The sequence below is a fragment of the Rhizobium subbaraonis genome (assembly GCF_900220975.1).
GTDB classification, from domain to species: Bacteria; Pseudomonadota; Alphaproteobacteria; order Rhizobiales; family Rhizobiaceae; genus Mycoplana; species Mycoplana subbaraonis.
This window is the reverse complement of sequence record NZ_OBQD01000011.1, coordinates 56311-171653: the sequence shown is the minus strand read 5'-3', so window position 1 is coordinate 171653 and position 115343 is coordinate 56311. Positions and strand designations below refer to the sequence as shown.

98 protein-coding genes, 1 pseudogene and 1 riboswitch are annotated in these 115343 nt (G+C 63.9%); of the genes and pseudogenes, 36 read left to right on the top strand and 63 right to left on the bottom strand.

The window, feature by feature from the left end; all coding sequences use genetic code 11:
• Positions 1-428 precede the first annotated feature (428 nt).
• The 3 genes from CRO48_RS18075 (at position 429) to CRO48_RS18065 (ending at position 8702) form a co-directional block, all read left to right on the top strand.
• Positions 429-680 (top strand): glycine zipper domain-containing protein, encoded by a 252-nt coding sequence (locus CRO48_RS18075; protein ID WP_097141264.1) that lies wholly within the window; start codon positions 429-431, stop codon positions 678-680.
• A 277-nt stretch (positions 681-957) separates the two neighbouring features.
• Positions 958-2880 carry an autotransporter assembly complex protein TamA gene (locus tag CRO48_RS18070; RefSeq protein ID WP_097141263.1) on the top strand — a complete coding sequence of 641 codons (1923 nt, stop codon included), beginning with the start codon at positions 958-960 and terminating at the stop codon, positions 2878-2880.
• Between the two features lie 71 nt (positions 2881-2951).
• Complete coding sequence (locus CRO48_RS18065; RefSeq protein ID WP_097141262.1) at positions 2952-8702, top strand: translocation/assembly module TamB domain-containing protein; 5751 nt, start codon at positions 2952-2954, stop codon at positions 8700-8702.
• 36 nt (positions 8703-8738) lie between these two features.
• On the opposite strand, the gene CRO48_RS18060 is transcribed toward CRO48_RS18065, so the two are convergent.
• Complete coding sequence (locus CRO48_RS18060; protein WP_176526799.1) at positions 8739-9179, bottom strand: Lrp/AsnC family transcriptional regulator; 441 nt, start codon at positions 9177-9179, stop codon at positions 8739-8741.
• A 147-nt stretch (positions 9180-9326) separates the two neighbouring features.
• Between CRO48_RS18060 and rocF the strand changes: the two genes are divergently transcribed.
• The 4 genes from rocF (at position 9327) to CRO48_RS18040 (ending at position 14322) form a co-directional block, all read left to right on the top strand.
• The gene (gene rocF / locus CRO48_RS18055; RefSeq protein ID WP_097141261.1) at positions 9327-10262 is read left to right on the top strand and encodes an arginase; all 936 of its coding nucleotides are present in this window, start codon (positions 9327-9329) and stop codon (positions 10260-10262) included.
• Between the two features lie 55 nt (positions 10263-10317).
• On the top strand, positions 10318-11523 hold the full coding sequence (gene rocD, locus CRO48_RS18050; protein ID WP_097141260.1) for an ornithine--oxo-acid transaminase: 1206 nt from the start codon (positions 10318-10320) through the stop codon (positions 11521-11523).
• 116 nt (positions 11524-11639) lie between these two features.
• A complete protein-coding gene (locus CRO48_RS18045; protein ID WP_176526798.1) occupies positions 11640-12116 on the top strand; it encodes a chemotaxis protein CheW in 477 nt (158 codons plus the stop codon).
• 442 nt (positions 12117-12558) lie between these two features.
• Positions 12559-14322, top strand: a complete 1764-nt coding sequence (locus CRO48_RS18040) for a methyl-accepting chemotaxis protein (RefSeq protein ID WP_097141259.1) — start codon at positions 12559-12561, stop codon at positions 14320-14322.
• 115 nt (positions 14323-14437) lie between these two features.
• On the opposite strand, the gene CRO48_RS18035 is transcribed toward CRO48_RS18040, so the two are convergent.
• A complete protein-coding gene (locus tag CRO48_RS18035) occupies positions 14438-15313 on the bottom strand; it encodes an alpha/beta fold hydrolase (RefSeq protein WP_245423569.1) in 876 nt (291 codons plus the stop codon).
• 337 nt (positions 15314-15650) lie between these two features.
• Here CRO48_RS18035 and CRO48_RS18030 point away from each other — a divergent pair, with 337 nt between their 5' ends.
• Positions 15651-16220 (top strand): methyltransferase family protein, encoded by a 570-nt coding sequence (locus CRO48_RS18030; protein ID WP_245423563.1) that lies wholly within the window; start codon positions 15651-15653, stop codon positions 16218-16220.
• Between the two features lie 45 nt (positions 16221-16265).
• Here the strand turns inward: CRO48_RS18030 and CRO48_RS18025 are convergent, their stop codons facing one another.
• From CRO48_RS18025 to CRO48_RS18000, 6 genes are all read right to left on the bottom strand, one after another.
• The gene (locus CRO48_RS18025) at positions 16266-16514 is read right to left on the bottom strand and encodes a formate dehydrogenase subunit delta (protein ID WP_097141256.1); all 249 of its coding nucleotides are present in this window, start codon (positions 16512-16514) and stop codon (positions 16266-16268) included.
• 11 nt (positions 16515-16525) lie between these two features.
• A complete protein-coding gene (gene fdhD / locus CRO48_RS18020) occupies positions 16526-17368 on the bottom strand; it encodes a formate dehydrogenase accessory sulfurtransferase FdhD (protein ID WP_097141255.1) in 843 nt (280 codons plus the stop codon).
• Between the two features lie 16 nt (positions 17369-17384).
• Positions 17385-20264 carry a formate dehydrogenase subunit alpha gene (fdhF, locus tag CRO48_RS18015; protein ID WP_097141254.1) on the bottom strand — a complete coding sequence of 960 codons (2880 nt, stop codon included), beginning with the start codon at positions 20262-20264 and terminating at the stop codon, positions 17385-17387.
• Between the two features lie 202 nt (positions 20265-20466).
• Positions 20467-22023, bottom strand: a complete 1557-nt coding sequence (locus tag CRO48_RS18010; RefSeq protein ID WP_097141253.1) for a formate dehydrogenase beta subunit — start codon at positions 22021-22023, stop codon at positions 20467-20469.
• On the bottom strand, positions 22020-22496 hold the full coding sequence (locus CRO48_RS18005; protein ID WP_097141252.1) for a formate dehydrogenase subunit gamma: 477 nt from the start codon (positions 22494-22496) through the stop codon (positions 22020-22022). The genes CRO48_RS18010 and CRO48_RS18005 overlap by 4 nt, the downstream gene beginning before the upstream one ends.
• A 179-nt stretch (positions 22497-22675) precedes the next feature.
• Positions 22676-23569, bottom strand: a complete 894-nt coding sequence (locus CRO48_RS18000) for a LysR family transcriptional regulator (RefSeq protein WP_097141251.1) — start codon at positions 23567-23569, stop codon at positions 22676-22678.
• Positions 23570-23679: 110 nt separating this feature from the next.
• On the opposite strand from CRO48_RS18000, the gene acuI reads away from it, so the two are divergent.
• Complete coding sequence (acuI, locus tag CRO48_RS17995; protein WP_097141250.1) at positions 23680-24675, top strand: acrylyl-CoA reductase (NADPH); 996 nt, start codon at positions 23680-23682, stop codon at positions 24673-24675.
• Positions 24676-24708: 33 nt separating this feature from the next.
• On the opposite strand, the gene CRO48_RS17990 is transcribed toward acuI, so the two are convergent.
• Complete coding sequence (locus CRO48_RS17990; protein ID WP_097141249.1) at positions 24709-25065, bottom strand: ArsR/SmtB family transcription factor; 357 nt, start codon at positions 25063-25065, stop codon at positions 24709-24711.
• Between the two features lie 132 nt (positions 25066-25197).
• Positions 25198-25968, bottom strand: a complete 771-nt coding sequence (locus tag CRO48_RS17985; protein WP_097141248.1) for an SDR family NAD(P)-dependent oxidoreductase — start codon at positions 25966-25968, stop codon at positions 25198-25200.
• A 225-nt stretch (positions 25969-26193) separates the two neighbouring features.
• Between CRO48_RS17985 and CRO48_RS17980 the strand changes: the two genes are divergently transcribed.
• The 8 genes and pseudogenes from CRO48_RS17980 (at position 26194) to CRO48_RS17945 (ending at position 34789) form a co-directional block, all read left to right on the top strand.
• A complete protein-coding gene (locus CRO48_RS17980; protein WP_097141247.1) occupies positions 26194-26973 on the top strand; it encodes a DeoR/GlpR family DNA-binding transcription regulator in 780 nt (259 codons plus the stop codon).
• 107 nt (positions 26974-27080) lie between these two features.
• Positions 27081-28598, top strand: coding sequence for a glycerol-3-phosphate dehydrogenase (gene glpD, locus CRO48_RS17975; protein WP_097141246.1), 1518 nt, complete (start codon positions 27081-27083; stop codon positions 28596-28598).
• Between the two features lie 40 nt (positions 28599-28638).
• Positions 28639-29715 carry an ABC transporter ATP-binding protein gene (locus CRO48_RS17970; RefSeq protein WP_097141245.1) on the top strand — a complete coding sequence of 359 codons (1077 nt, stop codon included), beginning with the start codon at positions 28639-28641 and terminating at the stop codon, positions 29713-29715.
• Between the two features lie 10 nt (positions 29716-29725).
• On the top strand, positions 29726-30796 hold the full coding sequence (locus tag CRO48_RS17965; protein ID WP_097141244.1) for an ABC transporter ATP-binding protein: 1071 nt from the start codon (positions 29726-29728) through the stop codon (positions 30794-30796).
• Positions 30797-30798: 2 nt separating this feature from the next.
• A complete protein-coding gene (locus tag CRO48_RS17960) occupies positions 30799-31665 on the top strand; it encodes a carbohydrate ABC transporter permease (RefSeq protein ID WP_097141243.1) in 867 nt (288 codons plus the stop codon).
• A gap of 121 nt (positions 31666-31786) precedes the next feature.
• Positions 31787-32572, top strand: a pseudogene (locus CRO48_RS17955) (carbohydrate ABC transporter permease); the annotation flags it as partial.
• A complete protein-coding gene (locus CRO48_RS17950; RefSeq protein WP_097141242.1) occupies positions 32572-32991 on the top strand; it encodes a DUF2160 domain-containing protein in 420 nt (139 codons plus the stop codon). The pseudogene CRO48_RS17955 and the gene CRO48_RS17950, both read left to right, overlap by 1 nt.
• A 73-nt stretch (positions 32992-33064) precedes the next feature.
• Positions 33065-34789, top strand: a complete 1725-nt coding sequence (locus CRO48_RS17945; protein WP_097141347.1) for an ABC transporter substrate-binding protein — start codon at positions 33065-33067, stop codon at positions 34787-34789.
• 221 nt (positions 34790-35010) lie between these two features.
• On the opposite strand, the gene CRO48_RS17940 is transcribed toward CRO48_RS17945, so the two are convergent.
• The 3 genes from CRO48_RS17940 to CRO48_RS17930 all read right to left on the bottom strand — a co-directional run bounded on the left by CRO48_RS17940 (position 35011) and on the right by CRO48_RS17930 (position 38889).
• On the bottom strand, positions 35011-36132 hold the full coding sequence (locus CRO48_RS17940) for a mandelate racemase/muconate lactonizing enzyme family protein (RefSeq protein WP_097141241.1): 1122 nt from the start codon (positions 36130-36132) through the stop codon (positions 35011-35013).
• Positions 36133-36230: 98 nt separating this feature from the next.
• Positions 36231-37730, bottom strand: a complete 1500-nt coding sequence (locus CRO48_RS17935; protein ID WP_097141240.1) for an aldehyde dehydrogenase family protein — start codon at positions 37728-37730, stop codon at positions 36231-36233.
• Positions 37731-37746: 16 nt separating this feature from the next.
• The gene (locus CRO48_RS17930; protein WP_097141239.1) at positions 37747-38889 is read right to left on the bottom strand and encodes an iron-containing alcohol dehydrogenase; all 1143 of its coding nucleotides are present in this window, start codon (positions 38887-38889) and stop codon (positions 37747-37749) included.
• A 109-nt stretch (positions 38890-38998) separates the two neighbouring features.
• On the opposite strand from CRO48_RS17930, the gene CRO48_RS17925 reads away from it, so the two are divergent.
• From CRO48_RS17925 to CRO48_RS17915, 3 genes are all read left to right on the top strand, one after another.
• On the top strand, positions 38999-39913 hold the full coding sequence (locus tag CRO48_RS17925; protein WP_097141238.1) for a LysR substrate-binding domain-containing protein: 915 nt from the start codon (positions 38999-39001) through the stop codon (positions 39911-39913).
• A 194-nt stretch (positions 39914-40107) separates the two neighbouring features.
• A complete protein-coding gene (locus tag CRO48_RS17920; RefSeq protein WP_097141237.1) occupies positions 40108-40908 on the top strand; it encodes a DUF6030 family protein in 801 nt (266 codons plus the stop codon).
• A gap of 52 nt (positions 40909-40960) precedes the next feature.
• A complete protein-coding gene (locus CRO48_RS17915; RefSeq protein ID WP_097141236.1) occupies positions 40961-41725 on the top strand; it encodes a metallophosphoesterase family protein in 765 nt (254 codons plus the stop codon).
• Positions 41726-41747: 22 nt separating this feature from the next.
• Here the strand turns inward: CRO48_RS17915 and CRO48_RS17910 are convergent, their stop codons facing one another.
• The 10 genes from CRO48_RS17910 to CRO48_RS17865 all read right to left on the bottom strand — a co-directional run bounded on the left by CRO48_RS17910 (position 41748) and on the right by CRO48_RS17865 (position 53621).
• Complete coding sequence (locus tag CRO48_RS17910) at positions 41748-43175, bottom strand: mannose-1-phosphate guanylyltransferase/mannose-6-phosphate isomerase (protein WP_097141235.1); 1428 nt, start codon at positions 43173-43175, stop codon at positions 41748-41750.
• Positions 43176-43389: 214 nt separating this feature from the next.
• Entirely contained in the window at positions 43390-43797 is a 408-nt protein-coding gene (locus CRO48_RS17905) for a F0F1 ATP synthase subunit epsilon (RefSeq protein ID WP_097141346.1), read from the bottom strand.
• Between the two features lie 72 nt (positions 43798-43869).
• Positions 43870-45390 carry a F0F1 ATP synthase subunit beta gene (gene atpD, locus CRO48_RS17900; protein ID WP_097141234.1) on the bottom strand — a complete coding sequence of 507 codons (1521 nt, stop codon included), beginning with the start codon at positions 45388-45390 and terminating at the stop codon, positions 43870-43872.
• 26 nt (positions 45391-45416) lie between these two features.
• Positions 45417-46289 (bottom strand): F0F1 ATP synthase subunit gamma, encoded by an 873-nt coding sequence (locus tag CRO48_RS17895; protein ID WP_097141233.1) that lies wholly within the window; start codon positions 46287-46289, stop codon positions 45417-45419.
• A gap of 28 nt (positions 46290-46317) precedes the next feature.
• Positions 46318-47847 carry a F0F1 ATP synthase subunit alpha gene (gene atpA / locus CRO48_RS17890; protein WP_097141232.1) on the bottom strand — a complete coding sequence of 510 codons (1530 nt, stop codon included), beginning with the start codon at positions 47845-47847 and terminating at the stop codon, positions 46318-46320.
• Positions 47847-48413 (bottom strand): F0F1 ATP synthase subunit delta, encoded by a 567-nt coding sequence (locus tag CRO48_RS17885; RefSeq protein WP_097141231.1) that lies wholly within the window; start codon positions 48411-48413, stop codon positions 47847-47849. The genes atpA and CRO48_RS17885 overlap by 1 nt, the downstream gene beginning before the upstream one ends.
• 263 nt (positions 48414-48676) lie before the next feature.
• Positions 48677-49060 carry an AGROH133_08824 family phage infection protein gene (locus tag CRO48_RS17880; protein ID WP_097141230.1) on the bottom strand — a complete coding sequence of 128 codons (384 nt, stop codon included), beginning with the start codon at positions 49058-49060 and terminating at the stop codon, positions 48677-48679.
• Positions 49061-49264: 204 nt separating this feature from the next.
• Positions 49265-51469: a primosomal protein N' gene (locus CRO48_RS17875; RefSeq protein WP_097141229.1), complete on the bottom strand. Its 2205-nt coding sequence runs from the start codon at positions 51467-51469 to the stop codon at positions 49265-49267.
• A gap of 61 nt (positions 51470-51530) precedes the next feature.
• Positions 51531-52664, bottom strand: a complete 1134-nt coding sequence (locus CRO48_RS17870; RefSeq protein WP_097141228.1) for an AAA family ATPase — start codon at positions 52662-52664, stop codon at positions 51531-51533.
• A 54-nt stretch (positions 52665-52718) separates the two neighbouring features.
• Entirely contained in the window at positions 52719-53621 is a 903-nt protein-coding gene (locus tag CRO48_RS17865) for a GNAT family N-acetyltransferase (protein WP_097141227.1), read from the bottom strand.
• 138 nt (positions 53622-53759) lie between these two features.
• On the opposite strand from CRO48_RS17865, the gene CRO48_RS17860 reads away from it, so the two are divergent.
• On the top strand, positions 53760-54695 hold the full coding sequence (locus CRO48_RS17860) for a tyrosine recombinase XerC (protein ID WP_097141226.1): 936 nt from the start codon (positions 53760-53762) through the stop codon (positions 54693-54695).
• 133 nt (positions 54696-54828) lie between these two features.
• Positions 54829-55911, top strand: coding sequence for a TraB/GumN family protein (locus CRO48_RS17855; protein WP_097141225.1), 1083 nt, complete (start codon positions 54829-54831; stop codon positions 55909-55911).
• Positions 55912-56028: 117 nt separating this feature from the next.
• On the opposite strand, the gene lpdA is transcribed toward CRO48_RS17855, so the two are convergent.
• The 16 genes from lpdA to sdhC all read right to left on the bottom strand — a co-directional run bounded on the left by lpdA (position 56029) and on the right by sdhC (position 73040).
• Positions 56029-57435, bottom strand: coding sequence for a dihydrolipoyl dehydrogenase (gene lpdA / locus CRO48_RS17850; protein WP_097141224.1), 1407 nt, complete (start codon positions 57433-57435; stop codon positions 56029-56031).
• Positions 57436-57460: 25 nt separating this feature from the next.
• Positions 57461-58216 carry an SDR family oxidoreductase gene (locus tag CRO48_RS17845; RefSeq protein ID WP_097141223.1) on the bottom strand — a complete coding sequence of 252 codons (756 nt, stop codon included), beginning with the start codon at positions 58214-58216 and terminating at the stop codon, positions 57461-57463.
• Positions 58213-58722, bottom strand: coding sequence for a hypothetical protein (locus CRO48_RS17840; protein ID WP_097141222.1), 510 nt, complete (start codon positions 58720-58722; stop codon positions 58213-58215). The genes CRO48_RS17845 and CRO48_RS17840 overlap by 4 nt, the downstream gene beginning before the upstream one ends.
• Before the next feature lie 3 nt (positions 58723-58725).
• Complete coding sequence (locus tag CRO48_RS17835; protein ID WP_097141221.1) at positions 58726-59367, bottom strand: LysE family translocator; 642 nt, start codon at positions 59365-59367, stop codon at positions 58726-58728.
• Between the two features lie 43 nt (positions 59368-59410).
• Entirely contained in the window at positions 59411-59824 is a 414-nt protein-coding gene (locus CRO48_RS17830; protein WP_097141220.1) for an MAPEG family protein, read from the bottom strand.
• A 12-nt stretch (positions 59825-59836) separates the two neighbouring features.
• On the bottom strand, positions 59837-61075 hold the full coding sequence (gene odhB, locus CRO48_RS17825) for a 2-oxoglutarate dehydrogenase complex dihydrolipoyllysine-residue succinyltransferase (RefSeq protein ID WP_097141219.1): 1239 nt from the start codon (positions 61073-61075) through the stop codon (positions 59837-59839).
• 99 nt (positions 61076-61174) lie between these two features.
• The gene (locus CRO48_RS17820; protein WP_097141218.1) at positions 61175-64171 is read right to left on the bottom strand and encodes a 2-oxoglutarate dehydrogenase E1 component; all 2997 of its coding nucleotides are present in this window, start codon (positions 64169-64171) and stop codon (positions 61175-61177) included.
• Positions 64172-64327: 156 nt separating this feature from the next.
• Positions 64328-65230: a succinate--CoA ligase subunit alpha gene (sucD, locus tag CRO48_RS17815; protein ID WP_097141217.1), complete on the bottom strand. Its 903-nt coding sequence runs from the start codon at positions 65228-65230 to the stop codon at positions 64328-64330.
• Between the two features lie 16 nt (positions 65231-65246).
• Entirely contained in the window at positions 65247-66440 is a 1194-nt protein-coding gene (gene sucC, locus CRO48_RS17810) for an ADP-forming succinate--CoA ligase subunit beta (RefSeq protein ID WP_097141216.1), read from the bottom strand.
• Positions 66441-66470: 30 nt separating this feature from the next.
• Positions 66471-67433, bottom strand: a complete 963-nt coding sequence (gene mdh / locus CRO48_RS17805) for a malate dehydrogenase (RefSeq protein ID WP_097141215.1) — start codon at positions 67431-67433, stop codon at positions 66471-66473.
• A 180-nt stretch (positions 67434-67613) separates the two neighbouring features.
• Positions 67614-68795, bottom strand: a complete 1182-nt coding sequence (gene zapE / locus CRO48_RS17800; protein ID WP_097141214.1) for a cell division protein ZapE — start codon at positions 68793-68795, stop codon at positions 67614-67616.
• A gap of 42 nt (positions 68796-68837) precedes the next feature.
• Positions 68838-69392, bottom strand: coding sequence for a protease inhibitor Inh/omp19 family protein (locus tag CRO48_RS17795; protein ID WP_097141213.1), 555 nt, complete (start codon positions 69390-69392; stop codon positions 68838-68840).
• A 217-nt stretch (positions 69393-69609) separates the two neighbouring features.
• Positions 69610-70389, bottom strand: a complete 780-nt coding sequence (locus CRO48_RS17790) for a succinate dehydrogenase iron-sulfur subunit (RefSeq protein WP_097141212.1) — start codon at positions 70387-70389, stop codon at positions 69610-69612.
• Between the two features lie 18 nt (positions 70390-70407).
• A complete protein-coding gene (gene sdhA, locus CRO48_RS17785; protein ID WP_097141211.1) occupies positions 70408-72249 on the bottom strand; it encodes a succinate dehydrogenase flavoprotein subunit in 1842 nt (613 codons plus the stop codon).
• Positions 72250-72255: 6 nt separating this feature from the next.
• On the bottom strand, positions 72256-72636 hold the full coding sequence (gene sdhD, locus CRO48_RS17780; RefSeq protein WP_097141210.1) for a succinate dehydrogenase, hydrophobic membrane anchor protein: 381 nt from the start codon (positions 72634-72636) through the stop codon (positions 72256-72258).
• An 11-nt stretch (positions 72637-72647) separates the two neighbouring features.
• Positions 72648-73040, bottom strand: coding sequence for a succinate dehydrogenase, cytochrome b556 subunit (gene sdhC / locus CRO48_RS17775; protein WP_097141209.1), 393 nt, complete (start codon positions 73038-73040; stop codon positions 72648-72650).
• Between the two features lie 311 nt (positions 73041-73351).
• Here sdhC and CRO48_RS17770 point away from each other — a divergent pair, with 311 nt between their 5' ends.
• Positions 73352-74068: a hypothetical protein gene (locus CRO48_RS17770; protein ID WP_141402070.1), complete on the top strand. Its 717-nt coding sequence runs from the start codon at positions 73352-73354 to the stop codon at positions 74066-74068.
• A gap of 33 nt (positions 74069-74101) precedes the next feature.
• Here the strand turns inward: CRO48_RS17770 and CRO48_RS17765 are convergent, their stop codons facing one another.
• Together CRO48_RS17765 and CRO48_RS17760 are read right to left on the bottom strand one after the other, a co-directional pair.
• Positions 74102-75928 (bottom strand): ABC-F family ATP-binding cassette domain-containing protein, encoded by a 1827-nt coding sequence (locus tag CRO48_RS17765; protein WP_097141207.1) that lies wholly within the window; start codon positions 75926-75928, stop codon positions 74102-74104.
• Positions 75929-75931: 3 nt separating this feature from the next.
• On the bottom strand, positions 75932-76588 hold the full coding sequence (locus CRO48_RS17760) for a thiamine diphosphokinase (RefSeq protein WP_407071940.1): 657 nt from the start codon (positions 76586-76588) through the stop codon (positions 75932-75934).
• 102 nt (positions 76589-76690) lie between these two features.
• A riboswitch (TPP riboswitch) is annotated at positions 76691-76801 on the top strand.
• Between the two features lie 38 nt (positions 76802-76839).
• Between CRO48_RS17760 and thiB the strand changes: the two genes are divergently transcribed.
• From thiB to CRO48_RS17735, 5 genes are all read left to right on the top strand, one after another.
• Positions 76840-77850, top strand: a complete 1011-nt coding sequence (gene thiB / locus CRO48_RS17755; RefSeq protein ID WP_097141345.1) for a thiamine ABC transporter substrate binding subunit — start codon at positions 76840-76842, stop codon at positions 77848-77850.
• A 56-nt stretch (positions 77851-77906) separates the two neighbouring features.
• Complete coding sequence (gene thiP / locus CRO48_RS17750) at positions 77907-79520, top strand: thiamine/thiamine pyrophosphate ABC transporter permease (protein ID WP_097141205.1); 1614 nt, start codon at positions 77907-77909, stop codon at positions 79518-79520.
• Positions 79513-80253 (top strand): thiamine ABC transporter ATP-binding protein, encoded by a 741-nt coding sequence (locus CRO48_RS17745; RefSeq protein WP_097141204.1) that lies wholly within the window; start codon positions 79513-79515, stop codon positions 80251-80253. The genes thiP and CRO48_RS17745 overlap by 8 nt, the downstream gene beginning before the upstream one ends.
• A gap of 280 nt (positions 80254-80533) precedes the next feature.
• Positions 80534-82042 carry a M48 family metalloprotease gene (locus tag CRO48_RS17740; RefSeq protein ID WP_097141203.1) on the top strand — a complete coding sequence of 503 codons (1509 nt, stop codon included), beginning with the start codon at positions 80534-80536 and terminating at the stop codon, positions 82040-82042.
• 152 nt (positions 82043-82194) lie between these two features.
• Positions 82195-84249, top strand: a complete 2055-nt coding sequence (locus tag CRO48_RS17735; protein ID WP_097141202.1) for a mechanosensitive ion channel family protein — start codon at positions 82195-82197, stop codon at positions 84247-84249.
• A gap of 95 nt (positions 84250-84344) precedes the next feature.
• Here CRO48_RS17735 and CRO48_RS17730 read toward each other — a convergent pair whose 3' ends face one another.
• The 10 genes from CRO48_RS17730 to tsaD form a co-directional block, all read right to left on the bottom strand.
• Complete coding sequence (locus CRO48_RS17730; protein ID WP_097141201.1) at positions 84345-85199, bottom strand: RNA polymerase factor sigma-32; 855 nt, start codon at positions 85197-85199, stop codon at positions 84345-84347.
• Between the two features lie 412 nt (positions 85200-85611).
• Positions 85612-86181, bottom strand: coding sequence for a CarD family transcriptional regulator (locus CRO48_RS17725; protein WP_097141200.1), 570 nt, complete (start codon positions 86179-86181; stop codon positions 85612-85614).
• Positions 86182-86562: 381 nt separating this feature from the next.
• On the bottom strand, positions 86563-86901 hold the full coding sequence (gene fdxA, locus CRO48_RS17720; RefSeq protein ID WP_097141199.1) for a ferredoxin FdxA: 339 nt from the start codon (positions 86899-86901) through the stop codon (positions 86563-86565).
• 193 nt (positions 86902-87094) lie between these two features.
• On the bottom strand, positions 87095-87529 hold the full coding sequence (locus CRO48_RS17715) for an RNA-binding S4 domain-containing protein (RefSeq protein ID WP_097141198.1): 435 nt from the start codon (positions 87527-87529) through the stop codon (positions 87095-87097).
• A gap of 4 nt (positions 87530-87533) precedes the next feature.
• Positions 87534-90632 carry a helicase-related protein gene (locus CRO48_RS17710; RefSeq protein ID WP_097141197.1) on the bottom strand — a complete coding sequence of 1033 codons (3099 nt, stop codon included), beginning with the start codon at positions 90630-90632 and terminating at the stop codon, positions 87534-87536.
• Positions 90633-91034: 402 nt separating this feature from the next.
• A complete protein-coding gene (locus CRO48_RS17705; protein WP_097141196.1) occupies positions 91035-91691 on the bottom strand; it encodes a class I SAM-dependent methyltransferase in 657 nt (218 codons plus the stop codon).
• A gap of 5 nt (positions 91692-91696) precedes the next feature.
• The gene (locus CRO48_RS17700) at positions 91697-92128 is read right to left on the bottom strand and encodes an EVE domain-containing protein (RefSeq protein WP_097141195.1); all 432 of its coding nucleotides are present in this window, start codon (positions 92126-92128) and stop codon (positions 91697-91699) included.
• 5 nt (positions 92129-92133) lie between these two features.
• A complete protein-coding gene (locus CRO48_RS17695; RefSeq protein ID WP_097141194.1) occupies positions 92134-92427 on the bottom strand; it encodes a YciI-like protein in 294 nt (97 codons plus the stop codon).
• Positions 92428-92430: 3 nt separating this feature from the next.
• Positions 92431-93435: an NAD(P)H-dependent glycerol-3-phosphate dehydrogenase gene (locus tag CRO48_RS17690; RefSeq protein ID WP_097141193.1), complete on the bottom strand. Its 1005-nt coding sequence runs from the start codon at positions 93433-93435 to the stop codon at positions 92431-92433.
• Positions 93432-94526: a tRNA (adenosine(37)-N6)-threonylcarbamoyltransferase complex transferase subunit TsaD gene (gene tsaD / locus CRO48_RS17685; RefSeq protein WP_097141192.1), complete on the bottom strand. Its 1095-nt coding sequence runs from the start codon at positions 94524-94526 to the stop codon at positions 93432-93434. The genes CRO48_RS17690 and tsaD overlap by 4 nt, the downstream gene beginning before the upstream one ends.
• 73 nt (positions 94527-94599) lie before the next feature.
• On the opposite strand from tsaD, the gene hemC reads away from it, so the two are divergent.
• The 6 genes from hemC to CRO48_RS17655 all read left to right on the top strand — a co-directional run bounded on the left by hemC (position 94600) and on the right by CRO48_RS17655 (position 100755).
• Complete coding sequence (gene hemC, locus CRO48_RS17680) at positions 94600-95529, top strand: hydroxymethylbilane synthase (protein ID WP_097141191.1); 930 nt, start codon at positions 94600-94602, stop codon at positions 95527-95529.
• Positions 95529-96257: a uroporphyrinogen-III synthase gene (locus CRO48_RS17675; RefSeq protein WP_141402069.1), complete on the top strand. Its 729-nt coding sequence runs from the start codon at positions 95529-95531 to the stop codon at positions 96255-96257. Before hemC ends, CRO48_RS17675 begins: the two co-directional genes overlap by 1 nt.
• 117 nt (positions 96258-96374) lie before the next feature.
• Entirely contained in the window at positions 96375-97649 is a 1275-nt protein-coding gene (locus tag CRO48_RS17670) for a COG4223 family protein (protein ID WP_097141189.1), read from the top strand.
• Positions 97650-97663: 14 nt separating this feature from the next.
• Positions 97664-99286 carry a heme biosynthesis protein HemY gene (locus CRO48_RS17665; RefSeq protein ID WP_097141188.1) on the top strand — a complete coding sequence of 541 codons (1623 nt, stop codon included), beginning with the start codon at positions 97664-97666 and terminating at the stop codon, positions 99284-99286.
• Positions 99287-99412: 126 nt separating this feature from the next.
• Positions 99413-99889: a tellurite resistance TerB family protein gene (locus CRO48_RS17660; protein ID WP_097141187.1), complete on the top strand. Its 477-nt coding sequence runs from the start codon at positions 99413-99415 to the stop codon at positions 99887-99889.
• 149 nt (positions 99890-100038) lie between these two features.
• Positions 100039-100755, top strand: coding sequence for a glutamine amidotransferase (locus tag CRO48_RS17655; protein WP_097141344.1), 717 nt, complete (start codon positions 100039-100041; stop codon positions 100753-100755).
• Positions 100756-100768: 13 nt separating this feature from the next.
• Here CRO48_RS17655 and CRO48_RS17650 read toward each other — a convergent pair whose 3' ends face one another.
• A complete protein-coding gene (locus tag CRO48_RS17650) occupies positions 100769-102019 on the bottom strand; it encodes an MFS transporter (protein ID WP_097141186.1) in 1251 nt (416 codons plus the stop codon).
• Between the two features lie 140 nt (positions 102020-102159).
• Between CRO48_RS17650 and CRO48_RS17645 the strand changes: the two genes are divergently transcribed.
• Both CRO48_RS17645 and CRO48_RS17640 read left to right on the top strand, forming a co-directional pair.
• On the top strand, positions 102160-102456 hold the full coding sequence (locus CRO48_RS17645) for a YggT family protein (protein WP_097141185.1): 297 nt from the start codon (positions 102160-102162) through the stop codon (positions 102454-102456).
• A gap of 7 nt (positions 102457-102463) precedes the next feature.
• Entirely contained in the window at positions 102464-102760 is a 297-nt protein-coding gene (locus CRO48_RS17640) for a DUF167 domain-containing protein (RefSeq protein ID WP_097141184.1), read from the top strand.
• A gap of 26 nt (positions 102761-102786) precedes the next feature.
• On the opposite strand, the gene ppa is transcribed toward CRO48_RS17640, so the two are convergent.
• From ppa to CRO48_RS17585, 11 genes are all read right to left on the bottom strand, one after another.
• A complete protein-coding gene (gene ppa, locus CRO48_RS17635) occupies positions 102787-103320 on the bottom strand; it encodes an inorganic diphosphatase (RefSeq protein ID WP_097141183.1) in 534 nt (177 codons plus the stop codon).
• Between the two features lie 116 nt (positions 103321-103436).
• Positions 103437-103814 (bottom strand): cytochrome C oxidase subunit IV family protein, encoded by a 378-nt coding sequence (locus tag CRO48_RS17630; RefSeq protein WP_097141182.1) that lies wholly within the window; start codon positions 103812-103814, stop codon positions 103437-103439.
• Positions 103815-103823: 9 nt separating this feature from the next.
• Positions 103824-104570 carry a heme-copper oxidase subunit III family protein gene (locus CRO48_RS17625; protein WP_097141181.1) on the bottom strand — a complete coding sequence of 249 codons (747 nt, stop codon included), beginning with the start codon at positions 104568-104570 and terminating at the stop codon, positions 103824-103826.
• Between the two features lie 12 nt (positions 104571-104582).
• Positions 104583-105302, bottom strand: a complete 720-nt coding sequence (locus CRO48_RS17620) for a cytochrome c oxidase subunit 3 (protein WP_097141180.1) — start codon at positions 105300-105302, stop codon at positions 104583-104585.
• Positions 105299-107077 carry a cbb3-type cytochrome c oxidase subunit I gene (locus CRO48_RS17615; RefSeq protein WP_097141179.1) on the bottom strand — a complete coding sequence of 593 codons (1779 nt, stop codon included), beginning with the start codon at positions 107075-107077 and terminating at the stop codon, positions 105299-105301. Before CRO48_RS17615 ends, CRO48_RS17620 begins: the two co-directional genes overlap by 4 nt.
• Positions 107078-107116: 39 nt before the next feature.
• The gene (locus CRO48_RS17610; protein WP_097141178.1) at positions 107117-107968 is read right to left on the bottom strand and encodes a cytochrome c oxidase subunit II; all 852 of its coding nucleotides are present in this window, start codon (positions 107966-107968) and stop codon (positions 107117-107119) included.
• A gap of 140 nt (positions 107969-108108) precedes the next feature.
• Entirely contained in the window at positions 108109-108489 is a 381-nt protein-coding gene (locus CRO48_RS17605; RefSeq protein ID WP_097141177.1) for a c-type cytochrome, read from the bottom strand.
• Between the two features lie 278 nt (positions 108490-108767).
• Positions 108768-109274 (bottom strand): GNAT family N-acetyltransferase, encoded by a 507-nt coding sequence (locus CRO48_RS17600; RefSeq protein ID WP_097141176.1) that lies wholly within the window; start codon positions 109272-109274, stop codon positions 108768-108770.
• A gap of 220 nt (positions 109275-109494) precedes the next feature.
• Positions 109495-111324 (bottom strand): translational GTPase TypA, encoded by a 1830-nt coding sequence (gene typA, locus CRO48_RS17595; RefSeq protein ID WP_097141175.1) that lies wholly within the window; start codon positions 111322-111324, stop codon positions 109495-109497.
• A 145-nt stretch (positions 111325-111469) separates the two neighbouring features.
• Positions 111470-113029, bottom strand: a complete 1560-nt coding sequence (locus CRO48_RS17590; RefSeq protein WP_097141174.1) for an alkaline phosphatase D family protein — start codon at positions 113027-113029, stop codon at positions 111470-111472.
• Between the two features lie 209 nt (positions 113030-113238).
• Complete coding sequence (locus CRO48_RS17585; protein ID WP_097141173.1) at positions 113239-115302, bottom strand: M3 family metallopeptidase; 2064 nt, start codon at positions 115300-115302, stop codon at positions 113239-113241.
• Positions 115303-115343 lie beyond the last annotated feature (41 nt).

Genomic DNA, 115343 nt, shown 5'->3' with positions numbered 1-115343 from the left:
CGCTCCTCCCTCGTGGGTCGCACGGCGAGGCATTCCGGGTCCGAAAGCTCCCTTGAGCGGCGAATTCGAAGAGACCGAAATGCCCGCAATCCTATCGCTGCCGGATTGTAATGAGGAACAATCCGTTGCGCGATGACACCCCTCCGCATCTCGCGCACAGTCGTCGGCATCATTCGCCGTTTTCAATTTGTGATCAACTGCTTCTTTACCTGCCAACCGAAAATTTTGTCCTGCGAACAAATCTTGACGGAGCGTCGATCGGCTTTATTCACGATCCAAAAAAATACTTTAAACCCATAGACTTCCCCATTTTCCGCCTTATTCTCCGCTTTTGTGACATTGCAAGCGAAGCAAACCGGTCACGACCGGTCTAGCAGACGTGAGACAGCGGTGGCGGTCGCGCTCCGCTCAACTTTGGAGAGATTTCAATGAAGAAAGCCATCGCACTCGTGCTGATCGGCCTGTCGGTCGCAAGTTGCACGCAGACGGAAAAGGGGGCTGGCATCGGCGCAGCCACTGGTGCGATCATCGGCGGCGCGGTAACCGGCAACGTTCGCGGTGCTGCCGTGGGTGCAGCCATCGGCGGCGTCAGCGGCGCCGTCATCGGGCATGTCCGCGACCAGCCAGGCCAGTGCTACTATCGCGACCGCTACGGCCGACGCTATATCGACGCGTGCTGATCCTTTTCGATACAGTACTATGCGCCTTCATCTGGCCCCGGCATCGTCCGGGGCCTTTTGCATCCTTGCAACGGTCGTCACGGAAAACCGCCGGTCGCTTCCGTTTTTGCCCCAGCCGGGATAGAACGGCCATTAATCTTAGGGAAATGCTAACGGGCTAGAGTCAATTGAAGCCTGCGTGGCCTTCCAGACCGTTATCGGGCTGCGAGTGCGCACAATCCGGGGGAAGCCGTGTTCCAGAGGCTTTTCTGCGGAAATGGAGAGGCAGCAACAGCGTATGCGGCAGCGTATCGACCGGCCGAGATTGGGTTTTGCGTTCTGGCGGGCAGGCACGAGCCTCGCACTCGCGTCGACGCTTACCTTTCTGCCCGTCGCCGCCTCCCCGGCCTTTGCCTTCAAGATTTTCGGCATGCGCTTCTTCGAAAGCAACGAAGAAGAGCCCGACGTCATCGACCCGGTGAAGTACACGCTGACCTTCGACGCGGGAACCGATGACGACGATCTCAAGAGTGCGATAGAAGCGAGCGCCCTGCTGAAGCAGGACGAGGAGCAGCCGGTTTCCGGTAATCTCGGACTTGTCATCAAGGCGCGCGACGATCGCGACCGCATTCTCGCCGCGCTCTACGAGAACGCCCGCTACGGCGGCGTCGTCGATATCAGCATCAACGGCACCCCGATCGATTCGCTCCCGCCGATCCCGCAATTTCCGGCTGGCGCCGTACCGGTCAACGTCACCGTGAGACCCGGTCCCGCCTTCACGTTCGATTCGGTCACGCTGAGAGGCGACGCCGCCGGGCGCAACCCCGCAGATTACGGCCTCGTCCAGGGGGCGCGGGCGGACTCGACGGTGATCATCCGGGCAGGCGAAAAGGTCGTGGCCGACCTGAAGGCGCAGAGCCGGCCGCTTGCCCACCTGACCGATCGCCAGGCGATCGCCGACCACACAACAAACACCGTTGATGTCGTGATTGCCGCGGAAGGCGGGCCGGTCGCCGACCTCGGCGACGTAAAGGTGACCGGCACGAGGGATGTCGACGCCGGCTTCGTGAAATACTACTCGCGCATCAATGCCGGTCAGCCCTATTCGCCCGAGCAACTGACGAAGGCGGCCGATCGTCTGCGCCAGCTCGGCGTCTTCTCCAGCGTCACCATCCGCGAGGCGGACAAGCTTGCCCCCGACGGATCCCTGCCGATGACCATCGAGGTTTCGGAGGGCAAGATGCGCTACTTCGGCGCCGGCGCCCAGATCTCTACGATCGATGGTCTTGGCCTGCAGGGCTACTGGGGCCATCGCAACCTGTTCGGCCGGGCGGAATCGCTGCGCATCGAGGGCGCCATCAACGGCATCGGCGAAGGCAACGGCGTGAACGATATCGGCTACTCGCTCGGCGCCGCCTTCGCAAAACCGGGGGCCTTCGGGCCTGCCTCGACCTTCACAGCGAGCCTGAAGGCAGCGATCAACGACACCGACGCCTTCTACGCCACAACGGTCACGGCGGCTGCGGGGGCGACGTTCGAGCTCAGCGACTTCGATACCGTATCAGGCGGCGGCGAGGTGGCGGCGATGCAGGTGGACGACCCCTTCGGCGACAACTTCTACCTGACGGCGGCGATCCCGTTGGAATATGTCCGCGACACGCGCGACAACAAGCTCAACCCGACCACCGGCTACCGCGCCATGATCAACGCCAAGCCGACATACGAGTTCGAGCGCGGCACGTTCTTCTCCAGCTTCGAGGCATCGGGGTCGGCCTATCGCGCAATCGGCGCCGAGGAACGCGTCGTGCTCGCCGGCCGGCTCGGCGCTGGCACGATCGTCGGCGCGCCGACGCTTGCCGATATCCCCGCTCCGCGCCGTTTCTATCTCGGCGGCGGCGGATCGGTTCGCGGCTACGGGTTCCAGGACATCTCGCCGCGCAACAGCGACGGCGAAGCGGTGGGCGGACGATCCTACGTCCTCGCCTCGGCCGAAGTCCGTGTCAGCATTACAGAGACGATCGGTATCGTGCCCTTCCTCGACGTCGGTACCGTCTCGCGCGACGCGCTCCCCGATTTCAGCGACATTCGCGCCGGTGCCGGCGTGGGCCTTCGATATGCTACGCCGTTCGGGCCGATCCGCCTGGACGTGGCGGTGCCGCTGCACCGCTACGACGCCGGCGATTCCTTCGGCATCTATGCCGGCATAGGGCAGTCCTTCTGAGCGCGTTGGCCAGCTCGCCCGCCGACAGCCATGGATTCCCCTGCGCCATGTTTTGCTTTAGGACTTGAAACATGACCCGGTTCGTCAAAATCCTGCAGCAATCGATTCGCTACCTGGCCTACGTCGTAGCCCTGCTCGTTGTCGTCCTTCTCGGCGCGATCGGTTTTGTCGGATTCACCGATGCCGGCGCACGGCTTGCCGCCTCGCTGATCGAGGATGCGACCTCGGGCTCCGGCACGCAGATCGCCATATCCGAACCCTCCGGCCTGCTTACGGGTCGCCTGCGGGCGGGCGCCGTCACCTTGAGCGACAGCGAGGGCGTCTTTGCTGAGATCAGGGACGTGGCGGTCGATTGGTCTCCCCTCGACCTCGTGCTGTTTCAGTTCAACGCCACCCGCGTGGCGGCCGATTCGCTGACGGTGAACCGCAGGCCGGTACCGGGTCCCGAAACGACATCGCCGCCTTCCAGCAAGCCGTTCTCGCTCCCGGTCACAGTCCAGGTCAACAGCCTCGACATCCCGAACATCCTCATCGCCGAGGCGGTGGCTGGCCAAGAGCAGCGGCTGCGGCTGACGGGCAGCGGCGGCATCGATCGCAGCAGCGTCGCGCTCAACCTGGCATTGACGGAGAAGGACAGGAGCGGCGCCTCGGCCATAGCCGACATCCTCTTCGATCCCAATCAGAACGAGCTCCGCCTGAACGCTGCCATAGCGGAGCCGGCCGGCGGTATGCTCGCGCGGGCGCTACACATCCCAGGCGAACCCGCCGTCGCCATCAACCTCACCGGCGACGGCCCGCTCTCGCAATGGACCGGCAAGTTGACGGCGGCGCTCGCGGGTACGCGGGTCCTCGAACTCGACGCCCGGCACGACCTGTCCACCGCCGGCCTGCATGCGATCGCGCTCAACGGCGGCGGCACGTTCGAAGATCTCCTGCCGCCCCATCTGCGCCCGCTCTTTGCCGGCACCACCGAGATCGACCTGGCAGTCGCCACCAACGGCAAGGACCTGTTGCGCGTCGAGCGTGGACACGTCACCTCCGATGCGATCGCGCTGGCCGCCTCCGGCGCGCTTCAGGCGACTGGTGAGAACAATCTCAACATCTTGCTAAAGGGCAAGGACGGCACGACGCCGATCCCGATCCGCTGGCCGCTCGCAAATGGCGAGTTCGCCGGGAGCCTTCACGGCCTGCAGGCCGTCGCATCCGGACCGGCGCAAGCCACGAAGATCAGCGTCAACGTCAACCTCGCCGAAGCGAGCCTGCCGCAGGGACGGCTCGACAGCATTCTGCTGACGGCCACGAGCGCTGACTTCAACGTTGCGACGCGCTCGGGCCATGCGACGGTCACGCTGACGGCGGAAGGCTCGTCGATGCGCGATCCCAATATCGATCGTCTCGTCGCCACGCCGCTGAAGGTGACCGCAGCACTTGCCGTCTCGCCGCAGCAGATCGCATTCGACCCCGTCGAGATCGAAAGCAGCAGCCTCGGCGGCCAGATCACCGGCGGCTACCACCTGGGAGCTGGCACCGGTACGGCAGCCTTCCGCCTGTTCGCAGTCCCCACCGTACTGCCCGATGCGATGGCCGCAAAGGTGGAGGGCACCATTGCGCTCAACGGCCAGGCGGCCATCGGCCCCGCCGGTGCGATCTCGCTCACGGAACTCCAGTTGAAGTCGAATGTGGCCGAAGCCTCGGGCAGCGTCGAGCTTTCCGGCGGCACGCTGGACGCAAGGCTCGCCGGCAGGCTCATCGACACCGGCGTTTTTGTCGCTGGCAGCAGCGGCGCTGTCGCCTTCGATGCTACCGCAAGCGGCGCCAGCGATGCGCCGAATGTCCAGGCAAAGGTGACATCGGAACAATTGGCCCTGTCGGGCCGCACGCTGGACGATCTGTCGATCGATCTTACCGGGCGGGCATCCGCCGCACAGCCGGCGGGCGATTTCGCTCTGACGGCATCGATGAACGGCCAGGCGATAGACCTGCGTTCCAGCGTCCTGTCGGGTGAAGGGGAAATCTCCATCCCCACCATCGAAGGCGTCGTCGGCAACAACAAGCTGCAGGGATCGCTGACGCTCGGCGACAACTTCATGCCGGACGGCACCATCCGCTTCGAGTTTCCCGAACTGGCGACGCTTGCGACGCTCGCAGGGCAGGAGGCGACCGGCGACCTCACCGGCACGCTCACCTTTACCAACACCGGCGGCAAGGGCTCGCTGTCGATGGCGGCGGAGGGAGCCGAGATCCGTCGCGGCACGGCCGCGCTTCTCAAGCCGGTTCTGCAGGCCGAGATCGAGGACCTCTCGACGGGAGCCGTTACCGGAACGCTTCGCGCCGACGTCGCGCGCGTCGGCGAAAACGATCTGGAAGCGCCGATTGTCAATTTCACCCATTCCGGCGCCCTCACCGGCTTCGACGTGGCGGGGCGCTATGAAGATGCCCCCGTGGCGATCGACGGCAATGTCGCTCGCCATGATGCGACGACCGTGATCGCGCTGAAGGCACTCGACGCCGTCGTTGCCGGCTTCCCCCTGAAACTGCAGGAGCCCGCCTCGATCTCCATTCTCGATGGCAACATCACCTTCGAAAGTCTGTCGATCGGTGCCGGCCAGGGGGTGATTTCCGTATCCGGCTCCGCCAATCCGTCCGGCGACAGCAGCCTGGCCGTAAACCTGACGGGACCGGACGGCGGTCCGGCCGAGTATCGCCTGCCGATGGGAGACGGCACCGCCGTCGCCCGGATCGAGAACGCCCAGCTGACGCTTTCGGGCAAGCTTTCGGCCGCCGCCCTTTCGCTCGCCGCCAAGGTCAGCGCCATCGAAACGCCGCAAGCTGCGCTATCGGCGGCCGACGTCACGATCCGCAGCGACGCCTTCGACATCATCGCGCGCCGCGGCAATCTCGACGTGGCCCTGTCCGCCGGCGCGATAGACGTCCGCAACGACGACGCCAATCGTCTGCTCCAGGCGCCGCTGAACGTCACGGCAGCCCTCGCAGTCACACCGCAGCGCATCGATTTCAGCGACGTCGCCATCAGCGGTACCGGAATGAACGGCCGCGCCGAAGGCCACTTCGTGACCGACGACGGCTCCGCTGGCGCCAGGATCGAGGCCACGGTTGCAGCGACGGCGCTGCCCGCCGCCCTTTCCCCGCGCTTTGACACGCCCCTGCGGCTGACCGCCGATGTCGTCCGCAGCGCCGACGGTTCGGTCAGCCTGCAATCCTTCGATATCGCCTCAGGCACGATCAACGCGGAAGGAACGGCCCGGCTTGCGGGCGAGAACCTGGAAGCCACGCTTTCGGGCACCCTGCCCGAACTCGGCAAGCTTCTGGCCGATGCAAAGGGCCGCGCAACCTTTACCGCCTCCGCTTCCGGTCCGATCGCTGCGCTTGGGGTCAAGGCGGAGCTGACATCCAGCGGCGCCGAACTCGCCGGGCGGACGCTGAGCGATCTGGTCGTCGCAATCGACGGCACCGCCGACCGCAACGCCCCCTCCGGCAATCTGTCCGCCACCGGCGCCATCGGCGGCCAGGCGATCAATGTGAAGTCCACCATCGCGTCCAGGGATGGACGGATCTCCATCCCTGCCATTGACGCGCGTGTCGGAGAAAACGTCCTGACCGGGGCACTCACCCTCGACGAAGGTTTCCTTCCCCAGGGCAACGTCAAATTCAATCTTCCCGACATCGGCCTTCTCGCAGCTCTGGCTGGCCAGCAGGCACAGGGCGATCTTGCCGGCCAGGCTGCAATCAACACGGTCGACGGCAAGACCGCGATCACCCTTCAGGCATCCGGCGCCGGCATCACGCGCGACCAGTTGCGCATCGTCCGGCCGCAGATCGACCTGAAGACCGCCGATCTTCGTTCGCTCGCCATCACCGGCAGCGTTCGCGCGGAGGCTTTCTCCTCCGGGACGAACCGGCTCGATGCGCTGGCCTTGAACTTCAACCAGCAGGGCGCGCGCACCCTGTTCGATATCGGCGGCCGCTTCGACGGCGCGCCGCTCACGGTCAAGGGTTCGGTCGAACAGCAACAGGGCGGCATGAGGATCGGCCTCGACGCGCTTCAGGCGAGGCCGCGCGGCATTGCCATCCGCCTTGCGCGCCCGGCGGCGCTGACCCTTCGCGACGGCGCCGTCGCGATGAACGATTTCACCATCCAGACCGGCACCGGCAACATAGCCGTCAGCGGCACGGCAGGCGACAATCTCGGCCTTGCGATCCGCATCAACGCCGTACCGGCGAACCTGGCAAACGTGTTCTCCGCCGGACTGGGCGCCGAAGGCACGATCGGCGGCACCGTTAACGTCAAGGGCAAGGCTGCGGCACCCCAGGTAACCTACGCTCTCACCTGGAACAACGCCGCCACGAGCCAGACCCGGGCTGCCGGCGTTGGTGCGCTGACGATCGCGGCGGACGGGCAGTTCGCCAACAATTCGCTCCGCGTGCAGACGCGTCTTTCGGGGCCGAGCGGATTGGCGTTCAGCGGCGGTGGCACGGCCGGTGTGGCCGGAAACATGCCGCTTGATCTGGCTTTCTCCGGCACCCTGCCGTTTGCCCTTGTCCAGGCACAGCTCGGGGCACAGGGCTTCGTTCTGACCGGCAACGCCGCGGTCGACGTGACCGTCAGGGGTGCTGCCCGCAGCCCTGCGATCACGGGAACCATCGTCACCTCGGGCAGCCGCCTCGTCGATGTCCGCCGCAACGTCGCGCTGGAAAACCTGACAGCACGCATTTCGCTGGACGGCCGACAGGCGGTGATCCAGCAGTTTAGCGGCCGCGTGGCCACCGGTGGCGAGGTTACGGCAACCGGCACCATCGGCATCGTCCCGGGATCCAATTTTCCCGCCGACATCTCGATCCGCCTGAATGAAGTCACCTATGTCGACGGCCGGCTGGTGAATGCCAAAGTCGGAGGCAACCTCACCATACGAGGCCCCCTCCTCGCCGGTCCCGTGCTCGGTGGCCGGATCGACATCGGCAATGCCAACATCACCATTCCGCAGCAACTGCCGGGGTCGCTCGCCGAAATCGACATCAAGCACAGGAATGCACCGGCCGACGTGAAGGAAATGGCCGCCATCCTGCAGGCCGACGAGCGCACCGGCGCGAGCGGCAACGCCCGCGGCATCGGCCTTGACCTGCAGATCCAGGCGCCCAGCCGCATCTTCGTGCGCGGCCGCGGGATCAATGCCGAACTGGGTGGCGAGCTCACCCTGCGCGGCACGTCGGTGAACCCCGTGGTGTCCGGTGGCTTCGACCTGCGTCGCGGCCGCGTGGAAATCCTCGCCAAGCGGCTCGACTTCACCAGCGGCCGCATCGGCTTCACCGGCGATCTGATACCGACGATCAATTTCGTGGCGACGACCAGCGCCAACGCCACCACGATCAACATCACGATCGCAGGCCCCGCCAACAACCCCGCTGTCAGCTTCACCTCATCGCCGGCCCTGCCGCAGGACGAGATCCTGGCGCGCCTGATCTTCGGCCGCTCGATGAACAATTTGTCGGCGTTCCAAATCGCCCAGCTCGCAGCCGCAGTTGCTGACCTGGCAGGCGGTGGCGGTGGCTCGTTGCTAAACAGCCTGCGCAGCAAGCTCGGCATCGACGACCTCGACATCACCACCGACTCGCAGGGGCGCGCGGCGGTGTCGGCCGGCAAGTATCTGAACGACCGCACCTATCTCGAACTGAAGCAGGACCCGGAGACCGGCGGCGGCAAGGCGGCGATCAACCTGGACATCGGGCGCGGCGTCAAGCTGCGCGGCGAAGCAGGAAGCAATGGCGCCGGCGCTGCGGGGATCTTCTACGAAAAGGAATATTGAGGCCGCGAAGGCTGGCGTTTCTACGGCGCACCGTCTTCAGGCAAGTGCGTTCTTCGTGGTCTTCAGCAAGATGTTCGTCTCGGTCGAGTTGATTCCGTCGATCAGGCGAATGCGGCGGAGGGTCTCGTCGAATGTGCCGAGGTCCTTGTCCTCCAGCTCGGCGATGAAATCCCACCTGCCATTGGTGGAATGAAGCGCGCGCACCTGAGGCAATCCGCGCAGTTGCAACGCCACCCGATCAGCCATTCTGCCCAGAACCTCGATCATGACGATGGCGCGCACGCCGCTTCCGCTCAGTTCCGCGCCTGTCCGGATCGTGAATGCGGCAATCGTCCCCGTTTGCACCAGCCGATCGATGCGCGCCGAAACGGTGGCGCGCGACGCCCCGGTCGCTGCCGCCAGCGACGATACTGGCGTGCGCGCATTGTGGCGAAGCGCGCCGATAAGCGCATGATCGAGATCGTCCAGAGTTATCATTCTGCAAAATCCAATTTATCATTTTGCGCAATTGATCAAACTATCTGCCAGTATTTCATCTTTTTGCCAACAGGCGGCCCGACGATAATGGCATGAACACCGGCGCAGGCCGGCCAGAAAACATGCTCTGCGGGGATACCGAAAAGAATGAAGGCAGGCAGGAAAACCATCTCGCTGATCGGCGCGCCGATCGAGGAAGGATCCGGACGGCGCGGCGCCGCCATGGGACCGACGGCGCTGCGGATCGCCGGCATCGATACGATGCTGACCGACCTCGGCTACATGGTCGTCGACGAAGGCGACCTCAGACCCGCTCCGGCGCGCGACCTCGCTAACCATCCCCGCGCCAACAATCTGCAGGCCGTGGCCGCCTTCACCCGGGCACTCGACGGCGCCGTGCACGAAGCAGCACGCGCAGGCCGGCTGCCGATCACACTCGGCGGCGACCACGCGCTTGCGATGGGCAGCGTTTCCGGCATGGCGCGCTACGCCGCCGAGGTCGGCCGGCCACTGTTCGTGCTCTGGCTCGATGCGCATGCGGATTTCAATTCGCCCGACACCTCCCCATCCGGAAACATGCACGGCATGCCCGTCGCGTTCTTCTGCGGGCAGGCTGAATTTGCCCCGATCCTCGACAAGAATCGCCCGCTGGTGGATCCCAGGAAAGTCTTCCAGGTCGGCATTCGCTCGGTGGACGAGCGGGAGCGCGAGGAGATCGCCGAGCACGGCGTCAACGTCTACGATATGCGCGCCGTCGACGAAACCGGCATGGCCCGCATCATGCACGAGATCCTCGACACCGTGAGCCATGCCGACGGCCTTTTGCATGTCAGCTTCGACGTCGATTTCATCGACCCCGAAATAGCCCCGGGAGTCGGCACGACCGTGCCCGGCGGCGCCACCTTCCGCGAAGCACACCTGATCATGGAAATGCTCTGCGACAGCGGCCTCGTCTCGTCGCTCGACCTCGTCGAACTCAATCCGTTCCTCGACGATCGCGGCAAGAGCGCTCGCATCCTCGTGGAACTCACGGCAAGCCTGTTCGGCCGGCGCATCCTCGACCGGCCGACCCGCAGCGCCTGAAATGCAGCCTGGCACGCGGACCTGATACGCGAGCCTGACACACTCGGAGAAAACGATGACCTCGACCACCGCACGCCTCATCGAGACCGAATATCGCCTCGGCGCCCACAACTACAAGCCGCTCGACGTGGTCCTGTCGCGCGGCGAAGGCGTCCATGTGTGGGATGTCGACGGCAACCGCTATCTCGACTGCCTCTCGGCCTACTCCGCCGTCAACCAGGGCCACTGCCACCCCAAGATCCTTGCCGCGATGACGGAGCAGGCGCAGAAGCTGACGCTTACCTCGCGCGCTTTCCGCAACGACCAGCTCGCCCACTTCTACGAGGAGATCGCCGCGCTGACCGGCTCGCACAAGGTGCTGCCGATGAACTCCGGCGCCGAGGCGGTCGAGACGGCGATCAAGGCCGTGCGCAAATGGGGCTACGAGGTCAAGGGCGTCGAGCGCGACAAGGCCGAGATCATCGTCTGCAACAACAACTTTCACGGCCGCACGATGGGCATCGTCGGCTTCTCCACCGATCCCGATGCGCGCGAAGGTTTCGGCCCGTTCGCCCCCGGCTTCAGGCATGTGCCGTTCGGCGACATCGAAGCCTTTCGCGCGGCGATCAACGCCAACACCGTGGCTTTCCTGATCGAACCGATCCAGGGCGAGGCTGGCGTCCTCATTCCGCCGGCCGGCTATTTCCCGGAAGTGCGCGAACTGTGCACCCGGCACGGCGTCACCCTCATCCTGGACGAGATCCAGACCGGGCTCGGTCGTACCGGCAAGCTGCTCGCCGAAGAGCATGAGCAGATCGAGGCGGACGTGACGCTCGTGGGCAAGGCGCTTTCCGGCGGCTTCTATCCGGTCTCGGCAGTCCTCTCCAACAGCGAAGTGCTCGGTGTCCTCAAGCCGGGCCAGCACGGATCGACGTTCGGCGGGAACCCGCTGGCATGCGCCATTGCCCGCGCGTCGCTACGCGTCCTGACCGAGGAGGACATGATCGGCAACTCCGCACGCATGGGCGAGCGCTTCAGGACAGGCCTTGGCGAAATCCGCTCCAACATCGTCAGGGAAGTGCGCGGCCGGGGCCTGATGCTGGCCGTCGAGCTCGATCCGGCAGCAGGCGGCGCGCGCAAGTACTGCGAGGCGCTGAAGGAGCGCGGTATCCTGGCCAAGGATACGCACGGCGACACGATCCGCATTGCGCCGCCGCTCGTCATCACTGCCGACCAGGTCGACTGGGCGCTGGAGCAGTTCGAAGCGGTCCTGCGCGACTGACGGACACACGAGACACACGACCGCAGCGGCCCGGGATTTGAGCAAATCCTTAACCCGGGCGCTGCTATCCTTTGTCCCAGAGTATTCATTTGCATGACGAAATGGGGCGACACCTGATGACGACTGTCAAGACCACCGGCTTCGCCGGCGATACCCTCGAGATCATTGCCTTCCGCCTGCATGATCAGGAGTTCTGCGTCAAGACGACGACGATCCGCGAAATCCGCGGCTGGGCGCCGTCGACGCCGATCCCGCATTCGCCGCCCGAAGTGATCGGCGTGATGAACCTGCGCGGCACGGTCATCCCGATCATCGACCTGGCGCACAAGCTCGGCATGAAGACAACGGTAGCGAACGAACGCAGCGCCATCGTTGTCGCCGAAGTGCACAATATGGTCGTCGGCCTCGTCGTCGATCGTGTTTCGGACATCCTCACCATTGGCGCCGATCAGATCCAGCCGGTCCCGGAAGTCACGACATCGTTCGACAAGGTGTATGCGGAAGGGATCATCGCCCACGAGAACGGCATGATCTGCTTCCTCAACCTTTCGCGCATGTTCAAGGAACGCGACATCGACGAGCTCGCCGCCTGAGGTCCCGCCGATCAGCGGAAACACGAACATCGAAATGGCCGGCATGTTGACCGGCCATTTTTCGTCTCAGGCCCGTATCGGCGCCATTTTCGGGATGCGCATCTGAGGCTTGAGTCCCTTCAAGCGCCGCAGCCGCGTAAGGGAATTTTTGATAAAGCGCAATTTGTTGCCCCTCCATCTTCATATATTTTTATATATGTTTCAATATATATGAAGGGCGCATTGAGAGCGCCTTTCCGGCATGAGGCCGCAATCCCAGAGATCTCGCACACCTGTTACGCGACGCGTCCCGGCCGCCGCCACGGCCTGGCCGGCTGAATTATCAAGGTCGCAACGCCGTCGCATCGAATGCGCGGCGGACGCCGTTTGGTGTCGTTTCGGACGCGGAAAGTCCGCACCTGTCGCATCTCAGACGCCGCTCAATCTCCATGAGGGACAATATATGCTTTCATTCGGTGCATCAGCAGATTCCGACCGTATACTGGAAGCCATCTCCAAATCGCAGGCGGTCATCCAGTTCGACCTGACGGGCCGCATTCTCACGGCAAATGAAAACTTCTGTCGCGCGCTCGGCTACGAACTGAAGGAAATCGTCGGCCAGCACCACCGCATCTTCTGCGAGCCTGACTATGCCGGGACACCGCAGTATCGGGACTTCTGGGCCCGTCTCGGCCGTGGCGAGTACGACGCCGGCGCCTACAAGCGGCTGGGCAAGGGCGGTCGCGAGATCTGGATCCAGGCCTCCTACAACCCCGTTTTCAAGAACGGCAGGCCCTACAAGGTTGTGAAGTTCGCCACCGACATCACCGAGGCAAAACGGCGCGCGCAGGAGGATGCCAGCAAGCTGGAGGCAATTTCCCATTCGCAAGCGGTGATCGAATTCACGCCCGCGGGTGAAATCCTGACCGCGAACGAAAATTTCTGCGCCACGCTCGGCTATCAGCTTTCCGAAATCCAGGGCAGGCACCACAGCATGTTGTGCGATCCGGACTACGCGCGCTCGAGCGAGTACGCCGATTTCTGGAAAAGCCTGGCGGAAGGCCACTTCAACGCCAACGAATTCGTCCGTTATGGCAAGGGCGGGAAAGAGATCTGGATACAGGCGGCCTACAATCCGATCCGTGATCTGAACGGCAAGGTCTACAAGGTGGTCAAGTTCGCCACCGACGTGACCGAGCGCATGTCCGCGATCACCGCGCTCGCAGGTGGCCTGACGGCGCTTTCCGCTGGCGATCTTACCCAGAACATCGCCAGCGCCTTCGTCCCCTCGATGGAGCGGGTCCGGAAGGATTTCAATGAAGCGGTCGCAAAACTCAACCGCGCGATGCACGCCGTCGGCGAAAATGCCAGCGTGATTGCAGCGGGAGCCCAGCAGATCCGCGATGCGGCAGACCAGCTCTCCCGGCGCACCGAACAGCAGGCCGCATCCGTCGAGGAGACCGCCGCGGCCCTCGACGAGATAACGACGACGGTCGCCGATTCCAGCCGCCGTGCCGAAGAGGCAGGCACGTTGGTCGCACAGACTAAGGACGGCGCCGAGCACTCCGGCGACGTCGTCGCCAGCGCGATCTCAGCGATGGGGCAGATCGAGCAATCCTCACGCGAGATCTCCAACATCATCGGCGTCATCGACGACATCGCCTTCCAGACCAATCTGCTGGCACTGAATGCCGGCGTCGAGGCTGCCCGCGCCGGCGAGGCCGGCAAGGGTTTCGCCGTCGTGGCCCAGGAGGTGCGGGAACTGGCGCAGCGTTCGGCGAGCGCGGCCAAGGATATCAAGGCCCTGATTACCGCCTCGAACGGCCATGTGAAAAACGGCGTGACGCTCGTCGACCAGACCGGCAAAGCGCTGCGGGAAATCCTCGTCCAGGTGCAGGAAGTCAACGGGAACGTCACCGCGATCGTCCAGGCAGCCCGCGAGCAATCGACCGGCCTTCGCGAGATCAACCAGGCGGTGAACGCGATGGACCAGGCGACGCAGCAGAACGCGGCGATGGTGGAGGAGAGCACTGCGGCGAGCCATACCATGGCCCGCGAAGCAGCGGCCCTGCACGAACTGTTGCGGCAGTTTCGCGTGGACGAGCAGCAGACGATTGCCACGCAGGCTTCAGGGCGCGCCGTTGCTCCTCAGCCACCAAGGGCACAGAGCCCGCTTCGAAGGGTTCCCGCCGGAGGCTCAGCCGCGGAGCACTGGGAAGACTTCTGATCCCACTGGCATTCGGTTCCGCACGACGGCCGAATTCGGGCGGCCGTCACTGCTTTCCGTCTGGAAAAGGAAGAGAGCCCTCCGTCAGGCACGCAATCCGCCTGCCGCAGTCGGCTCAGGCTCGTGCCCGCGCCGTCACCCGGCGCACATGGGCCTGCCAGGCCGACGCCGCTCCGGCGGCAACGGTCTCGAGAAACTGGTCAAGCAGACGGTTGAAAGCGTCCGGCCGGGTCCAGAACGGGGCATGGCCGACGCCGGCAAGCACGGTGGGGCCGTCGCCGAAGGGTTCGGGAACGTGGAGGCCAGACAAGTAGCCGAGGCGCACGAAGGGGTCGTCGGCACCGTCGACGAAAGCGACCGGAACGTCCGATGCCTCGATGGTCCGGCGCTGGTCGGCACCATCGCCGCGGACCATGCTTTGCCCAAACGTCGACCGGACGAGACCATCCGTTCTCAGGATCAGGTCCGTAAAAGGAGCTGGTTCCGCGGCACCGAAACACAAGGCGGAGAACCGTGCAGCATCGCGTTCGGTGAAGGTCTGCTTCGTCGTCAGCAGCAGGTCGAAGGAGGGATGGAAGGCGCGCAGCATGCCGATGATCCCTCGGGAAATCGGCGGTGCGCCGCTGAGCATCAGCCCGCGGATCCGCGTGCTTCTGCTCATCCATTCGATTGCCACGTGCCCGCCGAGCGACCAGCCGAAAACCGCAAGCCTCTTCAGGTTCAGCTGCTCTGCGAACGCCTCCAGACAATCTGCAAAGCCTGTTATGGTGTATGTCGAACCCGGTTGCGCGGCGTTGCCGGAATCGCCGTGCCCCGGCAGATCGAGCGCAATCAGGCGCCACCGCCGCGCCAGTTCGCTGTCGAACTGGCGTTCGAAGACGCGCCGCGAAAAGCTGGAGCCATGAATCAGCAGCACGGGAAAGCCCGAGCCGCCGGTGTCCGTGTAGCGCACGGCCCCGTGATTGGTCACGATCGTCTGGCTGTCGAGCATCACGGTCAACTTCCAAGCAGGATATTGTGCACGCCTGCACAGAATCACCGAAGGAGGCTACGCCGCGAATGGTAAACTATTCCTGAATCCGCCGCTCCCACGTAGGGCCCATCCCGCCATCAATCCCTCCCGCAATCATAAGATGCGGAAAGGCTGAGAACCCGCATTGCAGCGCCCGCTGACGACCGCTATGGTTCATATGGACTGAACGGGGATCGCGCAAAAACGCATGCGTCGCCCGCGCAGAATCTGGCGCCCGATGTGCTCCGGGCCGCATTGAAGCTGTTGCGTATGCCTGGATACCGCCGGCACAGGGACGGGCGAGAGGGGAACCGGCTTGGCCGGCAATGAGATGGAAACAGCGCTCGATATCGTCATCACCTGCACGAGCCTCGTGGTCGTCGGCTTCTACAGCTGGTCGCTGCGCGGGCATTTTTCATCGCCGCGGGTTCCCGACGGCTTCAAGGTCATCTCCGCAGCCGTCGCGCTCACCACTTTCTTCTTCCTCTACCTGGTCTGGAGCATCACCCAGCCGGTGCCTGCACAATTGTTCGGCCTCGCGCTCGAAATCCTGGCAACTGCAATCTTCTGGTGGGCGATCTCCGCATCCAAGAAGGCGCGTCTTCGCTACGCTTTCGACCCCGATCATCCCGACAGCCTGGTGACGACGGGTCCCTACCGATACGTGCGCCACCCCTTCTACACCTCCTACATCATTTTCTGGGCAGGCTGGGGCGTCGCCACATGGACGGTCTGGGCAGCAATTCCGGTGGTGGCTTTCGTGGTGATCTACGTGATTGCGGCAAAGGGCGAGGAAAAGAAGTTCGCCTCGACGCCGCTGGCCGCCGAGTATGACGCCTATCGCCGGCGGACCGGTTTCCTCGTTCCCCGGTTCGCCGGCGCGTAGGAACGGCCGGCCAGGGTGTCATTGCCAAGGCGCTGGTAGTCTCGACTACGCTCGCTGGGAGATCGACTGGTCGGGCGCGGGGCGCTTGATCAGCGGTGCGGCGGCAAGCACCAGCGGGTCGAGCCCCTCGCCGCCGCGATGATCGACGATGTCGAAAAGCTGCCGCCGCATGCGCGGTTCCCAGAACTTGTTGATATGCGTGGCGACCCCCTGCGGTCCTTCCGCCGCCGGCTGGGAATGAAAGAAGGTCGCGATCTGGTTGGCCATGCGGACCAGCTTGGCGTCGTTGGACATGACTATGCTTCCTACCCGTTTCCTGCCCGGCGCGCGGCTTCCCCGGACGAGGAAACGACGCGATCGGCGCCTGTGAAAATCTCGAACTCGTCCCCGCGCACGAGCGCGATCAGGGTCATGCCCGCCTCCTCTGCCGTGCGGATGGCAAGGGCGGTCGGCGCGGATATGGCTACAATGAAGGGGCTGCCGACCACCGCCGTCTTCTGCACCATCTCGACCGAGACGCGGCTTGTGACCACGACGGCGCCGGCCGCGCCACGATAACCGGCCCGGGCCGCAGCCCCGGTCAGCTTGTCCAATGCGTTGTGGCGGCCGACATCCTCACGAACGGCGATCAGGCCCGTCCCGGGAACGAAGAACCCCGCACCATGCACGGCCCGCGTCTCCATGTGCAGCGGCTGCTGCCCGTTCAGGAGCCGTACGGCTTCGACGACCTGGTCCGGCGTCATCGTCAGCGTGGAACCGCGAACCGAAGGTGTCACCCGCACGGCCTGCTCGATCGACTCGATGCCGCAGAGGCCGCAACCGACAGGGCCTGCCATGTGACGGCGACGCGACACAAGCGCTTCGCTCTGCGCATCGGCCAGCCGGATCTGCAGGTCGATGCCTCTCTCCTCACCGATGATCTCGACGAGTTCGATCTCGGCTGCGTCCGCCACGATTCCCTCCGTCAGGCTGAAGCCGACGGCGAAATCCTCGAGGTCTGCCGGCGTCGCCATCATTACGGCGTGGGTGGAGCCGTGATAGGTGAAGGCGACAGGCATCTCTTCCGGCACGATCCGCTCGCCGGAGGCAAGATGGCCGGCGCGGCGGGCGAATTCGGGTACTTTGGCGGTAGTGTTGAAGACAGTCATGCGGACCTGTTGCTCTCTATTCCGCCGCCTCCAGCTTGCCGGCGATGCGGCGCGAGCGGCGGGCCTGTTCGTCATATTCGACCTGCCAGTCCGAGGGACCGTTCGAAGGAGAAACCTGGACTGCCGTGACCTTATATTCAGGGCAGTTGGTCGCCCAGTCGGAAAAGTCCGTCGTGATCACGTTCGCCTGCGTATCCGGGTGGTGGAAGGTGGTGTAGACCACGCCCGGTGACACGCGATCGGTGATCAGCGCATGCAGCGTCGTCTCGCCCGAACGGCTGGCGAGGCGGACCCAGTCCCCATCGCGGATGCCCCGGTTCTCGGCATCATGCGGATGGATCTCCAGCCGATCCTCCTCATGCCAGACGACGTTGTCGGTCCGCCGCGTCTGCGCGCCGACATTGTACTGGCTGAGGATGCGGCCGGTCGTCAGAAGCAGCGGGAAGCGCGGCCCGGTCTTCTCGTCGGTGGCGACATATTCGGTGCGGATGAACTTGCCCTTGCCGCGAACGAAGCCGTCGACGTGCATGATCGGCGATCCCTGCGGGTGCTTCTCGTTGCAGGGCCACTGCACCGAGCCCATCTTCTCCAGGTAGTCGTAGGAGACGAGCGCGAAGCTTGGCGTGGTCGCGGCAATCTCGTCCATGATCTCGGATGGGTGGCCGTAATTCCACGCAAGGCCCATCGCCTGTGCCAGCTTCTGCGTCACTTCCCAGTCGGCCAGGCCGTTGCGCGGCGTCATCACCCGGCGGACGCGATTGATCCGCCGCTCAGCATTGGTGAACGTGCCGTCCTTCTCCAGGAAGGTGGAGCCTGGCAGGAAGACATGGGCGTAGTTGGCAGTCTCGTTCAGGAACAGGTCCTGCACGACCACGCATTCCATGGCGGCGAGCCCCGCCGAAACGTGCCTGGTGTCCGGGTCGGACTGCAGGATATCCTCGCCCTGGATGTAGATGCCCTTGAACGAGCCTTCGACGGCGGCATCCAGCATGTTGGGAATGCGCAGGCCCGGCTCGTTGGAGAGCGACACGCCCCAGAGCTTTTCGAAAGTCTCGCGCGTCGCGTCGTCGGAGATGTGACGATAGCCGGGAAGCTCGTGCGGGAACGAGCCCATGTCGCAGGAGCCCTGCACGTTGTTCTGTCCGCGCAGCGGGTTCACGCCGACACCTGGCCGGCCGATATTGCCGGTCGCCATCGCGAGGTTGGCGATCGCCATGACGGTCGTCGAACCCTGGCTGTGCTCGGTGACGCCGAGCCCGTAGTAGATCGAGCCGTTGCCGCCCGTGGCGAACAGCCGTGCCGCGCCACGAATGAGCTCGGCGGAAACGCCGGTCAGTCCTTCGACCGCCTCCGGGCTGTGCCGGTCCTCCGAAACGAACGCCGCCCAGTCCTCGAATTCGGACCAGTCGCAACGCTCGCGGATGAACTTCTCGTCAAAGAGCCCCTCGGTGACGATCACATGAGCAAGGGCGGTGACGACGGCGACGTTCGTGCCGGGCCGCAGCGGCAGGTGATAGCTCGCCTCGACATGCGGTCCCTTGACGAGATCGATCCGGCGCGGATCGATGACGATCAGCTTTGCCCCCTGCCGAAGCCGCTTCTTAAGCCGGGAGGCGAACACCGGATGGCCATCGGTGGGGTTGGCGCCGATGACGATGACGACGTCGGTCTCCTCTACCGAATCGAAGTTCTGCGTACCCGCCGAGGTGCCGAAGGTCTGGCCGAGGCCATACCCGGTTGGCGAATGGCAGACGCGCGCGCAGGTGTCGACATTGTTGTTGCCGAAGCCGGCGCGGACGATCTTCTGGACGAGGTAGGTCTCCTCGTTGGTGCAGCGCGAGGACGTGATGCCGCCGATCGAATCGCGGCCGTACTGGTACTGGATGCGGCGGAACTCGCTTGCCACATGGGCGAAGGCCTCTTCCCAGCTGACCTCGCGCCATGGATCGGTGATCTTCTCGCGGATCATCGGGTTGAGGATCCGGTCGCGATGGGTCGAGTAGCCGTAGGCGAAGCGACCCTTGACGCAGGAATGGCCGCGGTTCGCCTGACCGTCCTTCCACGGCACCATGCGCACCAGTTCCTCGCCGCGCATCTCCGCCTTGAACGAGCAGCCGACACCGCAATAGGCGCAGGTCGTGACCACGGAGTGTTCCGGCTGGCCGATTTCGATCACCGATTTCTCCGTCAGCGTCGCGGTCGGGCAGGCCTGCACGCAGGCGCCGCAGGAGACGCATTCGGAGGAGACGAAATCCTCGTGCATGCCTGCGGAGACGCGGCTGTCGAAACCGCGGCCCTCGATCGTCAGCGCGAACGTGCCCTGCACCTCTTCGCAGGCGCGCACGCAGCGCGAACAGACGATGCACTTGGAGGAATCGAAGGTGAAATAGGGGTTGGATTCGTCCTTAGGCTGCCATTTGACGTTGATCGCCCCGTCATTGCGGGCGCGGACGTGGTTTTCGCCCTCATAGCCGTAGCGCACGTCGCGCAGGCCGACCGCACCGGCCATGTCCTGCAGTTCGCAGTCGCCATTGGCCGCACATGTGAGACAGTCGAGCGGATGGTCGGAGATATAGAGCTCCATCACCCCGCGGCGCACGTCCTTCAGCCTCGGCGTCTGTGTCGAGACGACGAGACCCGGCGCGACCGGCGTCGTGCACGAGGCGGGCATTCCGGCGCGCCCCTGGATCTCGACGAGACAGAGCCGGCAGGAACCGAAGGCGTCCATCATGTCGGTCGCGCAGAGCTTCGGAATCTCTATCCCCGCATCCATCGAGGCGCGCATGATCGAAGTGCCCTCGGTCACCGTGACCTCACGACCGTCGATCGTCAGCGTCACCATCTTTTCCGACTTGGAGGCGGGCGTGCCGTAGTCGATTTCATGAATAAGGGACATGGACCGCTCCTCCGATACAATTCTTATTCAGGGGCACGCGCCCCTCATCCGCCTGCCGGCTCCTTCTCCCCGTAAAAACGGGCAGAAGGACGAAAACTTCAGCCCCGCCAGTCTTTGCAAAGCGTTCGCGAGCCATGTTCCCTCTGCCCGCTTGCAGAGAGAGGGGTCAGGGCGAGGGGCAATTTCCTGATGGACGATAGCATCATTCCGCAGCCTCCACCCTCGGCGCCGGCGAAAAGTCCTCGGGGAAATGCGCCATGGCACTCAGCACCGGATAGGGCGTGAAACCGCCGAGCGCACAGAGCGAGCCGAACTTCATCGTGTTGCAGAGATCGCCGAGCAACTCGCGGTTCTTCTCCGGCTCGATGCCCTGCGCGATCCGGTCGGCCACTTCCACCCCACGGGTGGAGCCGATGCGACAGGGCGTGCATTTGCCGCAACTCTCGATCGCGCAAAACTCCATCGCAAACCGGACCTGGTGCAGCATATCGACCGTGTCGTCGAAGACGACGATGCCGGCATGGCCGATCAACCCGTCCTTGGCTGCGAAGGCCTCGTAGTCGAACGGCGTATCGAACAGGGCGCGCGGGAAATAGGCGCCGAGCGGCCCGCCGACCTGGACCGCCTTGACCGGCCTGCCGGTTGCCGTGCCGCCGGCGATATGATCGACGATCTCACCGAGCGACAGGCCGAAGGCCGTCTCGTACAGTCCGCCATGTTTGACGTTGCCGGCGATCTGGATCGGGATCGTACCGCGCGAACGGCCCATGCCGAAATCGCGATAGAATGCCGCCCCGCGGTCGAGGATGACGGGCACCGAGGCGAGCGAGATGACGTTGTTGATCACCGTCGGACAGTCGAACAGTCCCTTGTGGGCCGGCAGCGGCGGCTTGGCGCGAACGATGCCGCGCTTTCCCTCAAGGCTGTTCAACAGCGCCGTTTCCTCGCCGCAGACATAGGCGCCGGCGCCCACGCGCACCTCCATGTCGAAAGCGCGTGCCGAGCCGAGCACCGAAGGACCGAGAATGCCCTCGCGTCGCGCGATCTCGATTGCCTCGCTCATTGCGGCGATCGCGTGCGGATATTCGGAGCGGGTGTAGATGAAGCCCTTCGTCGCGCCCGTCGCCAGCCCGGCGATCGCCATGCCCTCGATCAGCACGAAGGGGTCCCCCTCCATGATCATCCGGTCGGCGAAGGTGCCGGAATCGCCCTCGTCGGCGTTGCAGACGATGTATTTCCGCTCGCCCGCCGCCTCCAGAACCGTCTTCCACTTGATGCCGGTCGGGAAGCCCGCCCCGCCGCGGCCGCGCAGGCCGCTGTCGGTCACCTCCCTGACGATCTCCTCCGGCGCCATGGCGATCGCCTTTTGCAGGCCCGTCAGGCCGCGGTAGCGACGGTAGTCGTCGAGCGAAAGCGGATCGGTGATGCCACATCGGGCAAAAGTCAGCCGCGTCTGCTGCTTGAGGAATGGAATGTCCTTCGTGGCGCCATGACAGAGCGGATGATCCGCACCCGACAGCAACCCGGCATCGAACAGCGAAGCCACGTCGGAGGGTTTCACCGGGCCGTAGGCGATGCGCTCGTCGCCGACCACGACCTCGACGAGCGGCTCGACCCAATGCAGCCCGCGCGAGCCATTGCGCACGATGGCGACGTCGAGACCGCGCGCGGCCGCCTCGGCCTCGATCGCAGCCACGACCCTGTCGGCGCCGAGCGCAACCGCTGCCGCATCCCTTGGAACGTAGATCCTGACGGTCATCGGCGCGCCTCCTGCACGAGTTCGGCGGCCGAGGCGGCATCCAGTCTTGCATGCACGGCGCCATCGAGCATGGCCGACGGCGCGCAGGAACAGAGCCCCAGGCAGTAGACCGGTTCCAGCGTGACAGCGCCGTCGAGCGTCGTCTGGTGGAAGTCGATCCCAAGCAGCGCCTTGACGCGATCGGCGATCGCATCCCCTCCCATCGATTGACAGGCTTCTGCACGACAGAGCTTCAGCACATGCCTTCCAGTCGGATGGTCGCGAAAATCATGATAGAAGGTGACGACGCCATGCACCTCGGCGCGCGAAAGGTTCAGTGCCTTCGCAATAACCGGCAGGCTTTCCTGCGGGACATAGCCGAATTCGGCCTGGACCTCGTGCAGGATCGGCAGCAAGGGTCCTTCCAGATCCTTCATCGCGTCGATGATGGCCAGGGTCCGCGTCCCGATGTCACCGGAAACGTGCAGGTTCATTCGCAATCCTCCCGAACGGCACCGAAGCAAAACACCCGCAGGGCAGTATCGTCCTCAATGCCTTGAAACGGCTCGGCAAAGGCAAACCCTCCCGTTTACCGTTACCACACCGTCAAAGCTTCTCAGGGAAGTCGGAAGGGGTCAATAAAGTCATGCCGTCGATTGATAGTTTTTTTCTATCAAAATTGCGCCTGTTCCGCGAGGATACGCGCCTCATGCAACAGCGCCGATACCAGCGGCGTGAACGGCTCGCGATGGGTCGCCACCAGGCCAACGATATGATGCGGCGAGGGATCGACGATCGAAACTATACTAATTTGGTCATGAAATCCGAATGAAAGAGCGACATTTTCCGGCATGATGCTGCACCAGCGCCCCGTCCGGACATGCGAGAACAGTACGATCATCGAGTTCGACTCCAGCGTGGGCTTCACCACGACGCCAGCTTCGGCGAAATGACTGTTGATGATCCGGCGGTTCTGCATGTCGGAAGTCAATAGACAAAGGCTAAGATCGGCGACCTCGCGCCACGTCACGCTTTCGCGATCGGCCAAGGGACCGTGCCTTGCGGTGATCAGATGGTAGCGCTCGACATGCAGCGGCACGCTGGTCACCCGGCCGAGCGGCTCGTTCTCGAGATAGGTCAGCCCCGCATCGATCTCGAGATTTTCCAGCAGGCTCAGGATCTTGAGCGATGTCGTGGAGAGCACCGAGAAAGTCACGTCCGGATGCTTCTCCTGAAAGGGCGCCGTAATGCGCGGCACCATCGCAAGCGTCGTCGGGATGGCGGCAAGCCGGATATGGCCGGAAAGTCCCTTCCGCGCCGCCCGCATCTCCTCGCGCATGGTCCGCGCATCCCCGACGATTCGTCGCGCCCATTCGAGAACGCGCTGGCCTTCCGGCGTCAGCCCCTGAAAGCGCGACCCGCGGTTGACCAGCACGACGCCCAGCTGATCTTCCAGCTGACGGACGGCCGCAGACAGCGTCGGCTGCGAGATGCCGAGCTCCTCCGCCGCCCGGGCGAAGTGCCGCTCCCGTGCCAGCGCGATAAAATATTCCAGCTTGTCGATCATCCGCAGCCCACCCCAGCTTTCCCCCATTCATACAAAAGAACGGTGGCGCGACAAACCTATGCCGCCCTAAGGTAAAGTCCGGAAGACGATTACAGGTTGAGGAGCGAAGAATGACATTCAGGGCACTTCTGGTGGAAAAGGGCGCGGATGGCGCCGTGTCGGCCTCGGTTCAGGACGTGCCGGACGATCGGCTGCCGGACGGCGACGTGACCGTCGCAGTCGAACATTCGACGCTGAACTACAAGGACGGCCTGTGCATTGCCGGCAAGGGCGGGCTGGTCCGCTCCTATCCGCATGTTCCCGGCATCGACTTCGCAGGCACCGTGGAGGCGTCGGCGGATCCGCGCTACCGCCCCGGCGACAAGGTGATCCTGACCGGCTGGCGTGTCGGCGAGATGTGGTGGGGTGGCTATGCGACCCGCGCGAAAGTCAAGGGCGACTGGCTTGTGCCCCTTCCCGAAGCGCTGACGACGCGGCAGGCCATGGCCGTCGGTACCGCCGGCCTTACGGCCATGCTGGCGGTGATGGCGCTGGAAAAGGCCGGCCTGTCGCCGCCGAAGGGCGAGGTTCTGGTCACCGGGGCTGCCGGCGGCGTCGGTTCCGTCGCAGTCGCCATTCTCGCTCGCCTCGGCTACCGCGTGGCGGCGGTCACCGGCCGGACCGAAACAGCCGATTACCTTCGTGGCCTTGGCGCCGAGACCGTGATCGACCGCGCCGAACTCGCCGAACCATCGGCAAAGCCGCTGGAATCCGAGCGTTGGGCGGCAGCCGTCGACGCCGTCGGCGGCGACATGCTGATGCGGGTCCTCAAGCAGGTGAAATATGACGGCGCGGTCGCGGCGATCGGGCTGGCCGCCAGCGCGGCAATCCCCTCCTTCACCGTCATCCCGTTCATCCTGCGCGGCGTGAGCCTGCTCGGCATCGATTCAGTCATGCGGCCGCGCGACGAACGCCTCGACGCATGGTGCCGCATCGGCACCGATCTGCCGCTCGACAAGCTGGACCACATGATCGCCGAATACGGACTTTCCGATCTGCCGGCACTGGCGCCGGCCATTCTCGACGGAAAAGTTCGCGGGCGGCCGGTCATCGACGTGCAGCGATAACGCGGAAGACAACGCACACAGCAACCCGTCGCGTCAGACGCCCTGTTCGCGCAGCATGATCGGCCGACAATAGATGTCGTAGAGCGTGCCCATGATCGCCGTGACGTTTTCGTCGGCCAGACGATAGTAGACCTGCCGGCCGTCACGGCGCGTAACGACGAGCTGGTCCTGGCGCAGGCGGGCGAGTTGCTGGGAGACGACGGCCTGCGGCAGATCGAGGATCGCCTCGATCTCGCCCACCGTCTTTTCGCTCTCCGTCAGGAGGCACAGGATCAACAGCCTCGTCTCGTGCGACAGCGCCTTGAGGAGACGGCTGGCCCTCCCGGCCTGATTGGCGAAGATGTCAAAACTTCCCCCGGCCTCCATGACCGGACCCGCAGGTTGCCTCATATTCACTCCCGATTCGTGAACGCATTACTCAGCACGGGCTCAACTGTGAGACTGATCTGGGGCAGCCGAAGGACGGGACAAGCAGAAAGTGGCAGCTGCGCACAGGATTTTTTCGAGCGTTGCCAATTGGCATCAGCAGATCAGCTGCCCGCCGTTCACCTCAAGGACCTGTCCGGTAACATAACCCGCAAGCGCATTGGAGGCGAGAAAGAGGTAGGCGGGCGCGCAATCCTGCGCGGTGCCCAGCCGCTGCAGCGGGATCGACTTGCGCGTCGCCTCCAGCTTCTCCGGTGTCGAGTAACGCTCGTGAAAGTCGGTCGTGATCGTCCCCGGAGAGACGCAGTTGACACGGATGCCGTCCGGGGCAAGCTCGCGCGCGAGCCCCTTCGAATAGGTGGAGACGAAGGCCTTCGTCGCCGAATAGATGGCCGATCCCGGGCTGCCGCCGGTTAGTGCCGAAATGGAAACCGTATTGACGATAGCCGCCGCCGGAGCGCGCCTGAGCGAGGGAAGCATGCCGCGCGTCATCTCCATGACCGATGTCTGGTTGAGCCGCACGATCGTGTGATACTGCTCGTCCGTCAGCGCTTCGGCCGGGAAGCGGCCGACCATCGTCCCGGCATTGTTGACCAGCACATCCACCTGCTCGAACAGGTTTTCGGCATAGCGGACGACATCCAGAACGCCATGCCCGGCCAGGAAATCCGCATACACCACATGCGCGCGCGCCTCGACGACGGCCTGGGTAAGAAAGTCAGGCAGCTCCGCAAGCGGCTTGCGGCCGCCATGCAGCAGGACATGCGCGCCGCAATCCAGGAACTGCCGGGCGATTTCGAGGCCGATGCCTCGCCCCGCACCCGTGACGACGACATTGGCGCCCTTGAACAAGGCCGGATGAAACATGGCTATCTCCCCATCGATCCAGGCGCCACGACGCCTGTGCCGCGATCCGATCGGCAACCGAAGGACGCACGGCGGACACCATATTCACAGACAGAAGGCGGCCTGTGCAAGTCCGGCCCTCAATTTCTCGAAACGACGCGCCTTCAAAATCTGTCGCGCGCCGTGGAATTGCGGTGCTTTCGTTTTTGCATATGATGAACCAAAACGAAAGCGTGGGAGGATTCGATGTTTCTGACAGGTCGGCAAGCGGACATCCTGGAGCTTGCCAAGGCGGAGGGCCGCGTGCTCGTCGAGGACCTCGCCGCCCGCTTCTCCGTTACCCCGCAGACCATCCGCAAGGACCTCAATGACCTTTGCGACAACAAGGCGCTGACGCGCATCCACGGCGGCGCCCTCTTCCCGAGCGGCAACGAGAACGTCAAGTACGAGGCACGCCGTTCGATCGCAGCCGCCGAAAAACAGGCGATCGGTCAGGCGGCTGCCGCAACGATCCCGGACAACTCCTCGCTTTTCATCAATATCGGCACGACGACCGAAGCCGTCAGCGAAGCGCTGCTCGACCACAAGGAATTGATGGTCATCACCAACAATATAAACGTGGCCAACAGGTTGCGCGGCTTCCCCTCGATCGAGGTGGTCATAACCGGTGGCGTCGTGCGCGGATCGGACGGCGGCATCGTCGGCGAGGCTGCGGTCGACTTTATCCGTCAGTTCAAGGTGGATTATGCGGTCATCGGCGTCTCCGCGATCGACCATGACGGGGCTTTGCTCGACTTCGACTACCGCGAGGTGAAGGTCGCCCAGGCAATCATCGCCAATGCCCGCCACGTCATCCTCGTGTCGGATTCGACCAAGTTCGAACGCACTGCACCCGTGCGCATCGGCCACCTTTCGCAGGTCCACACTTTCATCACCGACAAATGTCCGCTGGACAACGTCCGTGCGATTTGTGCCGAGCATGACGTGAGACTTGTCGAGACCGCGGCAAAAGCCTCCCGCCCATGATCGATTTTCCTTATTCCTTCGTTTGACATTCGCAATGTTTTCGTTTTAACCTTTGATCACTTTCGCAATTGCGCAAATTTGTGCACTGCGAAAGCAGGGGAGGTAAAGTGGCGAACGACGCGGTCAAGGACATTTTTGTCATCGGTGGCGGCATCAACGGGTGCGGCATTGCACGCGACGCTGCTGGCCGCGGCTATTCCGTCGTCCTTGCCGAAATGACAGACTTCGCCTCGGGCACCTCGTCCGCTTCCACCAAGCTGATCCACGGCGGCCTGCGCTATCTGGAACACTACGAGTTCCGGCTGGTGCGCGAAGCGCTAATGGAGCGCGAGGTGCTCTGGGCCATGGCTCCGCACGTGATCTGGCCAATGCGCTTCGTCCTGCCGTTCCACAAAGGCGGCATCCGGCCGGCCTGGCTGATCCGGCTCGGGCTGTTCCTCTATGACCATATTGGCGGCCGCAAGCTGCTGCCGGCAACGCGCACGCTCGACATGCGGCGAGATCCGTCCGGCAAGCCGCTCAAGAAGCTTTTCGACAAGGCGTTCGAGTATTCCGACGGATGGGTGGACGACGCGCGTCTCGTCGTCTTGAACGCGCGCGACGCTGCCGATCGCGGCGCCGACATCCGCGTCGGGACCCGCGTCGTCTCCGCCCGTCGCGAGAACGCCCATTGGGACGTCGAGACCGAGGACATGGCCTCCGGCGAACGTGACGTCATCAAGGCGCGCATGCTGGTGAACGCCAGCGGCCCCTGGGTGGACAAGGTCCTTGCCGGCGCATTCGGCCAGAACGACGTGCACAATGTCCGCCTCGTCCAGGGCAGTCACATCGTCGTCCGCCGCAAGTTTTCCGATCCGCGTGCCTACTTCTTCCAGAATCCGGACGGGCGCATCATCTTCGCCATACCCTATCAGGACGATTTCACCCTGATCGGCACCACCGACCGCGACTACGAGGGTGACCCGCGCGAGGCGAGGATCAGCGACGAGGAGATCGACTATCTCTGCCGTTCGGCCAGCGAGTACTTCCTCGAGCCAGTGACGCGCGATGATATCGTCTGGACCTACTCCGGCGTCCGCCCGCTGTTCGACGACGGCGCCAGCAAGGCGCAGGAGGCCACCCGCGACTACGTGCTGAAGGTGGACGGCAACGCCCAGAAGGCGCCGCTGCTCAACGTCTTCGGCGGCAAGCTGACCACCTATCGCCGGCTGGCCGAATCGGCGCTGGAAAAGATCGGCGAGGCGATCGGCGAGAAGGGCCGCAAGTGGACGGCCGGCTCGCGGCTGCCGGGCGGCGATTTCGGCACCGGCGAATTCGACAAGGAGGTTGCCCGCCTCTCGCAGCTTTATCCCTTTCTCGCCTCCACCCATGCAAGGCGGCTTGTCCGCCTCTACGGCACCCGCGCGACGAGACTTTTGGGCGGGGCGAAGACAATCGAGGACCTCGGTCGTCATTTTGGCAGCGATCTCTACGAAATCGAGGTACGCTGGCTAATGGCAGAGGAGTGGGCTCGACACGCAGACGATGTCCTGTGGCGCCGTACAAAGCGCGGCCTGCACCTGACGCCCGCGGAGGCGGAGGCATTGGAAGACTATATGACGAAGGCGTTGCAATCCCCGAACTGACGGGGGTTTCCAATGGCTGGGAGGAACATTGGAGAAATGAATGCTTGAATTGAGAGACACCGCGAAGGTCGTGGGAGGGGAGACGCACATCCACCCCACAAGCCTCGTGCTTGAGCGCGGGTCGCTGAACGTGCTGCTCGGCCCGACGCTATCGGGCAAGACGTCGCTGATGCGGCTGATGGCCGGCCTCGACAAGCCGACCTTCGGCTCGATCTGGTTCGATGGCAAGGATGTCACCGGCCTGCGCGTGCAGGACCGGAGCGTCGCGATGGTCTACCAGCAGTTCATCAACTATCCGGCGATGACCGTCTATGAGAACATCGCCTCGCCGATGCGCATCAAGGGCGCCGACCGGGAGACGATCGACCGCGAAGTGCACAAGGCCGCCGACCTCCTGAAGCTCACGCCCTATCTCGACCGAACGCCGCTGAACCTCTCCGGCGGCCAGCAGCAGCGGACGGCACTCGCCCGCGCGATCGTGAAGAACGCGAGCCTCGTTCTGCTCGACGAACCGCTGGCCAACCTCGATTACAAGCTCCGCGAGGAACTGCGCGAGGAACTGCCGAAGATCTTCGCCGCCTCCGGCGCCATCTTCGTCTATGCCACGACCGAACCTTCCGAGGCGCTTCTGCTGGGCGGCAACACCGCGACCATGGCGGAAGGCCGGATCACCCAGTTCGCGCCGACCATCGACGTCTATCGCAGTCCCGTCGACCTGATCACCGCCGAGACCTTCTCCGACCCGCCGCTGAACACCTTCGCGCTGACCAAGGCGAACGGACACTTCGTGCTTGAGGGCGAGCGGGTGCTCAACGTTCCCGCCCATCTCGCCGGCATCGCGGACGGACCCTGCACGGTCGCGTTCCAGCCGCACCACCTGTCGCTTTCGCCCCAGTCGGCCGCAGCGGCGCCGGTGACGGTGCGCACGGCGATCTCGGAGATCGCGGGTTCAGAAAGCTTCGTCCATGTCGAGTTTGCCGATACCCGCTGGGTCATGCTGGCGCCCGGCATCCACGACATCGAGCCCGATGCGACCATCACCGTCTATGTCGACACGCGCCATCTGATGGCGTTCGCGCCGGATGGCAGGGCCATCGCCCGCCCGGCGGCGGCCTGAGGAGGACCCCATGGCACGCATCAATCTCGAGCACATCCGCCACGCCTACGGCGAGAAACCGAAGTCGGAAGCCGACTATGCACTGAAGGAAGTGCATCACGAGTGGAACGACGGCGGCGCCTATGCGCTGCTGGGACCTTCCGGCTGCGGCAAGACCACGCTTTTGAACATCATCTCCGGCCTGCTGCAACCATCCGAGGGGCGGATCCTGTTCGACGGACGCGACGTCACCGAGCTTTCGACGCAGCAGCGCAACATTGCCCAGGTGTTCCAGTTCCCGGTCATCTACGACACGATGACGGTCTACGACAACCTCGCTTTCCCTTTGCGCAACCGCCACGTCCCGGAAGCCGAGGTCGACCGCCGGGTCCGGGAGACCATCGATATGATCGGCCTGTCCGGCTGGGCCGATCGCAAGGCGCGCCGCCTGACCGCCGACCAGAAGCAGAAAATCTCACTCGGCCGCGGGCTGGTCCGAAACGACGTCAACGCCATCCTGTTCGACGAACCGCTGACGGTGATCGACCCGCACATGAAATGGGTGCTGCGCTCGCAGTTGAAGAAGCTGCACCGGCAGTTCGGCTTCACCATGGTCTACGTCACCCACGACCAGACCGAGGCGCTGACCTTCGCCGACAAGGTCGTCGTCATGTATGACGGCCAGATCGTCCAGATCGGCACGCCGGCCGAACTCTTCGAGCGTCCGAGCCACACCTTCGTCGGCTACTTCATCGGCTCGCCGGGCATGAACCTGCTGCCGGCGCGCATCGACGGCAGCACCGTCTCGCTCGGCACCGACACGATCACGCTGGACTACCAGCCGAAGGTTGCTGCAGGCGCCAGAACCGAACTCGGCATCCGCCCGGAATTTGTCCGTCTCGGCCGAGAAGGCATGCACGTGCACGTGAGGAAGGTCGAGGACATCGGCCGGCAGAAGATCGTCCGCGCCGAATTCGCCGGCAAGTCGATCGCGATCGTCGTGCCGGAGGATGGCGAGATCCCCGCCGAGCCACGCATCACCTTCGATCCGTCCGCCATCAATATCTACGCCGACAGCTGGCGCGTCGGCAGGGAGGCCTGACCATGGAAAGAACCTGGAACAACAAGGCTTGGTTCATGGTGCTGCCGGTGTTGCTGCTGGTTGCCTTCTCGGCCGTCATCCCGCTGATGACGGTGGTCAACTATTCGGTCCAGGACACCTTCGGCAACAACCAGTTCTTCTGGGCCGGCACCGACTGGTTCACCGAAATCCTTCACTCCGACCGCTTCTGGGCAGCCCTCGGCCGCAACCTGCTCTTTTCCGCCATCATTCTGACGATCGAGATCCCGCTCGGCATTCTGATCGCCCTCAACATGCCGAAGAAGGGGCTCGGAGTGCCGGTGTGCCTCGTCCTTATGTCGTTGCCGTTGCTCATCCCGTGGAACGTGGTCGGCACGATCTGGCAGGTCTTCGGCCGCGTCGACATCGGCCTGCTCGGCTTCACGCTGAAGGCGCTCGGCTTCGACTACAACTACGTCAACGACGTCTTCGACGCCTGGGTGACGCTGATCGTCATGGACGTCTGGCACTGGACGAGCCTCGTCGTGCTCTTGTGCTATGCCGGCCTCGTCTCCATCCCCGAGGCCTACTACCAGGCCGCCAAGATCGACGGCGCCTCGCGCTGGGCCGTCTTCCGCCACATCCAGCTGCCGAAGATGAAGCGCGTGCTTCTGATCGCCTTCCTGCTGCGCTTCATGGACAGTTTCATGATCTACACCGAACCCTTCGTCGTCACCGGCGGCGGCCCCGGCAACTCGACCACTTTCCTCTCGATCGACCTCGTCAAGATGGCGATCGGCCAGTTCGACCTAGGACCGGCCGCGGCCATGTCGATCATCTACTTCCTCATCATCCTGCTGCTGTCGTGGATCTTCTACACGGTCATGACCAGCAGCGACGACCAGGCGTGAGGAGAAAAAGATGACCGCCCGCGTTGAAACCGAAACCTCCACCCCGGCCGCACCGGCGGCAACGGCGAAATCCGTACCGCAGGCCCTTGCCGCCGACAGCACAGCCCGCCGCAACTTCGGTTGGCTGGTGCCGACGCTCTACATCATCTTCCTGATGCTGCCGATCTACTGGCTCTTGAACATGAGCTTCAAGACCAACACCGAGATCACCGGTGCCTTCTCGCTGTGGCCGCAGAACCCGACGCTGAGGAACTATGCGGTGATCTTCACAGATCCGGCCTGGTATTCCGGCTATATCAACTCGATCCTCTATGTGGTGATGAACACGGTGATCTCGGTCGCCGTGGCACTGCCGGCAGCCTACGCCTTCTCGCGCTACCGCTTCCTCGGTGACAAGCACCTGTTCTTCTGGCTGCTGACCAACCGCATGGCACCGCCCGCGGTCTTCGCACTGCCCTTCTTCCAGCTCTATTCGGCCTTCGGTCTGATCGACACGCACATCGCAGTCGCCCTTGCGCACTGCCTGTTCAACGTGCCGCTCGCCGTCTGGATCCTTGAAGGCTTCATGTCGGGCGTGCCGAAGGAAATCGACGAGACCGCCTATATCGACGGCTACTCGTTCCCGAAATTCTTCGCCAAGATCTTCGTGCCGCTGATCGCGTCGGGCATCGGCGTCGCCGCCTTCTTCTGCTTCATGTTCTCCTGGGTCGAACTGCTGATCGCCCGCACGCTGACGACGACGGATGCCAAGCCGATCGCCGCCACGATGACGCGCACGGTCTCGGCCTCCGGCATGGACTGGGGTGTGCTGGCTGCTGCCGGCGTGCTGACCATCATCCCCGGCGCCCTCGTCATCTATTTCGTCCGCAATTACATCGCCAAGGGCTTTGCCCTGGGGAGGGTCTGATGGCCACCAACGCCAACCACAACAATCGCTGGCCCCTGCCGCTCGCCGCCGTGCTGCTCATCTACGCGCTAGCCGCCGGCATGCTTATGATGTCGCTGCCGGTCAAGGACGGCGCGCGCGACTGGTTCGCACCGCTCATTCCCGGCGGATGGATGGCTTGGACATTCCCGACGGCGATGTTCTTCCTGACAATTTTCGCGCTGCTGGCGCTGCTGGCAGTCTGGGAATATGCGCGTCCGGGGGGCAATCCGCGCATCGGCATCCTTCGTTTCGAGACGACGCGCGGCGACCGGCTGTTCGTGTCGCTGCTCGGCTCGGCATACATCAATCTCGCATGGCTGGGGCTGGTCGGTCCCAACCTGTGGTGGGCACTTGCCCTGTGCGTGGTCTACGTCATTGGCGTATTCCGGTACGTATGAGGCAATGAAAACGGGGGGCTAGGGAGGATCCGGCCTTTCAAACTGCAGTCGCACAACCCAAGGGAGGATTATGATGCGAAGGCACCTTTTGACAACGACGGCAGCCATGCTGCTGGCAATGACTGGTACGGCGTTTGCCGACATGGACGCGGCAAAGAAATTCCTCGATGCCGAGATCGGCGATCTTTCCAGTCTCGATCGTGCCGCCCAGGAAGCGGAAATGCAGTGGTTTATCGACGCCGCCAAGCCTTTTGCCGGCATGGACATCAAGGTCGTCTCCGAAACGATCACCACCCATGAATACGAGTCCAAGGTTCTTGCACCGGCCTTCACCGCGATCACCGGCATCAAGATCACCCACGACCTGATCGGCGAAGGCGACGTCATCGAAAAGCTTCAGACGCAGATGCAGTCGGGCGAGAACATCTACGACGCCTATGTCAACGACTCGGACCTCATCGGCACCCACTGGCGCTACCAGCAGGCGCGCAGCCTGACCGACTTCATGGCGAACGAGGGCAAGGACGTCACCAACCCCAACCTCGATCTCGCCGACTTCATCGGCACCTCGTTCACCACTGCCCCGGACGGCAAGCTTTACCAGCTTCCGGACCAGCAGTTCGCGAACCTCTACTGGTTCCGCTACGACTGGTTCAACGACGAGAAGAACAAGGCCGACTTCAAAGCCAAGTACGGCTACGACCTCGGCGTTCCCGTCAACTGGTCGGCCTATGAGGACATCGCCGAATTCTTCACCGGTCGCGAAATCGACGGCAAGAAGGTCTATGGCCACATGGACTACGGCAAGAAGGACCCGTCGCTCGGCTGGCGCTTCACCGACGCCTGGCTGTCGATGGCCGGCAACGGCGACAAGGGCATTCCGAACGGCAAGCCGGTCGACGAATGGGGCATCAAGGTCGATGAAAACTCCCGTCCGGTCGGCTCGTGCGTGGCCCGCGGTGGTGACACCAACGGTCCGGCCGCCGTCTATTCGATCGAGAAGTACCTGCAGTGGCTGAAGGCCTACGCGCCCGCCGCCGCCCAGGGCATGACCTTCTCCGAATCGGGTCCGGTTCCCTCGCAGGGCGAAGTCGCCCAGCAGATGTTCACCTACACGGCGTTCACCGCGGACTTCGTGAAGCCGGGTCTTCCCGTCGTGAACGAGGACGGCACGCCGAAGTGGCGTTTCGCTCCCTCGCCGCACGGCGTCTACTGGAAGGACGGCATGAAGCTCGGCTACCAGGACGTGGGTTCCTGGACTCTGATGAAGTCGACGCCTGACGACCGCGCCAAGGCCGCCTGGCTCTATGCGCAGTTCGTCACCTCGAAGACCGTGGACGTCAAGAAGAGCCATGTCGGCCTGACGCTGATCCGCGAATCCTCGATCGCCCACGAGTCGTTCACCGAGCGGGCGCCGAAACTCGGCGGTCTGATCGAGTTCTACCGTTCTCCGGCCCGGGTTCAGTGGTCGCCGACCGGTACGAACATTCCGGACTATCCGAAGCTTGCCCAGCTGTGGTGGCAGGCGATCGGCGATGCGTCGTCGGGCGCGAAGACCCCGCAGGAAGCCATGGATTCGCTCTGCGCCGAGCAGGAAAAGGTGCTCGAACGCCTGGAACGCGCCGGCGTCATGGGCGATATGGGCCCGAAGCTCGCCGAGGAGCATGACATCGAGTACTGGAACAAGGACGCCGTCGCCAAGGGCAACCTCGCGCCGCAGTTGAAGATCGCCGACGAGAAGGAAAAGCCCCTTACCGTCAACTACGACGAACTCGTCAAGAGCTGGCAGGCCAAGTGATCAGCGAAACGGTGTTCACCGGAACAGGGCTCAGGCGGACCTGAGCCCCAAGAGGCACCGCCCGGATGGAAACGTCCGGGCGGTTCTCGTTTCGCCGCCACGGGGCGATGGAACATCAGCCGAAGCCCCGAGCGCGACCTTGGGGATGACTGCGTATCTGAGACGGCATCATTGCCTATCGGCATGCTGGATGACCACAGCCATGCTCCAGATCGCACGGCTCAGATCCGTGTCGCCTTGAGCCGTTCCTCGTCGAGGGTGATCCCAAGCCCGGCTGCTTCGCCAAGCTCCAGCCACCCATCCCGGTGCTGCACTGGCGCGATCATCGGATAGTCGCGCCGCGCCTCGCTCCATTCGGGATTGTCATACGGATATTCCAGAAACGGTGCATCGCCGCAGCCGGCGGTCAGCTGCGCATTGGCGAGCACGCCGATACCGTTGGTCCAGCTGTGCGGGGTGAAGGTCACGCCCGCCTCGCGTGCCTGATAGGCCAGCCTCCGGCAACCCGTGATGCCGCCGACGAGTGCCACGTCCGGCTGGATCACGTCCAAGACGCGCTCCTCGATGAGGTCACGGAACTCGTAAAGCTCTCGCGTCATCTCGCCGCCGGCAATCCGAACCGAGGTTGATTCCTTCAGCGCCTTCATGCCCTTCCGGTCGGAGCGGAACAGCGGCTCCTCCATCCAGTAGATCGAAAGCCGCTCCAGTTCCCGCGCAACGCTCAGCGCGTCCTTGAAGGTCCATGGCAGCGTCGTGTCCCAGGGCATCCGCCAGCCCTGGTTGCAGTCGACCATCAGCTCCAGCCGATCGCCGACGCGAGCACGGATCGCCTCCAGCGCTTTCACGTCGTCGCGCCAGCCGACGCGGCCGCCTGATGACGAGGAGAACCGCACCTTCATCGCCGGGAAACCTTCCTCGATATAGCGCTCCGCCTGATCGGCCATTGCGGATGGCTCGCGCAGCACGCCCGACGAGGCATAGAGCCGAACCCGGTCGGCCCGGCCGCCAAGCATCCGCCAGACCGGCTCGCCGGTGATCTTCCCCGAGAGATCCCAGAGCGCGAGATCCAGCGGCCAGCAGCGGCCGTAGTGAAAATTGATGTGCGACAGCACCTCGTAGTGCCGCTCGAGATGGCGCGGGTCCTGGCCGACGAACAGGTCCTCATGCCCCTCGAAGCCCTTCATCAGGTCGCCCGATCCGATGCCCTCGCGCCCCTCGTCGTCGCGCACCCGCACGATCGTTGCATCGAAGTGCCGCCGCGGTCGCCCGTCCCAGCTCGCCTTGAACGGCGGGTCCAGCGGCAGGCGGTGGTGGGAGATCTCGATCGATGCGATGCGGCTCATGCTTTCTCTTTCCTCTTGCTTGCTGGCTCCCCGTGACCCTCATCCCCCGCCGGCACCCTCTCCCCGCCTGTGGAGAGAGCCGAGACGAAGGCCGTAGGCTACGCGAACTGCTGCCAGATCGTCTTGTAGTCGCAGTATTTGTCGATCGCATGCACCGAACGGTCGCGTCCGAAGCCCGACTGCTTGAAGCCTCCGAAGGGCGTGGCGAAGTTCGACATGTCGTATGTGTTGATCCACACCGTACCGGCATGCAGGCTTTCCGAAAAGCGGTGCGCCCGGTCCATGTCCTTGGTGAAGACGGCGCCGGCGAGGCCGAAGATCGTATCGTTGGCGATAGCAAGCGCCTCTTCCTCCGTGTCGAAGGCGATGGCCGCCAGAACCGGTCCGAAGATTTCCTGCCGGGCCAGGCTCATGTCGTTGCTGACGTCGACAAAGACGCCCGGCGAGACGTAGTAGCCGCCGGTCTCCGAAAGAACGCGTTCGGCACCAAAGGCGCGGCGAGCCCCCTCCCTCTCCCCGGCGGCGACCATGCCGAGCACCTTCTCCATATGCGCTTCCTCGATCAGTGCCCCGATCTGCGCGGACGGATCGAGAGGATGTTTCAGGGCAATCTCCCGATCGGAAACCTCCCTGATCTTGCCGATCAGCCTGTCCTGCACCGAACGCTGAACGATCAGCCTCGTCGAGGCATGGCAAGTCTCGCCGGAATTGTAGAAGCAGCCCCAGGCCACGGCCGAGGCAGCGGCATCAAGATCGGCATCCTCGAAGACCACGAGCGGCGACTTGCCGCCGAGCTCCAGCGCCACCCGCTTCACGTTGGACTGCGCCGCATAGCCCATGATCAGCCTGCCGACCTCGGTGGAGCCCGTGAACGCGATCATGTCCACGTCCATGTGCAGCGCCAGCGGCTTGCCGGTCTCCTCGCCATAGCCGGTGACCACGTTCAGCACGCCGGCCGGCAGCCCCGCTTCCACGGCGAGTCCTGCGAGCCGCAGCGCCGATAACGACGACTGCTCCGCCGGCTTCAGCACCACCGAATTGCCAGCCGCGATCGCCGGCCCGAGTTTCCAGGCGTCGATGATCATCGGATAGTTCCACGGCGTGATCGCGCCGACGACGCCGAGCGGAACTTTACGGACGAGGGCGCGCGCCTTGGGTCCTGTGGGAGCGATCTCGTCGTACATCTTGTCGATCATTTCGGCATAGTACTGGATGCCGTCGGCGCAGAGCCGGACGTCGACATTGAGCGACGCCATCACCGGCTTGCCGACGTCGATCGTCTCCAGCATCGCCAGTTCCTCGCCGTGCGTGCGGATCAGCTCCGCCCATCTCAGCATGATCTTCTTCTTCTCGCCCGGGTCCTTGTGGCGCCAGACACCGCTTGCGAAAGCGGCTCGCGCCGCAGCGACGGCGGCATCGATATCGGCGGCGTTCCCGCGCGAGAGCACTCCGCCCGGCCGGCCGTCCATCGGTCGGATGCGGGTGAAGGTCTCGCCGGAAAGCGACATCCGGTAGTCGCCGTCGATGAAGTGGCGTCCTTCCAGCCTCAGCCCGGCCAGCAGCTTTTCCCAGTAGTCTCGGCTATAGCGCGTGGTCATCTGTCTCCCCCAGGCGTCAGAGCGTCTTCGGCAGCGTCATGATGCGCGCGGCGAAGACGCCAATGTCGCCATCGGTGATCTCGCGGATCGTCGAACGCCGCATCGGCTGGTTTTCCGGCGCGCGCATCTCGGCGGCAAGAGCGGCGTCATCGAAGCCGGTGAAGGCCGCCGGCAGCGCACGTTCGATCCCGGTGCGATCCATCAGGCCTGACACGAAGGACGGCAGCTCCGATGCCGATTGCAGCCCAAGCGCCCGTGCCGCGGCATTCAGATCTGCCGTATCCGCCTCGACCAGCCAGCCGATCGTCGATTCGAAGCCGAGTGCCGTCGCAAGCCCGTGATGCACAGGCGCCAGCCCCGCCAGCGCATGGCTGATATTGTGCGCGATCGCCGTGCCGCAATTGTCGATGGCGATGCCGGCATGGCAGGAGCCGAGCAGCACCTTGCCGCGCGCCTCAAGGTCCTGCGGCTCGCGGACGGCCGTTTCCAGCGCGCCGCCGATCAGCCGCAGCGCCTCGTGCGCATAGAGTTTCGCCCCGTAATGGGCGTTTCGGTTCGTCGCCGCCTCGAAGGCGTGGATCATGGCGTCGAACCCGCACCACGCGGTGAGATTTGCGGGCAGCGTCGCCGTCAGTGCCGGATCGAGCAGGACGAGATCCGCCTTCGTTTCCGGCCCCCAGATCCAGAGCTTCCTGCCCTCGGGCCCGGTGAAGATGGTCGTTGCCGACGTTTCCGAACCCGTACCGGCCGTCGTCGGCACCATGATCTTCTTCAAGGGGTTGGCGGGCAGCGGATGGGCGGCGAGCGCATAGTGCATCGGATCTTCGCCGGAGACGGCGCAGCAGGCAGCGATCTTGGCGATATCCAGCGCCGATCCACCGCCGATCCCGATGACGAGGTCGCAGCCAGTCGCCATCTCCGTGGCTTCTCGCACATGCCTCAGCTTCGGCTCGCCGGAAAAGGAGGAAAAGAACCGGCTTGCAATCCCCTCGTCGGCAAGCTGGGCCGCGATCCTGTCCGCAAGTCCGGACTGCGCCAGGAACCCGTCGATGACGAGGGCAGCCCGCCTCGCGCCGAACCCGGCGGCAGCCTTCCCGACCGTCCGGTGAAGATCATTGCCGAACCGGATCTCCGGGACGAAGGAGGTGGTGAACTGCAAGGTCGTCTCCCGTGCGCAAACGCGAACGCTTTACCCTGCATCACGATCTGATATTTTCAAATCCATCGAATTCTCGGGAATTTCGATGATCTGAAATCATGATGGGCCCATGCTCGACAAGATCCCCCTCGAGACCTTCCGCGTCTTCGACGCCGCCTGCCGGCACATGAATTTTTCGCGTGCCGGGCGCGAGCTGAACATTACCCAAGCCGCCGTCAGCCGCCGCATAAAGGGACTGGAGGGGCATCTCGGCGCCGACCTGTTCACCCGCCGCGGCAAGAACCTGGCGCTGACGCCCGGTGGCGAGCGGCTGTTCCAGCGTATCCGGGCGACGCTGGATTATCTGGAGGAAAGCCTGGAGCCCTTCCGCGCCGGCTTTGGCCAGACGATCTCGATCGCCGCCAGCGGTTCGGTCTCCCACCTATGGCTGGGCAGGCGTCTGCGCGAGTTCGGCAAGGCCGATGCCGGCCTGTCGATTCGCCTTCTCACTTCCGACAGCCCTTCCGACCTTGCCTCCGAGAGCAACGACCTCGTCATCCTCTATTGTCGTGGCGAACATCCACGCTGGTCGCTCACCGCTCTTCTGACCGAAGAGCTCGCGCCGGTCGCCTCGCCTGACTACCTGCGCAGCCGCGGCATCGAAGACGCGGCATCGCTGGCACCGGCGGACCTCGCTGCCCTCGACCTCATCGACTACGACCGCTTCAATGCGAACTGGATCTCCTTCCGCCAATGGTTCGAAAGGCTGGGCGCACACAACGAGGCGAGAAGCGCGCGGGCGAACCTGACCTTCTCCACCTATGTGATGGCCGTCGACGCCGCGACGCGCGGCGACGGCGTAGCGCTAGGCAGCCTCGGCCTTCTCGGCGAGCCGCTTGCGGACGGACGGCTTGTCGTGCTTGGCGCAAGCGGCCTGAAAACCGGATACGGCTACTATCTGGGCCTGCCACGCTTCCGGCCATCGCCACCGGAAGTGCTGAAGCTGCACGCAGCACTCTCCGCCCTTGCGGCAAAACCTGGCTGAGCGGGCAGCACCCCTCCCGGTAGCACCAAGTCACGTTTCCGTGCTGCAGGTGTCAATGCGGCACCTTGCGCCGGCCGCTTGCCGAGAGCCTCTTTGTGCCCTATCACCAAGCCACCGGAAGCCCCGGCGCCATCGGCCGACCGTCCCGAACCGGTCCGGTGGATCCTGCAGCGATCGGGCAACGTCATTGCGGCATGGCGGACAAGAAAAAGGGCAGATCCGGCAAGATCCTGTTTGCACTGCTGACGCTTGGGATCCTTTCCGCGATCGCGGCAACCTTCCTGCTGGCCAACGATCACCGCAACCTGAACCGCGCGCTCGTGCATTTCGGCTTTGAGCCGATCGCCAGGCAATCCGAAAACACGCAGCCCCGCCCACTCGAAAGCCGCGGCGGACGGATACCCCGCCCCCAGGTCGAAATACCCGAGCGCCTCGTCTCGCGCATCGTTCCCATGGAGACGAAGTTCTCACGCACGGTCCGGCGCGATCCCAAGGAACTCTGCACCGCGCTGCAGCGCACCGGCTTTGCCAATTCCGGCTGGCAAGAGGGCCTCACCGGCAGCGGCTGGTATTGCACCTCCTTCCGCGAGTTCACCGCCGATGACGATGGGGACGGCCCGAAGACCTCCGCCTACCTGTCCATCCGCGGCAGCAACCAGGAGCGACTGACCTCGTTCAGGATCAAGCTCAACCTGGAGAACGAGGCGACGCGGACAGCCCTGACCGACGCGGCGATCGCAGCCGTAGGCGTCTTCTTCGAGGAAGTTCGCTGGAACGACGCCCCGGAAATCCTCGACAATCTCCGCGCGCTCAAGGAATTCGACGTCGTGGTGCTCGGCAGCCGCATTCAGCTGAAGCGGGAGTTCGGCGATACGCCGCGCTTCAACTTCATTATCACGCCGGATCGGTCGCGTCCCAAGAACACCTATCTGCCGCCCTATTTCGATCGCGAGAAATGGCTTCCTATGCCGGATCCGCCGATGGCGGCAAGGTAAGGCCTAGGCCGTGAACGTTTGCCGCAATGCGGCAATGCGATAAGCTGGCACGATGCAGTCCGCCTCCTACAGCATCGTCGAGATTCCAACGTTAACCGGCAAGAAGCGCGCGCGCGCGCGTCTCACGCTGGAAGGGCGGCTACCGACCATCTATGCGATCGGAGACGTGCACGGCTGCTTCCGCGAACTGATGGAAGCAGAGGAGCGAATTCGCGAAGATGCAAGGCGAACGGACGGCGACGTGTTGCTCGTCTATCTCGGCGACTACGTCGATCGCGGTCCTGACTCGGCATCCGTCCTCCGCCACCTCGCCGGCAGCCACGACGACGGGCTGGCAAGGATCGCGATCTGCGGCAATCACGACGATACTTTCTTGCGATTTCTGCGCGATCCGTCGGGCTGGCTTTACTGGCTCGGCCCGAATTTCGGCGGACTGGCGACGCTGGCATCCTTTGGCATCGATGTTGAGGACGTCCTTTGGCGTAACGACGCAAGCCTGACGCGGTCGATACCGGGCGATCAGCTCGCCTTTCTCGCGCGCCTGCCCATTTTCCTGCAGGCGGGACAGTATCTCTTCGTCCATGCCGGGGTAAAACCCGGCATACCGCTAGATCAGCAGAACGAAGAGGACATGCTGTGGATCCGCGAGCCGTTTCTGACAAACGGGCCGGAGCTCCCTCTGGTGGTCGTGCACGGCCATACGCCGTGCGGCGAACCGGAGTTCGCCGCCGGCCGCATCGGTATCGACACCGGCTGTTTCGCCACCGGCCGACTCACCGTCCTGAAGGTCGATGCCGCGGGCGCCCGCCTGCTTTAAGCGAGCGATGGGCGATATTCGGCTAGTCCCGGCCGAATTCATCCTCGATACGAATGATGTCGTCCTCGCCGAGATAGGAACCGGTCTGGACTTCGATCAGCTCCAGCAGGATCTTTCCCGGATTGGCAAGGCGGTGCAGCTCGCCCTGCGGAATATAGACCGATTCGTTTTCGCGCAGCGGGATGACCTTCTCGCCGACCGTCACTTCGGCAGTACCACGCACGACGATCCAGTGCTCGGAGCGGTGATGATGCTTCTGAAGCGAAAGCCTTCGCCCCGGCTTGACAAACAGCCGCTTCACCTGGAAACGGTCGCCGTTGAGAACGGACGTGTAGCCGCCCCAGGGGCGGTAAGACGTCCGATGCGTTTCCGTCAGCGGTGCTGTCTCCCTCATCGAGGCAAGGTGCTTGACCAGCTTGCCGACATTCTGGCTGTCTTCCATGCGTCCGATATAGACGGCATCCTCGCTCGCGATCACCGCGATGTCGGACATGCCCTGCACGGCGACATGGATGTCCTTCGACAGCACGAGCGAATTGTGCGTATCGAGCAGCGTGGTACGGCCGTCAGCAACGTTGCCCGAACCGTCCTGCTCACCGAGCTTCCACACCGAGTCCCAGCTGCCGAGATCCGACCATTCGATCGGCGAGGGAACCACGGCGGCGATGGGTGTCTTTTCGAAGATGGCGTAGTCGATGGAGATGTCAGGTGCCTTGGAGAAAGCCTCCTCCTCGAGCCGGACAAAATCGAGGTCGGCCTTTGCGCCGGCAATAGCCTGCGTCGCCGCCTCTAGAACTTCGGGCGCGAGCTGGCGCAGTTCCTGGAGGAAGATTCCGACCGGAAGCATGAACATGCCGGAGTTCCACAGGTAGCCGCCAGCGGCAACGAGCTGCTCCGCCCTCTCGCGGTCCGGCTTCTCGATAAAGCGCTTGACCGCACAGGCACCGCCGCCGAGTTCTTCACCGGCCTCGATGTAGCCGTAGCCCGTTGCCGGTTCGGTCGGCGTGATCCCGAAGGTCACAAGCCTGCCGGCCTGCGCCGCCTCCGCCGCGCGCGCCACGCAATCGCGATAGACGTCGTCCTCGACGATCTCGTGATCGGAAGCCAGCACCTGCATGATGGCCCGCTCGCCGAACTCGCCGGCGACGATCAGTGCGGCGGCTGCCAGCGCCGGCGCCGTATTGCGCGCAACGGGCTCAAGCAGGATCTTGGACAGCGGCTGGTCGATCTGACGCGCCTGCTCGGCGACAAGAAAGCGAAACTCGGCATTTGTCAGCACGATCGGCGCTTCATAGCGCTCGGTGTCGGCGACACGCGCCAGCGTTCGTTGAAACAGCGTGTTCTTTCCGAGCAGCGACATGAACTGCTTGGGCGCACTCGAACGCGAAAGCGGCCATAGCCGGGTACCTTTGCCGCCCGCCATAATGACCGGGATGATTTTTTCAGACATCGATCCTCATTCCAGCAAATAATGCGATAGGCCCGACAGCTTCCCCGCCGGACCGGCATAGAAGCAGCAATCTGCTTCATTTCAAAGCAAATAGTCCCAAAGACGATAGCTACCTTGCCTCTTAGTTAAGGCATTTGCGGCCATGAAGTTCCTGTGAGACAACAAAAAACCCCGCCGAAGCGGGGTTCCATGACGTGGGACATCAATTCGCTGTTCAAGCGGGAAGTATCGTTCCCTGAACCGTGCCGAGTTGCGCAATGTAGCGCTCGATACCGGCGCGGTGCTCGTCGTTCGGAGCCGCTTCAAGTTCGCCGCGCGCAATTTCGATCCGCTTGATGATATCGTCGCGGCTGATCTCGTCGACATGCACCGCCGATTCCGCCAGAAGCGTGCAGCCGCTCGGCAGGATATCGGCGAAGCCGCCGAACACCACGTACCGGTCCGTCTTTCCGTCGGCGAACGTGACGGTCACGATACCGGGATTGATCGTCGTCATGGTGGGCGCATGGTTGGCCATGACGGTCATCTCGCCTTCCGAGGCGGGAATGACGACCGAGGTCACACTGCCCGAAAGCAGCAGGCGCTCTGGAGAAACGAGTTCAAACTGGAAACTGTCGGCCATGACCATTCACTTCTTCTGATTTCATCAGGTCAGGAACGGGCGCCCGGCAGGCAGGCGCCCGGTGTTCTCTGATCAAGCGGCTTCGGCAGCCAGCTTCTTGGCCTTCTCGACGGCTTCCTCGATCGAGCCGACCATGTAGAAGGCGGCTTCCGGCAGGTGGTCGTAGTCGCCGTTGACGAGACCCTTGAAGCCCTTGATCGTGTCTTCGAGCGCAACCAGCTTGCCCGGCGAACCGGTGAAGACTTCGGCGACGAAGAACGGCTGCGACAGGAAGCGTTCGATCTTGCGGGCGCGGGCAACGGCCAGCTTGTCTTCTTCCGACAGCTCGTCCATGCCCAGGATCGCGATGATGTCCTGGAGGGCCTTGTAGCGCTGCAGGGTCGTCTGGACCTTACGGGCAACTTCGTAGTGATCTTCGCCGACGACCATCGGGTCGAGCATGCGCGAGGTCGAGTCGAGCGGATCGACGGCCGGATAGATACCCTTTTCGGCGATGGAACGCGACAGAACGGTCGTCGCGTCAAGGTGCGCAAACGAGGTGGCCGGCGCCGGGTCCGTCAAGTCGTCGGCCGGAACGTAGATGGCCTGAACCGAGGTGATCGAGCCCTTGGTCGTGGTGGTGATGCGCTCCTGCATCTGGCCCATGTCGGTCGCCAGCGTCGGCTGATAGCCCACCGCCGAAGGAATACGGCCGAGAAGAGCCGAAACTTCCGAGCCAGCCTGGGTGAAGCGGAAGATGTTGTCGACGAAGAACAGAACGTCCTGGCCCTTGTCGCGGAAGTCTTCTGCGATCGTCAGGCCGGTCAGGGCGACGCGAGCGCGCGCACCCGGCGGTTCGTTCATCTGGCCGTAGACGAGCGCGGCCTTGGAGCCTTCGCCGCCGCCGAGCTTGTTCACGCCGGACTCGATCATTTCGTGATAGAGGTCGTTGCCTTCGCGGGTACGTTCACCCACGCCTGCGAACACCGAGTAACCACCGTGCGCCTTGGCGACGTTGTTGATCAGTTCCATGATGAGAACGGTCTTGCCGACGCCAGCGCCGCCGAACAGGCCGATCTTGCCGCCCTTTGCGTAGGGAGCGAGCAGGTCGACGACCTTGATGCCGGTGACGAGGATCTGCGCTTCCGTGGACTGCTCAACGTAAGCCGGAGCGTCCTGGTGGATGGCGCGCTTGGCAGACGTGACAAGCGGGCCGGCTTCGTCGACCGGCTCGCCGATGACGTTCATGATGCGGCCGAGCGTTTCGTCACCGACCGGAACGGAGATCGGAGCACCGGTATCGGCGACCGGCTGACCACGGACGAGACCTTCGGTCGAGTCCATGGCGATCGTGCGAACGGTGTTTTCGCCGAGGTGCTGGGCGACTTCGAGAACAAGGCGGTTGCCGTTGTTGTCGGTTTCCAGCGCGTTGAGGATCTGCGGCAGGTCGCCATCGAAGGCGACGTCGACGACAGCGCCGATGACCTGCGTGACGCGACCCTGTGCACCCTTCGCGATGACTGCGGTTGAAGCGGCCTTGGCGGCTGCCGTCTTGCGCGGAGCAGCGGGCTTCTTCTCCGCTACGGTTTCTTTCGGGGTAGCTGCCTTAGCCATGATTCTTACCCTCTTTGTCCTGGTCCTTAGAGCGCTTCAGCGCCCGAGATGATTTCGATGAGTTCCTTGGTGATCTGAGCCTGGCGCTGGCGGTTGTAGTTCAGCGTCAGCTTGTTGATCATCTCACCGGCATTGCGGGTCGCATTGTCCATGGCGCTCATCTTGGCACCCATCTCACCTGCGACGTTCTCGAGCAGGGCCCGGAAGATCTGGACGGAGATGTTGCGCGGGATGAGATCGCCAAGGATCGCAGCCGCATCGGGCTCATAGTCGTAGATCGCATCGGACTGCTCGACCGGCTCTCCGGCAGACGCCGGGATGAGCTGCTGGGCAGTCGGGATCTGCGCGATGACCGACTTGAACTCGGAATAGAACAGCGTGCAGACGTCGAACTCGCCCTTGTCGAACAGCGCGATCACTTTGCGGCCGATCTCGTCAGCATTGGCAAAGCCGACCTTCTTGACTTCCCGCAGATCGACGCGATCGATGATCAGCGAAGCGTACTCGCGACGAAGGATATCGAAGCCCTTCTTGCCGACGCAGATGATCTTCACCGTCTTGCCGTTGGCCAAGAGCTTGCGCGTGTGGTCGCGGGCAAGGCGGGCGATCTGCGAGTTGAAACCGCCGCAGAGACCGCGCTCGGCCGTGCAGACGACGAGCAGGTGCACGTCGTCCTTGCCGGTGCCCGCCATCAGCCGCGGCGCGCTGTCGTCCTGGCCTACCGCCTGGGCGATATTGGCCAGCACCGCGCCCATGCGCTGCGAATAGGGCCTGGCGGCCTCGGCCGCCTCCTGCGCACGCCGAAGCTTCGCCGCGGCGACCATTTTCATCGCCTTGGTTATCTTCTGCGTCGCCTTGACGGAGGCGATCCGGTTCTTCAGATCCTTAAGTGAAGGCATCCGTTATCCGTCCTAGACTGGAACCCGTTCAGGCGAAGGATTTAGCGAAGGCGTCAAGAGCAGCCTTCAGCTTACCCTTGGTGTCGTCGCTGATTGCCTTCTCCGTGCGGATGGCATCGAGAATGCCCTTGCCTTCCGTGCGCATGTACGAAAGCAGGCCCTGCTCGAACTTGCCGACCTTGTTGACCGGCAGCTTGTCGAGGTACCCGTTGACGCCGGCGAAGATCACCGCAACCTGCTCTTCCGTCTTCAGCGGCGAGAACTGCGGCTGCTTCAGGAGTTCGGTCAGGCGTGCACCGCGGTTCAGCAGGCGCTGCGTCGCGGCGTCGAGGTCCGAGCCGAACTGGGCGAAGGCTGCCATTTCGCGATACTGGGCAAGCTCGCCCTTGATCGAGCCGGCGACCTGCTTCATCGCCTTGATCTGAGCGGAAGAGCCCACGCGGGAAACCGACAGACCGACGTTAACGGCCGGACGGATACCCTGGTAGAACAGGTCCGTTTCAAGGAAGATCTGGCCATCGGTGATCGAGATCACGTTGGTCGGGATAAACGCCGAAACGTCGTTACCCTGGGTTTCGATGACCGGCAGAGCCGTCAGCGAGCCAGCGCCCATCTCGTCGTTGAGCTTTGCAGCGCGCTCAAGCAGGCGGGAGTGCAGGTAGAAGACGTCGCCCGGATAGGCTTCGCGGCCCGGCGGACGGCGCAGCAGCAGCGACATCTGGCGGTAGGCAACGGCCTGCTTGGAAAGGTCGTCGTAGCCGATCAGGGCGTGCTTGCCGTTGTCACGGAAGTATTCGCCCATTGCGCAACCCGCGAACGGTGCGAGGTACTGCATCGGCGCCGGGTCGGAGGCGGTTGCAGCAACGATGATCGAGTACTGGAGAGCGCCGCGCTCTTCGAGAACCTTCACGAACTGGGCGACGGTCGAACGCTTCTGGCCGATAGCGACGTAGACGCAGTACAGCTTCTCGCTGTCCGGGCCGCTGTCGTGGATCGCCTTCTGGTTCAGGATCGCATCCAGGATGATGGCGGTCTTGCCGGTCTGGCGGTCGCCGATGACGAGCTCTCGCTGGCCGCGGCCGACCGGGATCAGCGCGTCGATGGCCTTGAGGCCGGTCGACATCGGCTCGTGCACCGACTTGCGCGGGATGATGCCCGGAGCCTTGACGTCAACGCGGGCGCGCTGCTTGGCATTGATCGGGCCCTTGCCGTCGATCGGGTTGCCGAGCGCGTCAACAACGCGGCCGAGCAGTTCCGGACCGACCGGGACGTCGACGATGGCGCCGGTCCGCTTGACGATGTCGCCTTCCTTGATGTCACGGTCTGAACCGAAGATAACGACACCGACGTTGTCGCTTTCCAGGTTCAGCGCCATGCCGCGGATACCACCGGGGAACTCCACCATTTCGCCGGCCTGAACGTTGTCGAGGCCGTAAACACGGGCGATACCGTCACCGACGGAGAGCACCTGGCCGACTTCCGAGACTTCCGCCTCTTTGCCGAAATTTTTGATCTGATCTTTGAGAATTGCGGAAATTTCCGCGGCGCGGATATCCATCAGCCGACCTCTTTCAGTGCAAGCTTAAGGGTAGAGAGTTTGGTGCGAAGCGAAGTGTCGATCTGGCGGGACCCGACCTTGACGATCAGACCACCGAGAATGGACGGGTCGACAGTGACGGCGATCGCCACGTCTTTGCCGGTGACGCCCTTGAGCGCCGCCTTCAATTCGGTCTCCTGCGCTGCAGTCAACGCATGCGCGGAGGTGACTTCCGCAGTGATCTCGCCACGGTGACGGGCGGCGATCACGCGATAGGCCTTGACCATGCCCGGCACGGCGAATAGCCGGCGGTTCGAGGCCACAACCTTGAGGAAGTTTGCAACGAGAGGGGAGAAACCTGCCTTCTCGACGATGGCAGCAACCGCCTTCGCCTGGTCTTCGGCGGAGAATACCGGGCTCAGGATCAGGCGCTTCAGATCTTCGCTGCCGTCGATCATCACCTGGAAGCGACCAAGGTCGGCACCCACCGCGTCGACGCTGCCAGCTTCGAGCGCAAGCTCGAAAAGCGAAGACGCGTACCTTTCTGCAACACCGGAAATAAGCTGGGATGTGTCTGCCACGGGCACAAGCTTCTCTTATTTTCATCCAGAGCAATAGCTTGCGGGAATCCCGTAAACTCAACACCCTGAATTCGTTGCGATTATTTTCAGTCCTCGCCAGGCAGAACGCCCGCTCTTTCTGAAATTCGCGGTTCGTCTAGCATAGGAACTTCGGACTCGCAACACGGGCAGACACAGGAATCCGTGATAAGTGGAGCAGCCTTCTCCCGAATTTTGTCAAAATTGGAACCGGCCTTTCGGATTCGGCTTCCGAACGAAGAAAGGCAACGTCAAACGAAACCGAACACATGCGCGAGCGGCAGCATCGCCAGAAGCATCTGCACGACCAGCAGCACGAGCCCCTTCCAGCCGAACGAGGCGTCCGACATCATGGACAGGATGCGTCCGAACGCGGCGAGCGAGAAGGCCGAGCCGACGGCCAGATAGGTCCAGTCCTGTGCGACCATGATCGCACAGAGCGCCAGTCCCGCGTGAAAACCGCCGAGCGAACGGGCCGCAGCGCAGCCTTCCGTGCTGGCGTCGCGCAGTTGCAGACCGTTGAATTTCAGCGCAAGGCGGGGCGCAAAGAGCCCGACGAGACCAAGCAGGAGCGCAGCGACTGCGCCGCTGAAGGCGAGAAATTCCCCTGTCTCGGTCGGAATGTAGAATTCCATCAACGCGCTCCGCCGCAAGCCCTGAATTGCCCCGCCTTATGGCACAATCACAGGCGGCAAGGAATCCGCCCCGGTTCATTTTGCACTGCGATTGCACGATCGCTTCCGGAAAGCGAACTGGTGCAATGCAGCGCTGCCGGTCTCTCGCCGGCAGGGTCGACCCGGTCACCAAGTGCGACAAAGTGCCCCGCCACGTGCGCGCCGTCAGAGAAAGCTCTGCGGATCGATGTCGACCTGCACCAGGATGGAGCCTCTTTCTTTCGGCCCATTGGCTATCATGGCACGCAGATAGGCCTGCATGTCGCTCGAGCGTTGTCCGTGGACCAGCAGGCGAAACCGGTGTCGCCCGCGAATCAGCGCCAGCGGCGCCTCCGCCGGACCGAGGATGGCTATTCCCGACACGCCGGGCGCGGCCTGCCGCAATCCGCGCGCATGGGTTTCGGCTTCCACCCTGCTGTCGGCGGAAACGATCACCGAGGCCAGCCGGCCGAACGGCGGCAGCAGCGCCTTCTCCCGCTCCCCGATCTCGCGCTCGTAAAAGTCCCGCGCATCGCCCGAGACGATGGCCTGCATGACGGGATGCAGCGGCTGGTAGGTCTGGATCAGCCCATGGCTCTTGAGCCCGGTTCGCCCGGCACGGCCGGTCACCTGCGAAAGGAGCTGGAATGTCCGCTCGGCCGCCCTCGGGTCGCCATTCGAAAGGCCAAGGTCGGCATCCACGATCCCGACCAGCGTCATGAGCGGAAAGTTGTGCCCCTTGGCGACGAGCTGGGTGCCGATGACGATGTCGGCCTCGCCCCTGGCGATCGCCTCCAGCTCCAGCCGCAGCCGCTTAACCCCCATCAAGTCCGAGGAAAGGACGATCGTGCGCGCATCCGGGAAATGCCTTTCGACTTCCTCTGCGATCCGCTCGACGCCGGGGCCGCAGGCCGCCAGATGATCGAACGTCCCGCATTCCGGGCAGGCGTCCGGCGTGCGCTCCGCATAGCCGCAGTGATGGCACTGAATCTGGCCGCGGAAACGGTGCTCGACCAGCCAGCTCGAGCATTGCGGGCACTGGAACCGATGGCCGCAGACGCGGCACAGCGTGAGCGGCGCGTAGCCGCGACGATTGAGGAAGAGCAGCGCCTGCTCGCCCTTCTCCACCGTCTTGCCGATCGCCCGCAGCATGACAGGCGAGAGAAAGCCGCCCCTTTGCGGCGGATGGCGGCGCAGATCGACGAGATGGAGATCGGGCAATGCCGCTTCGCCGAAACGCGTCGGCAGGTGCAGCGCCTGGTAGCGGCCGTTGTCGGCGTTGACCCGGCTCTCCACCGAAGGCGTGGCCGAGACGAGCACGACGGGAAAGTTGCCGATTCGGGCGCGCACGACGGCCATGTCGCGCGCATTGTAGAAGACGCGGTCTTCCTGCTTGTAGGCCGGATCGTGTTCCTCGTCGACGATGATGAGCCCGAGGTCCTCGAAGGGAAGGAACAGGGCTGAGCGCGCGCCGGCGACGACGCGCACTTCGCCCGTCGCCACCTGCCGCCAAACCTTTTCGCGCATGCGCGGCGCGAGGTCGGAATGCCATTCCGCCGGCTTGGCGCCGAACCGGTCCTGGAAGCGCTCGAGGAAGCTTGCCGTCAGCGCGATCTCGGGCAGCAGGATCAGCACCTGCCGTCCTTGCCGCAGCTTCTGGGCGATGGCCTCGAAGTAGACTTCCGTCTTGCCGGAGCCGGTGATCCCGTCGATCAGTGCCACGGCGAAGCTGTCGGCGCGCACCTGCGCCACCAGATCGGCGGCCGCCCCCGTCTGCGGTCCCTCCAGCCGCGGAGCGGCATAGTCCGGATCGGGAAGCGCCACAACCGGCGGCGGCGGCAGGAAGATAGTCTCGAAGCTGCCCTGGGCCGTCAGGCCGTCGATCACGCTGGAAGACGTTCCGGCCGCATGGGCAAGTCCGGAGCGCGTCCACGCAACACCCTCCCCCGCCAGCGCCAGAACACGTTCGCGCGCCGGCGTGATCCGCTCCGGGCGCACCCCGGTGAAGCGCAAGCCCTCCACCATCGGCTCCGGATCGAAAGCTGCGGGTGCACGCAGCGCCATCCGCGCCACAAGCCCCGGCGGCGTCAGCGTATAGGCCGACACCCAGTCCACGAAAGCTCGCATCTCTTTCGTCAGCGGCGGGCAATCAAACACCTTCTCGATGGGCCGCAGCTTCTTCGGATCGACCTTGTCGTCGCTTTCCCGGTCCCAGACGACCCCGGCCACCAGACGCGATCCGAGCGGCACCTGTACGATGGAGCCGGGCTCGACCGCCATGCCTTCCGGCACCGCATAGGAATAGGGCCGCGGCGCCGGCATGGGAACCAGCACGGGGACCGTCCGCTGCGCCGGCGCCCCACCGAACAGATCGTCCGTCACGCGCGCCATCACAAAGGCTCTCCGCAGGGCGGAAAGGCGGCCACACGCTCGAAGTTGCGAACGAGCACGCTCACGCGTCGTCCTCCGCAATCTCGCCCGTCAGGCGCATGCCGTCGATCCAGGTGGCGCCCTCGTTGCGGATGACGCGCCTCGAACGCACGCCGCAACGTTGCTCCACTTCGCGCGCCAGCAGCTCGGAATGCGTGACGAGCCAGATCTGACTGGAACGTGCCGCGGTTGCGATCATCGCTGCAAGCGGCGGCAGCATGGATGGATGCAGGCTGGCTTCGGGCTCGTTCAGCGCGACGAACGTCGGGCTGCGATAGGAGAGCAGCGCGCCGGCGAGCGCCAGAAAGCGGATCTGCCCGTCGGAGAGTTCGCGCGGCTGGAACAGGCGCTGCGGAAACTGGGGAAACACCAGCCCGAACGAGGCGAACTCTTCCGGATCCGGCACCGACAGCCTGGCGCCGTCGAAGGCCTCGGTGATCGCCCGGTCCAGCTCGACCGTGTCCTGCCGTATGTGCGCCAGGGTGGCGAAGACCGCCGCAAGATTGGCCCCGCTTTCCTCCAGCATCGGGGCGGTGACGGCAAGGCAGGGCTGGCGCAGCGGCGAATCCCGGTCCGTGCGGAACCCGTGAAAGAACCGCCATTGCAGCACCGCCCGCCGGAAGGCTCCGATTTCCGGATAGTGACCGGCATCCCCGAGAAGCGACAATGCCGTTTCCGACGTCAACACCTGTTCGGGATGCTCCTCCATTCGGCCGGCTTCGTTACGCACCATGATCGCAGGGCCGGCGCGCTTGAGGACGGTGACGGGCCGCCGGCCCGTCTCGATCGAAAGCTCTTCCGTCTTGATCTGCGGCTCGAAGGCGAAGCCGGCAGCAGCCGGCGGACGCAGACCTGCCTCGATCAGGTAGCGGAAGGTGATCGCGCGTTCTTCGTCCAGCAATTCGGCTTCCAGGCGGATGCGCACCGGCTCGTTCGGCCGTCTCCGGCCCGTCCACAGCGCCGACGCCATCCCGCCTTCCACCGCAATTTCCTGCGCCAGCGTGCCCCGTGCCGCGGCCTGGACGAGTTGCAGCGAGCGGTAGAGATTCGATTTTCCCGTGCCGTTTTCGCCGACGAACAGGTTCACCTGGCCGAGGTCCATCCGGATCGACCGCAGCGAACGGTAGTTTTCGGCAAGCATGGCGCGCAGCATCATCGCTTCACCTAAGCGATTCCGCATGCCGGAGAAAAGAGCAAATGCGTGCCTCTATCAACGCAACGAAAATTGCGCGTCCGCGTCGCCGGCAAGTGCGAAGACGCAATGACGCTCCAGCGCCCTGGTCACCTCAGCAGGGTCGCCCGCCAATTGCTCGGGCCGGATCATCGATCCGACGGTGAACTCGAAGCGGTTGCTCTTCTTGTTGAGGAGCTCGTGGAAGACGGTCATGTCGCGCAGTTCTGTCGACCATTTCGCCAGCCAGTAGAACAGGCCCGAATTGCGCGCCTTCATGTGGACGGGAACGATCGGCAGCTCATATTTTCGCGCAAGCGATACCGCCGACATCTTCCATGGCCGTTCGTTGAGGCGCCCGTCCGCCCAATAGGCGATCCTGCCCGAAGGAAAGAGGACCGCCGCCTTCCCCTCGGCAATCGCCCGGTTCGTGATCTGCAGGGTCTCGCGCGTCTTGAGTTTGCTCTTGTGCTCCTCGCGCCATTCCACCGGGATGATCATCTCGACAAAGCGGGGATTGACGCGAATGGCATCCCTGTTGGCAAAGAACATCATGTCCGGACGGCGCTGCTTCAGAAGGTCGAAGACAGCGACCCCGTCGGCAATGCCGGTGGGGTGATTGCTGACAAGCAGGAAGCCGCCTTTTTCCGGTATCCGTTCGGCCTTGGAGACCGCGACATCCAGGTCGAGTGCGCTGCTCAGGAACTCGAAGGCCTGGAAGCCTGGCATGTTGGCCACGGTATCGGCAAACTCGATCGCGCGGCGATAGTTGAGAACCGTATAGAGCAAGGGGCGCGCGACGGGCCATAGCGGATGATTGACGATGCGGGTGCCGCGCTCGGCAATCAGAGTATCCACAATATGACCCGGCTGCCCTTGGGAAACGAGTGCGAGCGTTTCCGCAAGATGTGCGAATGCCGTTGCCGAATCGCGTCTAGCCATGGGTCCGCCTGTTCATTCAGCCCCCGTATCGCAGTTTCATATGATCTAAGCGTGACAGGCGGGAAGTCAACGTTAACAAAACGCTAACCCGGCAACCGATAGAGTGCGCGCCTGAGAATCCGACTAAAGGGCCCGACTGTGGACCAGTTGCTCATCATCGCCGACGAAGCACTGCTGAGGGAGCGCACGGCGTGGCTTTCGACGCTGGCGGCCGAGCGTCGACTTTCGGAGAACACGCTCGAGGCCTATGAACGCGATACTCGCCAGTTCCTGACGTTCCTGACCGGCCACCTTGCCGCGCCTGCGCGGCTGAAGGACATCGGTGACCTCCGTCCGGCTGACCTGCGCGGCTTTCTCGCTGCCCGCAGGCGCGACGGCGCCGGTGCCCGCACGCTCGGACGCGGCCTCGCGGGGCTGCGGTCGTTCCTGCGCCATCTCGAGCGCAAGGGCATGGCAAACGCCGCCGGTGCTGCTGCGATCCGCTCGCCGAAACAGCCGAAGTCCCTGCCGAAGCCACTGACGGACAGTCAGGCGCTCTCCGTCGTCGGCACGGACGCCCAACTCGCCGACGAGCCGTGGATCAGCGTTCGCAACGCCGCCGTCCTGACCCTGCTCTATGGCTGCGGGCTGCGTATCTCCGAAGCGCTGTCGCTGACGCCGGACGATTTTGCCGGCGCCCCCGGTTCGCTGCGCATCACTGGAAAGGGCGGCAAGACGCGCATCGTTCCGCTCCTGGATGCAGCCCGGCGCGGCGTCGAGGATTACAGGCGCCTGTGTCCCTATCCCCTTGCGGCGGACGGACCGCTCTTTCGTGGCGCCCGTGGCGGGCCGCTGCAAGCAGCGATCATCCAGCGGGAGATGCAGAAGATGCGCGGCGCACTCGGCCTGCCCGACAGCGCCACGCCGCACGCGCTGCGCCACTCCTTCGCAACGCATCTGCTGGCGGGCGGCGGCGATCTGCGCACGATCCAGGAACTGCTCGGCCATGCGAGCCTGTCCACGACGCAGGTCTATACCGGCGTCGATTCGGCGCGGCTTCTGGAAATCTACGACAAGGCCCATCCCCGGGCGTGACTTCGTCATCGGAATGCCGCGGACATGTGCGTAGTGGAAAGCTGAATGCTCGCGGGGACGCGGAAGCCGGCCGTTAAGGGATTGTGAGGGGCTGGACAGCTAGGTTCCTGCGGAGATTGCCGGGAGCCGCGCCATGACCCACCCATCCGCCCCAGAACGGATCACCCTAGCAGACCGCATCGCCGACACGACACTCTGGCTCGTTTCCGCTCTTCACGCGATCGCAGCCGTCGCAATTTTCCTCCTTCTCCTGTCCCTCTCGCCGGCAAGCGCGAACGACCTGCCCGTCTGCGGCGGCAAGAGCCTGCTGCCACAACTGGAGGCAAGCGAACCGGCGACCTATGCGAAGCTGATCGAAGAAGCGAAAGCGACGCCGAACGGCGACGGAATCCTCTGGAAGATCGAAAAGGACGGGACCAGCCCCTCCTATCTGCTCGGCACGATGCACGTGACCGATCCTCGCGTCCTTGCCATGCCGCCGGCCGCCCAGTCCGCCTACCGCGAGGCCGACACCGTCGTGATCGAATCCGACGAGATCGCCGACGAGAAGAAGGCCAGCGCGGCCCTGCTCGCCCGTCCGGACCTGACGATGTTCATGGACGGACGCACCATCACCGGCCTTTTGGGGGAAAAGGATTCGGCCATACTCGCAGAGGGCCTGAAGAAGCGCGGCATGTCGCTGGCGGCCGTTTCGCGGATGAAGCCCTGGCTGATCATGAGTTTCGTCGCCCTTCCGGCCTGCGAGATGGCCCGCAAGCAGGCCGGAGCCTATTTTCTCGACCAGAAGCTGGCAAAAGAGGCGATCGCCGACGGCAAGACGCTCAAGGGACTTGAAACGATCGTCGAGCAGATCACCACGCTGGACGGCCTGCCGCTGGCCCCCCAGCTTGCCGGCCTGGTCCAGACGGTTCAACTAGGAGACAGCCTGGAAGATGTCATCGAGACGATGAGCCAGCTTTATCTCGCTGGCGAAGTCGGAATGATCATGCCGCTGATGCGTGCTGCCGTGCCTGACGGCGAGGACGACGCGGCCGGCTACGCCGAATTCGAGCAGCGCGTCATTATCGACCGCAACCATCGGATGGCGGAACGCGCGCTGCCGATCCTGTCCGGCGGCAATGTCTTCATCGCGGTCGGCGCACTTCACCTGCCGGGCAAGGAAGGCGTGGTTGAACTGCTGCGCGACAAGGGCTTCACGGTCAGTCGCGTCCAGTAGCGACCCTTCACGCGGGGGCGAATTCCCGCCAAGGCACAGGCGACAAACGACGATGCCCCGGCGCAAGGGTTTGCGCCGGGGCATCGTGTGACGTTGAATGGTCTGCCGTGAACCGGATCACATGTGGATCGGCTTGAAGAAGGCGCCGAGGGCGGCTTCCTTGACGGCTTCCGACATCGTCGGATGCGCGTGGCAGGTGCGGCCGAGATCTTCCGACGAGCCACCGAATTCCATCAGCACAGCGATTTCGTGGATCATCTCGCCCGCGCCGAAGCCGACGATATGGCCGCCGAGCACGCGGTCGGTCTCCTTGTCGGCGAGAATTTTGACGAAGCCGTCGGTGGCGAGCATGGCGCGCGCACGGCCATTGGCCGAGAACGGGAACTTGCCGACCTTGTAGGCGACGCCGGCAGCCTTCAGTTCCTCTTCCGTCTTGCCGACGGAGGCGACTTCCGGCTGGGTGTAGACCACGCCCGGGATGACATCGTAATTCACGTGACCGGCCTGGCCGGCGAGGATCTCGGCCAGCGCCACGCCCTCGTCCTCGGCCTTGTGCGCCAGCATCGGGCCGCGCACGACGTCGCCGATGGCGTAGATGCCCGGCACGTTGGTCTGGAAGTGGCCGTCGATCTCGACGCGGCCGCGATTGTCGAGCGCCACACCCGCCTCGGCGAGGCCCAGCCCGTCGGTGTAGGGCCGCCGACCGGTCGCGACCAGAACGATATCGGCATCGATCGTCGTCGCCTCGCCGCCCTTGACCGGCTCGAAGGTCACCTTGGCGCCGTCCTTGCTCTTCTCGACCGCCGTCACCTTGGCGCCGACGCGGATGTCCATGCCCTGCTTGGCCAGCATGCGCTGGAACTGCTTGGAGACTTCGCCATCCATGCCGCCGAGGATCGTGTCAAGGTATTCGACGACTGTCACTTTTGCACCAAGACGCATCCAGACCGAGCCGAGCTCGAGGCCAATGACGCCGCCGCCGACGACGATCAGGCTCTCCGGCACCTTGTCGAGCGCGATTGCACCGGTGGAGGAAACGATCACCTTCTCGTCGATGTCGACCTTGACGCCCGGAATGCCGGCAACGTCGGACCCGGTGGCGATCACGATCGCCTTGGTTTCGAGCACCTGCTCCTCGCCCTTGTCGCTGGTTACGGCGACCTTGCCGGCGCCGAGCACCCTGCCGGTGCCCTGTATCCCGTCGATCTTGTTCTTCTTGAACAGGAAGGCGACGCCGTCGACGTTGGACTTCACCGTCGCGTCCTTGTGGCCCATCATCTTCTCGAGGTTCAGCTTCGGGGTGAGCCCCTCGACGCCGAGCGCCTCCATTCCGTGCGCGGCGTGGCTGTACATCTCGGATGCATGCAGCAATGCCTTGGAGGGGATGCAGCCGACGTTGAGGCAGGTCCCGCCATAGGTCGCGCGCTTTTCGACGACAGCGACCTTCAGGCCGAGCTGTGCCGCCTTGACGGCGCAGACATAGCCGCCGGGGCCGGAACCGATAACAACGAGATCGTATGCCATGAATTGTCCTTCCTGTGCGGGACGGCTATCTGCCGCCGCTGACGTTGAGGGCGGCACCCGTCACATAGGATGCCGCGTCGGAGAGTAGATAGAGAACGGATTGCGCGACTTCGTCGGGCGTGCCCGGCCGCTGCATCGGGATTGCCGTCGCCATGTCGCGGGCGCGGTCCGGCAAACCGCCAGAGGCGTGAATGTCGGTGTCGATAATGCCGGGACGCACCAGATTGACGCGGATGCCTTCGGCTGCGACCTCGCGAGCAAGGCCGGTCGTGAAGCTTTCGATCGCGCCCTTGGTCGCCGCGTAGTCGACATATTGCCCGGCCGAACCGAGAACCGCCGCCATCGACGAGATGTTGACGATCGCGCCGCCGCGGCCGCCATGCCGCGTGGACATGCGTCGCACCGCTTCCTGGGCGCAGCGGATCGACCCGATGACGTTGACTGCGAACATCCGGTCCAGCCGCTCGACCGAGATCTCGTCGACGCGGGCGGGATGACCGACGATGCCGGCATTGTTCACCAGGCCGTCTAGCCTGGAAAACGTCGCATCCAGCGCGGAGAAGATCGATGCGAGCCCCGCCTCCGTCCCGACGTCGCCCTCGATCGCAACTGCCGAGCCGCCGGCGCCGCGAATATCGTCGACCACGGCCTCGGCAGCCGCAGCGTTCGCGGCGTAGTTCACCGCAACCTGCCAGCCGGAAGCGGCCGCCAGCCGGCACACGCTGGCACCTATGCCACGGCTTCCGCCGGTGACGAGAAGGACGGGATGCAAGGTCGTCATTTCGCACACTCCTTGAAGGTCAGGAGATCCCAAGGAACGTCGGTCAGCTTCTTTTCTTCCCAGGCGCCGGAATAACGCAGTGCCGGGCCGAAGCCGGCAAGCAGCAGCGCATGGGCGGCATTCGCCCCCTCCTCCGGAACCAGTTCGCCGATCGCCCCGTCCGCCGCGACGGGATACATCACGCCCTCCCAGACAGTGCAGGCGGCGATCTCGTCGCCGGTCACGTCGCCCGTCGGGCAATTGTGCATCACCATGGCGTTGGAGCGCGCCACTTCGTCCCCGGTCATGATGTGCCCGTTGAGGAGAAGGTCGCCCTTTACCTGCCGGATCTTGAAGTGATGGCTGACGACCGCGGCTTCCGATCCGACCGGCTCGAAGGAAAGTTCATAGACCCCGTCCCTGTCCGTATAGATCGCCTGTGCCTGCCGGCATTCCGCCGCAAGCGCGGCAGGAGCACAGGCAGCTGAAACAGCCGATGCCAGGAGAATTGAGGCGAGAATGCGCATCGGTCAGACAGCCCGCTCGGTCGCAAGCTTGATGCCGAGCGCGATGAAGACCACACCGCTGGCGCGATTGATCCACTGGCTTGCGCGGGAAAAGGCAGCGCGCATCTTCGGCGTCGTCATGAACAGCGATACGCCGACGAACCACGCGATCAGGCACGTCGCCATGACCAGCCCGTATCCGAACTTGACCGTCATCGGCGTGTGTGCGCTGACGACCGTCGAGAAGATCGACAGGAAGAAGAACACCGCCTTGGGATTGAGGGCATTGGCCATGAACCCGAGCCCGAAGGCGCGGACTGACGACTGGCGCCTGCCATTCGCGGATGCGCCGGCCGCGGGCGCGTCGATGTCTGCCTTGCCTGCCTTCAGCGCCTTGAAGCCGATGTAGACGAGATAGGCGACGCCGCACCACTTGACGATGTTGAACAGGTAGATCGACTGGGAGATGATCAGGCCGAGGCCAAGGATCGTGTAGGTCACATGCACCATCAGCGATGTGCCGATGCCGAAGGAGGTGATGACCGCCGACCGCCGGCCATGCACGATCGACTGGCGCATGACCATGGCAAGGTCGGCACCGGGCGAGATGATGGCAAAGGCAAAGATCGCCATCAGCGAGGCGAGTTCGATCAGATAGGTGTGCATCTCAGGTCTCCGGTGCGTCCAGCCCGCGGACGCGGCGCGTCGATCACAACAGGATTGCAGCGAACATCATGAAAAGCCCGGCAAGAGAGCCGAGCCAGATCAGCGAGCGGACATAGGCGATGCCCGCGAGATACAATGGAATGTAGAGAAGCCGGCAGGCGAACCAGAGAAGCGCGCCACGATAGCCCCAGCCGGAGGGATCGCCGGCAAGGGCAAGGCAAAGCGCGAGGCCGACGAAGGCGGGATAGGTCTCCCGCAGGTTGGCCGAGGCCCGTTCGGCACGTCCGGCAAGCCGGCCGAGCGGCTTGGCTTCGCCGTCCCGCGGACCGGCATTCCAGGCCTGCCCGCGATCACCCGTGCTCAGCGCACCCTGCAGCATCACCTGGAAGACGAGCAGCGCCGCGCTCCACGCCACCAGCGTGATGAAAGGCGAAGCGGCAAGCGCTGCTGCGTCCATCTTTGCCCGTCCTTACAGGTCCAGAACGAGGCGTTCCGGATCCTCCAGGCTTTCCTTGACGCGCACGAGGAAGGTGACCGCTTCCTTGCCGTCGACGATCCGGTGGTCGTAGGAAAGTGCGAGGTACATCATCGGCCGGATGACGACCTGGCCGCCGATGGCGACCGGACGCTCCTGGATCTTGTGCATGCCGAGGATACCGGACTGCGGTGCGTTCAGGATCGGCGAGGACATCAGCGAACCGTAGACGCCGCCGTTTGTGATCGTGAACGTGCCGCCCTGCATGTCGGCCATCGACAGCGAACCGTCGCGGGCGGCCTTGGCGAGGCGCGCCAGTTCCTTCTCGACTTCGGCGATCGACATCTGGTCGGCGTCACGGATGACCGGCACGACGAGGCCCTTGTCGGTGCCGACCGCCATGCCGATGTGGCAGAAGTTCTTGTAGATGATGTCGGTGCCGTCGATTTCGGCGTTGACCGCCGGCAGCTCCTTCAGGGCATGCGTCACCGCCTTGGTGAAGAAGCCCATGAAGCCGAGCTTCACGCCGTGCTTCTTCTCGAAGATGTCCTTGTACTTTGCACGCAGGTCCATGACGGCCTTCATGTCCACCTCGTTGTAGGTGGTCAGCATGGCGGCCGTGTTCTGCGCGTCCTTCAGGCGCTTGGCGATCGTCTGGCGCAGGCGCGTCATCTTCACGCGTTCCTCGCGCGGCGCATCGGCTTCGGAAGACGGCGCGCGGGCCTGGATCTGGATCGGGGCTGCGGGGGCTGCCGGAGCGGCGATGCCCTTGGCGACAGCGGCGATCACGTCGCCCTTCAGCACCTGGCCGCGCTTGCCCGAACCGTCTACCTGCTCTGCGGAAAGATTGTTCTCGGCCAGCATCTTTGCTGCGGCCGGTGCCGGCGGCATGGAGGATGCGGCGGCTGCCGGCGCTGCGGCTGGGGCGGCAGCGGGAGCCGCTGCGGGCGCCGGTTCGGCGGCCTTTGCGGCCGGTGCGGCCGCAAAGGCAGATGCGCCTTCCGCGATCTGGCCGAGCAGGGCGCCGAGACCGACGGTCTCGCCGTTCGGCGCGACGATTTCCGACAGCACGCCCGAAGCCGGTGCCGGCACCTCGACCGTCACCTTGTCGGTTTCCAGCTCGACGAGCGGCTCATCGGCCTTGACGACGTCGCCGACCTTCTTGAACCAGGTGCCGACGGTCGCTTCGCTGACGGATTCGCCGAGGGTCGGAACGCGGATTTCAGTAGCCATTGTTCTAGTCCTGAAATGTTGAATGGTTGAATTCTGTTGCGGGAAGCGGGGCGCGGCGGCATGTCCCATTGGGAAACATGCCATCGCGCCATCCTCCCGTTAGCCGCCGAGCGCATCCTCGAGGAACGCGGCCAACTGCGCAAGATGCTTGGACATCAGGCCCGTTGCCGGCGACGCGGCGGCCGGGCGGCCGGTGTAGCGAACGCGCTGGTGCTTGGCGTCGATGTGGGCGAGCACCCATTCCAGGTACGGATCGATGAACGACCATGCACCCATGTTCTTCGGCTCTTCCTGGCACCACACCATTTCCGCATGACGGAAGCGCGACAGCTCGTTGATGAGCGCCTTTGCCGGGAACGGATAGAGCTGCTCGAGACGAAGGAGGTAGATGTCGTCGACGCCGCGCTTCTCGCGCTCTTCGAGCAGGTCATAGTAGACCTTGCCCGAGCACATGACCACGCGACGGATCTTGGCATCCTTCTGCAGCTTGATCGGACCGTCCTTGATGACTTCCGCGTCGTCCCACAGCAGGCGGTGGAACGAGCTTTCGCCTGCGAGCTCCGAAAGGCTCGAGACCGCGCGCTTGTGGCGCAGCAGCGACTTCGGCGTCATCAGGATCAGCGGCTTGCGGAAGTCGCGCTTGATCTGCCGGCGCAGGGCATGGAAGTAGTTGGCCGGCGTCGTGCAGTAGACGACCTGCATGTTGTCTTCCGCGCAAAGCTGCAGGAAGCGTTCCAGGCGGGCGGAGGAGTGCTCCGGGCCCTGGCCCTCGTAGCCGTGCGGCAGCAGGCAGACGAGGCCCGACATACGCAGCCACTTGCGTTCGCCCGACGAGATGAACTGGTCGAACACCACCTGCGCGCCGTTGGCGAAATCGCCGAACTGGGCTTCCCACAGCGTCAGCGCATTCGGACGCGCCAGCGAGTAGCCGTATTCGTAGCCGAGGACGGCCTCTTCGGAGAGCATCGAGTTGATGACCTCGTAGCGCGCCTGCGTCGGCGACAGGTTCGCCAGCGGAATGTAGCGCTCTTCGGTCTCCTGGTCGTAGAGGACCGAGTGGCGCTGCGAGAACGTGCCGCGCTCGCAGTCCTGGCCGGACAAACGGATCTTCGTGCCCTCGACGGCGAGCGACCCGAAAGCCAGTGCCTCGGCCATCGCCCAGTCGAGACCTTCGCCGGTCTCGATCATCTGTGCACGGTTGTCCATGAAGCGCTGGATCGTGCGGTGCGCCTTGAAGCCCTCCGGAATGGTGGACAGCTTGCGCCCGATTTCCTTCAGTTGCTTCATCGGCACCGAGGTCCTGCCGCGGCGCTGCTCGTCGGCATTGTCGGCAGCGCGCAGGCCCGACCACACGCCGTCCAGCCAGTCTGCCTTGTTCGGCTTGTAGGACTGACCGGCGTCAAACTCCTGTTCGAGCCTGGCGCGCCAGTCGGCCTTCATCTTCTCGAATTCGCCCTCGGTGATCAGGCCTTCCTCGATCAGCCGCTGGCCGTAGAGCTGCACGACCGTCTTGTGGGCGCGAATAGCCTTGTACATCTTCGGCTGCGTGAACGCCGGCTCATCGCCTTCGTTGTGGCCGAAGCGGCGGTAGCAGAACATGTCGATCACGACCGGCTTGTGGAACTTCATCCGGTACTCGGTGGCGATCTTGGCGGCATAGACGACCGCTTCCGGATCGTCGCCGTTGACGTGGAAGATCGGCGCCTCGATCATCTTGGCGACGTCGGACGGATAGGGCGACGAACGCGAGAAGGCCGGATTGGTGGTGAAGCCGATCTGGTTGTTGATGATGACATGCATCGTGCCGGCGACGCGGTAGCCGCGCAGCCCGGAGAGGCCGAGGATTTCCGAGATGACGCCCTGGCCGGCAAAGGCGGCGTCGCCATGGATCAGGAGCGGCATGACCTTTGCGCGTTCGCGCAAGGGAATGATGTCGCCCTCGAAGACCGTCGCCATCTGGTCCTGCTTGGCGCGGGCCTTGCCCATGACGACCGGGTTGACGATCTCCAGGTGCGACGGGTTCGCCGTCAGCGACAAGTGCACCTTGTTGTTGTCGAACTCGCGGTCCGAGGAGGCGCCGAGGTGATACTTCACGTCGCCCGAGCCTTCCACGTCGTCAGGCGCGTAGGAGCCGCCCTTGAACTCGTGGAAGATCGCCCGGTGCGGCTTTGCCATCACCTGCGAAAGCACGTTCAGGCGGCCGCGATGGGCCATGCCGAGAACGATTTCCTTCAGGCCTTCCTGGCCGCCGCGCTTGATGATCTGCTCGAGCGCCGGGATCAGCGATTCACCGCCGTCGAGGCCGAAGCGCTTGGTGCCTTTGTACTTGACGTCGATGAACTGCTCGAAACCTTCCGCCTCGATCAGCTTCTGCAGGATCGCCTTCTTGCCCTCGGGCGTGAAGTCGACGCCCTTGTCGGGGCCTTCGATGCGCTCCTGGATCCACGCCTTGATCTCCGGATCGGAGATATGCATGAACTCGACGCCGAGCGTCGAGCAATAGGTGCGCTCGAGAATTTCGAGCATCTGCGGAATGGTCGCGTATTCGAGGCCAAGGACGTTGTCGAGGAAGATCGGCCGGCTGTAGTCGGCTTCCGTGAAGCCGTAGGACTTCGGCGACAGCTCGTCATAGTCCTCCACCGGATCGGCAAGGCCGAGCGGGTCGAGCTTGGCATGCAGGTGGCCGCGCATGCGATAGGCGCGGATCATCATGATGGCGCGGACGCTGTCGCGGCTCGCCTGCTGGACGTCGCTGGCATTGACCGGGACGCCGGTTGCAACGGCGGTTTCCTCCGCCTTTGCCTTGATCTTCTTCTCGACGACCTTCTCGACCGTGCCCCAGTCGCCGTCGAGCGCGGATACGAGCTCGCCGTTGGCGGCGATCGGCCAGTTCTTCTTCTTCCAGGACGCACCCTGGGCCGCCTTGAGGACATCGGCCGGGCTGTCGTCGAGCGCCTTGAAGAAAGCCTGCCACTCGGGAGCTACCGAGGAGGGATCCTGTTCGAAGCGCGCATAGAGCTGTTCGATATAGGTCGCATTGGCGCCGTCGAGGAACGACGTCACCTGAAACTGTTCGTTGGCGTCTTGTCTTGCCATGGTCGCTCGCGGGCGCCGCGCCCGCCTCCTGACTGTAATCCACCCCGGGGAATGCGTCCGGGAGAAACGCCCGCCCGGGCTCCGTCCTCGTCGACGGCCCCAGGCGATGGGAAGAACAGGCGGCCGGCATCGTACCGGCCGCCAAAGTTGTCAGTCTCAGCCCTTCAGGACTTCGACGAGGGTCTTGCCGAGACGCGCCGGGGAAGGCGACACCTTGATGCCTGCCGCTTCCATGGCTGCGATCTTGGATTCCGCATCGCCCTTGCCGCCGGAGACGACAGCGCCGGCGTGGCCCATGGTGCGGCCCTTCGGCGCCGTACGGCCCGCGATGAAGCCGGCCATCGGCTTCTTGCGGCCCTTCTTGGCTTCGTCGATCAGGAACTGGGCTGCGTCTTCTTCGGCCGAGCCGCCGATTTCGCCGATCATGATGATCGACGTCGTGGCTTCGTCGGCGAGGAACATCTCCAGCACGTCGATGAACTCGGTGCCCTTGACCGGGTCGCCGCCGATGCCGACAGCCGTCGTCTGGCCGAGGCCTTCGTTCGAGGTCTGGAACACGGCCTCATAGGTCAGCGTGCCGGAACGCGAAACGATGCCGACCGAGCCCTTGCGGAAGATCGAACCTGGCATGATGCCGATCTTGCACTCTTCCGGCGTCAGGATACCCGGGCAGTTCGGGCCGAGCAGGCGCGACTTGGAGCGGTCGAGGCGGGCCTTGACGCGGACCATGTCCAGGACCGGGATGCCCTCGGTGATGCAGGTGATGAACGGGATCTCGGCATCGATCGCCTCGATGATCGCGTCTGCAGCACCTGCCGGCGGAACGTAGATCACGGACGCGTCGGCGCCGGTCTTTTCCTTGCCTTCGGCAACCGAGGCGAAGATCGGCAGGGTTTCGCCCTTCGAGCCCGTCCAGGTTTCGCCACCCTTCTTCGGGTGGATGCCGCCGACCATCTGCGTGCCGTAATAGGCGAGCGCCTGCTCGGTGTGGAAGGTGCCGGTCTTGCCGGTCAGGCCCTGAACGAGAACCTTGGTATTCTTGTTGACGAGAATAGACATGTATCAGGTCCTCAAATTAGGCGTTGATCGCCGCGACGATCTTCTTGGCGGCATCGTCGAGATCGTCAGCTGCGGTGATCGCGAGACCGGATTCGTTGAGGATCTTCTTGCCGAGCTCGACATTGGTGCCTTCCAGGCGAACGACGAGCGGAACCTTCAGCCCGACTTCCTGCACGGCGGCGACAACGCCCTCGGCAATGACGTCGCACTTCATGATGCCGCCGAAGATGTTGACGAGGATGCCCTCGACCTTCGGGTCGGCCGTGATGATCTTGAAGGCCGCAGCAACCTTGTCCTTGCCGGCGCCGCCGCCGACGTCGCAGAAGTTCGCCGGCTCCTTGCCGTAGAGCTTGATGATGTCCATCGTCGCCATGGCGAGGCCCGCACCGTTGACCATGCAACCGATGTTGCCGTCGAGGGCGACATAGGCGAGGTCCCACTTGGAGGCCTCGATTTCCTTGGCGTCTTCCTCGGTCTCGTCGCGCAGCGCCTTGACGTCGTCATGGCGGAACAGGGCGTTGCCGTCAAAAGACATCTTGGCGTCGAGAACGCGCAGATGGCCGTCCTTCATGACGATCAGCGGGTTGACCTCGAGAAGCGCCATGTCCTTTTCGCCGAACGCCTTGTAGAGCGCCGGAAACAGCGACTTGGCGTCTTCGGCGGCAGCGCCGGACAGTTCCAGAGCCTTGGAGATCTTGGCGACGTCGTCAGCCGTGACGCCGGTTTCGGGGTCGATGGCGATCGTGTGGATCTTCTCGGGCGTGTCGTGGGCAACAGCCTCGATGTCCATGCCACCTTCGGTCGAAACGACGAAGGCAACCTTGCCGACCGAGCGGTCAACCAGCAGCGAGCAGTAGAGTTCGCGGTCGATGTCGGCGCCGTCCTCGATGTAGAGGCGGTTGACCTGCTTGCCGGCTTCGCCGGTCTGCGCGGTCACCAGCGTGTTGCCGAGCATTTCCTTGGCGTGCGCCACGACTTCGTCGATCGACTTGGCAAGGCGGACGCCGCCCTTGGCGTCGGGACCGAGTTCCTTGAACTTGCCCTTGCCGCGACCGCCGGCATGGATCTGGCTCTTGACCACGTAGAGCGGACCCGGGAGCGACTTGGCAGCCGCTTCGGCCTCTTCCACCTTCAGGATGGCAACGCCCTCCGCGACCGGTGCGCCATAGCCCTTCAGGAGAGCCTTGGCCTGGTATTCATGGATATTCATGGAAAATTCCCTCTCTCTTGGCCGAAGCGATTACTTCAGCGCCGGAGCGATGTTGATGCAGGCTTCGCACAGGCCGGCGACGGCGCCGACCGACTTGTCGAAGGCTTCCTGCTCGTTCTTGTTGAGGTCGATCTCGATGACGCGCTCGACACCGCCGGCGCCGATGACGGTCGGAACGCCGACATACATGTCCTTCACGCCGTACTGGCCGGACAGGTATGCCGCGCAGGGCAGCACGCGCTTCTTGTCCTTGAGGAAGGATTCGGCCATCTCGATCGCGGACGCGGCCGGCGCATAATAGGCCGAACCGGTCTTGAGCAGGCTGACGATCTCCGCACCACCGTCACGGGTACGCTGGATGATCTGCTCCAGCCGCTCCTGCGTGCACCAGCCCATCTTGACGAGATCGGTCAGCGGGATGCCGGCGACGGTGGAGTAGCGGGCGAGCGGCACCATGGTGTCGCCATGGCCGCCGAGAACGAAGGCAGTGACGTCCTGGACCGAAACGTTGAATTCCTCCGACAGGAACAGGCGGAAGCGGGCCGAGTCGAGCACGCCGGCCATGCCGACGACCATGTTCTTCGGCAGTCCTGAGAACTTCTGCAGCGCCCAGACCATGGCGTCGAGCGGGTTGGTGATGCAGATCACGAAAGCGTTCGGGGCATACTTCTTGATGCCGGCGCCGACCTGTTCCATGACCTTGAGGTTGATGCCGAGCAGGTCGTCGCGGCTCATGCCCGGCTTGCGGGCGACGCCGGCGGTGACGATGCAGACGTCCGCGCCCTCGATCGCCGCGTAGTCGCTGGCGCCGGTGAGCGAGGCGTTGAAGCCTTCGACGGGCGAGGACTGGGCGATGTCGAGGCCCTTGCCCTGCGGAATGCCGTCGGCGATGTCGAACAGGACGATGTCGCCCAGTTCCTTCAGGCCGGCCAGATGAGCCAGCGTGCCACCGATCATTCCAGAACCAATAAGTGCGATCTTTTTGCGCGCCATGAAAGTGCTTCCTTTGCGATCAATCTCCGATCGGCCAGCGCCGCAAACGCCCGGACCGTCCGGCTGAACGGATTAGCGCCCAAAGCCTTAAATATCAACTAATACTTTTTGGGGTAGGTATTTCAATCGGTTAGATAACAAATTTCTTACGTAAACGTAAGATTTCATGTCGCGAGATCGTCACAATTCATTCATTTTGCGGTGATGGTTCTCGGCATATTCTACACTGCGGATCTCGATCAGCCGCGAAACGGTGCGGTCGAACTCGAAGCCTTCGGTCCCCTTCCTGGCAACCAGCAGGCTCTCCGGTGCGGCTGCGGCGGACGCGAACAACCGGGCACCGTGATCGTAGATCGTGTCGACGAGATTGATGAAGCGCTTCGTCTCGTTGCGGCGTTCCGGTCCAAGAAAGGGGATATGATCGAGGAAGATCGTATCGTAGCGCTCCAGCACCGCCAGGTAGTCTGCAGCACCCAGGGGTCTTTCGCAAAGGTCGGAAAAGGAAAAGCGCGCGACCCGTCCGGCCGCGGCAGGAACCGCAATCTTCCGCCCGCGAAACGCGATCGACGTTGGCGCGACCGCCTGCCCCGCCGTTTCACGCTGCCAGGCCTTGTCCATCGCCCGGTCGGCATCGGCGCCAAGCGGATAGCGAAAGACCGGGAGCCCCTCGTCCTTCTCCAGCCGGTAGTCCGTGCCGTTGTCCAGCGCGACGATATCGACGTGCTTCTTCAAGAGATCGACAAATGGCAGGAACAGGCCGCGGTTGAGGCCGTCCTTGTAGAGGCTGTCCGGCTCCACGTTCGAAGTCGCGACAAGAATGCAGCCGCGCGCGAACAATTCGCCGAACAGTCGCGACAGGATCATGGCATCGGCGATGTCGGTCACGGAGAATTCATCGAAGCAGAGCAGTCGCGCCTCTGCGATCAGCGCCTCCGCCACCGGCGGAACCGGATCCGCCTGCTTCGTCTCGCCGTTCTTCAGCTTCTGGCGGTGCTGATGGATGCGATCGTGCACATCGGCCATGAACTCGTGGAAGTGCGCCCGGCGCTTGCGCTTGATCGGCACCAGCGAAAAGAACAGGTCCATCAGCATGGTCTTGCCGCGACCGACGCCGCCATGGATGTAGAGCCCGCGTGGAACAACCGATTTTTCCGGCTTGCGCGAAGCAAAAAGCCACCCCAGCGCGCTCGACTTTCGCGCCGGCCGCTGTGCCTGGATCGCCTGCAGCAGCGCGTCGAACCGCAGTGCCATCTGCGCCTGCACCGGATCGGGCTGGAGGTCGCCACCGCCAACCATCGCCTTCAGCTTGTCGGATACGCCGTGCTCGGGATGAGCGGAGACCTTGTCCCAATCCTGTTTCATGGGCACCGCAGCAGATCTCCGTGATCGTCTATTTCGCTTCGATCAGCGCGACAGGCTGATCGGTTGGCCGCCCGTGGTCGATCCGTCGAAGCGGGAATCGGCAGTCCTGTAGAGGCGCGCAATGGCGTTGCCGTCGCGATCCTTGAGAACGACCTGCTTGCCGGCCACTTCCCAGGACCCCATCTGCGTCAGTTCGCCAGCGCAGCCGCGCGTGCCGCCACGCGAACCGGAACCGAGGTTGGTCAGCGTCAGGAACATGTCGCAGGAGGTCGGTCCATTGCTGACGCGCCAGTTGCCGACCATGCCTTCCTTCTTGACCTCCATGCCGGCGGCAGACGCTCCGCCGTCCGCGCCCGGCATGCCGCCGGCGCCCGGCGTCGCCATCGCGGTATCGGTCGTAGGCGCCACGGGGAACTGCGAGCCACCGGTCGTGCTGGTGGACGGATCGGGAAGCTGGCTGGAGGAAACAGAGCCGACCGGTGCGGGCTGCAAGGGAGCCGTCGGCTGCGTGTCCATGCCACCCATGGAAGAGGTCCGCTGGCAGCCGGCCACCGCAAGCGCCATCATCAGTCCGCCTGCCATATGTACAATCCGCATGTCGAAACTCCTGCCCCTTCGTCGATGCCCTGGATAAGCGACAATCATGGCGGCTTAACGTGAATCGCCAGTTTAAATCAAGTGTGGCCTGAAATGTTTCATCACGGCACAACCGGAACGAAACCCGGCTCGGCCAGCACTGCGACTGTCACACACGAAAATGCCGGGCCACAAGCCCGGCATTTTCCATGCATGCGGTAGCGCTAGCCACAGCGCATCAGAGCCGGCGCTCGACCAGCATCTTCTTGATCTCGCCGATCGCCTTGGCCGGGTTCAGCCCCTTCGGGCAGGCCTGCGCGCAGTTCATGATCGTGTGGCAGCGGTAGAGGCGGAACGGATCCTCGAGGTTGTCGAGGCGCTCGCCGGTGGCCTCGTCGCGGCTGTCGATCAGCCAGCGGTAGGCCTGCAACAGCACGGCCGGGCCGAGGTAGCGGTCGCCGTTCCACCAGTAGCTCGGACAGGAGGTCGAGCAGCAGGCGCAAAGGATGCACTCGTAGAGGCCGTCGAGCTTCTGGCGGTCCTCGTGGCTCTGCTTCCATTCCTTCGCCGGCGTCGGCGAAACCGTCTTCAGCCACGGCTCGATCGAGCGGTGCTGCGCGTAGAAATGCGTCAGGTCCGGCACGAGGTCCTTGACGACGGGCATGTGCGGCAGCGGGTACACCTTGACCGTCCCGTCCACCTCGTCCATGCCCTTGGTGCAGGCGAGTGTGTTGGTGCCGTCGATGTTCATCGCGCAGGAGCCGCAGATGCCTTCGCGGCAGGAGCGGCGCAGCGTCAGCGTCGGGTCGATCTTGTTCTTGATGTAGAGCAGGGCGTCCAGCACCATCGGGCCGCAATCGTCGACATCGACGTAGAACGTGTCGATCGACGGGTTCTTGCCGTCATCCGGGCTCCAGCGGTAGATGCGGAACTCGCGGGTGTTGGTGGCGCCGGCCGGCTTCGGCCAGACCTTGCCTTCGGTGACCTGCGAATTCTTCGGGAGAGCGAGTTCAACCATGTCCAGCTTACCTCGGGATCAGTAGACGCGGGCCTTGGGCGCGATCTTCTTCGGATCGATCCCTTCGGCGATGAGGTCGGTATGGACCGGCCGGTAGTCGAGCTTGACGTTGCCGTTCGCATCCACCCAGGACAGCGTGTGCTTGCGCCAGTTGACGTCGTCGCGGCCGCCGAGCGGACCATCCTTGTAGTCCTCGCGGGCATGCGCGCCGCGGCTTTCCTTGCGCGCTTCGGCGCCGACGACGGTGGTGATGGCGTTGGCCATCAGGTTCTCCAGTTCCAGCGTTTCCACCAGGTCGGAGTTCCAGATCAGCGAACGGTCGGTGACCTTGATGTCAGCCATCTCGTCCCAGATTTGCTTCATCCGGCGGCAGCCATTTTCCAGCGATTCCTGGGTGCGGAAGACGGCCGCGTCTTCCTGCATGGTGCGTTGCATCTTGTCGCGCAGCACCGCCGTCGGCGTATTGCCGTTGGCGTAACGGAGCCGGTCGAAGCGCTCCATGATCTTGTCGCAGGCCGCCTTGTCGAGCGCCGGGATCGGCTCTTCGCGGTTGATAACCTCGCCGGCACGGATCGCAGCGGCACGGCCGAAGACCACGAGGTCGATCAGCGAGTTGGAGCCCAGCCGGTTCGCGCCGTGCACCGAGGCACAGCCCGCCTCGCCGACGGCCATCAGGCCGGGTGCGACGCGCTCGGGATTGGCGCTGTCGGCATTGAGAACCTCGCCCCAGAAGTTCGTCGGCACGCCACCCATGTTGTAGTGGACGGTCGGCAGAACCGGGATCGGCTCGCGGGTGACGTCGACGCCGGCAAAGATCTTGGCGCTTTCCGAAATGCCGGGAAGGCGCTCGTGCAGCACGGCCGGATCCAGGTGGTCGAGATGCAGGAAGATGTGGTCCTTGTTCTTGCCGACACCGCGGCCTTCGCGGATTTCCAGCGTCATGCAGCGCGAAACGACGTCGCGCGAGGCAAGGTCCTTGGCCGACGGCGCATACCGCTCCATGAAGCGCTCGCCCTCGGAATTGACGAGGTAGCCGCCCTCGCCGCGGGCACCCTCGGTAATGAGGCAGCCCGAACCGTAGATGCCGGTCGGATGGAACTGCACGAACTCCATGTCCTGCAGCGGCAGGCCGGCGCGTGCAACCATGCCGCCGCCGTCGCCGGTGCAGGTATGCGCCGACGTCGCCGAGAAATAGGCGCGGCCATAACCGCCCGTCGCCAGCACCACCATCTTGGCGGAGAAGCGATGGATCGTGCCGTCGTCCAGGTTCCAGGCGACGACGCCGGTGCAGCGGCCGTCGGGGGACATGATCAGGTCGAGCGCGAAGTACTCGATGAAGAACTCGGCGTTGTTGCGCAGCGACTGGCCGTAGAGCGTGTGCAGGATCGCGTGGCCGGTACGGTCGGCGACCGCACAGGTGCGCTGCACCGGCGGGCCTTCGCCATAGTTCTGCATGTGGCCGCCGAACGGGCGCTGGTAGATCTTGCCTTCCTCGTTGCGCGAGAATGGCACACCGTAGTGCTCGAGCTCATAGACCGCCTTCGGCGCTTCCATGGCGAGGTACTGCATGGCATCGACGTCGCCGAGCCAGTCGGAACCCTTGACGGTGTCGTAGAGGTGCCACTGCCAGCTGTCCGGCGTCATGTTCTGCAACGAGGCTGCGATGCCGCCCTGGGCTGCCACGGTGTGCGAGCGGGTCGGGAAGACCTTGGTGATGCAGGCCGTGCGGAAACCCTGCTCGGCCATGCCGAGGGTGGCGCGAAGACCCGCGCCGCCCGCACCGACCACGACCACGTCATAGGCGTGATCGACATACTGATAGGCTTTGCCGTTCGTCGCCGGCGAGGAGTTCGGTGCCATGATGAATTATCCTGCGAAAGCGATCTTCAGGACGGCGAAGAGACAGAGCCCGCCGATGAGAGCCGCAAAGAAGGTATTGAGCATCAGAAGGCCGATCTTCGGGCCTTCCGCGTGAACGTAGTCCTCGATGATGACCTGCATGCCGAGCTTCATGTGATAGATGCCGGAGATCACGACGAGCGCCATGACGACGGCCACGACCGGATGCGACAGCGCCGCGCGCACGTCCGCATAGGGCGCACCGGCGTAGCAGACGACGAAGCCGATAAAGAAGAGAAGCAGCGGCACGTTTGCGACAGCCGTCAGACGCTGGCGCCAGAAATGCTCCGTTCCGTCCTTGGCCGAGCCGAGGCCGCGGACGCGGCCGAGAGGTGTACGCATGTCCATGTCAGTAATCCTCAGCGCAGCAGGAAGCCGATCACCCAGGTCAGCACGGTGAGCGCGACCGAGACGACAGGCATGATCTTGGCGATCTTTGTGGAGAGGTGCTTCTCGTAGCCATGTCCGCTATCCCAGACGAAATGGCGAAGGCCGCCGAGCATGTGATGGAACAGGGCCCAGGTGTAGCCGAACAGAATCAGCATGCCGATCCAGGTCCCGAAGAACCAGTTGACCCAGTTGTAATAGCCTTCCCCCATCGCCGCTGCGATCAGCCACCAGGCAACGAGGACGGTACCGAAGTAGAGCGCGCCGCCGGTGATGCGATGCACGATCGACATGACCATGGTGGGAATAGGCTTGTAGATCTGGAGATGCGGCGAGAGCGGCCGGCCTTTTGTGACATTCGTCATCAGAACCCTCACGGAAATTCCGGAGAACGGCCGCGATAACTGGACGATTTTACTCCGGAATTGCACTTGGTTTGTGCAGTATGCAGTGATTGCGACGTTTAATCACAGGAATGCGGAACCACAAGTGTCATTGCACTGCAAAATCAATTTAATCGATTAGGACGAAATTGTGGCGCCTCGCGTAAGCCGCTGCGGCGTTAACCATTGTTAACGATTATGACCATAGCGTTAACCAAACCCGTGACTTTCCAGACAAACTGGGCAAAAGTGGCATCCAGGAACCGTTCAGCGTAACCCGGAGGCGAAACAGAATGAGTCTGTTTTCCAGAGCCTGCATGACTGCAATCGCGCTCGCCGCCACATTCCCCCTCTTGCTGGCACAGCCCGCACAGGCGCGGGACCGCCACGAGGGCGGCGGCAACCGCAACTTTTCCAACACCGATGTCAGGGGTGGCAACATGCCGCGCGACCGCTACTGGAAGCGCAAGCACGACGCCCGCAACAACGACCGCGACGGGCGGCGCGACCGCCACTGGAACCGCGATCGAAACTTTGCAGGCCGAGAAGTCCAGGGCGGCAACGTCTTCACCAACGACTGGCGGTGGCGGCGCGAGTGGCGGGCCGGAAACAACCGGGGTTACTGGGGCCCGCGGAACGCCTGGCGCAACGATGCGAACGGCCGCTATGCCGGATCGATCTGGCGCAACGACGCCTGGCGCGGCCCTGCGCGGTCCTACTATGCCCGCCCCTATTACGAAGGCGCAGCCCGCCCGTATTACGCCGGACAAAGCGCCGGCCGCGAGCGCTTCGCCAACAATTTCTACGGCGGCTCGATCTCCGCCTATCAGGATCCCGGCAACGGCAACTATTTCTATATCGACAATTACTATGACGAGATCGGCGATGCGGGCGGCAACTACATGCCCGCGCTTCGCTCCGCCGGCAATGCCAAGGTCATCGTCGTGACACCCGAATCCGAGACTGCCTCCTGCAGCTTCGAGGCGGGCGTCTGCGTGATCAGGCCCTGAGCCGGAGGAACTGACGAAGAGGGATAGGCCGGCCTATCCCTCGAGTTCCTCGCGCAGCATTTCCAGTTCAAGCCATTCTTCTTCCATGCGGGTGACCTCGGCCCGCAGCTTTTCCATTTCCGCCGCCAGCCGGTTGAAGGTCGCCGGATCCTTCGAAAAGAGCGCCGGATCTGCCATCTTTTCCTCCCGGGCGGCGATCTCGGCTTCCCTCTTCGCCATTTCCTTCGGAAGGTTCTCCAGCGCGAACTTCTGTTTGTAGGATAGCTTGCCCTTGGCCTTGTCTGCCGGCTTTTCATTCGAAACGACGTCGGCGACTTTGGCCTTGTCCGCCTTTTCCGCCTTGCGCCGTTCCTCGATCGCGCCGCGCCGCTGCGCCATCATGTCGGTATAGCCGCCGGCATATTCGATCCATCGGCCGTCGGGCGCCTCCGGATTTGCGGGCGCAATCGTCGACGTTACGGTGCGATCGAGAAAATCGCGGTCATGGCTGACCAGAACGACGGTACCCACGAAGCCGGCGACGATCTCCTGCAGGAGGTCCAGCGTCTCGATGTCGAGATCGTTGGTCGGCTCGTCGAGGATCAGCAGGTTTGTCGGCCGTGACAGGATGCGGGCCAGCATCAGCCGAGCGCGTTCGCCGCCGGAGAGGTTGCGGATCGGCGTGCGGGCCTGCTCGGGCTGGAACAGGAATTCCTTCATGTAGCCGGTCACATGCCGTTGCTCGCCGTTGACGATCAGGCTCTCGCCCCGCCCGTCGGTGAGGTAGTGGGCCAGCGTATCGTCGGGATTGAGATCCTCGCGTCGCTGGTCGAGCGTCGCGATCTCCAGATTGGTGCCGAGCTTCACGCTGCCGCTGTCAGGCGCGAGCTGCCCCGTCAGGATTTTCAGAAGCGTCGTCTTGCCGGCACCGTTGGGTCCGACAAGGCCGATGCGGTCGCCGCGATGAACGCGGATCGAGAACGGCGCCACCACGGTGCGCTCGCCATAGGCCTTGGTGACCTTTTCCGCCTCGATCACCAGCTTGCCGGACTCCTGCGCCTCGGATGCCGCCGCCTGCACCGCGCCCTGCGGGCCGCGATGGCTGCGGTAGCGCACGCGCATGTCCTGCAGTTCGCCAAGACGGCGCATGTTGCGCTTGCGCCTTGCCGTCACGCCGTACCGAAGCCAGTGTTCCTCGCGCTGGATGGCCTTGCCGAGCTTGTGCTGCTCCAATTCTTCGGCTTCCAGCACCTCGTCGCGCCAGGCTTCGAAATGGGCAAAGCCGCGATCGAGGCGCCGCGACGTTCCCCGGTCCAGCCAGACCGTCGCATTGGAGACCTTCTCCAGAAAGCGGCGGTCGTGCGAGATGACTACGAGGGCGGAGCGACTGCGAATAAGCTCGTCTTCCAGCCACTCGATCGTCGGCAGGTCCAGATGGTTGGTCGGCTCGTCGAGCAGAAGGATGTCCGGCTCCGGCGCCAGCACCCGGGCAAGCGCTGCCCGGCGCGCCTCGCCTCCCGACAGCGTGGCTGGATCCTCCGCACCCGTCAGGCCGAGATGCGACAGCAGATAGGTGACGCGATAGGGGTCGTCGCCCGGCCCCAGCCCGGCTTCGGCATAGGCGGCAACGGTGGCAAATCCGTCGAAATCCGGCGCCTGTTCCAGATACCGCACGGTGGCGGAGGGGTGGCGGAAGACCTCCCCCGACTGCGCCTCCGTCAGGCTTGCGGCGATCTTGAGCAGGGTCGACTTGCCGGACCCGTTCCGGCCGACGAGGCAGATGCGATCGCCCTGCTCCACCTGCAGGCTGGCGCCGTTGAGAAGCGGCGTCCCGCCGAAGCTGAGCGTGATGTCGTCGAGTTTGAGGATGGGCGGTGCCAAGCGTCAGGCTCCTGAAAAATCTTGCGGCCGGGAAAGAAGGATTGCCCGGCCGGAATCGAGGGTGATCGTGACGCAGCCAAGCGCCACGTTGGAAACGGTGCGCGACGAGCCGAACGCCAGGTCGAAGCCGTGCAGCGGATAGCGAACGTTCTCGATGGAAAGTCCACAGAGCGCGGTGAGGCCGAGGACCGAGAAGAGACTTTTCGCCGGCAGCTCGACCGCGGTTCGCCCGGCCGCTAGCGGCCAGGCTTCCTCCGTGCCGGAGGTGAGCATGACGTCTACGCCCGCCTCCCGGAGGGCGGCGGCATGCAGAAGATGCATCAGCGCATGATCGCTGCGCTCTCCGCCCAGCGAACCGGCCAGGATCAGCCGTGTGGCGCCCCGATCCAGCGCGGCGCCGACGGCGATCTCGCCGTCCGTCGCATTCTTGGCGACGGGATAGGGTTCGCGCGGCACCTGTGCCCACGCCCGCATCTCCGCGGCAGACGAGGAATCGAAGTCGCCGACCCAGACTTCCGGCGTGATGCCGAGTGCGGCGGCATGGCGAATTCCGCCGTCGGCGGCGATGAAGCGCGCGCCGTCCACCATCGCCCTGAACCGAGGGGTCGGTTCGAGCGCTCCCCCGAGGAGAACGACAAAAAGCTGGTCAGTGGCGGCAATCGTCATGGGCACACCGTCTAGCGCATGTCGCCCGCGAATGGAAACGCCTTTCCGACCCGCCAAGCCGCTTGCAAGCGCTGCCCGCTGGGACTAATGCTTGCTCTCGCTCTAACGGGGTGCCTTCGTTCACAAAACGAAAGGCTGAGAGGCATCTGCCAACCCGCGGAACCTGATCCGGTTTGTACCGGCGGAGGGATTAGACGGCTCACTCAGCGCCTATTCCCGTTCATATGGATTTGAAGGAGGCGCCGATGCGCAGGACCACACTCATCGCCCTTATGCTTTTCGCAGCGACATCCGCAACCCTGCCGGCGCTTGCAGCCGAAAAGACGCTGTCGATCTACACCTATGAAAGCTTCGTCACCGAATGGGGGCCGGGGGCGAAAGTGGCCGCCGAATTCGAGAAGACCTGCGACTGTAAGGTCGAATGGGTGGGCGTTGCCGACGGCGTCGAGCTGCTGACCCGTCTCAAGCTGGAAGGCGAAGGCACCAAGGCCGATATCGTGCTCGGCCTCGATACCAATCTCGTGGCCGAAGCCAAGGCGACCGGCCTCTTTACGCCCCATCAGCTTTCGCCGGAAGCCCTGACGGTCCCCGGAAACTTTGCCGACGACACCTTCCTTCCCTACGACTACGGCCATTTCGCCGTCGTCTACGATACCGAGACCCTGAAGAACCCGCCGAAGAGCTTGAAGGACCTGGTGGAGGGCGATCCCAACGAGAAGATCGTCATCGAGGATCCGCGCACGTCCACGCCCGGCCTCGGCCTGCTCCTGTGGGTGAAGTCCGTCTACGGTGACAAGGCCGCCGACGCCTGGACGAAGCTGAAGGATCGCGTGCTGACGGTTACGCCCGGCTGGTCGGAAGCCTATGGCCTCTTCACCAAGGGCGAGGCGCCGATGGTGCTGTCGTATACGACCTCGCCCGCCTACCACATGGTCGCCGAAGACACCGAGCGCTATCAGGCAGCTGCGTTTTCTGAAGGCCACTACGTGCAGATCGAGGTCGGCGGCATGACGAAAACGTCGCACGATCCGGAACTGGCGCGCAAGTTCCTCGCCTTCATGACCGGCCCCGACTTCCAGTCCATCATCCCCGAGACCAACTGGATGATGCCGGTGGCGGCCACAAAGGAGCCGCTTCCCGCGGCCTTCGACAAGCTCGTGAAGCCTGAACATACCTTCCTCTACTCCGCCGACGAGGTCGCGGCCAATCGCAAGGCCTGGATCGACGAGTGGCTGGCGGCGATGAGCGCGAAGTAAGGATCGTACGCCAGCGGCCGGGGCACTGAAACGGCCGCTGCATTTCGGGGCACGGCATGTATACGACGCGCGAGCGCAGGGCGATCACGGGAGCGGGCGGGTTCACGCTCGCCTTCATCGTGCTGTTCGCCGGTGTCGCAACCGGCATGCTTCTGCTCCATGCACAGGACAGGGTGGGCGGCACGCTGTTCGATGCCTATCTCCTCCGCATCACGCGCTTCACGCTCCTGCAGGCGGGGCTTTCGACGCTCTTGTCGGTGCTGCTTGCCGTTCCGGTGGCACGCGCCCTGGCACGCCGCCGCGCATTTGCCGGCAGAAGCTGGATCATCCGCCTCTCCGCCCTTCCCCTCGGTCTGCCCGCCCTCGTGGCCGCGCTCGGCATCGTCGAGGTGTGGGGCCGCCGCGGTGTCGTCAACGAGCTTCTGGCAGCAATGGGGCTCGCAAATCCCGTCAGCGTCTACGGCCTCGCAGGAATTCTTATCGCCCACGTCTTCTTCAACCTGCCGCTGGCGGTGCGCCTGCTGCTCGCCGGCCTGGAGCGCATTCCGGCCGAGTACTGGCTGACCTCCGCCAATCTGGGCATGCGGTCAGGCGCCGTGTTCCGCCTGATCGAATGGCCGGTCATGCGCGGCCTGCTACCGGGCGTAGCCGGCCTCATCTTCATGCTCTGCGCCACCAGCTTCACGATCGTTCTCACCCTCGGCGGCGGACCGGCCGCCACCACGATTGAGGTCGCCATCTACCAGGCGCTTCGTTTCGACTTCGACGCGCCACGTGCCGTGATCCTTTCAGCCTTGCAGATCCTGCTCACGGGCACGCTCCTGCTCGTCCTGCGCATGCTCGGCACGCCGGCCGAAGAAGCACCGACGACCGGCCGCGCCATCCGCCGCTTCGACGGCGCGCGCGCGCGGGTGACGGATGGGCTGACGATCGGAGCTTTCACAGCTTTTACCGCAGCCCCGCTGCTTGCCGTCGTGGGATCGGGCCTTGCTGCCGACCTGCCGCGACTGGCTGCAGATCCGCTGCTGCACCGGGCGCTGATCACCAGCCTCCTGATTTCGCTCGCCTCCGCCACGCTCTGCCTCGTCATCGCCATTCCGACCGTGGCCATCGCCCCCGCCTCGGAAAACCGCCCGCAAACACCGCTCCGCCTTCTCGCGGGCGGCCTGCAGGCGGCGAGTTCGCTCATCCTGCTGGTGCCGCCGGTCGTGGTGGCGACCGGATGGTTCCTGACGCTGCGCGGTCTTGGCGGCCCGGCGCGCTTTGCACCCTTCGTCGTCGTCGTCATCAATGCGCTGATGGCGCTGCCCTTCGTCGTTCGCGTGCTTGCGCCGGCCTATCGCACCCATGTCGCCCGCACGGGGCGCCTGTCGGTCAGCCTCGGCGTGACCGCCTGGAATCGTATCCGCTGGATAGACCTGCCTGCATTGCGGCGTCCGCTGATGACGGCTTTCGCCTTCGCCATGGCGTTGTCGCTCGGCGACCTGAGCGCTGTGGCGATCTTCGGTGCCGACGGCATCGTCACCCTGCCGTGGCTGCTTTACAGCCGCATGGGCAGCTATCGCACAGCCGACGCTGCCGGTATCGCGCTGCTTCTCGGCATCGTCTGCCTGCTGCTGACCCTCCCCTCCACCACGTCTGAAAAGGCCACGAAGAAACACGATGCCTGAGCCGTCGAGCCCTAAGCCCGATATCCCCGCCATCCGTCTTGCAGCGGCCACAGTGTCGTTCAAGGACAAGAACCTCGTCTTCGATTGCACGGTCCCCCAGGGCGCGTCTGTCGCTGTCACCGGCCCGTCGGGGGCCGGCAAGTCGACGCTATTCAACGTCATCGCCGGCTTCCAGCCGATCCGGTCCGGCAGCGTCGAGGTCTTCGGCAAGGACATGGGCGATCGCGACCCCGCGGAACGCCCCGTTTCGATCGTCTTTCAGGAGAACAATCTCTTCGCTCATCTGACGGTTGAACAGAACGTGGGACTCGGCATCGATCCGTCTTTACGCCTGGACGCCGGTGGCCGCGGCCGCGTGGACGAGGCCCTGTCCCGCGTCGGCCTTGGCGGGTTTGGGCAGCGCAAACCCGCGCAGCTTTCCGGCGGGGAGCGGCAAAGGGTCGCGCTCGCACGCGCGCTCGTGCGCCGGCGGCCCATCCTGCTCCTCGACGAGCCGTTTGCCGCCCTGGACCCGGCCATGCGCGCCGACATGGCCGCGCTGCTTGCGCAATTGCGCGCAGAGACGAACAGCACGCTGCTCTTCATCACCCATCAACTCGACGACGTGCAGCGCCTGGCCGACCGGGCGATGTTCATCGACCGCGGCTCGATTGCCCTCGTCGCCCCCCTCGAAACCTTCCTTGCGCATCGCCGGTTGCCGGCGCTCAACGACTTCCTCGGCATTGATAGATAATGGTTTTCGACGCCGTTGCCTTATTTTGGACGCCCCGCTGTGTCACCGCAGCCACATCGGAAGGCGATTCTGGAATCGGGAGTTGCCGGCAAGGGGCGTGGCGTCTATCTCTCGGCTAAGGGTCCGGACAGGATCGATCGGGCCAGCGCCCGATATGTCGGACAGCCGTAAATCATTCCGAACAGACGAGGTTCTTCGACGTCGAATCGGTTACGGTCCGAATGTCGAAGCGCGAACTGCTTTCTGGAATAGACAGTGCTTGCGAAAGGGCATGGGGCGAATGCTGGGCGAGGTTCGGCACGCAGTGCAGGGTAGGAAACGCAGGTCGGCGGCCACACGCGCCGGGCTGGTGCTTTTGCTCGCCGGCCTTCTGACCGCCTGCCAGTCGGCGCTCGAGCAGACCTACGAGCCGACGGTGGCGCCGTCGTCCAACCCGCAGATCGTCGACGAGGTCCAGAAAAATGATCCCCGCGCGGCCATGGGCGCGCGCGAACATCCGCGCATCGTCGCGAGCTATGGCGGCGAGTACAAGGACGCCAAGACCGAGCGCCTTGTCGCGCGCATTGCCGGCGCGCTGACGGCGGTGTCGGAGAACCCGAACCAGTCCTACCGCATCACGATCCTGAATTCGCCGGCGATCAACGCCTTCGCGCTTCCGGGCGGCTATCTCTATGTCACGCGCGGGCTGCTGGCGCTCGCGAACGACGCCTCCGAAGTCGCTGCGGTCCTCTCGCACGAGATGGCCCACGTCACAGCCAATCACGGCATCGAGCGGCAGAAGAAGGAAGAAGCCGAAGTCATTGCCAGCCGGGTTGTGGCCGAGGTACTTTCCAGCAACATCGCCGGCAAGCAGGCGCTCGCCCGGGGTAAACTGCGGCTTGCCGCCTTCTCGCGCAACCAGGAACTTCAGGCCGACGTCATCGGGGTGCGTATGCTCGGCGAAGCTGGCTACGACCCCTATGCGGCCGCGCGCTTCCTCGACAGCATGGCGGCTTACGGCCAGTTCACGTCCGTCGATCCGGAATCGGACCAGAGCCTCGACTTCCTTTCCAGCCACCCGAACGCCCCCCAGCGCGTCGAGCTGGCGCGACGCCATGCGCGCGCCTTTGGCGCTGAGGGTTCGGTGGGCGACCGCGGCCGGGATTACTACCTTGCCGGCATCGACGGCCTGCTCTACGGCGACAGCCCTCAGGAGGGGTATGTCCGCGGCCAGACCTTCCTGCACGGAAAGCTCGGCATCCGCTTCGACGTGCCCCAGGGCTTCCAGATCGACAACAAGGCGGATGCGGTGCTTGCGACCGGTCCCGGGGACATTGCCATCCGCTTCGACGGCGTCGCCGACAACCAGCGCCAGAGCTTGGTGAACTACATCTCCAGCGGCTGGGTCACCGGCCTGAAACCAGAGACGATCCGGCCGATCTCGGTGAACGGACTGGAGGCCGCGACAGCGCGCGCGGCGGCGGATCGCTGGGAGTTCGATGTCACCGTGATCCGTATCGGCGACCAGATCTACCGCTTCCTCACGGCAGTCCCGCAGGGCTCGCCGGCGCTGGAGCCGACAGCAAACGTGCTGCGCGGTTCCTTCCGCCAGTTGACAGCGCAGGAAGTGGCGTCGCTGAAGCCACTGCGCGTGCGCATCGTCACCGCGCGACCGGGCGATACCGTTGCGTCCCTGGCCGCCCGGATGATGGGAACGGACCGCAAACTCGACCTGTTCCGCCTCATCAACGCCCTGACCGCGACGAGCACCGTCAAGCCCGGCGACAAGGTGAAGATCATTACCGAATAGCCGCGAGCGCTTCGGCGCTCGCCAATCAGTTTAGCCGGTACCTCGATTGCGTCTTCCGGCTTTCCCCCCGTAAATGCTAGTTAAATACTCCCGCTCGCAAGACGCGGCAGGCAGAGTGACTTTCCGTAAGTTAGTCGAAGGGGCAGGGTTTCATGTCGAAGTTGCCAGCATTTCTGTCCTCGCTCCTCTTTTGTCTCATGGTGCTTGGCGCGATCCCGGTGATGGCGCAGTCCAGCTCTGCCGGCAATGCACCTGCCGTTGCCCCGCCCCCCGAAAAGGTCGCCCAGCTTCTGAAGCTGCTGGATGACCCCGAGGTGAAGACCTGGCTACAAAACAAGCCGGCTACGAGGCTGGAAACGGCCGAGCAGGAGGCCACGCTTGCGGTCGAGGACATTGAGGCGCAGGCCCGCTCCCGTTTTCATGCCTTGCGTGCCGCCGTTCCGACCGTTCCGTCGGAGATCGCGAATGCGGCTGCCCGCGTTCGCCAGCAGGCAAGCGAACACGGATTTGCTCCCGCCGCCATCCTTCTGCTCGGAATCGTCTGTGTCGGCGCGGCATTCGAGTGGCTGTTTCGCCGGACGCTGCACAGGACAAAGTTCGAAAGCCCCGCTCTGGCGCAGGCCTACGCGCAATTCGGTCCGCTGATCGTGTTCACCGTGGCATCGGCGTTCATCTTCTTTGCCGTCAATTGGCCGCCGCTGCTGCGCGTCGTCGTGCTCTATTCCCTGCTATCGATCATCGCTTATCGGCTTGCCATGGGGTTCTGCCGCATTTCGATGGATGTTGGCGGTACCTCGCGTTTTCACTACAGCCGCATCCGGATCTTCGCCGCCGTTCTTGCCATCGGCATCGCGATCTGGTCCATGTGCCGTCCGCTGGGCGTCAATCCCGATGCGCGCGCAGTGATCGTCTACCTTTTTTCGCTGGCGCTATTCCTCGTCGCCCTGGAAACGATCTGGCACCGGCCGTTTGATCGGAAGGGCAATCCGCCGACGCGCACCGGCAACATCGTCGCGTCCCTGTATCTTGCAGCCCTGTGGCTGCTTTGGTGCGTCAATCTCAGCGGTTTCTTCTGGATCGGCATCTACGCAGTCGTCCTTCCCAGGATCCTTTTGGGCGCGGAACGCGTCACCAGCGCCTTTGCTCTGACGCGCTGGAGCGAAAACGCCGTCAACTCGCCGCGCATGGTCCTGCTTGTCAGAGGCGTCCGGGCCATCATCATCCTGCTCGCGCTCGGCTGGCTCGGCCTTGTCTGGCGCTACAATCCGAACGTCATCGCGCGCGACAATCCGTTTCTCCAGACACTGATCTATGGGCTGTTCAAGAGCGTCATCATCCTGCTGATCGCCGATTTGGCCTGGCAGCTTGCCAAATCCTACATTGACAGCAGGCTGCCTTCCGCCGAGAGCGACGTCGGCCTCGCTCCTGACGTGGCCGCCCGGCGCGCACGCCTGCGCACGCTGCTGCCGATCTTCCGCAACGCGCTGGCAGCCGTCCTCATCTGCGTTGCCGCCATGACCGTGCTTGCCGAAATGGGCGTCCAGATCGGTCCCATCATCGCAGGCGCCGGCATTTTCGGCGTGGCCATCGGTTTCGGCTCGCAGACCCTCGTCAAGGATATCGTCAGCGGCGTTTTCTACCTGATGGACGACGCCTTCCGCGTGGGCGAATGGATCGAAAGCGGCAGCTATAACGGCGTGGTGGAATCCTTCAGCCTGCGCTCTATCCGCCTCAGGCACCACCGTGGTTCGGTCTTCACCGTCCCCTTTGGCGAGTTGGGCGCCATCCGCAACGGTAGCCGCGACTGGGTGGTCGACAAGTTCCGCATCCGCGTGCCGTTCAAGACCGACATCAACAAAGTCGGCAAGATTGCCAAGGAGATCGGCAAACAACTGCTGGAGGATCCGGAACTCGGACCGCACTTCATCAAGCCTTTGAAGTTGAAGGGCGTCGAGCAGATCGGCGAGTTTGGAATCGAGATCAGCTTCGGCTTTACCGCACGACCGACAGGCGAGCAGACGGCGATAAGGCGCCGTGCCTACACGATGATCACGCAGGCCTTTGCGGAAAACGACATCTCGTTCGCCCAGCCCACCTTCCAGGTCGGCGGGGAGGAAAAGGAAGCGGCGGCGGCGGCGCTCTACAAGCGCCAGGCCGACGCCGCAGCCCAGGCCGCTGCCGAAGGCGGAGCGTCCGGGGGAACGTGATCCTACCTGCGCTGATCAGCGCCGCGGTATGACGGCGCGCCTCCGCGCCGGCAGCGGTCACGGTAGAATCCGTCGGCAGAAAGAAGGCAGCCTGCTCAGGCGAAGGCCGGCGAGGCCTCGCAGAGCGCGATCTTGAGCTTCTCCATTGCACGGTTCTCGATCTGGCGAACCCGCTCCTTGGATATGCCGAGGTCGGCACCGAGTTCTTCCAGTGTCGAGCTGCTGTCTGCCAGCCGTCGGGCGCGGATGATCTTCATCTCGCGCTCGTTGAGCCGTGACAGCGCCCGTTGCAGCCAAGCCCGCCGGCGTTCGCCGTCGATCATCTCCGTGACCTCCTCGTCAGGCAGCGGCGCATCGCTGGCGAGGAAGTCCTGGTGGCTCGCACCGCCCTCCTCGCCGCCGGAAACCGGCGCCTGCAGGGAAACGTCCGACGATGCCAGCCGCGCGTCCATGTTGCGCACGTCGGCAGTACTCACCTTCAGCGCGCCCGCAATCTCGTTGTAGATCGTCTCCGACGTCAGGTTCACGTCACCACGGGCGATGCGCGCGCGCAGCCGCCGCAAATTGAAGAACAGCGCCTTCTGTGCCGAACTGGTGCCGCCGCGCACGATCGACCAGTTGCGCAGCACATAGTCCTGGATCGACGCACGGATCCACCAGGTGGCATAGGTCGAGAACCGCACCTCCCGTTCCGGCTCGAAACGGGCCGCAGCCTCCAGAAGGCCGATATATCCCTCTTGCAGGAGATCGTTGAAGGGCAGACCGAAATTGCGGAAGCGCGCCGCGATCGAAATGACGAGGCGCATGTGCGCCATCGCGATCCGGTTTCGCGCTTCCTGATCGTGATCCTTCCGCCACGCCACAGCGAGAGCCTGCTCTTCGTCACGCTCCAGATAGGGTGCGGACATGGCGATCTTGATCATGCGACGATCTGCGGCGGTGGTAGCCATTGGCGTCTCCCCTGAGCCGGGATTGAAAGGATCCACGATCAACCCGACCGCGGTATTCACCTGACAATGCATGCGTCTGCGGGATCTTCGCTGGGCGCCCCTCCTGCGGGATGCGAAGACCGAAGGCCTTGGAGGAGAAATCTCCCTTGGATCTGTCACCTGCAAGGCATGTTACACTGCTCGTAGGCGCTGAGCGAGTGGTGAAATCTTATAGCCGGTATAGCCTTCTCCCGGCTTGTCGATCCTTTCGATATCTGGACGAAAGAGCGGGCAAGATTGAACTGCCGCAAAGAAACAGACGTGCCAGCACGAATTGTCATTCGACCTGAATTCGTGCGGTGCAAAAAAGTTCCAATAAAAAACCCGGCTGGAGGGCCAGCCGGGTTGAATGATGAAGCGGATGGGAGCGCCCTTAGGCGGCTTCGTCCTGTGCGTCGTCGTCTTCGAGGACCTTGCCGCGCTTCGGCCCCTTGTTCAGGTTGGCCTCTACGAGACGAACGGCCTCGGTTTCCGACATCTTGTTGACGGCGGCGATTTCGCGCGCCATGCGGTCAAGGGCAGCTTCGTAGAGCTGACGCTCGGAATAGGATTGCTCAGGCTGGTTCTCGGCACGGTAGAGGTCGCGCACGACTTCTGCGATCGAGATCAGGTCGCCGGAATTGATCTTGGCATCGTATTCCTGCGCGCGCCGCGACCACATGGTGCGCTTCACGCGGGCCTTGCCCTGGACAACCTTCAACGCGCGGTCGACGAAATCGGTCTCGGAGAGCTTGCGCATGCCGATGGAAACGGCCTTGGCGACCGGAACCTTCAGGCGCATCTTGTCCTTTTCGAAGTCGATGACAAAAAGCTCGAGCTTCATGCCGGCGACTTCCTGCTCTTCGATGGCGACGATCTGGCCGACACCGTGAGCCGGATAAACGATGGATTCACCGGTCTTGAAACCCTGACGCGTGGAAGATTTCTTCTGCTGGATCGTCATTCTATTCAAATACTCCCTGTAACGCTCCCGGCATAGCCGGGGCCGGGTCAAGAAGGCCCGGGAAAGACGGAGACACCGTCGGAGTGACACCATTCCTGGTCCGGCCAACAAGGCACAAACGAAAGTGGCGGCGCGAACACGAAACAGCAACGCTGACGTGGCTTATGAAGGTGAGCGGCGCCTTTGGGATCGTTTGCTTTCGTGGTGGTGTTCGGGCACACCAAGTGCCTTAACGTGGATCAGTATGGCGACCCTACCACAAAAAAGTGCGGAAATCAATAATTTGCTTCGCATGGGTCATCAAGCCTGCCCTATCACTTTCGGGCTGGCTCATCGCGTTTTCCCCAATTCGAACGTCGCCTGCCGGCGCTTGCGGCCGGATCAGTCGCCCTGGCCGGGTTCGGTGGAAAAGTACTTCTCGTACTTTCCTTCCTCGCCGTCATAGGCCTTGGCTTCGGCCATCGCATCCTTCTTGACCGTGATGTTCGGCCAGATCTGTGCGAATTCCGCGTTGATCTTCAACCACTTGTCGAGCCCTGGCTCGGTATCCGGCTTGATGGCCTCTGCCGGACACTCCGGCTCGCACACGCCGCAATCGATGCATTCGTCCGGATGGATGACGAGGAAGTTCTCGCCCTCATAGAAACAGTCCACCGGGCAGACCTCGACACAATCCGTATACTTGCAGCGAATGCAATTGTCGGTCACGACGTACGTCATGAATAACTCCAGCGAATTTCCTTCACCGAGGGCGGGCGACCGTCACCTCTGCCGGCAGACCCCGGCGGAAAACGGGGAAACAGGGCCGAAAATGGCGCCCGGCAACCTCCGTTTCTGTTGTGGACGTAAAGGCTTTGGCACGTGTTTGCAAGAATAAACCATCCGTGAAATCGACCGCTTGCGGGACAGTTTTCTAATCGTCCGGCGGATCGAAACGCCCACGTAGCGCATCGGTTTCACGCCGCTCCCGCTTCGTCGGGCGGCCGGCGCCACGCTCCCGAGTCACCTGTTCGAAAGGGTTGCGCTCGTCGCGCGGCAGCGGCGGCGGTGTCTGGTCCTCATAGAGCGTGCGGGCTTCCTCGTAGGGGCCGCGGCGCACGCCCGGCAGGAGCACCTTCACCACCAGATCACGACGGTCGAGCGACAGGATGATCGTGTCGCCGACCTTGACATTGAACGACGATTGCCGGACCGGTTGCCCGTTCACCGAGACGTCTCCCTGCTCCACCGACTTCGCGGCGAGCGAGCGGGATTTTCGCAGGCGGGCGAAGAACAGCCACTTGTCGATCCGCTGGCGGCCCTGGGCCGGCTCCGGTCGATCCGATGGCTGTCCGCGCCCATCCGTCATGCCGTTACTTCTTCATCTGCTCCTTGAGAGCGGCCAGCTTGGCGAAGGGCGAATCCGGATCGATCGGCTTCTCCTTGCGCGGCGGGCGCGCCTCGAACTTGACGGGCTTGCTGCCACGATCGTCCCGCTGCGGACGGTCGTTGCGCTCCGGCCTGCCGCCCTGCGGCTTTCCGTCGCGCCCCTTGGCGAATTCGGGACGCCCGCCCTGGCGGGGCCCGTCCCGGCGGTCGCCGTCACGACGTTCACCATCGCGACGCCCGCCACCCTGTTTCTGTCCGCGCTCGCCGCGACGATCGTCCTGACCCTGGCTGCTCTGTGAATGGTTGCGCTGGCCATGATTGCGCTGCCCCTGGCGCGCATTGTCGCTACGACCGCCCGGACGCCACAGCAGAACCGGGCGCACTTCCGCCGGCGTTTCGTCCGTGGCCGGCGCCGTTTCCGACGGAGATTGGGCGGCAGCCGGCACTTCCTCGGACACGGCAGCATCCGATGCCTGGCTTTCGGCAGCCTCGGCTACGGTCGCAGCATCTCCGGCGGCGGCAGTCTCGCCTTCCGCGTCGGCATCGTCCACCGACGCCGCGGCCTCCTCGACAGATGCTTCTGCCGCGACTTCGGCCTCGGGCTTTGCTGCGATCTTCGCATCCTCCGCACCGAGGAAAGCAGCGGCTTCTTCCGCCTTGACGCTATCGGCGCGATAGCCGAGCCCTTTCAGGATTTCTTCCATGTCGTCCGGCGTCGCGCCGAGAATGGAGAGCATCGACGTGGTCGCCGTAAAGCGGCGGCCGTCATAGGCGCCTTCCGGGCGTGGCGTTGTGCCCGGCTTCCACTGCAGCAGCGGCCGGATGATGTCTGCAAGCCGCTCGAGAATGTCGATGCGCACGGCGCGCTTGCCGAGGAAGCGGAAGCCCGCAAGCTTGTAGAAGGCCCGTTCAAAGCTTGGATCTGTGACGATGGACGTGCGCCCGGCCGCCAGCGCTGGGATGAGTTCCCCGTATCCCGGCTTGTCCAGGCCGTCGTTCTTTAGCGCCCAGAGCAGGGTGATCAGCTCGGCCGGAGCCGGCTTCAGAAGCGCCGGCATGAAAATGTGATAGGCGCCGAAACGAATGCCGTGCTTGCGGATCGAGGCGCGCGCCTCCTGGTCCAGAGACTTCACGTCGTCAGCTACGTCGCGTCGGAAAAGAACGCCGAGGCTCTCGACGAGCTGGAACGCCAGGCCCTTGGCAAGGCCCTGCAGGTCCTCTGCGCGCGACAGATCGTCGAGCGGCTTGAGCACGGTGGCGATATGGTGATTGACGAAGCGCTCGATACGCGCTGCGACGTGATCGCGGGCACTGCCGGTCAGCTGCTCGTCGGCAAGCACGATGACGCGCGGACGCATGACATGCTCGCTCGCCGCAAGACGGGCAACCGGATCGCCCAGCCAGCGAACCGTACCATCCGAGCCGATCGCCAGATCGCCATTGCCGGCTGCGTGAAGCCTGGCTGCGCGCGCTTCGAATTCGAGGGCGAGCGCCTTCTGGGCCGCACCCTGCACCGCCTTCGCGTCAGGCCCTTCCGTGCCTGAAGCAAGCGTGAACCGGAAACCGGCCAATTGCCCCACATGATGTCCTTCGACGAAGACATCGCCATTCACACTGATTTCCGCTTCCAGCATCGCATTCTCTCTCAGGCGCTTCATGAGCACAGATGTCCTGCGATCAACAAAGCGTTTCGTCAACCTTTCATGTAACGCGTCGGACAATCGATCCTCGATTTCCCGCGTCTTTTCCTGCCAGTGTGTCGGATCGGCCAACCAGTCGGGGCGATTCGACACATAGGTCCATGTTCTTATCTGCGCGATTCGTGCCGAAAGCGTGTCGATCTCGCCATCGGTGCGATCCGCACGCCGCACCTGCTCGGCGAGGAAATCCTCGTTCACCGTACCGCGTCGAACGAGATCGGCATAGAGGGTAGAGATGAGATCGGCGTGCTGCGCCGGCGTGATACGGCGATAGTCCGGTAGCGCGCAGGCCTCCCAGAGCTTTTCCACCCGCTCAGGCGTCGTCGCCATCTCCCTGACGTCGGGATAGCGCGACAGGTGCTCGAGCGCCTGCTGGTCGACGGCCGGCAGCGCACGCGCCAGCCCGCTGACCGCCGGCGGCGCATCGAGACTTGCCTTGAGGTTGGCGATCGACGAAAAATCGAGCCGCTTGGAGCGCCATTGCAGCACGCGGACGGGATCGAACTCGTGCGCCTCGATCCGCTCGACCAGTTCCGGCTCGAAAGGATCCACCCTCCCGGTCACGCCGAAGGTCCCGTCGCGCATGTGGCGGCCGGCACGACCTGCGATCTGCCCGAGCTCGCCCGGATTGAGATTGCGGTACTGATAGCCGTCGAACTTGCGATCCTGCGCGAAGGCGACATGGTCCACGTCGAGGTTGAGCCCCATGCCGATGGCATCGGTCGCAACCAGGTATTCGACGTCGCCCTCCTGGTAGAGGCCCACCTGTGCGTTGCGGGTACGCGGCGAAAGCGCCCCCAGAACGACGGCAGCGCCGCCCCGCTGGCGGCGGATCAATTCGGCGATCGCATATACCTCGTCGGCGGAAAAGGCGACGATGGCCGTTCGCTGCGGCAGGCGGGTGATCTTCTTCGAACCCGCATAGAAAAGCTGCGAAAGCCGCGGGCGCTCGACCACGGTGATGCCCGGCAGAAGATGTTCGAGGATCGGCTTCATCGTCGCCGCCCCAAGCAGCAGCGTCTCCTCGCGACCACGCAGGTGCAGGATTCGGTCGGTGAAGATGTGGCCGCGCTCCAGATCGCCTGCAAGCTGCACCTCGTCGATCGCCACGAAGGCGGCACGCGTCTCGCGCGGCATCGCCTCGACGGTGCAGACGGAATAGCGGGCCATATGCGGCGTGATCTTCTCCTCGCCGGTCACCAGCGCGACGTTGTGATGGCCGACCTTCTCGACGAGCCGCGTATAGACCTCACGCGCCAGCAACCGGAGCGGCAGTCCGATCACGCCCGTTTCATGCGCCACCATGCGTTCGATTGCGTAATGGGTCTTGCCGGTGTTGGTCGGCCCGAGCACCGCGGTGACACCGCGGCCGCTCAATATCATCGGTGCAGCAGACAAGGCTTGCCTCGGAGAGTATCGATCGTCCGGCAACGGTGGCCCGTCGCCGGCAACACAAATGCCCATCGCAGCGCAAGATAGCAAGGGCAGGTTAGGACTTGCGGGCCATTTCACGCGGATATTCAGGAGATTGCATGTCCGCAGATCCCTGTTTGGAACAGTCTGCGAACGAATCGGAGACGAAACGAAGACTCCAGCTGATTCAGGTTTTGTTCCCTACAGCATGTTGGTGGCCAGCCGATTCCGCTCCCCAGATGTTGAATCCGGCCCTCGCGGAAGCCGAGTCCTGCGGCAGCGCCCGCAACTTCTCGACAAAAGCCTGTAAAGGCCCTTCGCGAGGTATGCTTAATACTTCTTTCGACGTAGCACCTGACGCCAGCCGAGTCTCTAGCCGGCAGGAGGCAGGAAACGCCAAACCGTCGTGCGCTTGACCTCGCTGTCTTCCAGCGCCCGCGTCACCTGAACCTCATAGGTCGAAAGCTGCGCCATACCTTCCCGCGGACAGTAGGACCGCCCCGGATCGCCGACGAGCACCATGGCTCCCCTCGCCGAAAGCGCGGAAAACCAGGGGATCAGTACGTCTGCGAAACTCTTGTCGTAGAAGACGTCGCCGGCCAGGACGACGTCCCAGCCCTCATCCTCGCCGACAATGTCTTCGAGACTGGTCCGCACGGCGACGTCGTTCAATTGGGCGTTGAGGCGGATCGCCGTCCAGCTCCATGGATCGATGTCCGCCGCCAGCACGTTCGCCGCGCCCGCTCGCTTCGCCGCAATCGCCACCAGGCCGGAGCCGCTGGCGAAATCCAGCACCGTGCGGCCGGAAACCACCTCCGGGTGATCCAGGAGGTAGCGTGCCAGCCCCTGCCCGCCGGCCCAGGCGAAGGCCCAGAACGGCGGCGGCAGGCCGATCTCCTCGAGTTCCTCTTCCGTCTTCAGCCAGAGGTCATGCGCCTCGGACGCAAGCCGCAGCCTGATTTCCGGCACGTGCGGGGGCGACAGGATCGCGGTATTATCGACAATGAAGCGTTCGGGATCGGTCTTCACGAGGATCAGCGAGGCGGATTTTCCAGCCCGCCCATGCGGCAGACCTCGATCCATTCCTCCTCCGTCACGGGCTGGACGGACAGCCGCATGGAGGTGACCAACGACATGTTGTGGAGCTTGGGATTGGCCTTGATCTCCTTCAGCGAGACCGGCTTCGGCATGTCGCAGACGGCGCGGATGTCGACGCAGTCCCAGCGGGGATCGTCATCCGCCGTCGAATCGGGATGCGAAAGCGCGCAGACCTCGGTGATGCCGACGATATCAAGGCCCTCGTTGGAGTGATAGAAGAACCCCTTGTCGCCGATCTTCATGGCCCTCATGTTGTTGCGCGCAAGATAGTTGCGCACGCCGTTCCATTCGGTGCCCTTCTCGCCGGCATCCTTCTGCATCTGCCAAGACCATTTGAAGGGCTCGGACTTGTATAGCCAGTATGCCATCGACGTCAGGCCTCCGGATTGTTGAAGACCCAGTTCCACGGCTTTACGTCCACCGTGGCGAACAGCCCGGCCTTGGCGTAGGGATCGGCTTCGGCCAGCGCCCGGGCCGCCTCGATGCTGTCGGCCTTCACCACCACGAGGCTGCCATTGGGCTTGCCGTCGGCGTCGAGAAAGGGACCGGCGAAGGCAAGCTTGTCCTCTTCGTTCAGCCTGTTGAGATGCGCCACATGTTCGGGGCGGGTGTCGAGACGCAGCTGCAGTGCGCCAGGCTTGTCGGTGCAGAGGATGGCAAACAGCACGACTTATCCTTTCTCTTTGAATTCCTGGGTAATGGGTCGGGTCATCAGTTTCCCGATCGCCGTCGGCAGATCCAGCTTGCCGTCGATGATGGCGGCGACCGCATCGGTGATCGGCATGTCGATCTTGCGCTCGGTGGCCACCTGCGAGGCGACGCCGGCGGCAAAGGCGCCTTCGACGAGGTCGCCCGACCAGCCATCGGCATTGCCCTGCCGCCCGAGCGCGATGCCGAAGCGCAGGTTGCGCGATTGGTGGCTGGTGCCGGTGAGAACAAGATCGCCGAGCCCCGACAGGCCCGTCACCGTGGCCGCGTCGCCGTCATGCGCGGCGACGAAGCGCGACATCTCCGCAAGGCCCCGCGAAATCAGCGCGGCGCGGGCGGAATCGCCGAGCCCGGCGCCCTCGACGATGCCGCAGGCGATCGCAAGCACGTTCTTCAACGCCCCGCCGAGCTGCACGCCGATCCGGTCGGCGGACGGATACAGTCGGAAGGTCGGGCCGGAAAGGACGCGCGCAAGTTCGGCGGCCTTCTCCATCGTCGCCGCTGCGACGACCATGGCCGTCGGCAGCCCGCGGGCAATATCGGCCGCAAAGCCGGGTCCGGAAAGAACCGCGACATGCTGCCTCGGCAGTTCCTCTTCCAGAACGTCGGTCAGAAGGCGACCGCTTGCCTTCTCCATCCCCTTGGCGCAGATGACGACCGAAGCCCCGTCGGCAAGAAATGAGGCGAGCTCGCGCGCAGCCTCGCGCTGCACCTGCGACGGCATGGCGAAAAGAACGACCGGCGCCTGCCTCAGGACGGCCGGATCGGTCGTAACGGCAAGCGACGCCGACAATGCGATGCCCGGCAGAACGGTTTCGTTGCGCCTTGTGTCGCGGATCTCGCGCACGGTCTCGTCACGCCGTGCTAGCAGGGCAACGGGAACATCCCCCGTCTGCGCCACCACTGTGGCAAGGGCCGTGCCGAAAGCACCGGCACCGACAACCACGACATGCGGGTTCGTCCTCATGCCTTGGCTCCCCTCTTGCCGGAGCCGAGAATGGCAGCAGCATCGGCGTCGAGCGGCCAGCGCGAGCGAGGAGACACCGACAATTCGTCTGCCGCAAGGCCCGCGGCCATGCGCTCAAGGCCGGCCCAGGCGATCATCGCCGCGTTGTCGGTGCAAAGAGCGAGCGGCGGCGCGACGAAGCGGAAGCGGTTGCGATCGCAAAGCTCCTGCAATGTCGCGCGCAGAACCTTGTTTGCGGCGACGCCGCCTGCAACCACCAGCGCCGGCTGCGAGGCGTCGGGAAATTCCTGTCGGAAGCGCTCCAGGCCGCGTCCGATCCTGTCCTGCAACGTGCGGGAGACGGCCTTCTGGAACGACGCGCAGATATCTGCCACGTCCTGCTCGGAAACCGGCTCGATCGACTGCGCCGCCTGGCGAACGGCGGTCTTCAGTCCCGAAAAGGAGAAATCCAGCCGCTTTTCACCGACCAGCGGCCTCGGAAAGGTGAAGCGGTCCGCATTGCCGGATGCGGCCGCCCGTTCCACCGCGGGTCCACCGGGATAGGGAAGGCCCAGAAGCTTGGCCGTCTTGTCGAAAGCCTCGCCGAGCGCATCGTCGATGGTCGTTCCCCAGCGCTCATATTCACCCACGCCGCGCACCAGCACGAGCTGCGTATGCCCGCCCGACACGAGCAGCATCAGATAGGGGAAATCCAGCTTGTCGGTAAGGCGCGCCGTCAGCGCATGTCCTTCGAGATGGTTGACGGCATAGAGCGGCTTTGCAGTGGCGCGCGCGATCGCTTTTCCCGTCATCAGACCGACGATGAGACCGCCGATAAGTCCCGGCCCGCTGGTCGCGGCAATAGCGTCGATGTCGGCCAGCGTCATGTTCGCTTTCGCAAGCGCCTGAAGGATCAGATCGTCCAGTGCTTCCACATGGGCGCGCGCCGCAATTTCCGGAACGACCCCGCCATAGGCGCTGTGTTCGTCCAGCTGGCTGAGCACGACATCGCCGAGAATCGTCCCCTGCCCGGCCTCATCGCGCACGACGACGGCGGCGGCCGTTTCGTCGCAGCTCGTTTCAATGCCAAGGATGGTCAGGTGGGACGACATGAAGCACGCTGTTTCATTGCGATGGTGGTAAAAGCCGGTTACGAGAGCTTCCGGTAACAACGGATCAAGGCGGATGCAAACAAAACCTTTCAGGATCGGCACGCGCGGCAGCCCGCTCGCACTGGCACAGGCGCACGAGACGCGCGCGCGCCTGATGGCGGCGCACGGCCTGCCCGAGGAGATGTTCGAGATCGTCGTGCTCTCCACGAAGGGCGACCGCATCACCGACCGGGCGCTGTCGGAAATCGGCGGCAAGGGGCTGTTTACCGAGGAGATCGAGGCGCAGCTGTTTTCCGGCGACCTGGACTTCGCCGTGCATTCCTCCAAGGACATGTCGACACGCCTGCCGGAGGGCCTGGAGCTCGCAGCCTTCCTGCCCCGCGAGGACCCCCGCGACGCCTTCGTGGGCCGGACGGCGGCAAAGCTTCCCGACCTTCCCTACGGCGCGACAGTCGGCTCCGCATCGCTGCGGCGGCAGGCGCAGATCCGCAAGCTGCGGCCGGACATCAACGTGGTGACGTTCCGTGGCCAGGTCGATACGCGCTTGCGCAAGCTCGCCGAAGGGCAAGCGGACGCCACGCTGCTCGCCTATGCCGGCCTGAAACGGATCGGCAAGCAGGACGTCGCCACGCAAATCCTCGAAACCGACATGTTCCTGCCCGCCCCCGCGCAAGGCGCAATCTGCGTCGAGGCGCGGATCGGCGACCGCCGGATCGGCGATCTGCTGGCTGCGATCAACGACCGGGCGACGAGCGACGCCGTAACGTGCGAACGCGCCTTCCTTGCCGTGCTCGACGGCTCCTGTCGGACGCCGATCGCCGGATATGCCCTCTGCGAGGGCGGACGCCTCCGCTTCCGCGGCATGATCCTGACGCCCGACGGCTCGCGTTTCCACGAAGCGCAGAGCGAGGGGATGGCAACGGACGCCGCCGAACTCGGCGAAAAGGCGGGCCATGCCGTCCGTGAAACGGCCGGCACGTCGTTCTTCGACGGGTGGCGCTGATGCGCGTTCTCGTCGTTCGACCGCAGGCTTCGGCAGAACGGACCGCCGCGAAACTTGCAGCCCTTGGCCACGCGCCGGCTGTCGTCGCGCTGGCAAAGCCGGTGCACGACACACAGGCGGCAATGGCCGGCCTGTGTCGGCAGCATTCGGCGATCGCGATCACGAGCGCGGAGGCCGCAAGGGTGCTTCGGTCCATAGGACCCGATATCGACCGGCACCTGCTGACCACCGTTTTCGCAGTCGGCCGCGCAACCGCGCGAGCGGCGAACGAAGCAGGCTTCCGCACCGTTCTTGCCTCGGAAGGCAGCGACGGAAACAGCCTCGCAGACCTGATCGTCTCCCACCGCCAGCAATACGGCGTGCCGGCCGATCCGCTGCTTTATCTGGCAGGTGTGCCCCGTTCCAGGCAATTCGAAAAGCGCCTGGATGCGGAGGAGGTTATCTATGATGTCGCCGAATGCTACCGCATGGAAGCGGTGCGCCCGAAACGAACGGAATTGCGTCCACTGATTATCGACGAACATGCCGATGCCGTGCTTCTCTATTCGCGCGAGGCGGCGCGGCACTTCTTCGAACTGCCGCTCGTGAGCGAGCATCTGGACAGCCTCGAAAACACGCTGTTCCTCTGTATCAGCCGCAACGTCGCTTCCGTGGTGCCGGAACGTTTTTCGAATTCCGTCGTCGTGGCGGCGATGCCGACCGAAGAAGCCCTGCTGGACCTGCTCTGAGAGTTGTACTCGGACCGCTTCCGCCGATCGATGGCCGCTTAAATCGAAGGAGGGGCTTTCCCTCGCCACCTTCCCTTACTAGTTTTACCTATCGCATTGCAAAACAAGGAGGCCGTCATGGAACCGGAAAAGCCGACACGCCGAAAGAAGGCAGGCGAGCCGCCCGTGACCATCGACCTCGAAGCGTCACCGTCAACGGAAGAGGCAAAGGAGGCAATCCAGCCGGATATGCCTTCCGACGTGCAACCGGCCGATCACACGGCGTCCTCCACCGCGGCGGATGAGCCCGTTCCGGCGGCCGCGGGGGCGCCGGCCGAAGATTCTTCCCCCGCCTCGCATTCCTCTGCTCGTGACACCACGGCGGAAACCTTCTCGCAGCCTCGTTTCGATGAGCCCCCCAAGCCCGAGCACCGGGCCGGAAAATCTGGGGCCCTTGCCGCGGCCATCGTCGGTGGCCTGGTGGCGCTCGCAGGCGCCGGCGCCCTGCAATATGGCGGATACCTCCCGGCACTTGGGCCGGAGGGACGGAACGGCGGAGACATGACGGCGGTCAAGGCCGAGGTCGAAACGCTGAAGTCGCGCCTAGCAGCTCTGCAGTCCTCCGCAAGTTCGGCTGCCGCCGACCTTCAGCCCATCGAGACGCGCTTGTCCGCGCTAGAACGGACGGCGACGGACAATCCCGCCGGCGCAACACTCGGCGAGGAGGCCCAGCAGTCGATCGCGACGCTGGAGGCGACCGTTGCCAAGTTGAGCTCGGACATGGCCGCGCTGCGTGAGCAGGCGGCGACAGCCGAGCGCGCCGCTGCCGATCGCTCGGCACAGCTGGGCCAGCGGATCGACGCTGCGGAGCAGAAGCTTGCCGAGCCGCGCAGCGACGTGGCGATGGCACGTGCCGTGGCAGCGACCGCCTTGAAGACGGCGATCGATCGCGGCGGCCCCTATCTGGCCGAGCTCGAAGCCTATGTCAGCGTCTCGCCCGACGACCCGTCGGCCGCCACGCTTCGGGCGCAGGCCGCTACCGGAGTGCAGTCCCGCTCCGATCTCGTTCGCGACTTCCAGCCGATCGCCGATCGGATGATCGAGGCGGTGCATCAGCCGACCGGCGATCAGGGCATCGTCGCGCGACTGATGGCCAGCGCATCTTCCGCAATCACGGTGCGCCCCGTCGGCAGCGTCGAGGGCGACACGCCCGAGGCCATCGTCGCGCGGATCGAGAACAAGCTGCAGAACGGCGACTTTAAAGGCGCGCAGATCGAATGGCAGACTCTGCCCGAAGTCGCCCGCAACGCCGGCGCGGACTTCAAAACGGCGCTGGACCAGCGCATCACAGTCGAAGAGAGCGTCGGCGCCATCGTATCCGGCGCCATGACGCAGAGCGGCAACCAGAACTGAGGGGCGAGGCGAAAATGACAAGATTGCTCTTCTTCGTTCTGATCGTCCTGGCACTCGGCGCAGGCTTTGCCTGGCTCGCCGACCGGCCCGGCGAACTTTCGATCATTTGGCAGGGCCAGCGCATTGCGATGAGTCTGATGGTGGCGGCGACCATAGCCGTTTCCGTAATCGCGGCCATCCTTCTCACGTGGTGGGTGCTGCGCGTGGTGCTGACCTCGCCCTACGCGCTCCAACGCCATTTCCGCGCCCGCAAGCGCGACCGCGGCTATCAGGCTCTGTCGACCGGGCTGATCGCGGCGGGGGCAGGCGACGCGGCCTCCGCCCGCAAGATGCTGGCCCGGACCAAGGGCCTCATCAACGCCGACCAGGAGCCGCTCGTCCATCTCCTCGAAGCGCAGGCGGCCCTCATCGAGGGGCATCACGACGATGCGCGGCGGAAGTTCGAGCTAATGGCCGACGATCCGGAAACGCGAGAACTGGGACTGCGCGGGCTGTACCTGGAAGCACGTCGCCTGGGTGCTGTGGAGGCCGCGCGGCAATATGCCGAGCGCGCCGCCGAAAATGCGCCGCAGCTTCCCTGGGCCGCCGATGCGGTTCTCGAGCATCGCTCGCAGACCGGCGAGTGGGACCACGCCCTGAAACTGCTGGACCAGCACAAGGCGGCCTCGCCGGAAGAGCGCAAGCAGCTCGATCGGCGCAAGATGGTGATCCTGACGGCCCGCGCCGGCGCAAAGCTGGAAAGCGAAACCGATCCCAAGGGGGCAAGGGACGATGCGCAGGCTGCCCTGAAGATCGACGAGACGTTCATTCCCGCGGGCCTGATCGCCGCCAAGGCCTATCTGCGCGAAGGCAACCTGCGCAAGGCCTCCCACATTCTCGAACGCCTCTGGAAGGCGACGCCGCATCCGGACGTGGCGCGCCTGTTCATCCATTCCCGCGCCGGCGATTCAGCGCTCGACCGCTACAAGCGCGCCCAGAAGCTGGAGGCACTGCACCCGAACAACGCGGAGACGCTGTTTGCGGTGGCGCAGGCTGCACTGGACGCACGCGAATTTGCCGTCGCGCGGGCAAAGGCGGAAGCGGCCGCGCGGCTGGCGCCGAGCGAGCGCGCCTATCTTCTCCTTGCCGATATCGAGGATGCGGAGACAGGCGATCAGGGCCGCATCCGACACTGGATGAACCAGGCGTTGAAGGCGCCGCGCGATCCGGCTTGGACGGCGGACGGCATCACCTCGCCGGAATGGCTGCCGGTGTCACCGGTGACGGGTAAGCTGGATGCCTTCGAGTGGAAGACGCCGGTCAGCGAGTGGCAGGGGCCTGTGGAAGAAGGCGCCGCCAACCCCGCCGAGGAGGCAATCCGCACGCTCCCGCCGGTCGCCATACCCGACCGCCGCCCGAAGGACCGACCGACCGAGCCGGAACAGCCGGCCACTCGCGTGCCGGATCCGATCGAAATCAGGCGGGCCGCCGAAAGTGAGCCGGAAAAGCCGGCCTCCCCGGCGAAATCGCCAGTCTCGCCGGTGTCGCCGCAGGACGAGCCGAAGCCGTTCTTCGGCGGGCTTCCTGATGATCCCGGGGTCAAGAATGAAAGCCAGCGGGCGTCGAGCAACGGCAGCAGCAGCTTTCGCCTTTTCTAGGGCGGATGCTTCCGACAATCACTTGGAAGTATTTGCCGTATAGGCTTGGAAAGCGCGTGTCGCAGATCTCCCGGTTTGCGACCACTTTGGATATACGCAGCCACAGTGCGTGACGTAAGGGGCGACATGTTAGATCGATTGCAGCGTTTTCTCTCCGGCCTTTCAGGCGGCGAAAAGAAGACCTTTGCCCCCGGCGATCCGCGCCTGGCCGTGATGGCACTATGCATCCAGGTCATGGAATCGGACGGCCGGGTACTCGACACGGAGCGCGCAGCACTCCGCGAGCGGTTCCGCACACTCTACGGCCTGGACAAAGGGGAACTCGACGACCTGGTGGAAGCAGGAACGGCTGCCGCCAACGAAGCGATCGACTTCTTCCAGTTCACCTCCGAGCTGAAGCGGCAACTGTCGGAAGACCAGCGGGTGGATCTCGTCGGGCTATTGTGGGAGATCGTCTATGCGGACGGGGAACGCAGCGAGCTCGAGGACGACGCCATCTGGCGGATCGCCGAGCTGCTGGGCGTTTCCGGCCGCGAGCGGATCATGAAGCGTCAGGAGGTCGCGGGCAGACAGGGAGACGGCAAACCGGCCGGAGACGAGTAGCCTATGCCGAGACCGATCGAGGTGTCGGATGCGGGGCGCGCCATCGGCAATCGGGTGGACAGGGCCACTGGCCTCTGACATTTTGCAACCCGAGAACGCATCGCGCGCCAATCGTCAGCGGAGCGCGCGTGCGTCAGGACCTGGACCAGATGTTGCAGAAAACACGCCAACCGGGAGACAAACGCCCGATCCTCATCGTCCTCCATCAGGAGACCTCAAGTCCCGGTCGCGTCGGCCAGATTCTCCAGCAGATGGGCTACGCGCTGGATATTCGCAGACCCGTCCTGGAAGATCCGCTGCCTGAAACGCTGGATGGCCATGCCGGTGCGGTCGTCTTTGGCGGTCCGATGAGCGCCAATGACGAATTCGACTACGTCAAACGCGAGATTGACTGGCTGTCCGTGCCTCTCTCCGAAAACAGGCCGTTTCTCGGCATCTGCCTGGGCGCGCAGATGCTGGTCCGCCATCTCGGCGGCGAGGTGGGGCCGCATGTCGACGGCATGACGGAGATCGGCTGGTACCCGCTATGCCCCACCGAGCAGGGCCGCGAAATGATGGCCTGGCCGTCCATGGTCTACCAGTTTCATCGCGAGGGCTTCACCATCCCCTCCGGCGCCACGCTCCTGGCCAGAGGCGAGCACTATGAGAACCAGGCCTACAAATATGGCGCCAATGCCTGGGGCATACAATTTCATGGCGAACTGACGCTCGCGATGATGCATCGCTGGGTGGTTCATGGCGCGCACCGCTTCGAGCTGCCGGGCGCACAGGTCGGCCGCGCCCATCTCGATGGCCGGCTGATATACGATGCCGCCCTCAGGCAGTGGATGATGGGCTTCCTGGACCGGGTCTTTCACGAGAACTGAGCGCGCGCTCCTGTCATCCGGAGAGACGATTCTCGTCCGGAACGGCCAGAGAATCGATCTTGCGCAGCTTGGGGAACCAGAAGGCCCACAGAATGGACACCGCGATGGTGCCGATGCCCCCGACCACCACGGCAGGAATCGCACCGATCACCGATGCCATCGTGCCGGCCCTGAACTCGCCGAGTTCGTTCGATGCGCCGATGAAAACCATGTTGACCGCCGTCACCCGCCCGCGCAGCTCGTCCGGCGTCCAGAGCATGACGAGGGTATTGCGGACATAGACCGATATCATGTCGGAAGCGCCCATCAGGACCAGCGCCGCGATCGACAGCCACGCCCATTGCGACAGTCCGAAGACGACCGTGGCGAAGCCGAACAGGCCGACCCCGATCAGCATCAGCCGGCCTGCCCGGTGGCGGAGCGGGTGGGCGGCGAGCCAGACAGCCATGGCGACGGATCCGACGCCCGGCGCCGAGCGCAGCAGCCCAAGCCACCACGGGCCGAGTGCAAGGATGTCGCGAGCGAAGACGGGCATCAGGGCGATGGCGCCGCCGAGCAGTACGGCGAAAAGATCCAGCGAGATCGCGCCCAGCACGACCTTCTCCGCGCGGATATACCGGAACCCGGCAACGAGGCTTTCCCAGCTCCTCGTAGCGCCGGCCATGCGCTGCGGCGGCTTCGGGATGGAGATGACGGCCGCCGATGCCACCAGAAACAGAACGATGCTCACCACATAGGGCACGTTCGGCCCCAGCCCATAGAGCAGGCCGCCTGTCACGGGCCCGACGATCGTTGCCGTCTGCTGCGCCGTCGAATTCCACGCGATCGCGTTTGAAAGATCCTTGGCCGGCACGAGATTGGGTGCAAGAGACTGCATCGCGGGGCCCAAGAACGCCCGCGCGATGCCAAATACGGCCAGAACCGCGAAGACGGCCAGCGGTGCGAACAGGCTGAACGCCGTCAGCCCCAGGAGCGCCGCGGCGCAAAGAGTGCACACCACCAAGCAGACCGCCATGATCATGCGACGGTTGTAGCGATCGGCCACAGACCCCGTGACGAGGATCAGCAGCAGTGCAGGCGCGAACTGCACCAGCCCGATCAGGCCGAGCATGAAGGGGTCGCCGGTGAGGTCGTACATCTGCCAGCCGACCGCCACGCTGACGATCTGCGTCGAGAACGAATTGAAGAATCGCGAGACGAAGAACCGGGCATAGGACGTGTGCCGGAAGGCGGCGAACCGGTGGCCTTCGGTGGGCTTTGACATGCGGCTTGACTTTCATCTCTGCGGACGAACGCGATGCCGCGCATTAAACATGTTTGCGGGAGCAGCAACAGGGCCCACTTGCTGGCGAGGCGACCAATGGCTACATGTGGACGCAAGTAACCGGAGACAACGAGACCAATATGATTGCGATCATCAACACCCTGCTGTTCATCATCAGCATCGCGTGGTTCATCATCATCGCATCGGCCATTTTTTCCTGGCTCTATGCCTTCAACGTGATCAACACCAACAACCAGGTGATCGCCTCGATCGGCCGCGCGCTCTACAACCTGACCGAGCCGCTCTATCGCCCGATCCGTCGCTTCCTGCCGGACTTCGGCGGCGTGGATCTTTCGCCGATCGTGGTGCTGATTATCCTGTTCTTCCTGGAGCAGATCATCCGCAGCGTTCTCGCGCCGGCACTGCTGGGCCTTTGACCCGCCGTTGCCCTATCGGCGGCATGAACACCACATCAGCCTGACTGTTCGCCTGACGCCGAACGGCCGCCGCGATGGCATTGACGGCGTCGAAACGGATGCCGCGGGAGAGCGTCATTTAAAGATGCGCGTCCGCGCGGCACCGGAGAAAGGGCTTGCGAACAAGGCTCTGATCGCGCTCATCGCGAAATCTGCCGGCGTGGCGAAGTCGAACGTGTCGATCCTCAGCGGCGACACACAACGAAAGAAAATCCTCCGGATCGAGGGCGATCCGGAGGATATCGTCAAGAGGCTTGGCCTCTGAAATAAAGGCAGCGGCCGTGTGCCGGCTTACTTTGCAGCCTTGGCGCGCTCGATCGCTTCCTCGATGAGCTTGCCTGCGGTCGCAGCATCCTTCCAACCATAGATCTTCACCCACTTGCCGGGCTCGAGGTCCTTGTAGTGCTCGAAGAAGTGCTCGATCTGCTTCAACGTGATTTCCGGCAGATCGGTGTATTCCTTCACTTTCTCGTAGCGCAGCGTCAGGTGCGACGAGGGAACGGCGATGATCTTCTCGTCCTTGCCGGAATTGTCTTCCATCAGCAGAACGCCGATCGGGCGGACGTTGATGACGCAGCCCGGCACCAGCGGACGGGTCGAGGCGATCAGCACGTCGGCCGGATCGCCGTCTTCGGACAGCGTGTGCGGAATGAAACCGTAATTCCCCGGATAGGTCATCGGGGTGTAGAGGAAGCGATCCACGACGAGCGTGCCGGCATCCTTGTCCATTTCGTACTTGATCGGATGGCCGCCGACAGGAACCTCGACGATGACGTTGACGTCGTTCGGCGGGTTCTTGCCAATGGAGATTGCATCGATGCGCATGAGGGCTCCGTTAAGTGCAGTGGAATTCCGCGGCTTCGTAAAGCGAAACCCGCTGCAACGCAACAAGCCATTGGTAGCGGTGGGCCCGGCGTGGCAGGTTCGAGACGGCTGCCGCCTCAATTGCCAGGCGCTGCACCGAAGAATTCAAGCCGGGTCAGCATGGTGTAGTGCGCCTCGGGCGCCATCAGCGCCACGAAGACGAGCACGGCTATCGGGGGCAGCAGGATCGCATAGATCAGGGCCAGCCGCTCCCAGGCCATGTGCATGAACACCGCGACGATGAGACCTGCCTTCAACAGCATGAAGATGACGATCAGCGACCACCGCAGATAACCCTGCAGACCGATATAGTCGACGAGGTAGGAGCAGACGCTGAGGACGAACAGCAGCCCCCATACGACCAGATAGAGCTTGATCGGATGCTGCTGATGCTCGGCCGGCACAGTGGCCGGAGCCTGGACGTGTGCGGAGGTATCGACGGTTGCCTGTGCCATTGCACTGCCTCACCACAGATAGAAAAATGCGAAGATGAACACCCAGACGAGATCGACGAAGTGCCAGTAGAGTCCCATGATCTCGACGACTTCGTAGCGCCCCTTTCGGCTCGTGAAAAAGCCTCGCTTGCCCGTGTCGAAGTCGCCGCGCCAGACCTTGCGGGCGACGATGAACAGGAAGATCACACCGATCGTGACGTGTGTGCCGTGAAAGCCGGTGATCATGAAGAAGGACGAGCCGAACTGGGCCGCCCCCCACGGGTTGTCCCAAGGCCGCACGCCTTCATGGATCAGCTTCGTCCATTCGAAGGCCTGCATGCCGACGAAGGCGGCACCGAGGATCGCGGTCAGGACCATCAGCAGCGCTGTTTTCCGTCGTTCGTGGCGGTAGCCGAAGTTGACTGCCATCGCCATCGTGCCGCTGGAGGTGATCAGCACGAAGGTCATGATGGCGATCAGGATCAGCGGAATTTCATGACCGGCGATCGTCAGCGCGAAGACCTCGCTGGGGTTGGGCCACGGCACCGTGGTCGACATGCGCGCGGTCATGTAGGCGATCAGGAAGCAGCCGAAGATGAATGTGTCGCTGAGGAGGAAGATCCACATCATCGCCTTGCCCCAGGAGACGTTCTTGAACGCCTGCTGGTCGGAGGCCCAGTCGGATACGAAGCCGCGCATTCCGCCAGGCTGGCGATACGCCCCCGAGTGCGCCTGCGAGTGCGGCTGTGAGACAGGGGTTTGCACGCTCTCGGCCATCGCCTTCTCTCCTCACGCGATCAGTTGGCGGCAGAATTCAACGACGCTGCCGGCCCAGCCGGCAAACAGCGCCAGAAGCACCAGCCATATGGCAAGCATGAAATGCCAGTAGACGGCGCAAAGCTCCACACCGAGCCGAAGACGGGGAGAGACGGCGTCTTGCCTGCCAGCGAGCCGCGCCGTGCGGGCGAGCGCGATCATTCCGCCCAGGATATGCAGGCCGTGCAGGCCGCTGATCACATAGAAGAAGCTGGTCGCCGCGTCGTCACTCAGCGTGTAGCCGGCCGTCACCAGTTGACGCCAGGCGAAAACCTGCCCGGTCACGAAGGCGAGTGCGGTCGCAAGACCGGCGAGAAGCGCCGTCCGCAACCCGTCGAGCTGGCCGCGCGCAGCCTGTATCGCAGCCCAGTGAAGGCAGAGGCTGCTGGCGAAAAGGACGCCGGTATTGAGGTAAAGCAGCCGGGGCACCGGTGTCGTCCACCAGTCCTGCGTGCTGACGCGCATCAGATAGGCGCTGATGAAGAGCGTGAAAAGCGCGCCGACCACGGCGAGAAACACGCCAAGGCCGATCTTCTGCGCCGGCAGGCGCGATCCGCCAGCGTCACCGTCCCCCATGCCTGCGGCCCCGACACTTCCGACCTCGAGCCACGGCTTGGCCATCAGCCCCTGCCCTGCCAGCCACCATGCGATGATCGCGGCGATGACGGCGAGAAAGAGGATCATGGCGCTCATGCGACCGCCTCCCGTGTGACGCCGAGCGTTCCAGGCTGGTTCTGCGGGATGAAATCCTCCGCAGCGCCCGGCACGCTATAATCGTAGGCCCAGCGATAGACGATCGGCAGTTCCTTGCCCCAGTTGCCGTGCACGGGCGGCGTTTGCGGTGTCTGCCATTCCAGCGTCGTTGCCCGCCACGGATTTCCGCCGGCCTCGCGCCCGTGCCTGAGACTCCAGACCAGGTTGAACAGAAACATCATCTGCGCCGCCCCGACGATCAGCGCCACGACCGTGATGAACACGTTCAGGTCGTGTACCGAGGCGGGCACGAAGCTCGTCTCGCCGATCTCGTAGTAGCGGCGCGGCACGCCGACGAGCCCGACATAGTGCATCGGGAAGAAGATCAGATAGGCGCCGAGGAATGTAATCCAGAAATGCAACTGCCCCATGGCCTCGTTCAGCATCCGCCCGGTGACCTTCGGATACCAGTGGTAGATCGCCCCGAAGATGACGAGGATCGGCGCCACGCCCATCACCATGTGGAAATGCGCGACGACGAACATGGTGTCGGACAGCGGCACGTCGACGACGACGTTGCCGAGGAAGAGACCCGTCAGCCCGCCGTTGACGAAGGTGACGATGAAGGCGAGCGAAAACAGCATCGGCAAGGTGAGATGGATGTTTCCGCGCCAGAGCGTCAGCGCCCAGTTATAGACCTTGATCGCCGTCGGCACCGCGATGATCAGGGTCGTGGTGGCGAAGAAGAAGCCGAAGTACGGGTTCATGCCGCTGACATACATGTGGTGCGCCCACACGACGAAGGAGAGAGCGCCGATGATGACGATCGCCCAGACCATCATCCGGTAGCCGAAAATATTCTTGCGCGCATGCGTCGAGATCAGGTCGGAGACGATGCCGAAAGCCGGCAGCGCGACGATATAGACCTCCGGATGGCCGAAGAACCAGAACAGATGCTGGAACATGATGGGGCTGCCGCCACCGTGCTTGAGCTGTTCGCCCATCTCCACGATGGCCGGCATGAAGAAGCTGGTGCCGGCTAGCCGGTCGAACAGCATCATCACGCAGGCGACGAACAACGCAGGGAAGGCCAGCAGCGCCATGACCGTGGCGGTGAAGATGCCCCAGACGGTCAGTGGCAGGCGCATCAGCGTCATGCCGCGTGTGCGCCCCTGCAGCACCGTGACCACGTAGTTCAGCCCGCCCATCGTGAAGCCGATCACGAAGATGATCAACGAGACGAGCATGAGGATGATGCCCCATTGCTGCCCGCCGGGGGTATTGGCGAGGATCGCCTGCGGTGGATAGAGCGTCCAGCCGGCACCCGTCGGGCCGCCCGGGGTGAAGAAGCTCGCAACGAGAACGACCACCGCCAGCAGATAGAGCCAGTAGCTCAGCATATTCGCATAGGGAAACACCATGTCCCGCGCGCCGACCATCAACGGAATCAGGTAGTTGCCGAATCCGCCGAGAAAGAGTGCCGTCAGCAGGTAGATCACCATGATCATGCCGTGCATGGTGATGAACTGGTAGTAGCGGTCGGCATCGATGAACGGCAGAACGCCGGGGAAGGCGAGCTGGATGCGCATCAGCCAGGAGAGCACCAGCGCCACCAGCCCGATCGCGATCGCCGTGCAGGCATACTGGATGGCGATGACCTTCGCATCCTGGCTGAAGACGTAGCGCGTCCACCAGCTATGCGGATGATAGAGCTCCACGTCCTCGACTGCTGCCGGCGTTATGAGGTCGTTTCCGTCGTGGCTGGCATCGACCATGTTCTCCTCCTGCCGGGCAATGCCCAGCCTGCCCGGTGCTCATCGCTCTCCCGGAGCTTGTGCCATCTCGGCCGGCACCGGCAGCCCTTCCGGCTCGGCCTGCGCCTGTAGTTGCGTGAATGTCGGCTGTTCAGAGAGCCAGACCTGGTAGTCCGCTTCGGTGTCTACGACCACCGTGCCGCGCATTACCGAATGACCCACACCGCAGAGCTCCGCACAAAGAACATCGAACGTCCCGGTGCGCGTCGGTGTCAGCCAGAAATAGGTGACCATGCCGGGGATCATGTCCATCTTGGCCCGAAATTCCGGCACGTAGAAATTATGGAGAACGTCGATGGAGCGCAGCAGCACCTTGACAGGCTTGCCGACCGGTAGATGCAGCTCTCCTCCCTCGATGACGATATCATCCAGAGCGCTGGCATCAGCCTTGTCTATCCCGAGCGCATTGTCCGGCGAGACGTCACGCGTCTCCGCCCGTCCGAGTTTGCCATCCGCGCCCGGCAGGCGGAAGCTCCACAGCCACTGCTGGCCGACTACTTCGACTTGTGCGGCACCGGGCGGGACGGTGATGAACTGGTGCCAAACGAACAGTCCCGGCGCGAGCATGACCACGACGCCGAGCGCCGTACCTGCGGCAAGCCCGCCCTCCAGCCGGCGGTTTTCCGGCTCGTAGGCGGCCCGGCGGCCGGGATCATGACGGAAGCGCCAGACGCAATAGGCAAGGAAAAGCACGACGGCGACGAACACCGCCCCGGTGATCCAGAAGGTGATGACGAGCGTGTGGTCGATATAGCTCCAGTTTGACGCGATCGGAGTCCACCACCATGGGCTCAGGATGTGAAACAGCACCGAGCCGACCGCGATCGCAACAAGCACCAGTACGACTGCCATTTCCGTCCCTCCCGCCCTGTCGGCCGTGGACATGAAGCTGCAATCTCAACCCTGTTACATGTGAATTATCTCACGAACGAAAAACACAAGCAATTACAGGTTGGCGTTCGCGGCGCGCGGGCCCGTTGCCGGACCAGCCCTCACGGCGAATACTGCTTCAGATAGGCGAGCAGGTTGGATATGTCCGTATCGTCCTTCAGCCCCGCAAACACCATCTTCGTGCCCTTCAGCTTGGCCTTCGGATTGTGGAGATAGTCGCGCAATGTCGCCTCGTCCCAGACCAGGCCGCCCTTGCCCGCATCCACCATCGCGGCCGAATACTTGAAATCCGGATGTGTCCCGGCAGCACGTCCGATCACCCCTTGAAGCGATGGGCCGACCTTGTTGGTATCGGTATCTGCGGCGTGGCATATCGCGCACTTCTTGAAGACGATGGCGCCCGCGGCCGCGTCGCCCTCCTGCGCATTCGAAGGCAGGTTGGCGCCAAGACAAATGGCAAACGACAAAAGCACACGACGCATGGCAAGCTTCTCCTCCCTGGAGGTTGCCAGAGAGCCTGGACGCCGATGCACGAACCCACCGTCGCCGGCAGCCCCCGCCACGAACTCCGCGCCAACCAGATGGCGACGCGCGCGACACCTATTCAGGTAAGGCCGGCAGCGAAGAAGTCAATCTACCGCATTCGGAGGATGCCGCATGGACACTCTTGCCAGAACGAAACGGCCCTGCGTCTGCTATCGCGAACAACAACAGGATGGAGCGCTGTGGCGGATCCCGTTTCGCCGTGTGCGAGCGAGGCTCAGCGGAAGATGAAGCCGATTTTCTTGAGTTCCTTTTCGGCGAAGTTCTCCATGCCCTCGGCGATATCGACGCCGCCGGCGGAGCGGAAGAAGCTGCTGGCAAGCTGGCTGTCTTCGAGGCACCAGACAACGAACCCCTCGCAGCCGAGCGATTTCAGCAGCCTGCGGCTTTCGCCGAACAGCAGGCGCCCGAGCCCGATGCCCTGATATTCGGGGCGCAGATAGATCTCGTAGATTTCACCATCCTGCGGCAGGGCGCGGGCGCGGTTCAGGCCGAGCGTCGCATAGCCGGCGACGACGCCGGCGACGTCCAGCACCAGAAGCGTGGCCGGACCGCGCGTGGCCTTGCGCCACCAGGTCTCGTCGCGCCGCTGCACCATCTGCGTCAGCGGCTTGTGCGGGATGATCCCGCCATAGGCCTGGAGCCAGGACGCGCGGTGAGCCTCGGAGATGGCCCCTGCATCCTGCGGCTCGGCGCGCCGCACATCGATCGATAGTGTTTTCATCGAAATGACTCTAAACCCGCACAGACTCCGCCGGAATCCCGGGTGAATCCGGGGACCCCCTTGCCCACAGGCAAGTTTGCTTGCGGCGTCCTGGAAAGTTAACGCTTTTTTAAGATTGCCGACAAGGCGTAACAGGGTTGCACACACATGAAAAAGGCCCCGGCATTTCTACCGGGGCCTCGATCGATTTGGGGATGGTCTGGCGTAGTTTCAGCGCGAATCAGGCAGCACCGGCCGTACGCGACTTCTCGAATCGCTTGCGGTCGTTCGGATCGAGATACAGCTTGCGCAGGCGGATCGACTTCGGCGTCACTTCGACGAGTTCGTCGTCCTGGATCCAGGAAAGCGCACGCTCCAGCGTCATCTTGATCGGCGGCGTCAGGCGAACGGCTTCATCCTTGCCGGCGGCGCGGATGTTGGTCAGCTTCTTGCCCTTCAGCACGTTCACTTCCAGGTCGTTGTCGCGCGAGTGGATGCCGACGATCATGCCCATATAGACCTTCTCGCCAGCGTCGATGACCATCGGGCCGCGGTCCTCGAGGTTGAAGAGTGCATAGGCGACGGCTTCGCCCGCTTCGTTGGCCAGCAGCACGCCGTTGACGCGACCGCCGATCTCGCCCTTGTAGGGCTGGTAGTCGTGGAACAGGCGGTTCATGATCGCCGTGCCGCGCGTATCCGTCAGAAGTTCCGACTGGTAGCCAATGAGGCCGCGGGTCGGCGCGAAGAAGACGAGACGGACGCGATTGCCGCCCGAAGGACGCAGCTCGACCATCTCGGCCTTGCGCTCGGACATCTTCTGCACGACAACGCCGGAATGTTCTTCATCGACGTCGATGACGACTTCCTCGATCGGCTCCAGCATCTGGCCGGTCGCCTCGTCCTTGTGCATGACGACGCGCGGACGCGATACGGCAAGCTCGAAGCCTTCGCGGCGCATGGTCTCGATCAGAACGGCAAGCTGCAGTTCGCCGCGGCCCGAGACGAAGAACGAATCCTTGTCGCCGGACTCTTCGATCTTTAAGGCCACGTTGCCTTCGGCTTCCTTGAACAGACGGTCACGGATCACGCGGCTCGTCACCTTGTCGCCTTCGGTGCCGGCAAGCGGGCTGTCGTTGACGATGAAGGACATGGTGACGGTCGGCGGGTCGATCGGCTGCGCCTTCAGCGCTTCCGAAACGGACGGATCGCAGAACGTGTCGGCGACCGTGCCCTTGGTGAGGCCGGCGATCGCGACGATGTCACCTGCCTGCGCTTCCTCGATCGCCGTGCGCTCGATGCCGCGGAAGGCGAGGATCTTCGAGATGCGGCCGTTCTCGATCAGCTTGCCGTCCTGGCCCAGAACCTTGACGGCCTGGTTCGGCTTGATCGAGCCGGAATGGATGCGGCCGGTGATGATGCGGCCGAGGAAGGGGTTGGCTTCCAGGATCGTGCCGATCATGCGGAACGGACCCTCAGCGACCGTCGGCTCCGGCACATGCTTGAGCACGAGATCGAGCAGCGGCGCCATGCCCTCGTCCTGCGGGCCTTCCGGGTTGACATTCATCCAGCCGTTACGGCCCGAACCGTAGAGGATCGGGAAATCGAGCTGCTCGTCGGTCGCGTCAAGATTGGCGAACAGGTCGAACACCTCGTTCAGCACTTCCTCGTGACGGCCGTCCGGACGGTCGATCTTGTTGATAGCGACGATCGGCTTCAGGCCGACCTTGAGCGCCTTGCCGACGACGAACTTGGTCTGCGGCATCGGGCCTTCCGACGAGTCGACCAGAACGATGGCACCGTCCACCATCGACAGGATGCGCTCGACTTCGCCGCCGAAGTCGGCGTGGCCGGGCGTGTCGACGATGTTGATGCGATGCCCCTTCCACTCCACCGAGGTGGCCTTGGCGAGGATGGTGATGCCGCGTTCCTTTTCGAGATCGTTCGAGTCCATCACGCGTTCGGCAACGCGCTGGTTTTCGCGGAACGAGCCGGACTGCTTCAGGAGTTCGTCGACGAGCGTGGTCTTGCCATGGTCGACGTGCGCGATGATCGCGATATTGCGAATGGACATATCTAAATCTCTGAGTTTTGGGGCGCGCACGAAAGAAGAGGCGCCACGTGCATTTGGCGCGCTCCATACATGGTTTTACGCAATTGCGAAAGAGGCAGGCGGAAACTCTGTCTTGCGCGCCATGCAGACCGCAGGTCGCCGGCATTCATGACGTCACCGCCGGATCGAGCGTCACGCTCCACAGCCCGCGGTCCTCGCGGTCCATCAGCCGCACCGTCATCTGCTCGCTCGAACCGTCGATATCGACGAGGCCGAAGAACTGCAGGCCTGCCGACGGCGGCAGGTTGCTGTCGACGCCACCGCCTGACGCCTTGATGAAGCGGACCTCCGGCCCGAAGGTCATGTCCAGCGGATGCGGCCCGTAGGTCCCCGAATGCAGGGGCCCTGACACGAACTCCCAGAACGGCTCGAATTCCTTGAACGTGGCCCGGGCCGGGTCGTAGTGATGGGCGGCGGTGTAGTGAATGTCCGCCGTCAGCCAAACGACGTTACGAATGGCATTGTCGCGCATGAAGGTGAGCAGATCGGCGATCTCGCGCTCGCGCGCTGCCGGCGGCCCGTTCAGCCCGTCCGCCACGCCTTCATAGCCGAGCTTGCGGCCGTAGTCGTCCCAGATCACCACACCGAGCGGCATGTCGCAGGCGATCACCTTCCAGGTGGCCCGGGAGGCGGCAAGCTCGCGTTTCAGCCAGTCCGCCTGTCGCCAGCCGAACAGGCCGAGGTCGGTACCCCTGTTCGCCGTCCGGTAGGAGCGAAGATCGACGAAGAAGACGTCGAGAAGCGGACCGTAGGCGACCTTACGGAAGATCCGACCCGGCTCGGTCGGAAAATAGCGGATCGGCGCCATTTCCTGAAACGCCCGCATCGCGCGCCGGGCATAGACGGCAACATCCTTCTCCGGATACCGCGGATCATCGCGCAGGTCGGTCGAGGGGGACCAGTTGTTCAGCACTTCGTGGTCGTCCCACTGGAAGAAGGTCGGCACCTGCGCATTGAAATCCAGGAGATGCCGGTCGAGCAGGTTGTACTTCCACTGCCCGCGATATTCGTCGAGCGTGCGCGCCACCTCGCGCTTCTCGTCGGTGACGACGCGGTTCTTCCAGATCGTGCCGTCGCGCAGCTTGATCTCGTCGGGGATCGGATTGTCCGCATAGATGGTATCGCCGGAATGGATGAAGAAATCCGGCTCGTGCAGAACCATGGTCGAATATGTCTTCATGCCGACGTCGTCGATGCCCCAGCCCTGCCCCGCCGTGTCCCCGGACCAGACGAAGCGGATCGAGCGCCGGCGCAGCGGCGCCGTCCTGAACCGGCCGACGATCGGCTCGGAGACGAGATGGCTGGAAGTGGGATCGCTGGCCGTCAGCCGATAGAAGATGTCCTGGTCCGGCAGCAAATCGGTCAGGAGGTGCTTGGCGGCAAAGTCGGTCTCGCGCCCCGCCTTCAGGACCGGGCCGCGGGTCGCGTTCGTGAAGCTTTCGGTGGTGGAATATTCGACCGCTATCTCCACCGGCCTGTCCGCCCGCGCCCAGATCATGCCCGACGACGTATCAACGTCGCCGGACTGGACGCCGTGGGTAAAGACCGGGCTGCCGTGCCTGCGGGCATAGTGCGGCACGGCAAGCGCCGAGGATGCAGCCAAACCCGCGGCCCCGGCCGTCGCAAGGAAGGAGCGCCGTGTCAGGACGTCGGCCGCTTTCGCCATGGATCCCCCGTCGATTAGGCGCGAATCGCCGGCCGGTCCGCGCGCGGCCGACCATCGGGGGAGCACATGTCACAGGCGTTACGGATCGATGACGCCGGCGATACAGTTCGGTGACGGGGAGATGACGAGGATCCGACGGGCGGACGGCGGCCGGACCATTGCGGACCGAAGCGGCATCGCTTCGGTCCGCAATGCGGCAATAGCAATGCCTAGCCCGCCAGCCCCTTCTTTTCCAGCATCGCGTCGATCGTCGGCAGCTTGCCACGGAAGGCCTTGTAGGCATCCTCGGGATCGACGGCGCCGCCGACGGAGTAGATGTTGGCCTTCAGCTTTGCCGCCATGCCGGGGTCGAAGGCATCGCCCGTCTCGGTGAAAGCGGCAAACGCATCGGCATCCAGAACTTCCGACCACATGTAGGAGTAGTAGCCGGCCGAATAGCCGTCGCCGGAAAAGACATGCTGGAAATGCGGGGTGGCGTGGCGCATGACGATCGAGGCCGGCATCCGGATCTTCTTCAGTACCTCGCCCTGCACCGCCATCGGGTCCTCGACGGCGCCTTGCGTGTGGAACGCCATGTCGACCAGCGCCGAGGAGGTGAACTCCACGGTGTTGAACCCGGCATTGAAGGTCCGCGCGGCCAGCACCTTGTCGAGCAGCGCCTGCGGCATCGGCTCCCCGGTCTCGTAGTGCACCGCATAGGTCTTCAGGATTTCCGGCACCGTCAGCCAGTGCTCGTAGAGCTGCGAGGGCAGTTCCACGAAGTCGCGGGAAACGCCCGTGCCCGAGACGGACGGATAGGTGACGTCGGAGAGCATGCCGTGCAGCGCGTGGCCGAACTCATGGAACAGCGTGCGGGCGTCGTCGAGCGACAGCAGCGCCGGCTTGCCCTCGGCGGGCTTGGCGAAATTGCAGACGTTGTAGATGATCGGAAGCTCTCCGATCGACCCGTTCTTCGACGGCAGCTTGTGCTGGCTCTGGTAGGCGCTCATCCAGGCGCCCGAGCGTTTGGACGGGCGGGCAAAGTAGTCACCGAGGAACATGGCGACCAGCTTGCCGTCGCGGTTACGGATCTCGAAGACGCGCACGTCTGGATGATAGACAGGCACGCCCGCAAGCGGCACGGCGTGAATGCCGAACAGCCGCTCGGCGACGTCGAAGCAGGCCTCGATTACCTTTTCAAGTTGCAGGTAGGGTTTCAGCTCCGCTTCGGAAAAGTCAAACTTCTCCGCCCTCAGCTTTTCGGCGTAGTACCGCCAGTCCCACGGCAGGACGGGATGGTTGCGGCCTTCGGCCGCCACGAGGCGGGCAAGCTCCTGCTCTTCCTCGCCGGCACGCGCCACCGCCTTGTCCCAGACCTGCGTCAGCAGATCGTTCACCGCCTCGGGCGTCTTCGCCATGGTGTTGTCGAGCTTCAGCGCCGCGTAGTTTTCATAGCCCAGCAAGCCTGCCTTTTCCGCCCGAAGCGCCAGCGTCTCGCGCACGATCTCGCGGTTATCGGTGGCGCCGCCATTCATACCGCGCGCGATCCAGGCCCGGAACGCCTGCTCGCGCAGGTCGCGGCGGTTGGAGAAGGTGAGAAAAGGCTCGATGATCGAACGCGACAGGGTCACCGCGTACTTGCCGTCCGCGCCCCGCTCGCGCGCGGCGGCCGCCATCGCATCCTTCAGGAACCCGGGAAGCCCTTCGAGGTCCGCCACGTCGGAAAGGAGCAGTGACCAGTCCTTCTCGTCGGCAAGCACGTTCTGGCCGAACTGCGCGCCAAGGCCGGCAAGCCGCTCGTTAATGGCAGACAGGCGTTCCTGCTTCGGCTTTTCAAGTTTCGCACCCGACTTGACGAAGCCCTTCCAGTGCCGCTCCAACACCCGCATCTGCTCGACGGAAAGGCCGAGCGTGTCGCGTTGCTCCCAGAGCGCATCGATACGGGCGAAGAGTTCAGCATTGTTGCCGATCTTGGAGTAGTGTCGCGACATCTTCGGCGCGATCTCGCGCTCCAGCGCCTGGATGACATCGTTCGTATTGGCTCCGGCGCGGCTCCAGAACAGAGCCGAAACCCGGGAAAGCTCGTCGCCGGCGATCTCGAGCGCCACCACGGTATTGTCGAAACTCGCAGCAGCGGGGTTCTTGGCGATCGCCTCGATTTCGGCCTCGTGCAGGATGAGGGCCGCATCGAAGGCATCGGCAAAGCTGTCGTCGGAGACGAGGTCGAAGCGCGGCAGGCCGTTGATCCCGCTCCAGTCGACCAAAGCGGGGCTGATTTTCGAAGTTGCGCTCATGATTGTCCTCGTCATCGCGGCAGGTTGAGGTGCCGAATATA

What these genes read in the sequence shown, in the direction of transcription:
- CRO48_RS18035 (WP_245423569.1), bottom strand. Translation starts at nt 15,313, where the DNA reads ATGCTCGACAGCCAGACGATCGTGACCAATCACGGGGCCGTGCGCTAC.
- CRO48_RS17870 (WP_097141228.1), bottom strand. Translation starts at nt 52,664, where the DNA reads ATGATGCTGCGCGCCATGCTTGCCGAAAACTACCGTTCGCTGCGGTCG.
- tsaD (WP_097141192.1), bottom strand. Translation starts at nt 94,526, where the DNA reads ATGTCGTCCCACCTGACCATCCTTGGCATTGAAACGAGCTGCGACGAA.
- CRO48_RS17665 (WP_097141188.1), top strand. Translation starts at nt 97,664, where the DNA reads ATGACAAGATTGCTCTTCTTCGTTCTGATCGTCCTGGCACTCGGCGCA.
- zapE (WP_097141214.1), bottom strand. Translation starts at nt 68,795, where the DNA reads ATGAAACAGGATTGGGACAAGGTCTCCGCTCATCCCGAGCACGGCGTA.
- CRO48_RS18075 (WP_097141264.1), top strand. Translation starts at nt 429, where the DNA reads ATGAAGAAAGCCATCGCACTCGTGCTGATCGGCCTGTCGGTCGCAAGT.
- CRO48_RS17790 (WP_097141212.1), bottom strand. Translation starts at nt 70,389, where the DNA reads ATGGTTGAACTCGCTCTCCCGAAGAATTCGCAGGTCACCGAAGGCAAG.
- rocD (WP_097141260.1), top strand. Translation starts at nt 10,318, where the DNA reads ATGACCTCGACCACCGCACGCCTCATCGAGACCGAATATCGCCTCGGC.
- CRO48_RS17965 (WP_097141244.1), top strand. Translation starts at nt 29,726, where the DNA reads ATGGCACGCATCAATCTCGAGCACATCCGCCACGCCTACGGCGAGAAA.
- CRO48_RS17795 (WP_097141213.1), bottom strand. Translation starts at nt 69,392, where the DNA reads ATGCGGATTGTACATATGGCAGGCGGACTGATGATGGCGCTTGCGGTG.
- CRO48_RS17960 (WP_097141243.1), top strand. Translation starts at nt 30,799, where the DNA reads ATGGAAAGAACCTGGAACAACAAGGCTTGGTTCATGGTGCTGCCGGTG.
- mdh (WP_097141215.1), bottom strand. Translation starts at nt 67,433, where the DNA reads ATGGCGCGCAAAAAGATCGCACTTATTGGTTCTGGAATGATCGGTGGC.
- CRO48_RS17970 (WP_097141245.1), top strand. Translation starts at nt 28,639, where the DNA reads ATGCTTGAATTGAGAGACACCGCGAAGGTCGTGGGAGGGGAGACGCAC.
- sdhC (WP_097141209.1), bottom strand. Translation starts at nt 73,040, where the DNA reads ATGACGAATGTCACAAAAGGCCGGCCGCTCTCGCCGCATCTCCAGATC.
- CRO48_RS17600 (WP_097141176.1), bottom strand. Translation starts at nt 109,274, where the DNA reads ATGAAAACACTATCGATCGATGTGCGGCGCGCCGAGCCGCAGGATGCA.
- CRO48_RS17605 (WP_097141177.1), bottom strand. Translation starts at nt 108,489, where the DNA reads ATGCGTCGTGTGCTTTTGTCGTTTGCCATTTGTCTTGGCGCCAACCTG.
- lpdA (WP_097141224.1), bottom strand. Translation starts at nt 57,435, where the DNA reads ATGGCATACGATCTCGTTGTTATCGGTTCCGGCCCCGGCGGCTATGTC.
- CRO48_RS17650 (WP_097141186.1), bottom strand. Translation starts at nt 102,019, where the DNA reads ATGTCAAAGCCCACCGAAGGCCACCGGTTCGCCGCCTTCCGGCACACG.
- CRO48_RS17770 (WP_141402070.1), top strand. Translation starts at nt 73,352, where the DNA reads ATGAGTCTGTTTTCCAGAGCCTGCATGACTGCAATCGCGCTCGCCGCC.
- CRO48_RS17950 (WP_097141242.1), top strand. Translation starts at nt 32,572, where the DNA reads ATGGCCACCAACGCCAACCACAACAATCGCTGGCCCCTGCCGCTCGCC.
- sucC (WP_097141216.1), bottom strand. Translation starts at nt 66,440, where the DNA reads ATGAATATCCATGAATACCAGGCCAAGGCTCTCCTGAAGGGCTATGGC.
- sdhA (WP_097141211.1), bottom strand. Translation starts at nt 72,249, where the DNA reads ATGGCACCGAACTCCTCGCCGGCGACGAACGGCAAAGCCTATCAGTAT.
- CRO48_RS17845 (WP_097141223.1), bottom strand. Translation starts at nt 58,216, where the DNA reads ATGACGACCTTGCATCCCGTCCTTCTCGTCACCGGCGGAAGCCGTGGC.
- odhB (WP_097141219.1), bottom strand. Translation starts at nt 61,075, where the DNA reads ATGGCTACTGAAATCCGCGTTCCGACCCTCGGCGAATCCGTCAGCGAA.
- CRO48_RS17945 (WP_097141347.1), top strand. Translation starts at nt 33,065, where the DNA reads ATGCGAAGGCACCTTTTGACAACGACGGCAGCCATGCTGCTGGCAATG.
- CRO48_RS17820 (WP_097141218.1), bottom strand. Translation starts at nt 64,171, where the DNA reads ATGGCAAGACAAGACGCCAACGAACAGTTTCAGGTGACGTCGTTCCTC.
- CRO48_RS17905 (WP_097141346.1), bottom strand. Translation starts at nt 43,797, where the DNA reads ATGGCCGACAGTTTCCAGTTTGAACTCGTTTCTCCAGAGCGCCTGCTG.
- CRO48_RS17835 (WP_097141221.1), bottom strand. Translation starts at nt 59,367, where the DNA reads ATGCACACCTATCTGATCGAACTCGCCTCGCTGATGGCGATCTTTGCC.
- CRO48_RS17985 (WP_097141248.1), bottom strand. Translation starts at nt 25,968, where the DNA reads ATGTTTCATCCGGCCTTGTTCAAGGGCGCCAATGTCGTCGTCACGGGT.
- CRO48_RS17830 (WP_097141220.1), bottom strand. Translation starts at nt 59,824, where the DNA reads ATGGACGCAGCAGCGCTTGCCGCTTCGCCTTTCATCACGCTGGTGGCG.
- CRO48_RS18000 (WP_097141251.1), bottom strand. Translation starts at nt 23,569, where the DNA reads ATGATCGACAAGCTGGAATATTTTATCGCGCTGGCACGGGAGCGGCAC.
- thiP (WP_097141205.1), top strand. Translation starts at nt 77,907, where the DNA reads ATGTATACGACGCGCGAGCGCAGGGCGATCACGGGAGCGGGCGGGTTC.
- CRO48_RS17585 (WP_097141173.1), bottom strand. Translation starts at nt 115,302, where the DNA reads ATGAGCGCAACTTCGAAAATCAGCCCCGCTTTGGTCGACTGGAGCGGG.
- CRO48_RS18045 (WP_176526798.1), top strand. Translation starts at nt 11,640, where the DNA reads ATGACGACTGTCAAGACCACCGGCTTCGCCGGCGATACCCTCGAGATC.
- CRO48_RS17625 (WP_097141181.1), bottom strand. Translation starts at nt 104,570, where the DNA reads ATGGCCGAGAGCGTGCAAACCCCTGTCTCACAGCCGCACTCGCAGGCG.
- CRO48_RS17910 (WP_097141235.1), bottom strand. Translation starts at nt 43,175, where the DNA reads ATGTCTGAAAAAATCATCCCGGTCATTATGGCGGGCGGCAAAGGTACC.
- CRO48_RS18040 (WP_097141259.1), top strand. Translation starts at nt 12,559, where the DNA reads ATGCTTTCATTCGGTGCATCAGCAGATTCCGACCGTATACTGGAAGCC.
- CRO48_RS17735 (WP_097141202.1), top strand. Translation starts at nt 82,195, where the DNA reads ATGTCGAAGTTGCCAGCATTTCTGTCCTCGCTCCTCTTTTGTCTCATG.
- CRO48_RS17840 (WP_097141222.1), bottom strand. Translation starts at nt 58,722, where the DNA reads ATGCGCATTCTCGCCTCAATTCTCCTGGCATCGGCTGTTTCAGCTGCC.
- CRO48_RS17670 (WP_097141189.1), top strand. Translation starts at nt 96,375, where the DNA reads ATGGAACCGGAAAAGCCGACACGCCGAAAGAAGGCAGGCGAGCCGCCC.
- CRO48_RS17710 (WP_097141197.1), bottom strand. Translation starts at nt 90,632, where the DNA reads ATGATATTGAGCGGCCGCGGTGTCACCGCGGTGCTCGGGCCGACCAAC.
- fdhF (WP_097141254.1), bottom strand. Translation starts at nt 20,264, where the DNA reads ATGTCCCTTATTCATGAAATCGACTACGGCACGCCCGCCTCCAAGTCG.
- CRO48_RS18060 (WP_176526799.1), bottom strand. Translation starts at nt 9,179, where the DNA reads ATGATAACTCTGGACGATCTCGATCATGCGCTTATCGGCGCGCTTCGC.
- CRO48_RS17715 (WP_097141198.1), bottom strand. Translation starts at nt 87,529, where the DNA reads ATGACGGATGGGCGCGGACAGCCATCGGATCGACCGGAGCCGGCCCAG.
- CRO48_RS17725 (WP_097141200.1), bottom strand. Translation starts at nt 86,181, where the DNA reads ATGACGATCCAGCAGAAGAAATCTTCCACGCGTCAGGGTTTCAAGACC.
- CRO48_RS17730 (WP_097141201.1), bottom strand. Translation starts at nt 85,199, where the DNA reads ATGGCTACCACCGCCGCAGATCGTCGCATGATCAAGATCGCCATGTCC.
- hemC (WP_097141191.1), top strand. Translation starts at nt 94,600, where the DNA reads ATGCAAACAAAACCTTTCAGGATCGGCACGCGCGGCAGCCCGCTCGCA.
- CRO48_RS17645 (WP_097141185.1), top strand. Translation starts at nt 102,160, where the DNA reads ATGATTGCGATCATCAACACCCTGCTGTTCATCATCAGCATCGCGTGG.
- atpA (WP_097141232.1), bottom strand. Translation starts at nt 47,847, where the DNA reads ATGGATATCCGCGCCGCGGAAATTTCCGCAATTCTCAAAGATCAGATC.
- CRO48_RS17935 (WP_097141240.1), bottom strand. Translation starts at nt 37,730, where the DNA reads ATGACCACGCGCTATAGCCGAGACTACTGGGAAAAGCTGCTGGCCGGG.
- CRO48_RS17590 (WP_097141174.1), bottom strand. Translation starts at nt 113,029, where the DNA reads ATGGCGAAAGCGGCCGACGTCCTGACACGGCGCTCCTTCCTTGCGACG.
- CRO48_RS17940 (WP_097141241.1), bottom strand. Translation starts at nt 36,132, where the DNA reads ATGAGCCGCATCGCATCGATCGAGATCTCCCACCACCGCCTGCCGCTG.
- CRO48_RS17655 (WP_097141344.1), top strand. Translation starts at nt 100,039, where the DNA reads ATGTTGCAGAAAACACGCCAACCGGGAGACAAACGCCCGATCCTCATC.
- CRO48_RS18065 (WP_097141262.1), top strand. Translation starts at nt 2,952, where the DNA reads ATGACCCGGTTCGTCAAAATCCTGCAGCAATCGATTCGCTACCTGGCC.
- CRO48_RS17895 (WP_097141233.1), bottom strand. Translation starts at nt 46,289, where the DNA reads ATGCCTTCACTTAAGGATCTGAAGAACCGGATCGCCTCCGTCAAGGCG.
- sdhD (WP_097141210.1), bottom strand. Translation starts at nt 72,636, where the DNA reads ATGGACATGCGTACACCTCTCGGCCGCGTCCGCGGCCTCGGCTCGGCC.
- CRO48_RS18005 (WP_097141252.1), bottom strand. Translation starts at nt 22,496, where the DNA reads ATGAACCTGCACGTTTCCGGTGACATCGGGACGCGGACCCTGGCCATC.
- atpD (WP_097141234.1), bottom strand. Translation starts at nt 45,390, where the DNA reads ATGGCTAAGGCAGCTACCCCGAAAGAAACCGTAGCGGAGAAGAAGCCC.
- fdhD (WP_097141255.1), bottom strand. Translation starts at nt 17,368, where the DNA reads ATGACTGTCTTCAACACTACCGCCAAAGTACCCGAATTCGCCCGCCGC.
- CRO48_RS17865 (WP_097141227.1), bottom strand. Translation starts at nt 53,621, where the DNA reads ATGGCTAGACGCGATTCGGCAACGGCATTCGCACATCTTGCGGAAACG.
- typA (WP_097141175.1), bottom strand. Translation starts at nt 111,324, where the DNA reads ATGTCCATTCGCAATATCGCGATCATCGCGCACGTCGACCATGGCAAG.
- rocF (WP_097141261.1), top strand. Translation starts at nt 9,327, where the DNA reads ATGAAGGCAGGCAGGAAAACCATCTCGCTGATCGGCGCGCCGATCGAG.
- CRO48_RS18070 (WP_097141263.1), top strand. Translation starts at nt 958, where the DNA reads ATGCGGCAGCGTATCGACCGGCCGAGATTGGGTTTTGCGTTCTGGCGG.
- CRO48_RS17745 (WP_097141204.1), top strand. Translation starts at nt 79,513, where the DNA reads ATGCCTGAGCCGTCGAGCCCTAAGCCCGATATCCCCGCCATCCGTCTT.
- CRO48_RS17990 (WP_097141249.1), bottom strand. Translation starts at nt 25,065, where the DNA reads ATGAGGCAACCTGCGGGTCCGGTCATGGAGGCCGGGGGAAGTTTTGAC.
- CRO48_RS17675 (WP_141402069.1), top strand. Translation starts at nt 95,529, where the DNA reads ATGCGCGTTCTCGTCGTTCGACCGCAGGCTTCGGCAGAACGGACCGCC.
- CRO48_RS17925 (WP_097141238.1), top strand. Translation starts at nt 38,999, where the DNA reads ATGCTCGACAAGATCCCCCTCGAGACCTTCCGCGTCTTCGACGCCGCC.
- ppa (WP_097141183.1), bottom strand. Translation starts at nt 103,320, where the DNA reads ATGCGCATCGATGCAATCTCCATTGGCAAGAACCCGCCGAACGACGTC.
- CRO48_RS17980 (WP_097141247.1), top strand. Translation starts at nt 26,194, where the DNA reads ATGTTTCTGACAGGTCGGCAAGCGGACATCCTGGAGCTTGCCAAGGCG.
- CRO48_RS18010 (WP_097141253.1), bottom strand. Translation starts at nt 22,023, where the DNA reads ATGACCGTCAGGATCTACGTTCCAAGGGATGCGGCAGCGGTTGCGCTC.
- CRO48_RS17660 (WP_097141187.1), top strand. Translation starts at nt 99,413, where the DNA reads ATGTTAGATCGATTGCAGCGTTTTCTCTCCGGCCTTTCAGGCGGCGAA.
- CRO48_RS17615 (WP_097141179.1), bottom strand. Translation starts at nt 107,077, where the DNA reads ATGGTCGATGCCAGCCACGACGGAAACGACCTCATAACGCCGGCAGCA.
- CRO48_RS17855 (WP_097141225.1), top strand. Translation starts at nt 54,829, where the DNA reads ATGACCCACCCATCCGCCCCAGAACGGATCACCCTAGCAGACCGCATC.
- CRO48_RS18025 (WP_097141256.1), bottom strand. Translation starts at nt 16,514, where the DNA reads ATGTCCAACGACGCCAAGCTGGTCCGCATGGCCAACCAGATCGCGACC.
- sucD (WP_097141217.1), bottom strand. Translation starts at nt 65,230, where the DNA reads ATGTCTATTCTCGTCAACAAGAATACCAAGGTTCTCGTTCAGGGCCTG.
- CRO48_RS17620 (WP_097141180.1), bottom strand. Translation starts at nt 105,302, where the DNA reads ATGAGCGCCATGATCCTCTTTCTCGCCGTCATCGCCGCGATCATCGCA.
- CRO48_RS17875 (WP_097141229.1), bottom strand. Translation starts at nt 51,469, where the DNA reads ATGGCGCGCGTGACGGACGATCTGTTCGGTGGGGCGCCGGCGCAGCGG.
- CRO48_RS17690 (WP_097141193.1), bottom strand. Translation starts at nt 93,435, where the DNA reads ATGAGGACGAACCCGCATGTCGTGGTTGTCGGTGCCGGTGCTTTCGGC.
- acuI (WP_097141250.1), top strand. Translation starts at nt 23,680, where the DNA reads ATGACATTCAGGGCACTTCTGGTGGAAAAGGGCGCGGATGGCGCCGTG.
- CRO48_RS17880 (WP_097141230.1), bottom strand. Translation starts at nt 49,060, where the DNA reads ATGGAATTCTACATTCCGACCGAGACAGGGGAATTTCTCGCCTTCAGC.
- fdxA (WP_097141199.1), bottom strand. Translation starts at nt 86,901, where the DNA reads ATGACGTACGTCGTGACCGACAATTGCATTCGCTGCAAGTATACGGAT.
- CRO48_RS17630 (WP_097141182.1), bottom strand. Translation starts at nt 103,814, where the DNA reads ATGGCACAGGCAACCGTCGATACCTCCGCACACGTCCAGGCTCCGGCC.
- CRO48_RS17915 (WP_097141236.1), top strand. Translation starts at nt 40,961, where the DNA reads ATGCAGTCCGCCTCCTACAGCATCGTCGAGATTCCAACGTTAACCGGC.
- CRO48_RS17700 (WP_097141195.1), bottom strand. Translation starts at nt 92,128, where the DNA reads ATGGCATACTGGCTATACAAGTCCGAGCCCTTCAAATGGTCTTGGCAG.
- CRO48_RS17920 (WP_097141237.1), top strand. Translation starts at nt 40,108, where the DNA reads ATGGCGGACAAGAAAAAGGGCAGATCCGGCAAGATCCTGTTTGCACTG.
- CRO48_RS17610 (WP_097141178.1), bottom strand. Translation starts at nt 107,968, where the DNA reads ATGGCAGTCGTACTGGTGCTTGTTGCGATCGCGGTCGGCTCGGTGCTG.
- CRO48_RS17740 (WP_097141203.1), top strand. Translation starts at nt 80,534, where the DNA reads ATGCTGGGCGAGGTTCGGCACGCAGTGCAGGGTAGGAAACGCAGGTCG.
- thiB (WP_097141345.1), top strand. Translation starts at nt 76,840, where the DNA reads ATGCGCAGGACCACACTCATCGCCCTTATGCTTTTCGCAGCGACATCC.